Origin of the sequence: Acinetobacter sp. EKM10A, assembly GCF_011075215.1 — a bacterium.
Classification (GTDB): domain Bacteria; phylum Pseudomonadota; class Gammaproteobacteria; order Pseudomonadales; family Moraxellaceae; genus Acinetobacter; species Acinetobacter baumannii.
In genome coordinates this window covers 1-95561 of the sequence record NZ_JAALLK010000013.1, presented here as the reverse complement: position 1 = coordinate 95561, position 95561 = coordinate 1, and the positions used below count along the sequence as shown (strand labels likewise).

Here is a 95561-nt window from a genome sequence, read left to right as displayed (position 1 = left end):
TTAAGAAAGTGCTAGCAATTTTAAGAAAGAAAAAGCCTGATAGGACAAGGGTCCTATGAAATTTGTCGTGTACAGAGGAAAAAACTACAAAAAATGACCCACAAAATCTCTTTTCCGTTTTAACTTATTCTTCTAAATGAAAACAACAATGGACAATAACAATGCAACTCAATCACTATCTCAATTTTCAAGGCCAGGCAGAGCAAGCTTTTAATTTTTATAAATCAGTATTCGGCGGTGAATTTGCCATGCTGAGCCGCTATAGCGATATGCCGCCTCATGACGGTGTCACGTTATCGGAAGCTCAAAAAAATTTAGTGCTTCATGTTTCCCTGCCGATTAACGAATACACTGTACTCATGGCATCAGATGTCATTGATCAATTCTGTACACCAAATAGTGTATTTACTCAGGGCAATAATCATTACATTGCAATTAACCTTGAAAAAGATGAGCAAGAAAAGGCAAAACAACTTTTTGATGCCTTATCTGTAAATGGCAAAATTGAAATGCCACTAGAAAAAACGTTCTGGGGCGCTTTATATGGTGCTTTTACTGATCAATTTGGTGTCAAGTGGATGGTTAACTGCCAGTTAGATACTTAAATCTTTAGCCCTTATAGAGATCTCAATGTTTCTATAAGGGCTTTAAACATCGATATTAGAGTATTGCGCAATAATCATTAAGCCGACTGTAATAAAACCAATCCCAATCCATCCTGCGACATCAATGTTTTGCCCAAGAAAAATCTTTGCGAGAAAAGCGGTCGCCAATACCCCCACCCCAGACCACAACACATATAAAATTCCAGCTTGCATATATTTCAAAGCAATAGCAGCACATGCAAAAGAGATAATATACAAAACTAGAGCAATCCCCTGAGCAGTTTTATTAACTAATCCATTGCCTTTAGCTGAATAAAAGGTTGAAAGTACATCCGTCGCAATAGCGAATATTAACCACCAAGCGCCAGGATTTATTTTTGAAATTAAAGCGAACATTCTTATTCTTCAATTCATTTATTTAAAAAATTATTTATAAAAAAAGCTGAACCTGAGTTCAGCCTTTTCACTTAGAAGCTATTTAAGCACCAGTTTGATAACTTGCTTTTGGCACAGCTGTTGAAGCTTGATAAGGATGAGTAAAGTCTTGCAAACCAGCAGCAGCTTCTTGCACATCTTTACCTTCTTTAATGACAAAACTATCAAAACCTGAACGTTTTAAATAATTTAAGACATCCTTAAATACATCACCTGTTGCACGTAGTTCACCTTGGAAACCTTGGCGACGTAATAATGCAGCGAATGAATAACCTCGCCCATCTCCGAAACCTGCGAACTCGATAAAAATTGCATCAAGTTCACTTAATGGAAATGTATGATCTTCTGGTGAATCGTTCACAGTCACATACAAAGCTTTTTTACCTTGAATGTTAGCTAATTGATCGAGTTGAGCTGTTGTTACAACAACATCACCTTGAGGAATCACACCATCTTCAGCAATGATTTGATAAGTATTATCTGCAATCGTACCATCTTTATAAAGCACAGGTAGAGCTGTATTAAGCATATGCACGCTCCTTAAATGGTTGAATTCCTACACGGCGATATGTATCAACGAAACGCTCACCTTCAGTACGTAAATCAAGATACGTATTTAATACTTCTTCAATGACATCAGGCACGGCTTCTGCTGCAAATGATGGTCCTAAGATGTCACCAATTGAAGCATCATGGTCTGAATTACCACCTAATGTAATTTGATAGAACTCAGCACCTTTTTTATCTACACCTAAAATACCGATGTTACCCACGTGGTGGTGACCACAAGCATTCATACAGCCAGAAATATTTAAGTCTAAATGACCAAGATCATAAACTTTATCTAAATCTTCAAAACGGCGTGTAATCGCTTCAGCAATAGGAATTGATTTCGCATTTGCAAGTGAACAGAAATCACCACCCGGGCAGCTAATAATATCGGTAATAAAGCCGATATGCGCACGAGCCATGTTGTGTTGTTCAAGCGCTTGCCATACATCGAACAAATCTTTTTGAGGTACATCTGCTAAAGCAATGTTTTGTTCGTGAGTCGTACGAAGTTCACCAAACGTATATTTATCAGCGAGATCTGCAATGAAGTTCATTTCTTCAGTGGTCATATCGCCCGGTGCGATGCCTGCACGTTTTAAAGAAATCGTAACAATACGATAGCCCTTTACTTTATGTGCATGCGTATTGATATTGAACCATTGTTTGAATTTTGGATGCTCAGCAAATAAAGCTGTAAAGTCTTCATCTTCTAAATCTTGATAATCAAACGGAGTGAACTCTTCGTCTAATTTTTTCAAGATTTCTGGCTGAATTTTTAATGTTTCACGTGTGTGTTCAAATTCAGCTTCAACTTTCTGTGCAAATACTTCAGGCGTTAATGCTTTAACCAAGATTTTGATACGCGCCTTATACTTGTTATCACGACGGCCATGTAAGTTATAAACACGTAAAACTGCTTCTAAATAAGCAATTAAATCTTCACGTGGTAAAAACTCGCGAATGACACTACCAATAATCGGAGTACGGCCTAAACCACCACCCACCATGATTTTGTAGCCCATCTCGCCTGCTTCATTACGCACGATATACACACCAATATCGTGGAATGCTGTTGCTGCACGGTCTTTTTCTTCAAGTGCAGAAACGGCAATTTTAAATTTACGTGGTAAGAATGCAAATTCCGGGTGGAATGTACTCCACTGACGAATCAATTCACATGTTGGGCGTGGATCAGCAATTTCACCTGCAACTACACCTGCATACTGGTCAGTAGTCGTGTTACGAATACAGTTACCACTGGTTTGAATGGCATGCATTTGTACAGTTGCGAGTTCAGCTAAAATTTCTGGCACATCTTCAAGAGCAGGCCAGTTTAGCTGAATATTTTGACGCGTAGATACATGTGCATAGCCACGGTCATATTGAGTTGATACTTCAGCAATTTTACGTAATTGTTTTGAGTTCATTAAGCCATACGGCACAGCAATACGTAGCATTGGTGCATAACGTTGCACATATAAACCATTTTGCAAACGTAATGGGCGGTATTCATCTTCAGAAAGTTTGCCCGCTAAATAGCGCTCTGTCTGATCGCGGAACTGAGCAACTCGTTGATTAATCAGCTGCTGATCGAAATCGGTATATAAATACATGGCGTATGGCTAGTAGATTCATTATTAAGGCGGATAGCATAGCGAGCTTTTATTCATCAATAAAATGCTTTTTTTGCATATTTAATAACGGTTTTATTGATAAGCTTTAATCTAAATTGACATAAAAAAAGCCCAGATAAATCCGGGCTTTTTTGATAGCAAACTTTTATTTGTTATCTGGTAATGCATAAGCCACTAAATAGTCGCCCATTTTTGTACCAAATGAACCATGACCACCGGCCATAATTACAACATATTGTTTACCATTAATTTCATAAGTCATTGGTGTTGCTTGTCCACCTGCTGGTAAACGCGCTTCCCAAAGTTTCTCACCATTCGTTACGTTAAACGCACGGATGTAGTTATCTTGAGTTGCACCAACAAACATGACATTACCTGCAGTAGAAATAGAACCACCTAAACCAGGAACACCAATTTTTACAGCTGGTAACTGGAACAAGTTCGGTAAACTGTCACGAATTGTACCAATACGTTTTTTCCAAACGACTTCATGAGTTTTCAAATCTACGCCAGCAACATATCCCCAAGCAGGTTGTTTACAAGGTAAACCAAGTGGAGATAAGAATGCGCTGATTTCCACACCATAAGGTACACCATACATTGGCTGTACACCCTGCTCAGTTCCCGCACCTTTTGCAGTTTGCGCACGGTTTGGATCAGCAGGAATTAAACGACTCACGAATGGCAGACCAATTGGGTTCATTACAGCAACTTGACGGTCAGGGTTAACTGACATACCGCCCCATTCAAACACACCTAAGTTACCAGGGAAAACTAAAGTACCGTTTTCAGATGGTGGCGTATAAATGCCATCGTAATTGAGGCGTTTGAATGACACACGACACATAAGCTGATCAAGCATAGTGGCACCCCACATATCTTTATCAGTCAATTTATCTTGTGGTGCCAAGTTCAAATCAGAGAATGGCTGAGTTTTTGAATAATGCTCGCCTTTAGTCTGTGGTCCGCGTTTAACTGTTTGTGGAACTGGTTTCTCAGTTACAGGAACAATTGGCTGACCATTACGACGATCAAGAACAAAGGCATTACCTGTTTTGGTCAAGACATAAATTGCTGGAACAGTTTTACCAGATTTGTCTTTAATATCTGCCAAAGATGGTTGTGACGGTACGTCCATATCCCATAAATCGTGATGGGTTGTCTGGAAGTTCCAAATCAATTTACCTGTTGAAGCGTTAATCGCTAACATAGAGTTCGCATAACGTTCTTTCAACTCGGTACGGTCACCACCCCAGATATCTGGAGTACCTACACCTGTTGGAACATAAACGATATCAAGTTTGGCATCGTATGCTAAAGGTGCCCAAGCATTTGGTGAGTTATGAACAAAGGTTGTACCTTCACCTGGCATTGCATTTGGATCTGCTGCACCAGTATCAAATACCCAAAGAAGCTTACCAGTGTTTACATCATATCCACGGATAACACCTGATGGCTCTTTATTTGAATAGTTGTCGGTAACCGAACCGGCAATAACCACTGTTGAACCAGTAACAACACCTGGAGATGTTGGGTTATAACCACCTGGATAAGCATATGGCATGAATTCTTGTAAATTCACTTCACCATTTTGACCAAAGTCAGTACATGCTTTACCTGTGTCAGCATTTACAGCAACTAAACGTCCGTCATTGACTGGAACAAAGACTTTACGTGGACATTGAGTTGAAGTCGACTTTTTAGTTTGTAAGCTTGTCGCAAATTCAGTTGTGTTGTTTGCATCGTAATACATTACACCACGACAAGTTAAATGCTGGAACGATTTATCCGTTTTAAGCTTCGGATCAAAACGCCATTTTTCTTTACCTGTAGCTGGGTCAATCGCAATTAACTGCTGGTGAGCCGTACAGATAAACATGTTATTACCAATTTTAATTGGTGTAACCTGATTGGTTGTTTCGCCAGAGTCATTATCTGTTTTGAAATCACCAGTACGGAATGTCCAGGCAACTTTCAGATCTTTTACGTTCTGGTCATTAATCTGTTTCAATGGAGAATAACGTTCACCAGCTTGAGTACGACCATAAGCAGGCCAGTCGCTCTCTGCAACACCCGGAACGGCTTGAGCAGTTTCTGGTTGAGGTGTCTTGATTTCACCATTAATTTCTTGCGGATCATTGAAGATAGAATAAACCATCAACACGATTGCAATTGCTAAAGTTGAAGATAAGGCAACTTTACTTGATCCAAGGTTGTTGATTCCACGAGTTACAGCCGGAACCAATAACCATAAACCAAGAATACCTAAAATATCTAAACGTGGTGCAAGCGCCCAAAAGTCTGTTCCAACTTCCCAGACACTCCAGATAATAGTACCTAGCATTAATGCGGCATAAACCCACAAAGCAGCAGAAGCGCGCTTGTAGAGTTGCCATGCAACAATGAGAAGTAAGACTCCAGCTACAATATAGTAAATTGAACCGCCTAGTGTAGCGAGCCAAATACCTCCAATTAGCAGGAATAACGCCAATAACCCAATAATAATTACGGTAAAAGTCGTTAAACCTGATCTTGAAGAAGGTTGATTCATAAACCACCTCTTATCAATCATCATTTTTATCGGAAAGATGTGCCAAAAAACTTATAGAAAAATGACATCACCAATACGTCTAAAACAAAATTCAGGCATAAAGAAAAAAACGGAAGGTCAGGATACTTCAATCAATGATTTAACCCTCGACAATCCGTTTTCGGAATAATTACTTAGAATGCAGTTGAGAACTTAATACCGCCTACCCAAGTGTTATCACCATTTTTTAATGCACCAACATGACGAACATATTGCACATTTGGACGAATAGTTAGCCAGTTAGTGGCATGAATACCATAGTAAAGCTCGGTATTATATTCGGTGTCGTATTCTTTGGCTTGAACATCGCTCCAATCATCATTGATATGGATACGAGCAACACCAAGTGCCAACTCATCTTGAGGACGTTGATTGAGCAAACCTTTATAGACTAAGCCTATATTTTGCATGTTATCAACTTTGTTGGTATCTGAGTCGTGGAAAGTCAGGTTCACAAATCCTGTTAAACCACGGTCAGTTTGATCAGCTGGCTGGAATAATTTCTGTTTTGCAGTTACCCAAACACCCTGCTTATGAGATGTTTTAGTTGAATCTGCAATTTCTTTGGCATCGGCAGTACTATAGTAATAACCTAAACGGTATTCACCAGGCATGCTTTGCACACCTAATTTAGGTGACCAAACTACTTCTGCTGGAATAATTGCACCGTGAGAACCATCTGTACTTAGGTTGAAGCCTTTGCCACGTTCCAAGTTTTCAGGGTTATATTCATATACACCCACTTGTGTATATAAATCAGGTTGCAAGTTATATTTGACACGCATTGCCCATTGGCTAACTGGCCAGTTATACCACTGATCGCCTACCCAGTTACCCACTTGTGAACCACAAAGTGCCAAGTTCTGGAAATCACAGTCAAAACTATTAAAGTCTTCACCCTCACCAAAACGGCCCACTTTAACATCTAACTTCTGATCAAGGAATTTTTTCTTGATCCATAAATCTGTTAAACGCCAAGTTTGTTCACGGCCCCACACTTCTTGAACAGAACTTTGGTGCCCAGCCAATGCTGGAGAATGTTCAGAAAGCGATTGCCCATCACGATAAGTTAATGTGATTTGAGCTTCTGTATCTTGCCACCCTAAAATTTTACCTAGGTCCAAATGAGAACCTAAAGCAAGTTGCCCTGTATAAGCACTACCGTGTGTAGATGTTTGTTTGGAATCTAAAATACCGGCATATTCACCGGTATATCCAAAAGAAAAATCATAACCTTGTGCTTGCAACGCTGTACGTTGCCCGTTCCAATCACCCAACATCCAAGAACCATTTGGGTCAAATGCAGCAGCAGCTTGTGCATGCTGAACAAAAAGAGTAATTGATAAAACGGATAAACAGGAAACCATCAAAGATTTATGCGTTTTCATGTTTACGAACCTTTTATGTCTTTGTTTATAAAGGTTACGCTAATTTTATGTAAAGAAATTATTCAAAATGTTAATCAATTGATTATTCAGATAATAATTTCAATACATACTGTATAAGAAATAGCTCCTTAACCTCACCACTGCCCTTCGCCAAGTTTTTGACCTACAAAGGAATATCGCATTTGCGAACGTGAAAACTTAATTGGGCATGCAATTTGTGGTTCTGTATCTGGCGTATTATTTTGCAAAGGAACATTCACAATCCATCCACGTTGTTGTGCTAACGGTGAATTTAAAGCCTCACTTAAACTCAATACGGGTTCTACACAAACATCGAGATTTGCAAAAATTTCATGCCATTCTTTGAATGTTTTGGCTTTAATTTTTTCTTGAATGGCTTGCTTAACTTCCTGTCGATCTTGCACATCTAATGACGCACCTTTTTGTAATAACACAGGTAAATCTAGTGCTGCAGACAAACCTGCCATAAATTGCGGTTCAAGGCTACCGATAGAAAGATAACGGCCATCTTGCGTCATATAATAGTCATAGAAAATCCCCCCATTGAGCATCCCCTGCTCGGGAGCCTGTTCAACTTGTGCGGCAAGCGTGGCTGAAGCTGCCATACTATTTAGACTTGCAACACAGTCCGTCATGGAAATATCAATATATTGACCTATACCGCTACGGCTGCGTTCAACTACAGCAGCCAAGATCGCAATGACTGCATGTAATGAACCACCAGCAATATCGGCAACCTGAATACCAAGCGGTGGCGGACCGCTATCTTGTCGGCCGCTATACCCAGCAATACCAGCTAAAGCTAAATAATTAATGTCATGCCCAGCCCGATCTTTATAACTTCCAGTTTGGCCATAACCTGTAATTGAACAATAAATTAAACGCGGGTTAATTTCTGCAAGGGTGGCATAGTCCAGCCCTAAACGGCGCATGACATCTGGCCGAAACTGCTCAATCACAATATCAAACTCAGAAATCTTGGCCTTAATCAGATCAATACTTGCAGCATCTTTTAAGTCGAGAACGATCGACTGCTTATTTCGGTTTAGATAACTATGTGCAGTCGCCTGCCCATTTGCATAGGGCGGCATAATCCGAATGAGGTCTGGACGTGATGGAGATTCAATATGGATGACTTCTGCACCCATATCGGCTAAATACATTGTGGCGAAAGGTCCAGGTAAGAGCGTCGAGAAATCGAGAACTTTAAGTCCATTTAATGCAGTCGTCATCGTTTTTTTAACCACTATTATTCGAATTTTCTTTTATATTAGTTAAGCAAATATTCTAAAACAATGTCATGTTCAGCCATTTACCTTGATCATTTCGGCAATTTAACATGTAAAAAGTGCTTTTACACTGTTGTAAATCGCCAATTTATTTTTTTAGACGGTCATTTAGGTCAATTTAAAGTGAACATCAAAGAGACTGAAGGATTCAATATGAGTCGCGATACGATTAGCATCCACTTCGTGAATGCGGCTTTGACAGGCGTAAAGCGCCTTGGCATGGATGTCGAGACGTTACTTTCACATGTGGGTATCGAAGCGGAACTATTACGTCAACCTAAAGCTCGAATCTCACCAGAACAATATACCCGTTTTATAAAAATGTTATGGATGGTCACACAAGACGAACACGTTGGTTTCGATGTACAACCGCGTCGTTTGGGCACTTTTGCCATTATGTGTCAGTTGATTATTCATGCAAAAACCTTGGGCCAAGCCCTTGAACTTTCATCTCAATTTTACAAATTATTTGGTGATGAATGGTCAGTAACGCTGGAGCGTGACAAACACGAAGCACGTTTAGTACCTCTCATTCCAAAAACATTAGATCCGGATCATTTCATTACTGAAAGTATGCTCATGATCTGGCATGGATTGGCATCATGGCTGATTGAACGTCGCTTACCATTAGAACGTGTTCATTTTAGCTATCCACGTCCTGCACATGCAGATGAATATGACGCTTTATTCTTTGCGCCGGTTATGCAATTTGACGCACCGCGTACCGAAATAACCTTTGCGGCTGATTATCTTGATTTGCCAATTCGCCAAGATGAAAAAACATTAGAAGAATTCTTAAAAGCAGCCCCTGCTCAGCTTTTAGTAAAATTCAAAAACACCAATTCGTTGACTTCACGTATTCGTGAAGTACTCAAAAGCCAAATTGGTGAAGAAATGCCAACGCTCAATGACGTTGCATCCATGTTGTATTTATCTCCGCAAACTTTACGCCGCCGCCTAGCTGCCGAAGGTAAAAGCTATCAGGGCGTGAAAGACGCTTTACGCCGAGATGCTGCGATTCACTTATTACTCAATCCTGAATTAACACTTGAAGATGTTGCTCAGCAAGTTGGTTTTAGTGAAACCAGTACATTCCACCGTGCATTTAAAAAGTGGACCGGTGTTACTCCCGGTCTATATCGCCAGCTCCATGGTTACCATTAATTTTTAAATCTCTTTAGTTTCACATTTAGCCCAAGTTCAACTTGGGCTTTTTTGTATCGCCATTGGCAAAAATCATCACCTGACTGGTGCGCTTATCGTCATTGCACTCCCTCTTAAAAACAGTACACTCAAAACACGACAAAGTTTAAGTAATAAAAAAAGGAACTGTTATGAGCGAGGCTTATATTATTGACGCCATTCGCACACCACGCGGAAAAGGAAAAAAAGACGGCTCTCTTTACGAAGTAAAACCAATCACATTACTCACCACCCTATTAAACGAATTACAGCAACGCCATCAACTCGATACATCTAAAGTAGATGATATTGTTCTGGGCTGCGTAACACCAATTGGTGATCAGGGCGGTGATATTGCCAAAACAGCAGCGATTGCAGCGGGCTGGAATGATGATGTTGCAGGTGTGCAAATTAACCGCTTTTGTGCTTCAGGTTTAGAAGCGGTCAACATGGCAGCCATGAAAGTTCGTTCTGGTTGGGAAGATTTAGTAGTTGCTGGTGGCGTTGAATCAATGTCACGTATCCCAATGGGTTCTGATGGCGGACCGTGGGCGTTAGATCCGGAAACCAACCTTAAATCATCTTTTGTTCCACAAGGTGTCGGCGCTGACCTCATTGCAACCTTAGATGGCTATAGCCGAGAAGATGTTGATAATTTTGCCGTAAAGTCACAACAAAAAGCAGCGGCAGCTCAAGCAAATGGTTATTTCGATCAATCAGTTGTGCCTGTCAAAGATCACGCAGGTGTTGTGATTTTAGAAAAAGATGAATTTATTAAAGGCAATACCACACTTGACGGGCTAGCAAAGCTCAACCCAAGTTTTGAAATGATGGGGCAAATGGGCTTTGATGCTGTTGCCTTACAAAAATATCCAGAAGCACAAAAAGTAAATCATGTTCATCATGCTGGTAACTCATCAGGTATTGTCGATGGAGCAGCTCTTGTTTTACTGGCTTCAGAAAAAGCAGTGAAAGAACAAAATTTAAAACCACGCGCTAAAGTTTTGGCGACTGCATTAGTCGGTACTGACCCAACCATTATGCTGACTGGCCCTGCGCCTGCTGCACGTAAAGCTTTAGAAAAAGCTGGCCTTACGATTGATGATATTGACCTATTTGAAGTTAATGAAGCATTCGCGGCAGTTGTTATGCGTTTTATTAATGAGCTCAACGTTCCTGCTGAAAAAGTCAACGTAAATGGCGGTGCGATTGCTTTAGGCCATCCGTTAGGAGCAACAGGTGCCATGATTTTAGGCACACTACTTGATGAGCTTGAACGACAAGATAAAAAGCGCGGTTTAGCGACGCTCTGTGTTGGCGGTGGTATGGGTATTGCCACCATTATTGAACGCGTATAAAAATTAGGGATATAAAAGATGAGTGCAATTCAATACGAAAAAAATGCCGACAATATTGTCATTTTAACGCTTGATTCAACAGGTCAATCTGCGAACACCATGAATGCCGAGTTTCGTGACTCGCTTGATGAGGCGACTCAGAAACTTAAATCAGAAACAGAACTTTCAGGTGTTATTTTCCGCTCAGCTAAAAAAACTTTCTTTGCTGGCGGTGACCTAGATGAGCTGATTCAAGTTCAGCCAGAACATGCGACTGACTTTTTTAATATGGTTGAAAAGCTAAAAGGTCATTTACGTACAATTGAAACGCTAGGAATTCCAGTTGTTGCAGCATTAAATGGCACTGCACTGGGCGGAGGATGGGAAATCGCATTAAGTTGCCATCACCGTATTGCAATCAATGACCCGAAAAGCAAATTTGGCCTACCAGAAGTTACCTTAGGTTTACTACCGGGCGGCGGTGGTATTGTACGTATGGTCCGTCTGCTTGGTCTTCAAAATGCATTCCCATTTTTAATGGAAGGTAAGCAGTTCGGTGTCGATAAAGCAAAATCTTTAGGCTTAATTCATGACACAGCTGAAAATGAACAAGAACTTTTAGATAAAGCGATTGCTTGGATCAAAGCCAATCCAAAATCTCAACAGCCTTTTGATGTGAAGGGTTATAAAATTCCGGGTGGCGATCCAAAAACTCCGGCAGTTGCACAAGTTCTTGCCATTGCGCCAGCCATGTTAAAAGACAAAACCAAGGGCTGCTATCCTGCTCCTGAAGCGATTATGGCTGCCGCAGTTGAAGGTGCTCAAGTTGATGTCGATACCGCCTTGCGCATCGAGTCTCGCTACTTTACTCAACTAGCAACAGGCCAAATTTCTAAAAATATGATTGGCACTTTCTGGCATGGTCTAAATGCAATTAAGTCGGGTGCTAGCCGTCCTGCCGATATTGCAAAATGGCAAGCCACTAAAGTGGGCGTGTTGGGTGCGGGCATGATGGGTGCCGGTATTGCCTACGCCACTGCAATTAAAGGCATTCCTGTTATCCTTAAAGATGTATCTGTTGAAAATGCTGAAAAAGGCAAAGCTTATTCTCAGAAATTGCTAGATAAACGTGTTTCACAAGGTCGCATGACGGCAGAAAAACGTGATCAGATTTTATCGCTCATTACGGCCACAGCTTCTGCTGAAGACTTACAAGGTTGTGACCTGATTATTGAAGCCGTATTTGAAAACCAAGAGCTCAAAGCGAAAGTCACTCAAGAAGCCGAACAATACTTAGCGCCTAATGGTGTAATGGCATCAAATACATCCACCCTACCGATTACAGGTTTAGCGCAAGCAAGCAAGAATGATAAAGCATTTATCGGTCTGCATTTCTTTAGCCCTGTCGACAAAATGCAGTTGGTTGAGATTATTAAAGGTAAAAATACCTCCGCAGAGACACTTGCCAAAGCCTATGACTTTGTACAGCAAATTGGAAAAACGCCAATTGTTGTCAATGACAGCCGTGGCTTCTTTACCAGTCGTGTGTTTGGTACTTTTATTCAAGAAGGTATGCGCTTACTTGCAGAAGGCGTCCATCCAGCGCGTATTGAAATGGCAGCACTGAAAGCTGGCATGCCGGTAGGACCACTTGCGATTCAAGATGAAGTCTCTTTAACTTTAACCGAGCATGTTGCAAGTGAAACGCGTAAGGCACTACAAGCTGAAGGCAAAGAGTTACCGAAAACACCGGTAGATGAAGTGATTCATACCATGATTCATGAATTAAACCGTAAAGGTAAAGCTGCTGGCGCAGGTTTTTATGATTATCCTGAAAATGGCAAAAAGCACCTATGGGAAGGCTTAAACCGTTGGCAAAAAGATCATGATATCTCCGAGCAAGATATGATTGACCGTATTTTGTTTGTACAAGCCTTAGATACCCTACGTTGCTACGAAGAAGGGGTATTAGAGTCAGTGATTGATGCCAATGTCGGTTCTATTTTTGGAATTGGTTATGCCCCGTGGACGGGAGGAGCGATTCAATTCTTAAATCAATATGGTATTGATAAGGCACAAAAACGTGCCGAAGAGTTGGCTGCCAAATATGGTGAGCGCTTCACGCCCCCAACGTTACTAAAAACTAAAGCTGAGCAGAAGCAAAATATTCAATAAGTTAGAGCTCTTGAATATTTAAAAATTGCATAAACCTTACCCATATAAATATATTTTATTTATATGGGTTTTTCTTTATGACCTTTAAGATTTCAGCCTTATACCTAAATATGCTATAAATAGACTTCATTTCTGTGCTTCTACAGCACATTCGAGATATCCTTATGTCCGATAAAAATTCTTCCGAATCAGCAATTTTAGGCTGGAAATTTGTTCTAATCGTCGGTGTTTTAAGTGCGATCTTCCTTGGCTTTTTCTATTTAGCAATGAGTAATGAGCCTGACTATATGCCAGGAGCACAGCGCAAAGCTCAACAGCATGAAATGCAGCAAAAAGCTGAGAAATCAACAGATCAGCAAACTCAGCATGACAATATGCCTGAAATGGACATGCAAGAACATCAGCATTCACATCAGTAATCAGATATTTTTCAAATGACAGATTTTTCTCGCAATGCACTGGTTGTAGAAGGTGGAGGCATGCGTGGTGCCTTTACCAGTGGTGTACTTGATGCTTTTCTACAACAGCAGTTCAACCCTTTTGGTTTATATGTGGGCGTATCTTCTGGTTCGACCAATGTAGCTAACTACTTGGCAGGCCAACAAGGCCGCACGTTAACCTTCTATATTGATCATTCACTACGTCCTGAATTTATCGATTACAAACGCTTCTTTAAAGGTGGTGATTTACTCGATTTAAAATGGATGTGGGAAATTGGCGAGCAAGAACATCCTCTCGATCAACAGAGCCTTTTTGCCAAAAATCCAGATTTTTATATGGTATTGACGCATGCTAAAACTGGTCATGCTGAGTATCTTCGTGCTGGTAAAGATAATTTGCTAAATGCACTGCGTGCTTCTAGCTCAATTCCAGTTTTAACCCGTCATCCGGTCGATATTATGGGTGAACCCTACTTTGATGGCGGCGTTGCAGATGCTCTACCCGTTCGCTGGGCGGCTCAGCAAAGTGGTGTCAAAAAGCTATTAGTTTTACGTACTCGTCCGAAGAATTATTTTAAAGCCAGTAGCCGAAGCGACCAATTCCTTGCGAAATATGCTTTTAAACACCATTACGGTTTTGCAAATAGTTTGCGTAACCGCTGTGCCCGTTATAATGCTTCAGTTGAATTTGTTCGTAGCAGTAACCCAGAACAGCAAATTTTAGAAGTATGTCCACCGCCTCTTAAAAATATGGCAGGGCGTTTAACGACAAATCCGAAAAAGCTTCGTTACAGTTATGAAGTTGGTTTGGAAACAGGCTTACAAGCCATCGAAAACTGGAATGCGATGAAGTAATTCAAAGTTGAGATTTCTAAAAAGGAATCTCAACTTAACGCTAAAGTCATATCAATATGTGGAATACCACAGTCTTGGTACACTTCACCCTGCACTTTGAAACCTAAAGCTTCGTAAAAAGCCGTCACATAGGTTTGCGCGGAAAGCTTTAAATAAGGCAATTTATGTTGGCGCGCATATTCAATAATATGCTGCATTAGAATTTTACCTATACCCTGCTTTCGATAAAGCATTAAAACAGCAACACGCCCTACGCTATGCTGTGGCAACAAACGTGCTGTAGCGATAGGCTGCTCTTTGTCATACACCATAAAGTGCACAGCAGTGCTGTCAAAATCATCCCATTCATCTTCGGGTGCAATGCCTTGCTCTTGAATAAAGACTTGTTCACGGATGTATTTTGCGTCTTCCTTAAACTGCGTCCAACTACCCGCTATAACTTTATACATCCACTCACCTTCCTAGCATTTGCAGCCAATATTTTCGATCGGCAACTGGTCTTGTAATAACAATTCCAAAGTCTGTTTTTTAATTCCATACATTTCTTTCAATGCTTGAATTTGAGCCATAATCTTGACATCAGGTTGTGTCACGTTTTTACGTTTAGTCGCCAAAATCATTTTATTTTTACTGGTGTGTTCAAGCGATACAAACTCAAAAACTTTAGTTTCATAACCATACGCTTTTAAAAGTAACGCACGTAAGGTATCGGTCAACATCTCGGCTTGTTGTCCCGCATGAATACCAAACTGTAGCATTGGTTGTAAAACTTCAGGACTATGTAGTTGTGGACGCAACTCTTTGTGACAGCACGGCGCACACATAATCATTGAAGCATTTAAACGAATTCCAGTATGGATAGCAAAGTCAGTCGCAATATCACAAGCATGTAAAGCAATCATAACGTCCAGCTTTTCCGGCTGATAACTACGAACGTCACCTTCAAAAAAGTCTAAATGATTAAAATGTACTTTTTCTGCAACGTTCTGGCAAAACTCCACTAAGTTACGGCGCAGCTCTACACCAGTAATGAGCGGAACCTTTTGTTGTTCTTGTAAATAATCATACAAGGCAAAAGTTAAATAACCTTTTCCTGAACCAAAATCGACAATATTTAACTCTTTTTGCTCAGCATCAATTTGTTCGTATGCACTCGCAAAAATTTCGATAAATTTATTAATCTGCTTCCATTTACGAGCCATGCTTGGAATGATTTGAGCTTTCTCATCAGTAATACCCAGCTCTTTTAAAAATGCACTACTCTGCTGTACATAACGCTGTTTCTCACGATCATGCGCTTGTACAGTTGGAGCGGTAGTCATGCTTTGCTTTTTAACCATATTAAGCATGGCTTTTTTCTTATTTTTTTTAAGCTGGATTTCTTGATGCGTTGAAAATAAATTCGCTTGTTTGCATTGCGTAATCAGTGCTGCAATCTGTTCTAAGCCATCTTCGAATGAATAATTTTTAGTCACATCTTGGGTGCTATAATGATATAGCGCGGAAAGTTGTTTTTTTCCATGTAGCTCCACAACACGGAAAGTAATTTTTTCCAGCTGTGTCAACTCTCCTTTATATTGGCTCAAAATCAAACGCTCAAAAGTCTGCTGATCAAGCATTTGTTTGATTTCATGAAAGAATTGCTGTTCTTGCTCAAAGGAGAAAACCGACACTGATATACCTAAAAAATGGTGACTCATATAAAGTGAAAGTTTAAAGGGTATAGGATTAAAAATAAAATAACTTTACGACTGTTTTGTATTTCTATACATTTGTATTTTTAATCAAAAAATAAACTTATGAGTAAATCGGTGTTAGAAACCTACGACCCAAAAGAAGAACTTTTTAATGCTTACAGCCATGGCGCTGGTGTGGTTATGGCAGTAATTGCCTCTGTCTTTTTAATTATAAAAGGATCTTATCTTTCCACTGCCCAGTGGATAGGTTTATGGGTATATGCTTTTAGCTTAATTCTCGTGTTTACTAGTTCGACTCTCTATCATTTTGCACAAACACAAAATTTACGTTACTGGTATAAAAAACTCGATCACACGGCTATTTATTATTTAATTGCTGGAACATATACCCCGTTCTTAAGTATTGCTATACCTACACAAAAAGCTCATATTTTACTTATTGCGCTCTGGAGCATTGCTGCAATTGGTACACTTTTCAAGTTAGTTTTTATTCACCGTTTTCAGAAAATTTCGCTACTTGCTTATGTCCTTATGGGTTGGCTTGCCGTTTTTGTAATGGATGATATGCGAACCTATTTAAGCAAAGATACTTTGATGTTATTGATTACTGGAGGTTTAGCTTACACCGTTGGAGCATTGTTTTACGCGTTAAAAAAGGTAAGATATACCCATGCGATATGGCATATTTTTGTGCTTTTAGGTGCAGGTGCACACTTTCTTGCTATCTATTGGTACGTTGTTTAGTCCATTTTTCACTCATATTCAGTGATCCTGAAAGAGTCATGGATGATGTTCTTTCACGCTATTCTTTTAAGAAAAATATGCCTTTAAAGAGAATAGTAAATTAAAAATAAATTTTAACTGATATAAGGACTTATATGGAGTCAACCTCTGCGACTGCTGCTCCTGTAGTAGCCACCAATTCGAAAACACGGGTTTTGTTTGCAAGTTTAGTCGGTACAACCATTGAGTTCTTCGACTTTTATATCTATGCAACTGCTGCCGTTATCATTTTTCCACACCTATTTTTCCCTGCCAGTAGTGGTAGTGCCGCAGTCTTACAATCACTTGCAACTTTTGCAATCGCCTTTATTGCCCGTCCTATCGGTGCAGCACTATTTGGACATTTAGGAGATCGTATAGGTCGTAAAGCAACATTGGTGGCAGCATTGCTCACTATGGGTATCTCAACCGTATGTATTGGCTTATTACCAACCTATGCTCAGATTGGAATTGTCGCACCGTTATTGCTCGCCTTATGCCGTTTAGGACAAGGATTAGGCTTAGGTGGTGAATGGAGTGGTGCTGTTTTACTTGCTACAGAAAATGCACCTGAAGGCAAACGTGCATGGTATGGCATGTTCCCTCAACTTGGCGCACCTATCGGTTTTATTTTAGCAACTGGTTCATTTTTACTTCTAAGTGCTGCTATTCCTGAGCAAGCATTCATGCAATGGGGCTGGCGTATTCCTTTTATTGCAAGTGCTGTCTTGGTTATTGTTGGCTTATACATTCGTTTAAAACTTCATGAGACCCCTGCTTTCCAGAAGGTTTTAGATAAGCAAAAAGAAGTTAATATTCCATTTAAAGAAGTGGTGACAAAACACACGGGCAAACTTATTCTCGGTACAATTGCAGCAATCTGTACCTTCGTTGTGTTTTATTTAACTACAGTATTCGCACTTAACTGGGGAACAACCAAACTAGGCTATGCGCGTGGTGAGTTCTTAGAACTTCAACTGTTTGCAACCCTTTGCTTTGCAGCCTTTATCCCTCTTTCTGCCATTTTTGCAGAAAAATTTGGCCGTAAAGCTACTTCTATTGGTGTATGTATTGCTGCTGCAATTTTCGGACTGTTTTTCTCTAGTATGTTAGAGTCTGGAAACACACTCATTGTGTTTTTGTTCTTGTGTACTGGCTTATCAATTATGGGCTTGACCTATGGTCCAATTGGTACTGTCCTTTCAGAGATTTTCCCAACCTCAGTACGTTATACGGGTTCAGCTTTAACGTTTAACTTGGCTGGTATTTTTGGTGCTTCTTTTGCACCGCTTATTGCAACTAAACTTGCTGAAACATATGGTTTATATGCAGTTGGTTATTATCTTACAGCAGCATCACTTTTATCATTAATCGCGTTTTTATTAATACGCGAAACAAAAAATGTAGATGTAAATAATCAGATTTAAATATTTTCAAACACCCTGATATAAAAAAGCCGGTTCAAAATTGACCGGCTTTTTTATATATAGAACTTAGTTCAATGATGCAGGATTTGCAGGTGTAACACTGTTTGGTACAGCTGGGGTAGTTACATTATTCGCTGCAACTGCTGCCGCACCAGCAACAGCAGCTTCACCAATTAATGCAACTTTTGCTTTTTCTTGGCTCTTTGGAGATAGAGCTGGGTTACTTGCAACAATACGGTTAATATTTGCAGAGTTTGCTGGAGCGATCGCAGCAGTTTGTAAAATGATTGGGCGATTACCCGTATTACCCAATGTGTAACGAATACCTGTACGAGGGCTAATCACCGTCGTATTTTCTTGTTTCACTACAGCCTGAGCCGAAGTTGGGCCTTTTGCCGCAAGTACTTTATCAACCGTTGTGGTTTGAGGGGCTGAAGCTGTTTCTGCTGCGAAAACAAAACTTGGTACAGCAAGAACAGTTAAAAATAAAGGTTGTAATACTTTTTTCATTGTCTTTCCAACATACACTCTGGATGAGAAGTAAATAGCATTTAATGCTTAAAACTGCAAACATTATTCACAGGCTTACTACAAACGAAAAAAAAGCAGAACAAACGTTCTGCTTTTTTTTATAACACAAATTAAATTTTGCCGTGACACTGTTTATATTTCAAACCAGAACCACATGGACATGGAGCATTACGACTTTCAGGTACAGGGAACGTTTGTTGTTCAGTAGCCGACTCATTAAGTGCTTCTTGAGAAGCGGTCACTTCACCTGTTAGTCCATCCACATCATCATGTTCAAAAGAAAGCTTCATTGCTTCTGCTTGTTGCTGCTGTTGAGCTTCCATTTCTGCAAGCTCTTCTGGTGTTGGGATATGTACGCGAGACAGATCAGTTACAACATCAGTTTTAATTACACCCAGCATGTTCACGAACAAGTTAAATGCTTCTTTCTTATATTCCTGCTCAGGATTTTTTTGCGCATAGCCACGTAAGTGGATACCTTGACGTAAATAATCCATTGCAGCCAAATGATCTTTCCAATGGCGATCAAGAGAATTTAAAACGAAATGACGCTCAAGCATTGCTGCCGATTCATCACCCATTTGTGCACGGCGCTGACGATAACGCGCAATCACTTCATCACTAATGCGTTCAACCAAACCTTCTTCATCAAGACGTCGATCTTGTTCTAACCATTCTTGAACTGGTAGCTCAATACCCAAATCAATACGTAAAGCATTTTCTAAGCCTTCCACATCCCATTGGTCATGGATTGACTCTGGTGGAATAAAGTTAGCAATCATCGCCTGCATTACTTCACGATGCATTTCTTCAACGTATTCTTGTAAAGTATTTTCAGCTAAGATTTCGTCGCGTTGTGAATAAATGATCTTACGTTGTTCATTATTCACATCATCATATTTAAGTAAGTTTTTACGAATATCGAAGTTACGTGCTTCAACTTTACGCTGTGCATTTTCGATAGAACGGCTTACCATCTTGTGTTCAATCGCTTCGTCTTCTTTAAGTCCCATTGCACGCATCATGGCAACGACACGATCGCCTGCGAAAATACGCATGAGGTCATCTTCAAGAGATAAATAGAAACGAGAAACACCAGGGTCACCCTGACGGCCCGCGCGACCACGTAACTGGTTGTCAATACGGCGTGACTCATGGCGTTCAGAACCAATAATGTGCAAGCCACCTGCTTGCAATACATCTTCATGGTCCTGTTCCCATTGCGCTTTTAGACGTGCTTCATCTTCAGGGGTAGGATTTTCAAGTTTGGCAAGTTTCGCTTTCCAGTTACCCCCAAGGATAATATCTGTACCACGACCGGCCATGTTTGTTGCGATTGTTACTGCATTCGGGCTACCTGCCTGAGCAATAATGTCTGCTTCACGCTCATGTTGTTTTGCGTTCAAAACTTCATGATGAATACCAGCTTGCTTCAATTTAGACGATAGAATTTCACTGGCTTCAATCGTTGCCGTACCAATAAGAATCGGTGCAACACCCTGCTGACGAATATTCATAATTTCTTGAATAATCGCGTTATATTTACCATTACGGTTTAAGTAGATTAAATCGTTCTGGTCATTACGAATCATAGGTCGGTGTGTCGGAATAATAACGACATCCAGACCATAAATTTCTTTCATTTCCGCAGCTTCAGTATCGGCAGTACCTGTCATACCTGAAAGCTTTTTATAAAGACGGAAATAGTTCTGGAAAGTAGTTGTTGCTAAAGTCTGGTTTTCAGGTTGAATAGCCAAACCTTCTTTCGCTTCAACTGCTTGGTGTAAGCCTTCTGACCAACGACGGCCCGGCATGGTACGGCCAGTATGCTCATCAACAATAACGACTTCACCGTCATGAATAATATAGTGAACGTCGCGTTGGAATAGGAAGTGCGCACGAATAGCCGCAGAAACATGGTGAACGAGGTTTAGATTTGTAGCTGAATATAAGCTTTCGCCCTCCGCTAACAAACCCATTTGAATAAGTTCTTGTTCTACAGTCTCATAACCAATTTCAGTCATTTCAACTGAACGCTGCTTTTCATCAATCCAGAAATGTCCGCCATCGGCAACTTTTTCTTCTTTTTGCGGGCGTAATTTTGGTGGAATAGTATTGATGGCAGTATAGAGGTGTGAAGAATCTTCACTTTGACCAGAAATAATTAATGGCGTACGCGCCTCATCAATCAAGATTGAGTCGACTTCATCGATAATGGCATAGTGCAAACCACGTTGTTTCTTTTCTGCTAAAGAAAACACCATGTTGTCACGCAAGTAGTCAAAACCAAATTCGTTATTGGTACCATAGGTAATATCAGCTAGATAGGCAGCTGCTTTTTCTGCTGGTTCTTGCATTGAGTAAATTGTACCAATGCTTAGACCTAAAAATTCAAATAAAGGACGGTTTAACTCAGCATCACGTTGTGCCAAGTAATCGTTTACAGTAATGACATGAACGCCTTCACCACTTAATGCATTTAAGTAACACGCTAAAGTACCCATAAGGGTTTTACCCTCACCGGTACGCATTTCGGCAATTTTGCCTTCATGTAAGGTAATACCACCAATTAACTGGACATCATAGTGGCGCATGCCCATTACACGTTTTGCTGCCTCACGACAAACTGCAAACGCCTCAGGGAGTAACTTATCTAAACTTTCGCCATTGTTATAACGTTGTTTGAATTCTGGAGTTTTTGCAGATAAGTCTGCATCGCTTAAAGCTGATATCGTCGGCTCGAGCGCATTGATTTGCTCAACAATTTTGCGCATGCGTTTGAGTTCACGCTCATTTTTTGTACCGAAGATACCTCCGATCAGACTTGCCAACATGGATAAACTCTCTAAATCTTGCTTGGTCAAATGAATAAATTTTTTCTCAGTCGTTTATTATGGTGTCAGAAATTTGAAGTACAAGGGGTTTGCACAAAACCCATAAAAAAAATCTGATCATTAGACAAATGGTTTTACCCATTTTCTAAGCCCCTTTAAAGCATCTGACACCTAAAAACTCGACATTAATGCTCATCTATTGAGCACAACTTCCGAGAAATCTAATTTAGCAAATTTATCTTAAAGTTACATTGATTCAGCCCATAAATTCATGTGTTTTGGTCATATATATTTACACTTATATAAAAAGTTCATAATAAAATATAAAAACAATAATTTTAATAATAAATAAATTGCGGCATAGTCATTTCAACATATAACAAATTTTAAGCAATCGAGGATTTATCATGACATTACGATTAGGCGACACAGCCCCTGATTTTCAACAAGAATCAAGCGAAGGCACTATTAATTTTTATGATTTTCTAGGTGATAGTTGGGGCATTTTATTTTCACACCCGGCCGACTATACGCCAGTATGTACAACTGAATTGGGTTATACAGCAAAACTAAAAGATGAATTTGAAAAACGTAATGTTAAAGCAATTGCCTTATCTGTAGATGATGTTGAGTCCCACAAAGGCTGGATTAATGACATTAATGAAACTCAAAATACAACAGTCAATTTTCCAATTATTGCTGACAAAGACCGCAAAGTATCTGAGCTATACGGTTTTATTCATCCGAATGCCAGTGAAACCCTTACTGTCCGTTCTTTAGTGATTATTGACCCAAATAAAAAAGTTCGTTTAATCATCACCTACCCTGCTTCGACTGGTCGTAACTTTAATGAAGTCTTACGTGTTGTTGACTCATTACAATTAACCGATAAGCATAAAGTGGCTACACCAGCGAACTGGCAACAAGGTGAAGATGTGGTCATTGTCCCTTCTTTAAAAGATGAAGAGGAAATTAAACAACGCTTCCCTAAAGGTTATACTGCGGTGAAACCTTATTTACGCCTTACGCCACAGCCTGAGCAAGATTAAAGCCTTTAACAAGGCTTTAATCGAAGCGCAAGACAAACGCAGTGCGTAGGCAAGCATCTGAAAAGTTGACTACAAGACAAGCAAAACGCGTAGGCAAGCGTCTGAAAAGTTCCCTGCAAGACAAGCAAAGTGCGTAGGCAAATATTAAAAAAATTCTAAATCAGCCAGTTCACGTAACTGAGCAAATATTTCCATATCAAAAGCCATCTCACCCGATGGCTTTTTTTTACATTAATGAATACACATGGTTTTTACTGTTGAGATCAGTTATAACTTCCCAAGAGTTTGTGCAAAAACAAAAATCATGATCCATAAAATTCATCATTTAAAATGCGGCAGTATGTGCCCTGTATGTGCACCTTTATTTGGGCAGAAAGGCTGGAAAGCTGAGATTGTTTGTCATTGTCTTTTGGTAGAAACTGATCGAGGCCTTGTACTGATTGATACCGGATTTGGCCTACAAGATTATCTACACATGCAACAGCGCCTTGGCTCTTTAGTCAAACGGTTGGGGAAAATTGAACCGAATCTTGAGTTCAGTGCTATCCAACAAATTCAGAAACTGGGTTTCCATCCTAAAGATATACAGCACATTTTTGTGACTCACCTCGACTTTGACCATGCAGGCGGAATTTCAGACTTTCCCCACGCCACTGTCCATGTGCTAGCCACTGAATACAATGCTGCGCAACTGCCTAATTTTAAAGGTAAGCTTCGTTATAGAACTAATCAATATAAACAACATCGGTACTGGAACTTTGTTGAGTATCAACAAGGTGAAAAATGGTTTAACCTTGAAAAAGTAAAAGGTTTACCCCTATTTCAAGATGAAATTTTAATGGTGCCATTATTGGGCCATTCTGCCGGACATTGTGGTATTGCGATAAAACAACAAAATCAATGGTTATTATTTTGTGGAGATGCTTACTACTCACACCTAGAGTTAAATCCAGTAAATAAATTAAGATCTCTTACCCTTCTAGAAAAGACATTTGCTGAAGACAATGAAAAGCGTCTTATTAACCTAAAAAAATTACAGCATCTGGCTCAACATGAGCCAACGATTGAAATCATTTGCGCACACGATCCCCATGAGCTTCGGCGGTACCAAACATGAAAATTTTTTCACTTATTGCATTTGCGGTCTGTTTAAGCCTTCAAGGATGTATGCAACACGAAAGTATTGCCCATGAGCACAGACCTCACGATTGGGGAGCCTTAGTTTCTCAAACTCATAATTTTTATCAAATTAGCAATGATGTTTTCCGGAGTGAACAGCCCGATGCAGCCATGATTCCCGAATTAAAACACCATCAAATTGGGACTGTTATTAACTTAAGAGCCAAAGCATCAGATGATTTAGTCTTTAAAAATGAAAACTTTAATCTTGTCCATATTCCGATTAATACATGGGCAATTGATCGACAAGATTTATTACAAGTTATGCAGCAAATCCAGCTTGCCAAGCAAAATAATCAACGTGTTTTACTACATTGCTATCATGGTTCAGACCGTACAGGGGCGAGCGTCGCCATGTATCGAATTATTTTTGAAAACTGGGCAATTGATGATGCAGTGAAAGAAATGAAACAAGGAGGTTATGGTTATCATATTATTTGGAAGAATATTGACCGTTTATTTACCCCTGAAAATGTAAAATGGATTCAACAGCAACTGTCGAATCCATCTTAATTAGATTTCAGAATAAAATTTAATCTGACTTACGCTGATCTAAAGGCACCCAGTCAATCACCCAAGCTGACTTCATATTTAAACTGGCGTCAGAAGTAATTTTCTTACGTGTAGTATCTGCCGTATCTCTATCTTTTGCAGGACCAACCATAATACGGATACCTTTACTGGTTGGGCTCGTCGTAACCTTATAGCCTTTTGCACGTAATTTAGAGACTACAGCATCTGCATTTGCTTGGTTAGCAGCCAATGCAACCTGTACCATCCATTTTTTATCACCATTTTCAAGCAACTCACGTGCTTTCTCTGCTTCAGCTTTTTTCTCGGCCTCTGCCTTACGTTTCGCTTCAGCTGCTTTCTTGTCTGCTTCTGCTTGACGTTTAGCTTCAGCAGCCTTTTTGTCCGCTTCTGCTTGGCGCTTCGCCTCTGCTGCTTTCTTATCCGCTTCTGCCTGACGTTTTGCCTCAGCTGCTTTCTTATCTGCTTCTGCTTGGCGTTTAACCTCTGCTGCTTTCTTGTCTGCTTCTGCCTGACGTTTTGCCTCAGCCGCTTTCTTATCCGCCTCAGCTAAGCGTTTCGCTTCAGCAGCTTTTTTATCTGCATCCGCTTTAGCCGGATCTACTGACTTTTTTGTATCAGTTTGCTGTCCTTTTGCCTTATTCTCACTACCCGCGACTTCAGGAGGAATATTATCGGAACTTTCTTGTGCAGCAGCTCGGCGAGCATTAATCGCGGCATATTCAGCAGCAGCTTTACGAGCTGCATCCGCTTCTGCCTGTTGTTGCATAGCCAAGAATTCGGCAGCACGAGCCTCTTGTTCTGCTACAGCTTTTTCACGAGAACGGCGCTGTTCTTCAAGAAGACGTTTTTCCGTTTCAACATCAACTGCAAGTGGCTGTAGCTGTACCATCTGCCCTTCTTGTGCTGATTGCTTTGGTTTAGCTTGTAATTTCGGTGATGTTGAAGTTTGGGGTTGAACATCTACCTGTTTTATTTCTTCATTTCCTTTTAGAAGTAATGCTGCCAATAAAACACCACCACCTAATAAAACAACGCCACCCATCCAGCGTTGTTTGTTATTCATTGACATTCTTCCAAATACTCCCAAATCGCTTCTAAAGTATGAAACGAACCACAGGCTAAAATCAGCTGATTGTTATTTGTTTGCTCAAGCGCTGATTTAAAAGCCTCTTTGATATTGCCAAATTGTTGTATTGTCTGGCCTTGCAGGGCGTCATTCAATTGCTGAATCGGTGCAGCACGCGGCACATTCAACTCAGCAATTTTCCAATGTAAAACAGTAGGTTTCAACAAATCGACTACTGATTTTATATCTTTATCTGCCAGCATTGAAAATACTGCGACAACTTCTGTGTACTGTTTATTGTATTCTAAGAAATTTCGCAATTGCTTTAACAAAAATTCAACACCATGAGGATTGTGCCCGGCATCAAAAATAATGGTTTTTCCATTAACTTGGCGCACTTCGAAGCGTCCAGCCAAGCGGGCATTTGTAATGCCCTCCTCTAGCGCTAGTTGCGAGATTTCAAGTCCGCTATTTAATACGGCCGCAACTGCTCCTGCAATATTCTCGATTGCAAGTGTACCTAGCGGCAACCTTAAAGTGGTTCCTTCACTTGCAAAATACCAATGTTTTCCATCATCGGCGAGTTTATAAAAATAATCTCTATTAATCGCGTATAGCGTGGCTTGTGAGCTATTTGCCTTATCTTGAATCGCTTGAGGCAAAGATTGCTCACCTGCAAAAATGACAGGAATATGAGGTCGGATAATACCTGCTTTTTCAAAAGCAATTTTTTCGATGGTATCGCCTAACCAATCTGTATGGTCGAGGCCAATATTGGTAATCACGGCGATATCAGGGTCAATGACGTTGACAACATCAAGACGCCCACCTAAACCGACTTCAAGAACCCATACATCGCATTGTTGTTGTTTAAAAATAACAAAAGCAGCCAAAGTGGTTGCTTCAAAAAAAGATAGGCTTAAATCACACTCGCGACGAGCCTGATCAACTTGTACAAAAGCATCAATCAGGCTTTGGTCATCAACTTCAACTCCACCTAATTTGACTCGCTCGTTAAAACGATAGATATGCGGTGATTGATACAACCCAACTTTGTACCCTTGTGCTTTTAATATAGACGCAAGCGTTGTTGTGGTTGAACCTTTCCCGTTTGTTCCAGCAACAGTAAAAACTTTGGCGTTGGGTTTAGTCACGCCTAATTTTTCTGCTACGGGAATAACACGTTCCAGACCAAGATCGATCCCTGTAACGTGAACATGGCTCCAATAATTGAGCCATGTATCTAAAGAGTCTGTTGAAAGTGGAGCTTGTTGTTTCAAGGTAAGTTCATCAATTTTGATACAAGACGAGATACAGTATCACGTAAAGCATGACGATGAACAATCTGATCGACCACACCATGATCAAGCAGATATTCTGCACGCTGGAACGGCTCTTCTAGTGTTTCACGTACAGTTTGTTCAATCACACGTTTACCGGCAAAGCCAATCATTGCTTTAGGTTCTGCAATATGGATATCACCCAACATTGCTAAAGAAGCTGTTACACCGCCATATACCGGATGTGTTAACACCACGATATAAGGTAAGCCCGCATCTTTTAATTTTTGGATTGCAGCAGAAGTACGCGCCATTTGCATAAGTGACAACATACCTTCTTGCATACGTGCACCACCAGAAGCTGCAAAGCAGATTAATGGCTGACGTTTTTCAATTGCAAGTTCAGCTGCCTTAACAAAACGGTCACCTACTACAGTACCCATTGAGCCGCCCATAAAGTCAAACTCAAAAGCACATGCAATCATATCTACGCCATTTAAGTTACCTTGCATGGCAATTAAAGCTTCCGTTTCACCAGTTTTAGTTTGCGCTTCACGCATACGATCTGGATACGGTTTGCTATCAACAAACTTTAATGGGTCTTTCGCGCTAAACTCTTGACCTAATTCAGCCACAACATTGTCGAAGAACCAGTTTAAGCGATCGCGAGCTTTCATTCGTAAGTGTTCGTCACACTGTGGACATACATACGCATTAAAAGATATTGCTGTACGTGTCACTAAAGCATGACATTCAGGGCACTCAATAGTTGGCTCAGTAAATGTTGCTTTGAGAGTCTGTTGCTCATCTGCAACTTCAATACCTGGAACTGGACGCTGTGTCCATGGCGTCGAAGGGCTAAGAACTTTCCCTGATTTCACTTCTTGATTCATACTAACTCATCGAGCGCTGCTCGAAGCTCCTTGACTTTATTCACCGTCTGTTCAACAGCTTCATCAGCTGCCAACGTTGCAAAAGATTTAACGAAAGCACTACCTACAATCACGGCATCTGCAACACTACCCATCGCTTTCGCTGAAGCAGCATCACTAATTCCGAAACCAACGCCAACTGGAACGTTAGTCATACCTTTGATTTTTTCAATACGTGCAGCCGCTTCAGAAGTATCCAAAGTCGCTGCACCTGTTACACCTTTGAGTGAAACATAGTAGATAAACCCGCTTGCCTGATTCGCTACGTGTTGAATACGTTGATCAGTTGAAGTTGGTGCAAGTAAGAAAATCTGGTCCATATCATGTTGTTTCAAGATTGCACCAAATTCTTTTGACTCTTCCGGTGGTAAGTCCACAAGTAATAAGCCATCTACACCACATTGTTTCGCATAAGAAACAAACTTCTCGTAACCAATCACTTCAACAGGATTAAGATAACCCATTAAAACTACAGGTGTTTCCTGATCCTGCTCACGAAACTCTTTTACCATGTTCAGCGCATCTAAGGTGTTCGTCCCAGCCGCAAGTGCGCGTTCAGCAGCAAGTGCAATTACCGGACCATCAGCCATCGGGTCTGAAAATGGTAAACCAAGCTCAATGACGTCTACTCCTGCCGCAACCATTTTATGAAGTAACGGCACCGTTACTTGTGGCTGTGGATCACCCGCCATGACATAAGATACAAGCGCTTTACGTTGTTGGGACTGCAGCTTTTCAAAACGGGTGGCAAGACGTGACATAGGGTTGTGCTTTCCTTGAATTATTTAAAATTGAGGAGTTGTTTGTAGAAATACAAGAACACCGCATTTTAACGCTATTTTTTGTTCATTGAACAGGTCTAACGTTATGGCGATATTCGATTGTATGATTCATACAACCCATGGCGTACATTTATCAATATTTTGAAACTTTTCTCAATGATCAAAGCTTCCTATTTTTGGGCCATTATTGATTTACAAATTGAGCAAAAAAGCATCTAAAATTCTATTTCGTTGCATTTTTCTGGATGAGCTGTAATTGCTTTTTTCGAGTTAATAATGTTTGCCCTGTTAAATTTTTATATGCTCTTGCTAATGCAGACTGATCCGAATAACCTAACTGGTCGGCAATTGCAGTCAGACTTTCATTTTGGCTTAACAATATCTCGCAGCGTTTCATACGCTCAGCATCTAAAATTAATTTAAATGAAGTGTTTAATGCCTGTAATTGGCGCTGCAAGCTTCTTACGGAAACATTCAGCTCGATGGCAATATCTTCTATTTTGGGCGCTTGCTGCTTATGCTTAAAGTATTCCTGTACGATCCAATGTATTTGCTGAACTAAATCGGCATGTATTTTCCGCTGAACTAAAGCTTCTTCAGCTTGTTTCACTAAAAGTTGCACTAAAGTTGGGTCTGCATGTTGAGGGCGAACATTTAAACTTTCACTTGCAAAAGTTAATGCATAGTAAGGCCGCTCAAATGATAATTTGCACTGAAAGAAACGTTGATAGTGAACCACTGCCCCACGTGCTCGGTGTACGAACTCTACATGCTGTAAAAGAAACTCATGTAAAGGGGCGATCTGTTTAGCAAGCTGTACCATTGCGGCCAAAGTCAGCTCACTCAGTAGAATATTACTGTCATCGACCAAAGGCCAATATAGGCGAATTTTGGAGGCATCCTGTTCAATTTGTATAGGGACAACCTGTGCACCATCAATGACCAAACGATGAAACTTTGCAATATACTCCACCACTTGACCTAAGGTATCACTTCTGGACGCCATATAACCCAAGACCCCAAAGTTGGCAGGGGTAATACAGGCTGCCATCTCTAAAGCCAAATTAGTCACATGTAATCGCGTTTCAGTTATCTCTAAAAGTTCAATAAAAAGGTCTAAAGAAGATTGAGCATCTATAGAAGCGGATAAAATATTTTGGACTTGACGTGTTTGAATTTCACTTAAATTAAGTGTCTGCCAATCTATTCCCTTTTCTTTTAAATACGTATTCCAAAGGTAGAAGTAACCATTTGAGATAGTAAATTCTTGCATGGCGCGTCCTTTTTACTGCCATTTTGTCGCAAACTGTATAAAAATTGGCGATAACTGTCAAAACAAAGCCGACCACTCGCGACATACTAATGAAAAGGTTATAGTTGCGAGAAATAAAAGATGAACGCACATGTTTCTTATCAGGTCGAACCAGTAGTTCGTAAAGATCTCGATTTTCATTTAAACGAAGCACCTCGCTTTTGGTTTAACAATGACCCTTTTTTAACTCGTATGTTTGATGCACTCAGCTTAACCTTTCCAGATGGAGAGCGTTACTTCATTGAATGTGTGCGCATGTTCCGCGACAAAATTGATGAACCTGAACTACAAAAACGAGTTGCGGATTTTATTAAACAAGAAGCTCAACACGGTATTGCACATGACAAAATGAATCAGCTCATGAAAGAGCAAGGCATGCCTGTTGACCAGTTCACAACCACCCTTAAAAAGATTTTCCGCTTTGAACTAACAAAACGTTCACCACAATATAATATTGCCATGACCGCTGCCGCTGAACATTTAACAGCGTTAATGGCAGAAACCTTTTATAGCCATAAAAAAACTTTAGAAAACGCTCATCCTTATGTTCGAGCACTGTTTGCTTGGCATGCCATTGAAGAAATGGAGCACCGCGATGTTGCCTTTGATGTCATGAAACAGGTGGGAGAAGTTCCAGAGTCAACACGTCGCTTTGTGCTTGTTTTAACAACCGTACTCATGTTCGGTTTTACGCTTTACCGTACCAATATCATGTTGAAATGTGATGGCTTCAGTCCAAGAGAAAGACTTTTGATGAACCTTAAAGGTTTACCTTGGTTCTTTGGCAAAAATGGCACATTAACAGCTATGAAAAAACAATATATGGATTGGTTTAAAAAAGATTTTCATCCAAGCCAGCATCCTGTTATTCGTCAGTATCCTGTTTGGATTGAAACACTCGAAAAGACAAATGACCCTATTGCAGCGGGTGAAGCATTTTGGCAAGCAGGTTTATAACCTGCTTGTTACCATTTTGCATAATGTTGTTCTAGTAAACCGTATTGTTCTTTGCAATTGATTATATCGGTTGTCTCATGCTCAATCGTGCCGCTAATTTTAGCTTGCCATTGATTGAACTGACTGCCAATCATTCTTAAGTTTATATTTTCATATCGGCACCACCCAATATGCACTTGTAGATTAAGTTTTTGATCTAGAGAACTAATTTGCCAAAGTTCATCATTTACTTTTTCAAATAAAACGTCTGTGAGCGGAAATAAAACTCCGTTAATCCATAGGCAGTTTTCATTACCAAAGCTTTCATTAACACCAGAGGCCAGATTTAACCCAATACGACGCCCCTGTTCATCCCAGAAGTTACATGAGAGCCAGAACCAAGCTGTTTCAGGACGTAAAAATCCGCAAGTATCATCAAGTGAAGCAAATGTCTTTTCATCAAATTGTACAACTTGATTTTGCTTATTAATGAACATTCCCTCTACAGCCAAAGTGGTCTGCTTTTGGGTATAGGTCCAACCATTGATACCTGTTGGTGTACACAAGCTTAAAATATCTGTTGCGGCGCAGAAAATACGGGCGCTCAGACAAATTTCCCCATATTTAGTTACTCGAATGTATCGCACACCATTGGCATGCTGAATATCAAACTGATAAGGCGATTTAGAAAAATAACTTTGATTAAACAAAGGCTGTTCATCAAGATACGTCTTGTGACCTAACGGCTGAATAGCATTCCACTCAATGACTTGCCCTGTTTCATGGTCATAGATATAGAAAAAACCGTGTCCGACCCAGCCAATATCTGCAATTGCCAAACCAATACTATAATGTTTATGTTGAATGCCACAAAATTTAAATTTCTTATATTTTAATTGTTTGCGCCAGCCTTTTAGGACTTTGCCATAAGGAGTTTTATAAATATAACGTTGGACATGAATGGTGGACGGTACAGATTCAAAACGCCCATAACGAGGCTGTCCATTTTCTTGAATTAAATCCATTTACCCACTTCCATATGAATATTAGATTTCAAATGACCTATCCCACAGTCAAATATGTATTTTCCCAAATTGTTGCAGCAAAATCGCCTTTTATTAAATGAATATAACGGCCTGCCACGCAATCTATCGCTAAACAGTCATCAATATCAATGACCCGGTCTGTATGTGCTTTTTGCCACTGCCGATCTATAAATTGTTTACCTAATTGTTTGGCAACTACCGCGTTGGGTGCCACCACAAACTCATAACGATGAAGTTCACCGAATTCACGTGCATTATATCCACCTAGATTAATTAAATATAACTTTAAATCATCTGGTTGTGGAGCAGCATCAGTAAAATGAATTTGATAGTTCTGTCCTTGAGAACTAACTCCTGAGAGCTTAGCCCAAGCATCAATATGTAATCCTTGAGCCTCACCAAACCAAGCTTGTTTAAGTTGAGGATAAACTTCTTCCAAAGTATCTCCTACAGCCATGACCACATCATGAACTTCTGTATTAGCACGTGCATGACGCCCGCCCAACATCACCATAAACAAGCTTGGCATTGTATCCTCTTACATCTCGACCATTTCTACGCCATCAATGCGTGCAACTGTCATTAAGTCTTTATCGCCACGGCCTGAAACAGTCGCAATAATAATCTGATCTTGAGACATCGTCGGTGCAAGCTTAGACACATAGGCCATCGCGTGCGAGCTTTCAAGCGCAGGAATAATCCCTTCGATTTTGGTTAAGTCACGAAAACCTTGAAGAGCCTCTGTATCATTAATCGGCACGTACTCTACACGCTTCATATCTTTCAAGAAGCTATGTTCAGGACCAACACCCGGATAATCAAGGCCCGCCGAGATACTGTGTGTCTCAATAATCTGGCCCTGTTCATCACTCATTAAATAAGTACGGTTACCATGTAATACACCCACATGACCCGCATTTAAAGGCGCAGAGTGTTTACCAGTCTCAATACCAAAACCAGCGGCTTCAACACCATACATTTTTACACTGGCATCGTTTAAGAACGGATAGAACAAGCCCATTGCATTTGAACCACCACCTACACAAGCAACTAATGCATCTGGTAAGCGACCTGCTTGCTCCAAAATCTGTTTACGAGCTTCACGGCCAATAATTGACTGGAAGTCACGAACAAGTTGAGGGTAAGGATGCGGACCTGCAACTGTACCAATCACATAATACGTCGTATCAACGTTGGTTACCCAGTCACGCATCGCTTCATTCATGGCATCTTTCAGCGTTTTAGAACCGCTTTGTACAGGAACAACTGTAGCACCCAACAAACGCATACGATAAACGTTCATCGCTTGACGCTTAACGTCTTCAGCGCCCATATAAACAACACATTCGAGACCTAAACGTGCTGCAATTGTTGCTGTTGCTACACCATGCTGCCCAGCACCAGTTTCGGCAATAATACGTTTTTTACCAGAAAGCTTTGCCAATAACGCCTGACCAATCGTGTTATTTACCTTGTGTGAGCCTGTATGGTTCAAGTCTTCACGTTTAAGGTAAATTTGCGCACCACCTAACTCTTTTGACCATCGCTCAGCATAATAAAGTGGACTAGGACGACCTACATAGTAGGCGAGGTCACGGTCGAATTCTGCCAAAAACTGTTCATCATTTTTCATGCGGGAATAGAGATTTTCTAAATCTTCTAATGCCGCCATTAAAGTTTCTGACACAAAACGTCCGCCATGGATACCGAAATGCCCTGCAGCATCTGGGTACTGTGTATAGTCAATCACATTGTTTTGCTGATCCACGTTGGACTCCTTGCATAAATCGTTCAATGAGTTGTTGGTCTTTTATACCTTTTGCGGACTCTACGCCTCCGCTCACATCTACTGCAAAAGCACCGGTAGTATGAATAGCGTCAATGACATTGTCAGGGGTTAAACCACCTGCCAAGATTAATGGAATATCAAGTTTCGGGAATTTAGACCAGTCAAACTGATGTCCTGTGCCCCCTTTAAGCTCAGGATGCCACGCATCGAGCAATACAGCACTGGCACCAGCTGCCTGATATTTTTGAATTTCAGCAACTACATCCAGATCAGGTTTAACCTGAATCGCTTTATACCAGCGACGTTTACAATGACGCGCTATTTCCTGACATTGTTCTGGAGTTTCATCGCCATGTAGTTGTAATACATCTAGGGGAACACAATCAAGTACATCCTGAATTTCAGTAACACTCGCGTTTACAAACAAACCCACCATTTGTACATAAGGCGGAACGAGTTTTGCTAATTCTTCTGCCTGTTCAACTGTTACATTTCTTGAACTCGGCGGAAAAAAAACAAAGCCTATCGCATCTGCTCCCGCTGCAACTACTGCCTGAACATCTTGCTTGCGAGTAATTCCACAGATTTTTGCTCGTGTACGTTTTTGGTTTGATTGGCTCATGAGCTGCTTAAACTACAACCATTTCTTAAAATAAGCGCCATTGTAATGCAATTTTTGCCCCTTGCGTAAAAGTTCTCAGGGAATTGCTTTAAATGACATTGTACGAAGTAATTCGGCACTTTATACTGCGTTCAAATGGAAGCAAGTGTAAGCAATTCATGCTTTAGGGAAGCTGGTGAAAGTCCGGCACTGCCCCCGCAACGGTAACAATGTAAAGCATATTTTTTAAGTCGAAATCGACTTACACCACTGCAGTAGTGTGGGAAGGTGAATATGTCCATAAATGAATTATGGCGCTGAAGTCCGGAGACCTACTTGTTTCATCTATCTACCCGATCATTCACGTGGGGTGAATGTATGGAGCATGTTATGTCTAAATCTTTTCAACCTACTCGTCTGGTAGGGGCTATCGCTATTGCGATGGGGTGTTCACCTGTTATTTTTGCTGAAGATGCAACAGATGCAACTCAGCTTGACCCAATTGTTATCACTGCTTCAAAAAGTGCTGAAAAAGCAAGTGAAGTTCCGGCTCGAATTTCTATTATAGAACCTAAAATTGTAGAACAGTCACCTATTGCTGAATTACCACACTTATTAATGAGTGATGCAGCTATTAATATGGTTCAAAGTGGTGGCTTAGGGCAAACATCTTCAATTTTTATTCGTGGTACTAATTCTGAGCATGCTTTGATTTTACGTGATGGCGCACGTCTGAACACTGCCTCAACTGGTGCAGCAAATCTTGCATTTATTGATACCACAGATATTAAACAAATTGAAATTCTCAAAGGACCAGCATCAGTTCTTTATGGTACGGATGCTATTGGTGGTGTTGTACAAATTATTTCAAAGACTCCAGAAAAAACCTCAGCATTTGTGACAGGTGAAATTGGTGAAAATAAAACTTATAAATCGATTGTAGGCGCAGATCTTGCCGAAAACGGATTTTATGCGCAAGTTCGCGGTCAACGTTTAGAGTCTGACGGTTCACGTATCACTGATCTAAAAGGTAATGACATTAAAAAAGCCTCTTATGATCAAAAAGGCTTCAGCACTAAAGTTGGGGTAGAAAAAGAAGATTTCGGGGCATCTGTTGACTACACACAAAATGAAGGAACAAGCCAATACGATACTTTTCGTTATGATGGTTCATTGACTTCTCAAGATTTCAAAAATGAATTACTTAATATTCGTGGCCGTGTAAATCTCAATTCAGATATTTCTCTAAATGCAAGATTATCTCAATTTAAAGATGAACTTGATCAAAATGGTTCAAGGGATTTTGTACATAGTACGACAAAAGAAGCAGAGGTTTACGGCAAATGGCAATTCACCTCATCTCAAAATGTATTGGCAGGCGTAACTCATCAAAATATTGATGGCGATGTACTCTCTTATGGTTCGCCTTACGATGAAGATGTCAATAGCACAGGCTATTTCGTACAACATCAATATCAGAACAATGGTTTAAATACCCAAGTCGGTGTTCGTGTTGAAGATAACGAAAAATACGGAACACATACCGTGGCACAAGGTGCAATCCGTTATCAACTTTTACCATTGACGAGTATTTATGCCAACATTGGTTCAGCCTTCAAAGCACCAACACTAAATGACATGTATGGTTCTGGTGGCAATCCCAATCTTAAGCCAGAAGAAAGTATTTCTTATGAAGTCGGTATAGATCAAAAGTTAAATTACAATATTTCGACTGGCCTTTCTGCCTATTACACCAAAATAGACAATCTAATTGAATCACGCTGTATAGCTGTATGTAATGGCGATTGGATAAATACATTCCCTGTTTATCAAAATATCAACATCGACAAGGCATCTATGCGCGGTGGTGAAGTCTATGCAAATTGGAATAGAGATGACTTATTTATTAAATCATCTTATAACTATGTTAAAGCTATCAACGATGAAACAGATCAAGAATTATCAAGACGTCCTCGTCAAAGCTTTACTGTAAGTACGGGTTTACAAAATGAACATTACGGACTGAGTATTTCACTTTCTGCAAAATCTAAAGCGAAAGACTACAAACAAGATACGCCAGGATATACAACTGTTGACTTCAATGGTTACTGGAATGCCACACCAAACGTTAAGCTTTTTACCAATATCCAGAATATTGGAGATGTGAAATATAAAACTGCTTCCTATGATAAAGGCATCTATTACGTAAATGGTGGCCGCCTTGCATCAGCTGGTGTGACCTTAAGCTACTAAGCGAAAACTTTATTATAAAAATATTTTCTTAACTCCAGTTTCGGGGTAATGTTCTGACCGACATTATCCCCTTTTTTATGTTCAGGATATCTATCATGGGACACCGTTTAAGCAAAATCTATACACGCACAGGCGATTCAGGTACCACAGGTTTAGGCGATGGCTCTCGTGTTGCTAAAGATGATCTAAGAATTGCAGCACTTGGTGATGTCGATGAACTAAACGCCATTATTGGTGTGCTCCGTGCACAAATTACAGCCAGCCAAGTGGCTAATAAAGCTGATTGGGACAAAAGCTTGAGTCTGATTCAACATTGGCTTTTTGACTTAGGCGGCGAAGTTTGTATTCCAAATTACAATTTGCTTCAGCCCGTTTGTATTGAATTTCTTGAAAAAGAAATTGACCGTATGAATGAAGATTTACCTATGCTAAAAGAATTTATTCTGCCATCTGGTTCTTTATCTTGCAGTTATGCCCATCAAGCCCGTGCCGTTTGTCGTCGTGCAGAACGATCGCTCATGTCAGTACAAACTCGTGATCAAAATATTCAAGCTACAGCACTCCAACTTTTAAATCGTCTATCTGACTGGTTATTTGTCGCATCGCGTGCTTTACAGCGTGCTGAAGGCGGACAAGAAGTCCTTTGGCAAAAAAATATTAATGAGATGATTTAAAAATAGATTAAGTTAAGAATGATCTCTACGTTTAAAGAGATCATTATCAAAAAGAACGGACAATAGAAATCTATGCGCATTATTGGTCATCGTGGTGCACGCCGAGAAGCTCCTGAAAATACATTAGGTGGTTTTCAGCACATTAAAAATTTAGGTATTCGTGGTGTCGAATTTGATATTCGTCAGCTGCAAGATCAAGAGTTGGTCGTTATTCATGATGATAATTTTTTGCGCACGGCAGATGTCGACCAGATTGTAGAGCACTCAACATTGGCTCAAGCATTATCATTTGATCATCGTCAAAATTGGCCTAACTGGCCAACCTTTGAACCAACCCTTACTCTTACAGGCGTTTTAAATTTACTTGATAACTTTGATCATATTGAAGTTGAAGTTAAAGCTGTAAGAGATATGGCATTAGCAGAAAAGTTAATTCAAAAGCTTGAGACTGAGTTACAAGGTTTCGAGAAAGTCGTGACCATCACAAGTTTTGATCTTCAAATTCTAACCGCTTTACGTGATATCAACTCTCAATTTAAACGCGGATTGTTAGTTGAACTTCCGGTTGGAGCAACAGCGATTGAACTTGCTCATCAATATGAGTGCTGTCATATTGGCTGGCATGATCAACTTGCAACAGATGAAATGATTCAATTGTCGCATCAAGCTGGTCTGAACATTAGTGTCTGGACAGTGAACGATGTAGAAAGAGCAAAAAGACTACGGGATTTAGATATTCAGGGCTTAATTACAGATATTCCAACCACAATGCTTGAAGCTCTTTAAATATAAAAAAGGTGGTATTGACCACCTTTTATTTTTTCTCGGCCTGAATCAAACGCTGACCGCTTTGATCAAGTAGATATAAGGTATTACCTACTAACTGGAAGCGTTTAATACGTTGTAAAGAATCGACCAATTCTGCTTCTTGCGCCAAAGCGCCATCACAACTCGAATGACCTGCGTTAACTTCCATATCAAGTTTCTTTTGGCTGAAATCAAAAGTGTATCGCCCAAAAACACGATTACATCCTGTATGACCAGTTACTGTTTTGACTGTAGAGTTCAATGAAAGAGTCGGCCACTGGTTAAAGAATTTTGCCTTATGACCATTTATCTGGGTAATTTGCCAATCTATATCTTGAACACCATCTGGACTCACTTTCTTTTTCACAACTGGCGTTTGTACACGATGTGTTGGTTTTACTTGGCCTTTGTGATTATTTGGTTGCGGCGTGCTTTGACATGCTGCCAATACAAGGCTGATTGCGATGAAAAGACATTTCAATGGCAATTTCCTTGCAATATCAATGCTATTCTTTTTTCTCAATCGCTGTATTTTCATTACACAACTTCTCCTATCTGAAATGTTGTCAGGCATGGTTTAATTCTGTTACGGTTCTTTCAATACATCTGTACAATAATGCTAGTGATTCTCACTAAGCACGTGCTAATATGATGTGCAAAATAGCAATATATCTTGAAGATTGGTTTTGCTATGTCGATTTGTCTTTTTACCTTGTATGACAAGGTTTCTAGGAGCGCTGCCGGATATGACTTCCGCCCCACTCAAGGCCCCAATTAACTGGACCGCTAGCATTACCTTAATTGGTTTACCAATTCTTGCTGCAATCATAATCCCGATTTATGCGTATTATTATGATTTTAGTGTAAGCGCATGGGTAAGCTTATTTTTTCTTTTAGCTTTAAGTAGCATGGGGATTACTGCTGGTTACCATCGTCTTTGGGCACACCGTGCTTATGAAGCGTCGTTACCACTTAAAATTCTTTTAATGATTGGCGGCACATTTGCTGTACAAAACAGTATTCTGTTTTGGGCATCTGGTCACCGTACCCATCATCGTCATGTCGACGATGTAGATGAAGATCCATATTCAATTGAACGTGGCTTTTGGTATGCCCATATGGGTTGGATGATCCGCGATCATTCTCCATCTGAACCAGATTTTAAAAATGCACCAGACTTACTCAATGACAAACTGGTGATGTTCCAACATAAATACTACGCCTTGATGGTCGTAGCAGTTCACGTTGGTATTTTAGGTTTGGTTGGCTGGGCAACTGGCGATTTATGGGGTGTTGTACTTCTTGGTGGTCTATTACGTTTAATCATTAGTCATCAAGTTACATTCTTCATCAACTCACTTTGCCACATGTTCGGTAAACGTCCTTATACCGATGAAAACTCAGCACGCGATAACTTCTGGTTAGCGATTGCAACTTGGGGTGAGGGTTACCACAACTATCACCATATTTTCCAGTACGACTATCGTAATGGTGTGAAATGGTGGCAATATGATCCAACAAAATGGCTAATCTGGACATGCTCTAAGATTGGTTTAGCAAAGAACCTACGTCGTATTCCAAGCTTTAATATTAAAAAAGCAGAATTGGCAATGAAGTTTAAATATGCTGAACAAGACTTGGCTATTTATGGTCATGATGTAAATGCCGACATTAGTCAAATGAAGCAACGTATTGCTCAAGAGTATGAAGCATTTACGCATACTTTAAATGACTGGGCGAAACTCAAAGAACAAGAGTTACAAGCAAAGAAAGCAGCAATGGCTGAAAAGATTCACAAAATGGATCATAAGTTAAAAGTTGATTTCCAATTGCTTGAACATCGTTTGAGTCATCACCGTGAGTGTTTAGAAACTTTAATGCGTAACATTAAAAAGAACACAAACGTCGTACCAGACTAATACGTCTTTATCCCGAAATAGCACCTGTAGAGCCATACTTTGCAGGTGCTATTTTTTTGGCTTGTTTTTAACTATGGTATAGTGAATTTTGCCTCAAATATTTAGTCCAGCCTATGCAATTTAATCCGCTTTATTCATCGCTCAATCCTAAGCTTTTTCATATCCAGCAACCTTCTCCGCTTCGTGGTGCAAAGGCTGGACACTTTAATTTAGCTTTAGCCGAAGAGTTACAATGGACAGATGAAGAAAAACAGGCTTGGGTTGAAATTTGCAGTGGTCAGCGTACCTTCTCGGAATTCCCGCCTTTGGCTATGGTGTATGCAGGCCATCAGTTTGGGCAATGGGCCGGTCAACTAGGCGACGGACGTGGCTTACTCATTGCGCAGATTCTTAATAAAAAAGGCCAAACTATAGATTTACATTTAAAAGGTGCAGGCCCCACGCCCTATTCGCGTATGGGAGATGGGCGAGCAGTTTTACGCTCTGTTATTCGTGAATATTTAGCAGGACATGCTTTAAATGCTTTAGGGGTGGCTTCTAGCCACGCAGTAGGTTTTACAAGCTCCACTCAAGGTGTACAGCGTGAAAAGCTAGAACCTGGCGCAATGTTACTTAGAACATCTGAATGTCATATCCGTTTAGGCCATTTTGAATGGATCAATCAATATGCACCTGAGCTATTGGCCGAGTTCACTCAAAAATGTATTGAATGGCACTATCCAGAATGCCAACAAGAAGAGCAGCCTATTTTAGCTTTTGCTAAAGCTGTGATTAGAAATACAGCCATTATGATCGCCAAATGGCAGCTGGTCGGTTTTGCTCATGGTGTGATGAATACCGATAACTTAAATATTACGGGTTCTACACTCGATTTTGGTCCATACGGTTTTATGGAACGTTTCCGACCAAATTGGATTAACAACCATTCCGATTACCAAGGGCGTTACACCTATCAAAACCAACCGAGTATTGCGCACTGGAATTTATGGACTTGGTTAAATAATCTTATTCCACTTGCCGAACCTGAGCATAAAGAGCAGTTCAAAGAAGCGTTGGCCGCTTGCCTAGAAGAATTTGAGCCGACTTTTATTGAGCATTACACCACTGGGTTGTGTCAAAAAATGGGGCTTCCTCATTTTCATAAAGACAGTACTGAATGCGGCTTAAGCTTTTTGCGTATTCTGCAAGCGGAGCAGCTCGATTACACCCAAAGCTTCATTCGCCTTCAAAATAAAGAATACAAAGCTTTACGTGATGACTGCCTTGATATTCGACAATTTGATGCATTCCTTACGCAGTATCAAAACATCCGTGAATATCAAGATATTGATGAGTTTGATGCAAACATGCAGCAGGTAAATCCAATTTATATCTTACGTAACCATATGGCACAGCGAGCTATTGAGGCAGCGGAGCGAGATGATTTTAGTGAGGTTGACCGCTTATTTAAGCTACTCAACCATCCCTATACAAGACAACCAGATTTGGAAAAAGCGGAAGATTTAAGTCCGTTACCAAGCGATGTACCTGATGTCGCGGTGAGCTGTTCTTCTTAATTTTTTATCCACATTTTCTGTGGATAACATTGTGGTTATCCACAGCATAACTTTTCTAAGCAATTATTCTTCTGGATATTCGAAGCGGTAACCTACTCCATAAACAGCTTGAATCCACTCATGACGGTTACCAGTTTCGGCCACTTCCGTGATTTTTCGACGCAAGTTTTTAATATGGCTATCAATAACTCGGTCGGCAACATCAAAGCTATCCGGATTAATATGATCTAATAATTGTGCACGTGAATAAACTTGCCCCACATGTTCTAAAAATAACTCAAGTAGGCGAAATTCTGTTGGCGTTAAACTTAAAGATTTTTGTTGATACCAAATTCTTTGCTGTGCTTTATCAATACGGAAAGAATCATTTTGCTCTGGCTCAGCCTTACGTTCTAAACGACGTAAAACGGCCTGCACACGAGCAACCAGTTCTTTTGGACTAAAAGGTTTGCACACATAATCATCTGCCCCCATGTTTAGGCCCAAGACACGATCAATTTCTTCAGTACGTGCCGTCACCATAATAATCGGTAAATCTGACTGTTCACGTACCTTACGGCAAATCGTTAAACCATCCATTCTTGGAACCATTAAGTCCAGAATCATTAAATTAGGTTTACGTTGTTGAAAGCTCGTGTAAGCATCCTGACCATCATGAAACATGCTTACTTCGAATCCAGCAGCCTCAAGATAATCACGCACCAGATGCGCTAACTCGACTTCATCCTCAACCAACATAATATGTTTCATGGGCCATTTTTCCTTTTATTTAACTCTGCTTTTTAAAGGTCAGTACACAACGTAAACCACCTAATGGTGAGTGTTCAAAACTGAGTGTACCACCAAGCGCCTGCGCAATTTTACAAGATAAAGCTAAGCCTAGTCCTGTTCCACCTGTACTACGCGTACGCGAATCATCGACACGATAAAAACGTTCACCTAAACGTGATAATTGCTCATCACTTAAACCAAATGGACTGTCATCAACATATAAAGTCCACTCCTGAGGCGTTTGATTTGTATGAATATGAATCTTTCCACCTGTTTCGGTATAGCGAATACTATTACCGATCAAGTTAACAATAATTTGTTTAAATCGATCACGGTCTAACAATAAAGAAGTGCCTTCACCTTCCACCTCAATTTCTAACCCTGCTTGTTCGAGTTTAGGTCTGAAATTTTCGACTTCTTGCAGTATAACTTCCCAAGGATTAACCGAACTCAAATAACATTTAAGTTGTTGAGCATCAGCCTGAGCCAAGTCTGCCAAATCTTGTGTCAATTTTTTTAAACTCGAAACTTGTCGCATCATGGCATCAAGATGTTCAGGTGTTGCCTTTCGGATACCATCTTGCATCGCTTCAATCTGCGCTTGCAAAACAGCCAATGGAGTTTTCAATTCATGAGAGGTATCTGCAACCCATTGACGTCGTGATTCTTCATGCTGATGTAAAATTTCAGCTAAATGATTTAATTGAGTAGATAAATCACCTAACTCATCATTTCGTTTAATCACAACTTGGTGTTGATAATTACCTTTTGTTAACTCATTTGTTGCATTTAATAGACGCTGAATTGGCTTTTTAAAATAAGTTGCCATTAAAAGTGCTGCAACTAAACTCGACAGTAATGTTAAGGCATAAATTAAAAGTAAATAGCGCTTTTGATTACTGAAGAAATTAATACTTAAAGCATCTTCTTTATCTAAAACTGGTTTTAGACCTAAATAACCCACGACCTGACTATTAACCATAATTGGGCGATAAGACATCTGATCCGAAGATGGAGGTTCACCGACTACGAACTGGTGTTTGGCATCATATAAAGATAAACGAGAACTTAAGCCCAGCCGGTCTGGTAAAGCAATAAAACGCTTCTTACCATTTTGCGTCTCAATGTCTTTAAGGCTTCCTTTTTTTGATTTGTTTTTATCATCGCTTGGACGAAACTGGTTTGCACTTAGCGGGAATCTTAAACCTTCAAACGGTTGATATTCCGAAGGTAAGTTTTGCTCAAGTGTACGTAGTTCTTCATCACTAAAAATAGAGTTCTTATTTACCGTTCCCGCATCTGGAGAAATATTAATGAGAGTGTGTTCATCGAAAGAATGCTGCTGAATGGCAATATCATATTGGCGGCGTAACCACCACTGGGAAAGACGGTCATAATCATCTGGTGCTGCCGTTCCTTCAATTTGTAAGATTTGCGCCTGAATCGCATTCCCCCAATCATGATAAACGGTATATACATTTCCCAGATTAGTAATAAGCCGATCTAGCTTTTGCATTTCAACATCGGCTACATATTTGGCAAAGTTCTTTTGCATCGTCCAGTGCAGAACACTCAAACTCGCAGTTGCAATTAACAGCGTGGTAAGCAAAACCGTTAAAAATAACCGCAAGGCTATGGGAACACGTAGAACGTTCAAAAGCACTCTCTCATTTTTACTCTATATTTTGCATTGTAACCAACAACGAAAAGAAAAACTCTCCATTGTTTCTTCATCTTTATTATCTAATCTTTAAGTCATCTTAAAACAAACATTAAAGGGTTTTAACCATGAAAATGACGGCTAAAATTGCATTATTCAGTGCAGCAATTGTAACTATGGGTAGTTTGGCTGCTTGTCAATCAACAACTCAACCACCTAAGCCAGAACATGGCATGATGCAAGATGGCCCACGTGATGGTCACCACCATCGTATGAAACACCGTGAATTTACGCCTGAACAAAAAGCAGCATGGGAACAACACCGTGCAGAGCGTAAAGCTCGTTTTGAGCAAATTCAAAAAGCATGTGAAGGTAAAGCTGTTGGACAAACTGTCAATGTTCAAGTTGGAGATAAAACACTTGAAGGTACATGTAACCTCCGCTTTGAGCCAAAACGTCCTCAACCACCAGTCAATGCACCTGCTCCAGTAGCATCTCAAGCAAAATAATTCTAAAAATAATAAAACAAAAGGCGCCAGAAGGCGCCTTTTGTTTATACATAACTATTTACGATTTTGACTATTTGTCTCATCTAAACTTCATCAAAAGTGTTTACACTCAAAGCACTTACATAGTTCAAGTATTTTTTTCTTGACTTTGCAGTCACAAAGTAAAGGCCCCGAGGTGCTTGTACAGTTATGCAAGTTGTTGCACGATGTAATAGTTCAAGGTGCCTTATGGCACATTATCGTAGATTAGGATTATAACTCTGGTTTCACCAGTATTGAGGAACCCGATATGCCACAATACAAAGCGCCCTTACGTGATATGCAATTCGTTTTGCATGAATTATTAAATGCTGAAGAACACTATGCAAAATTACCTGACTTTCAAGGTAACGTAAGCCGTGAATTGGTTGATCAATATTTAGAAGCTGCGGCAGACTTCTGTGAAAATGAACTTTCTCCTTTAAACCAAGTTGGCGACCGTGAAGGTTGTACTTGGAATGATGGTGTTGTAACTACACCAACAGGCTTTAAAGAAGCTTATCAAAAATACATCGAACTTGGCTTCCCGTCTTTATCAGCAGAAGAACAATACGGTGGTCAAGGCTTACCTAACTCTTTAGGTATCGCAATTTCAGAAATGGTAGGTAGCTCTAACTGGGCATGGGGTATGTACCCTGGTTTGTCTCACGGTGCAGTACGTACATTAGAACATCACGGTTCTGAAGAGCAAAAAAATACTTACTTACCAAACCTTGTTTCAGGTGTTTGGACAGGTACCATGTGTTTAACTGAATCTCATGCAGGTTCAGACTTAGGTATTATCCGTACTAAAGCAGAACCAAATGCAGATGGTAGCTATGCAATCTCTGGCGAGAAAATCTTTATCTCTGCTGGTGAACACGACATGGCTGAAAACATTATCCATATCGTTCTTGCTCGTCTACCAGGCGCACCAAAAGGGACTAAAGGGATTTCGTTATTCATAGTTCCTAAGTTCAATGTCAATGCAGACGGAACTCTAGGCGAACGTAATGCCGTACGTTGTGGTTCAATCGAACACAAAATGGGTATTCACGGTAACGCGACTTGTGTCATTAACTTTGACCAAGCAAAAGGTTATTTAATTGGCCCTGAAAACCGTGGTTTGAACTGTATGTTCACCTTCATGAACACAGCACGTATTGGTACTGCGGTTCAAGGTTTATCTGCATCTGAGTCTTCTTTTCAAGGTGCTTTAACTTACGCGAAAGAACGTTTAGCTATGCGTTCACTTTCTGGTCCTAAAGCTCCAGAAAAAGAAGCAGATCCAATTATCGTTCACCCTGCCGTTCGTAACATGCTTTTAACTCAAAAAGCGTTTGCTGAAGGTGGTCGTGCACTTGTGTACTTACTTGCTCAATATGCAGATATCGTTGAAAAAGGCGAAACTGAAGAAGAGCGTAAGTTTGCTGACAACATCTTGTCTTTATTGACTCCAATTGCAAAAGCATTCTTAACTGAAACAGGTTCTGAATCTGCTAAGCACGGTGTTCAAGTGTTCGGTGGTCATGGCTTCATTTCTGAGCATGGCATGGAGCAAATCGTACGTGATACACGTATTGCTTGCTTGTATGAAGGTACAACTGAAATTCAAGCACTGGACTTGTTAGGCCGTAAAGTTTTACAAACTCAAGGTGCAATGCTTCGTGATTTCACTAAGATTGTTCACAAGTTTGTAGAAGCAAATAAAGACAATCCTGCCATGAAAGAATTTGTTGAGCCACTTGCTGCGCTGAACAAAGAATGGGGCGACCTCACTATGCAAATCGGTATGCGTGCAATGCAAAATCCGGATGAAGTAGGTGCAGCGGCTGTAGATTACCTCTACTTCTCTGGTTACGTTACTTTAGCTTATCTATGGGCTCGTATGGCGCTTGTAGCACAAGAGAAATTAGCTGCGGGTACAACCGATGTTGATTTCTACAATGCGAAAGTAACTACTGCTCGCTTCTACTTCAAGAAAATTTTACCGCGTGTACGCTCTCATGTAGACGTTATCGCAGGTGGTTTAGACCCATTGATGGCATTAGATGCTGAACATTTCGCTTTCTAATCATAGTTAGTTGCGATATGCAATGTTAAAAACCAAAAAAGGACTGCTCAGTTTTGACGGTCCTTTTTTTATAAAATCAATGATAAATTTAGATTTTAAATTCAATATCCATTTCGTTTTACAGGATATCTAGCACAGGCCGATGTGCACAAAAAAGGTGAACGATTATGCCAATTTACAATGCTCCTTTAGCTGATATGAAATTCATCTTAAATGATGTATTTAAAGCAGAACAATTTTGGCAGGCTAATGAGAAACTCGCTCATGTAGATGCTGCAACAGCTGAAGCAATTTTAGAAGAAATGGCTAAATTTGCTCAGAACGTGACTCATCCATTAAACCGTACTGGTGATGAAGAAGGCGCTCGCTACGAAAACGGCGAAGTCTTTACTCCTGCTGGCTTTAAAGATGCATTTCGTCAATATGCAGAAGGTGGTTGGATTGGCTTAGGTGCAGATGAAGAATGGGGCGGTCAAGGCATGCCAAAAATGCTTACCGTTCTTGCCGATGAAATGTTATTCGCGACAAATCCATCTTTCATGCTTTACCCGCTTCTTTCAGTGGGTGCAGGTATGGCTTTAAGCAGCTACGCATCTCAAGAGCAAAAAGAAACGTATTTACCTAAGATTTATTCAGGTGAATGGTCAGGTACCATGTGTTTGACTGAACCACATGCCGGTACTGACTTAGGTATTATCAAAACTAAAGCCGAGCGCAATGAAGATGGTACTTATAACATTACAGGTACTAAAATCTTCATTACAGGTGGTGACAACGATTTAGCGGAAAACATCATTCACTTGGTACTTGCTAAAACTCCAGATGCCCCTGCTGGTTCACGCGGTATCTCGTTATTTATCGTACCAAAATACCTTGTAAATGAAGATGGTTCTTTAGGCGACCGTAACCACGTTGGCCCAGGCTCTATTGAACATAAGATGGGGATCAAAGCATCTGCAACTTGTGTGATGAACTTTGACGGTGCGAAAGGTTACCTCGTTGGTAAAGAAAACGAAGGCCTTGCTGCCATGTTCGTGATGATGAACTACGAACGTTTATCAATGGGTATTCAAGGTTTAGGTGCATCTGAATTTGCATATCAAAATGCTGCTCAATACGCGACTGACCGTTTACAAGGCCGCAGTGCCGCTGGTGTTCAGTCACCAAGCAAACCTGCTGATAGCATTTTAGTCCACGGCGATGTACGTCGTATGTTGTTAAATGTACGTGCAAACAACGAAGCTTCTCGTGCCTTTGCAGTTTATGTAGGCCAGCAGCTCGATATCACTAAATTCTCAACTGATGCAGAAGCCGTGAAAAAAGCCAATGACCGTGTTGCGCTTTTAACCCCAATTGCAAAAGCTTACCTCACAGATACAGCCTTCCAAGCGACATTAGATGCTCAAATGGTATTTGGTGGTCACGGTTATATTCGTGAATGGGGTATGGAGCAATGTATCCGTGATCTTCGTATTGCTCAAATCTACGAAGGAACTAACGGCGTTCAATCTCAAGATTTAATTGGTCGTAAAACCATTAAATGTGGCGGTGCATTCATTGCTGAATACATCAATGAAATTCGTGACTTTGCAAATGACTTAGACACTGATTTGAACTTCATTAAAGATGCAACTTTAGATGCTGCAACTGAAATCGAAGCAATCACTCAGTTTATTATTGAGCAAGCTGCAGAGAACGTAGAGTTCCCGAACTCTGCTGCTGTTGATTACTTACATGCAGTGGGTCTACTCAGCTTCTCTTATATGTTTGCAAAAATTGCTGCCGCTGCTAAAGATAAGTCTGGTGATTTCTACCAAAACAAACTTGCATTGGCTCAATACTTTGTTGAACGTATCTTGCCAGATATTGATGCACGTATTGCTAAAATCAAAGCAGGTTCAGACTTAATTATGGGCTTTAGTGAAGATTACTTTACAAACCAAGCGTAATTAAATTTCAATAAAAAACGCCTGAATAATCAGGCGTTTTTATTTTGTATTTACTATTTCCATTGGCACAAAATTTGTTTAATTTCTAAACATTCTCATATCAAAAAAGATTTTACTATGCCTGATCCCAAAAAGTTTGAAAGAACCCTTGATCGGTTTGGACATTATGCTGTTGAGGCTTTTCATTATTTAGCCTTATTTATTATAGGCTGTATGATTGCTTGGTCTGCTGCTCATACCGTTTTTGAAATTTTGACCGTCAAAAAATATGCATCAATCGATGACATCTTATTGTTATTTATTTACCTAGAACTTGGGGCAATGGTTGGAATTTACTTTAAAACCAATCATATGCCTGTACGCTTTCTTATTTATGTCGCCATTACAGCCCTAACACGTTTACTGATTTCTGATATCCAACATGACCATAAAGCCGACCTTGATCAAGTCATTATTACTGGCTCAATTCTTATTTTAGCCCTCTCTATTTTAGTTGTCCGTTTTGCTTCTTGGCACTACCCATCTGTTATGAAAGAAAAACATTCAAAAACGCCTACTTCGTTAAAAACGCCCCAACCGCAAGATGACGAGTTGGCATAAAAAAATGGCCCTAAGCGGGCCATTTTTTATTTTACGTTTAACGAACTCGATAAATGTGATGTTTCGAGTCAACCAATAAGTATTGGTTAGGAGTCTTCACCCAGTGGTATCCACGTGGTGGTGCATATAAGCGATGTGCACGCCAGTCTGAGACATAATAACGGCTATTACGGTATTCCACAGGAATACGATCACCGCGCTTAAAGGCTACATATCGGCCATAATGGTTGCCACGCTCAGAGTGTGACCAAACAGGAGCTCTATGATCATTGCGGTGGTCATAACGATAATCATGACGCTGTTCATAGCGATTATGGTCTTTACCGTGATAGTTATCCCAACGATGATTTGAATCGGCCATCGCAGTTGCCGACATACCCAACATTAATGTTGAAAGTACGAGAACAATAGGCTTTTTCATGGAGTATTCCTTTTTATCTTGATCTGAAGCTAGATTAAGAGAGAGTCAAGGAGAAACCATGAATAAAATGGCTTTGATTGATATTGTTTGTAATGACTATAAAGAAAATATGAAGAATCTGTATCTGTGCTACCATTAGCATTTTTCAAGCTAGGTCAATTGCTGTGTCTGAAATTAGTTTTGAACGTCTTCATCAATTTTTCTGCAAAGTTCCAAGTGTACAAGAAGCCCGTATCATGGCTCATGGAGCAGATGGCGAACACGCTTGGTGGTTTAAGTTCAGTATTGATGTAGAACACCCTCTCGCATGGCAAACCGTTCAAGAACTCGGGCATGTTTTAAATTACCTGTCGACGAATGAGCGTTTACCTACTTTATTCTTTCCTGTGTCTCCACCACCTTACATGAATGGTGAAGCAAAAGATTTTTTATCATGGGTTATTCAGTGTAATCACCCTGAGTTTTCTCCAGATGTGGTTTGTGATTGGCTTGAAGCGCGTTTGCCGAATCCTGTAGATGATGAGTCGCAGTGGAAAATTAAGACGGATTTGAGTGAAATAGAGAAGTTAGATGATAAGGCTTTGGATCAGTTGATTCCGCCTACTGCTTAACTCGGACTTATGGCACAGCCCTTACTTAAAATAATATTTAAATGTCTTTTGTATAAGCTAATGCTTCACTTTTGAGAGGTCAAAAGTGACAAAAACCTTTGTTTCACTGATGTTGCTTCCCTGCAACACAGTGAAACGGTGACATTCATGTCGCCAATCACCTTGCTACTTTTTGGAAAACTTCAAGATAGTAATTAAAAAGTCGATAAACCTGACCATTCCATAAAACGATAAATCCAATACTTCACTTTAGACTCATCGGCATACTTCGCATAGTCCACGCTCATCTGTCTACCTTGTAGGTTTGACCAAGAGGTATTGAAGTAATTCTGAGCGTCTTTAAAGACTTGATCTTGAACTTTGCCTACAACCAACATATCCGTTTCAAGGTTATAATTTTTTAAATTACGGGCTGTAAAATTGGCAGATCCTACAATTAACTCAGCTTGTTGAGCATTATATTTCAAGATCATTTTGCTATGGTTCTGCTCGCCATGAGTATCACACCAACGAATTGGAATGCCAGCAGCATGTAACTCTGAAGCTACTTGACGGTTTGGGATACCATTCTTTTGTCTACCAAACGCATCTTTATTTGGATCGAGTAAAACACGAACAATAACGCCACGTTCTTGGGCACTTTTTAGAGCTTTAATAATCTTACGTTCAGATAAATAGAACATACTTAAATCAAGATGTTCTTTAGGTTTAGCCGTATTAATTAATTTTAATACAGCTTCAAAGATTGCCCCTTCAGTTAACACCTGAACTTGAGGCTTGCTAACGTCTTTTTCAAAATCGCCTAATATAAGTGATGGTGAACTACTTCCTGACATTTGCGCAACAGCAGCTTCGGTTTGGAGTACATCAGCAGCTGTGGCTCCATTTACCACCAATGCCACATTAGAATGGCGCGAACTACCATCATGCGGATTTGCTGAGGTCACCAATGACTTCCAACCCGCATCGGTATCAACGACAACAGTTTTACGATGGTTTGCTTTAAAGTTAAATAAGTTCAAATAACTACGTAGCGTAATTTTTTCATCGCCAAATGGGTTGGGTAACCAACCTTTCTCTGGATTATTACCAATATTTTGGCAACAGATGTACCAAAACCCCGACCAGAATGGGTTAGAAGCACGTAAAGGTGCCAGATTCGTTTCGATGACATCAACACCAGCTTGGCGTAATTGACGGTAGTGTTCAGGGCTTAGACCACCATATACCGAATTAATCGGGTCGGTAATCATAACAACCTGAATTTGACGGTTTTGTCTTTTTTTACTAATTAGTGCATCAGTGAGCTCTTGCATCAATGGTCTTTGCTTTAGATTTGAATCCCCTACTTCTGAATTAAATAAGAACATATCCACCACAATTGTGGTTTTTGCTTCATCAATCATTTTCAAGATTTCATCAAAGATGTGCTGATCAACCTGTTGTTGCCCATTCGCATCAATATACGTTTTATCGGCTAAAAATTTAACATCGGCATGTCTGAGCTTGCCACTAAAGTTAATTCCTTGCGGCAATGGTTTCACTGTGTGATAAATTGCCGATGCAAGATATGCAATAGCAACAACGCAAAGTATGACCGCCATATAACGACGTCCTGACCAATTTAACTTTTGATGAATTCGCTGAAAAATACGCATAAAAAAGACCTAACTTGATAGTTTCAAATTAGGTCTTTTGGCTTGATTTTTCAAGTTTAGTTTCGTGTTGAAGCCTTAGAAACTAAAATCTACACCGACGGTAAAGTTACGTCCAACTTGCGGGATATTTGATAAGAACGACGCATGTTGATAAACCGTGTCATCTAACAAGTTATTCGCTTTTAAATAAACGCGATAATCTGTTTTTGCACCATATTGTCCAGAGTATGCTACCCCTAAATTGAGCATGTTGTAGCCTTCTGTTTCGGTTTCATAAGCCGCAATCTTATCTTGATTAAAGACATGATAGTACTCAGCAGAACCACTAAAACCGTCACCAAAATCTGCATCAACTTTAGTACCTAAACGCCCAGCCGGAATACGAGGAGCATTGCCCTCGGCATCAATCTTACCGCGCACGTAATCGCCAAAAGCACTGATCTTGTACATTGGCGTAATTTGATAACCAATTTCACCCTCTGCACCATAGAAACGAGCTTTATCTTGAGTGTATTGAACTAAACGGAAGTCTTTATAACGGTCAAGGGTTTGCGCATAGATGTAGTCATCAAACCAGTTATGGTAAACATGAAGATGATAATCGAGTTTGTCATGATCATAATGCAAACCTAACTCAACATTATTTGATTTTTCCTTACTGAGTTGATCATTTCCTAACTCATAAGTATTGGTCGCAAAATGGGCACCATTTGCATACAACTCTTGAGCAAGAGGCAGACGCTCTTGGTGTGATGCTACAAATGAAAGCTTATAATTTGGCGCAAACTCCCAGTTAGCAGCGCCTGCATAGGAAAAAGCAGAACCGTCAAAATCTTGTTTAGAGTTATCATCTACATCGATTTCTTGCTGATCTGCACGAGCAGAAAGTTCAAAATGAACATCCTTCCATTGTTTGTGTTCTAAAGCAAAAACACTCCACTTTTTGGTAGTGGTCGGTGCCATAAATGCTTCTTCACCAGTTAAATTTAGTTTTTGTTGGCCTAACTGGGTACCAATTACCCCTTCCCAACTTGCAATAGGGTTATGGACTAACTCAATACGCCCATCATAACCTTTGTTTTGGAATCGAGTCGCGATTGTCCCTTCTTCAATTTCATCATGCTGATAATCTGTATAGCTCGCTTGGGCACGTAACTTTTGGAAGCCTGCAAATGGATCATTTAACTCGGTTTTAAAATCATAACGCTCAGATTTTAAGTCAATCCATGGGCCGCCATGTTCGTGCTCATGTTCTTCATGGGCATGAGCCTCTTCACCCTCTTCATGATCATGCTCATGAGCATCACAATGTAAATGTGGTCTACCTATTAAATGAGCGCTACAGGTTTCATATTCATGGCTATGCCCCGGTAAACCATACTGGTCTCGACGGTTACTATACGAAATACCCGTATAACCGCGATCATAAATCCAAGACAACCCCACATTCACTGAATCACCTTGTGCAAAGGTATTGTCTACACGGCGCTCTTTTTCACCTTCATGAATATAGTTTGGTGCAATATAGTTATTCGCATCACGTGTTAACCCCTCAACACGTAACGCAACTTGGCTTCCCAACCCTACAGTTACACCAGCACTCGCCAGCTTTTCATCACTTCCAGTGTTGTAACGTAAGCCAACTTGTCCTTCATAACCATTTTCAGGCATTTGTGTAGGGATCTTGTTATCAATAACGTTGACTAAACCACCAACAGTTCCCGCACCAAACAATAAAGTAGAGGGTCCACGAATCACTTCAACTTGTTTTGCGAGAACTGGATCTACTGTTACAGCATGATCAGGAGACAAAGTTGAGACATCCACATTTTCAGATGAATTTTGAAGAACTTTAACACGTGGTCCATCTTGGCCACGAATCACCGGACGACTTGAACCAGCCCCAAACTGATTCGCATAAATCCCCACCTCACTATTGAGCGCATCCCCAATAGTGGCGGCCCCTTCAGTCAAATGCTTTTGGTCAACTACAGTATCAGCGACTGCAAAATCTTTTGAAGTTTGCTCAAGGGGGTGCGCCTTGATGCGGATAGTTTCTAACTTCTCAACATTTTCATTTTCTGCTGCAAATACAGGTATAGATATGGCAGCCAAAATGGATAAGGTCAAAATATTTTTATAGAACAACATGAGGTGAGTCTCTAATCGTACGCCTTTTGTTTTGTTATATTATAACATTTCAGTTGTTTTGCAATAAAAAACATTCGTTAATGACATGTTTCGATAGACTCAAGTTTTTGATGATGTGAGAAGCTTTCTTTTCTAATGCCTTTTACAATCTCCCATGCAGTTATCGCCCCTCCACTTGCTAAATTGAGCCGAAATACGTTACCCATTGCCGCCTTAGCAATTGGCAGTATGACGCCCGATCTTTACCGCTTATTTACAATGCAATCAGGTATGCTGACTCATCAATGGAAGGGGCTTTTCTACCCTAATCTTGCATTAGGGTTATTATTCTGTGTCATTTGGTACTTACTTTACCGACCTGTGGTTTACCGTTTTTTTGGTATCCAACACGATTTAAAACTAGATTCTTTTAGACATTTTTTTAGCTTTTTTATTGGAATCATAATTGCTCTACTCATTGGTATAGCAACACATCTCATTTGGGATGGGCTTACCCACTCAGACTTTAGAACTTTTATATTTCAAGACTTTTTATCGCAAACTGTTCACTTGTTTGGCCGCCCTTATCCATTGCATCGCCTTCTTCAACTTGGTTCTTCTGCTCTGGCATTACCTTTTTTAGGCTGGATGAGTATTCATTACTATCAGCGCCATAAACAGCATTGGAAAGTAAATTATAAAATTAAAATTTTTGCTTGGTGTTTATTTGCTTTATCTACACTTTTAGGCTTATTTTCATTTTGGGACTATGCCCGTTATATTCCCCATGAGGTTTGGCATTCTGATACCTATTATTTTACTGGCCGCTCTATTAATGAGTTTATGCAAGGTTGGTTAAGTACTTTTAGTTTGGGATGTCTATTATTCTTATTTTTAGATCGACAACAAAGAATGGGCTAAATAGCTAAACTTGCTGCCAAATTGCTCATTTTTAGCTAAATTATAGCTGTTTTTTGATCTAGTTCTTGTGGCATGCCATTCAACAGGGCATAATCGAAAACTTATTTTTTTGACGGTGCGCGGTTTACGCATCCGTCTTTTCAGCCAATATAGTTTGGATAATCTTCATCATGATGCGAACTCATTACTGTGGCTCTTTAACTGAAGCCCAAATCGACCAGACCGTTACATTATGCGGTTGGGTACATCGTCGCCGTGACCATGGCGGTGTTATTTTCCTTGATATGCGTGACCGTGATGGTCTCGTTCAAGTGGTTATTGACCCAGATACTCCAGAAGCATTTGCAACTGCAGATAAAGCACGTTCTGAATATGTATTAAAAATTACAGGTCGTGTTCGTCGCCGTTATGAAGGTACTGAAAACCCAAATATGGTGAGTGGTCAAATCGAAGTTTTAGGCAAAGAAATCGAAGTTCTTGCTGCATCTGAAACTCCACCATTCCCATTAAATGACGACACAATTAATGTGTCTGAAGAACACCGTTTAAAATATCGTTTCTTGGACATCCGTCGTCCAGAAATGTTAGAGCGTTTACGCTTCCGTTCTAAAGTAACCAACTTGATTCGTAACTATTTAGACGATCATGGTTTCTTAGACGTTGAAACTCCGATTTTAACTCGTGCAACCCCTGAAGGTGCGCGTGACTATTTAGTACCAAGCCGAGTACAAAATGGTAGCTTCTATGCACTTCCACAATCACCACAATTATTCAAACAATTGTTGATGGTTGGTGGTATTGATCGCTACTACCAAATCGCGAAATGTTTCCGTGATGAAGACTTACGTGCTGACCGTCAGCCTGAATTTACTCAAATCGACATTGAAACATCATTCTTAAACGACGATGACATTATGGATTTGATGGAAGGCATGACTGTTAAATTATTTAACGACTTGCTTGGCGTAAAATTTGAAAAATTCCGCCGTATGCCATACAGCGAAGCAATGCGTGATTATGCATCTGACAAACCAGACTTGCGTATTCCGTTAAAACTCGTTGATGTTGCAGACTTAATGCAAGAAGTTGAGTTCAAAGTATTTGCAGGTCCAGCTAAAGACCCTAAAGGCCGTATTGCCGCACTTCGTGTACCAGGCGCAGGTTCATTAACACGTAGTCAGATTGACGAATACACTAAATTTGTCGGTATCTACGGTGCAAAAGGCTTAGCGTACATTAAAGTTAATGAAATCGAAAAAGGAATTGAAGGCCTTCAATCTCCTATCGTTAAATTCATCGAACCAATCGTAATGCAATTGCTTGAACGTGTTGGTGCTGAAAATGGCGATATCGTATTCTTTGGTGCGGATAAAGCTAAAATTGTAAATGATGCAATGGGTGCCCTTCGTGTCAAGATCGGTCATGACTTGAACCTTGCGACTTGTGAGTGGGCTCCACTTTGGGTTGTTGACTTCCCAATGTTTGAAGAAACTGACGATGGCAAATGGACTTCTGTTCACCATCCATTCACATTACCTAAATCTAGCGTAGAAGACGTGAAGAGCAATCCAGGCGAAGCACTTTCTGTTGCTTACGACATGGTATTGAACGGTACTGAAGTTGGTGGTGGTTCACTTCGTATTTACACATTAGAAATGCAAAAAGCGATTTTTGAAGCGCTTGGTATTTCTGATGAAGAAGCAGAAGAAAAATTCAGCTTCTTACTCAATGCACTTCGTTACGGCGCACCTCCTCACGGTGGTTTGGCATTTGGTCTTGACCGTTTAGTAATGCTTATGACTGGCGCGACTTCAATTCGTGATGTTATTGCGTTCCCTAAAACGAAAACTGCTGAATGTCCACTTACTCAAGCACCAGCTCCTGTTGAAGCAAACCAGCTTCGTGACTTGGGCATCCGCTTACGTGAACAACAAAAGAAAGAAGCTTAATTGCTCTTTAATAAAAAACCCTGCAATTGCAGGGTTTTTTATTAGAAATAAGATATATATTCGACTTACCTAAGCTATGCTTTGCGAATAAGCTGGTCAGTGGCATAATAAGGAGCTTTTAATTTAGAGGTCAGCTTTATGGCTATGCGCCCAGATGTACGACGACATGCTTTAGTCGTGATTGTATTCTCCCTCGCACAATGGTTTTTCATGCGCTACATCCTTGCGAATGAATTATTTAACCTCACGACGAACCAACGTATTCTTTATTTCTGTGTAAGCAGTTTAGTCGGTGCATTACTTATCTTTGTTGCACTGATTTATATGGTGCTCAAAGGTAATGCGGATAAAAAGTAATGCAAAAGAAACTGCTCATCATTGGTAAACGCAGCGGTATTTTGCAGTGGTACGAAAATATTCTTGCTGCTGCCCATCAAAGCCCTGATTATGAAATCCAAGGCTTTGCCTTAAATCATAACAATACCACCGATCGGTTTCTGAAAAAGCTATTACCAAACAAAGATATATATACGGCAAATTTACTCAAAAAGAAACTGCAAACGTTTCAGCCAGATTTGATTCTCATTGCCGATCTTTTTTATTTTAATGATCATTTACTGCAAGTTTTGGCAGACTTTCCATGCAAAAAAGCACATTGGATTGGTGACTTTTTTGATGAACGCTTATTAAAATCTAAAGACGTCATTGATTTATATTGCTTTACCGATTCTAGCTTTATCGAAGATGCGAGAGCAATGGGACTAAATCATGCCATTTATCTGCCTCTTGCTTATAATCCAAATGTCTTCTTTTCTAGCAATGAACAAAAAGATGATCGTCTTTTATTTGTAGGCGCATGGTCGCCTGATCGACAAGAGCTCATTGAACAGATTCCCCTTCCCCTCACTGTCTATGGGAAAGGATGGGATAAACTCAGCAAATCAAACAGTATTGTTCACCCTCACAATATTCCTTTGACTGAAGTTGCCGAACTCTACAGAACGCATCGTTACATCTTGAATGTCATTAACAAGAAAAATATTCGTCAAGGTATGAATATGCGTTGTTTCGAAGCTCCGGCTTGTGGTTGTATTTTGGTAAGCGAGTATGTTGAAGATCTAAACTATGCTTTTGATATCAAAAATGAAATTATTTCATTTGAGAATCCGCAAGAATTGCAATTGAAGTTAAAAGATCCAATAATCAGCGCTGAAGCAGCCATGTATAAAGTTCAACAGAGTCATACTTATAAAAATAGGATAGAGACCGTCGTTGACTTATTGCTTCAAGCTTAAGTTTTAGCTTTTTTAATTTTGTATAGGCCACCCTCACGTGTTTGTTAGTGTTATTGTTCCAAGTTATAACCATGACCAATATTTAGAAGACAGAATTGAGAGCATTCTTAACCAAAGCTATTCGCAATTTGAAGTGATTCTTTTAGATGATCTATCACCCGATCATAGTGCCGAAATTTTAGCGAAATACAAAAGCCATCCGAAAGTTTCACATTGCATCATCAATGAACAAAATTCAGGCTCAACATTTTGCCAATGGAACAAAGGCATGCATCTAGCAAAAGGCGATCTGATCTGGATTGCAGAGTCTGATGATGTTGCCGACTTACAATTTTTGGAAAAATTAGTCCCTCATTTTGAAAAAAATCCTAAGCTTGTTCTTGCCTACAGCCAATCTCATCGAATGAATGCACAAGGTGAAGTCACGGGTTCATGGAAAGATTTTACTGATCAAGTTGATTCAAAATTATTTGAAAATGATTTTGAAATGAATGGTCTCGAATATATCGAAAGATTTTTAAATGCTCAAAACACCATTCCAAATGCCAGTGGTGTCATTTTTAAAAAACAGACTTATTTCGATGTAGGTGGAGCTAATCCAAGTCTACGCTTTATTGGTGATTGGGAAATTTGGGCAAAAATCGTATCGCAAGGTGACATCTTCTTTACGCATGAGTGTTTAAATTATTTCCGCTACCATGACACCAGTGTTATTGCCCAAGCCAAAAAGAAAAAAGATCATTTTGAAGTAAGACGGCAAGTGATTTTGCTCCGCCAAAGCATGTCTCAATTCTTAAAAGACTATTCCAAGACACATCCAGAAGCCAAAAAGGCTTACTGTATTAACCAGCAGAGCTTATCTAAAGAATTGAGAAAAAATGCTTCTTTGGCAATTCGTCGTCGCTATTATGATCGAATTATTCCAACGAGTATCACTGCACTACAGACTCTACCTTTTTATGTTGTCCCTTTTTACATACTCAAATTACTTATTCAGTTCATTTTATCAACCTGTTTAGTCGCACCATATAAAATAATATTGAAACAGCCTCGATAAAAAAAGAGGAGATAAACTCCTCTTTTTTTATGCTTTAAATGCATCTGCAATCTGATCTTTATCACTCACCAACACCTCACCAACCTCATCAAGAGGCCAGTTAATCGCTAGTGTTGGATCATTCCAAATAATAGCGCCTTCACTTTCTTTATTGTAGTAATTGGTGGTTTTGTACAAAAACTGGGTATTGTCTTCAAGTGCGATAAAGCCATGAGCAAAACCTTCCGGTATCCAAAACATGGTTTTATTTTCTGCACTCAGTTCAACACCAACCCATTCACCATAAGTTTTTGAGTCAGGTCGAATATCTACCGCAACATCCCAAACACGACCTTGTACAACACGTACCAGTTTTCCTTGCGCATAAGGTGCATTTTGATAATGCAACCCACGTAACACACTCTTTTGAGACAATGAATGGTTATCTTGTACAAAAGTTGGAACAGGCAAGTTTAATTGTTCAAGTGCTTGTGCAAAACGTTGCTGATTAAAGCTTTCCATAAACCAGCCGCGATCATCACCAAATACATTTGGATGTAGAATCAAAAGCCCTTCTATTTTAGTCGTTTCAACCTGCATTTGACTCTTCCCAGATTTTTTTCAAATATTGACCATATTCTGTTTTTTTCAAAGCTTCAGCACTTTCTAAAAGTTTCTCTTTGCTAATCCAACCTTGATTGAAACCAATTTCCTCTAAACATGCGACTTTTAATGACTGACGCTTTTCTACAGTATAGATAAAGTGACCTGCTTCTAAAAGCGATTCATGCGTGCCCGTATCCAACCATGCAAACCCTCGCCCTAAAAGCTCCACATTCAATGAACCATCTTTCAGATATGCATTATTGATGTCAGTAATTTCAAGTTCGCCACGTGCAGATGGCTTCACTTGTTTAGCAAACTCTACAACACGATTGTCATAGAAGTACAAACCCGTCACGGCATAAGGTGATTTTGGCTTTAATGGTTTTTCTTCAATGCTGAGAACTTTTCCAGTTGGGTCAAACTCGACAACACCAAAACGCTCTGGGTCTGTCACATGGTAACCAAATACTGTTGCACCATGCTCTCGATTACTCGCAGCTTCTAATTGTTTGCCAAAACTTTGACCATAGTAAATATTGTCACCCAAGATCAAACAAACATTATCTTGACCAATAAACTCTTCACCAATTAAAAATGCCTGTGCCAAACCATCTGGAGAAGGTTGTACTTTATAAGTAAGTTCAATACCAAATTGAGAACCATCACCGAGCAGTTTTTCATATTGGGGTAAATCTTCTGGTGTCGAAATCAATAAGACTTCACGAATACCGGCAAGCATCAATACAGACAATGGATAGTAAACCATTGGTTTATCGTAAATTGGCAAAAGCTGTTTCGATACACCTTTGGTAATTGGATGTAAGCGTGTACCTGAACCACCCGCTAAAATAATACCTTTACGTTTGAGACTCATTTATTTAATAGCTCCACTATGGTTCGCTTTACACCATCTTGCCAGTTAGGTAGACAGAGTTTAAAAACATGCTGTATTTTTTGGTTGTTCAATCTTGAATTGTGTGGTCTGGTTGCTGGTGTTGGGTAAGCCTTTGTTGGAATTGGATTAACCTTTTGTACAATCAGCGCCTGTCCTAATGACCGTGCTTGCTCAAATACATAACTTGCGTAGCCAAACCATGATGTTTCACCACTCGCCACCAAATGATAGACACCAGCTTTACTCACATCGGCTACGACTTGAGGAATAGCATGTGCGGTAATATCAGCAATTAGCTCAGCAGAAGTTGGAGCACCAATCTGATCATCAATAATCGACAACTCTTCACGTTGCTGAGCCAAGTTCAACATCGTTTTCAAGAAGTTTTTTCCTTTACTTGCATAGACCCATGATGTTCTGAAAATTAGATGCTGACAGCCACTCTCAACAATTGCCTGTTCGCCTAATGCCTTGGTTTTACCATAGACATTTAATGGTGCAATTGCATCTGTTTCAACAAAAGCTGTTTCACCTGCCCCGTCAAAAACATAATCGGTAGAGTAATGCACAAATAAAGCTTTAATTTGCAAACATGCATCGGCTATAGCCTTTACAGTTTGATGATTCACAAGATCAGCCGAATCCTGCTCAGTTTCAGCCAAATCAACAGCTGTATAAGCAGAAGCATTAACGACTACATCGGGTTTTAGCGCCACAATCGTGTCAAAAATTGCCGATGGTTGAGTCATATCGCCAGATAGACCATTTAAACCATGACGGTCTAATGCAACTACCTCGCCCAAAGGAGCAAGCGCTCGCTGTAGCTCCCACCCAACTTGTCCATTTTTTCCAAGCAATAAGATCTTCATAGTTATCCTTGATATTGCTTGTTTAACCAAGACTGATATTCGCCACTTTGAACGTGTGCAACCCATTCAGTATTACTTAAATACCATTCAACGGTTTTACGCAGGCCCGTCTCAAACGATTCTTGCGGAACCCAGCCTAAGTCATTTTTAATTTTTGTCGCATCAATTGCATAGCGCACATCGTGACCTGGGCGATCTTTGACATAGGTAATTAAATCTTTGTACTGTGCTACACCTTCCGGCTTATTCGGTGCCAATTCTTCAAGTAATGTGCAAATCGCATGAACAACTTCGATATTGGCTTTTTCATTGTGACCGCCAATATTATAAGTTTCCCCAACCACACCTTGCGTTGCAACAGTAAAGAGTGCTCGTGCATGGTCTTCTACAAATAACCAGTCACGAATTTGCTGACCATTGCCATATACAGGGAGTGGCTTGGCTTGCAAAGCATTTAAAATCATAAGCGGAATCAATTTTTCCGGGAAATGAAATGGCCCATAGTTATTTGAACAGTTGGTCACCAACACCGGTAAACCATAAGTACGGTTCCATGCACGGACTAAATGGTCTGAGCTGGCTTTGCTTGCAGAATATGGTGAACTTGGTGAATACGATGTTGTTTCGGTAAATAGGTCGGTTGTACCTTCTAAATCACCATAGACTTCATCGGTTGAAATATGATGGAAGCGGAATGTTTCCTTTTTTGAACCATCAAGGGTTAACCAATAAGTACGGCTTGCTTCCAACATTTGGTATGTACCAATAATGTTGGTCTCAATAAAAGCATAAGGTCCTGAAATTGAACGATCTACGTGCGATTCAGCAGCAAGATGCATCACTACATCAGGTTGAAAACTTTTAAATAATTCATCTAAAGCTGTACGGTCACAAATATCGGTCTGAGAAAACTGATAACGTGGGTGATCGGCAACAGAGCTTAAAGACTCTAGATTTCCCGCATAAGTGAGCTTATCGACATTTAATACTTCATGTTCAGTATTTTGAACAATATGACGAACCACCGCCGAACCAATAAAACCTGCACCACCAGTAACCAAGAACTTCATAATAAATCATGTAACTCCATTTTCTTAGTCACGGATTTTATCACCTATTTCCTATTTAATTTAGCGTTAACCTCAGAAAGCCCTACGCAGTTTGACCATTATTACAAAAAATAAAATATAAATACTTAGCTAAACTTATTTGTCCAAAACCCGATTTAACTTCCGAGTTATTTCGCTGGTATGATCTTGCATCTCTAACTCTTGAACAACCTGAGAGATTTGATAAGAATCTGAAACAGTTAATAAATATAGCCAATGTTGCTGTGCTAAAAACTTTAATTGGTGCTTAATCTGTTCATCCTGCATGGACTGCTCATCATAAAGTACCAGCAACTTACTTCCTGACATGACCACTTCTGCCACCATCGAAGTCGAGTCCGGACTCGTTAGAATCCAGTCAGCTGCTTTAATATAATCTTTGATATCACAGCTTTGGCCTTGTGCTACCCATGTTAACTGGTCATGAGGCTGAAAAATGCCGTACTGCTCAGCAAGCTGCTGTAATTCTTTTTCAAAAGTAATCGGTGTTCTTCGTGATGTTGTCAGTAGCAATCTCGCTGTAGGATATTGCTTTCGAACCTGCTGTAAAACAGTTGCCCATTGTGCCGCTTCACCAATTTTTACTGTTTTAGTGTCAGCACCAATCAAAATTGCAATCGTTTGCTCAGCATTTTGAATACCCAAATGTTCCCGCGCCCGCTCACGTGTTAGAGGTAAAGCACTCATTTTATTCGGTGCAATTGGATAATAAAAATAATGAGGCAATACGGCTTGTTGCTCATGAATGGTAAATACCACATCAAACAAGTCAGCACGAATCCCCCGTAATGAACTTGCGACCAGATTTTTTACAGGCTGATCTTTGAGCAAATGTTGTTTGAGCAGTAGATTGGCAAGTAGAGTGTTTCCCCCTGCCGATACAATATAAGCAACCTGTTTCTGCTCTAATGCACTTAGGGTTTGGGAGTCAAGAAAATAACGTAACCACTCTGTATTTATTGAAAACTTGATCAATAACTTGAGAACACGATACAACCATTTTTTAGGTAGATTTAATTGAACCCATTCCACCTGATAATCTTGTTGTTGATTCAGTAGCTGAACTATTCCTTGTGTTTGAGTTTCATGGCCTGCTTTACCATCGGTCAACGCTAGGATGAAAGGTTTTTGTTGTGTCATCAATCCATCATCCTATGCTGAAAGCAATGATTGATAGACTTTGACCGTATTATCGATCATTTTTGTAAAAGTCAATTGTTCTTGTGCCAAGGCATAAGCCTGTTTAAAACTTGCTTCAGGGGCTACCACATCCAAATAGTTTTGAATCACTTGTTGCAATGCTTCAATATTATTTGGTTCACATAGAAACTCAACAGGAATAAACTCAGCCATCATTCCGACATCAGTCCCTAACACAGGACGTTGAAGCAATAAACTTTCAGCAAGTGTATACGGGCCCCCTTCACGCAAGGAAGACACAATCAAAGCCTCATGGTCTATAATCAATGGGTGAATATTGTCGCTATACCCATACAAGTGAACCCGATCAGCTAATTGGTACTCTTGAATCAATTGCTCTAACTTCTTTCGTTCTTCACCATCACCAACAATAGTTAATTGGTGTGAAATGTTCCGCCAAGCAGCCAGTAAAAGATCAAAACCTTTCACTTCATTTAAACGTCCAATGGCAATAAATTTTCTATTTTTTACAAATGATTGAGCAGGCATATTCAAAGAAATACCATTATAGACCACACTGAGTTTTTCCGGCTGCCCCACAATCTGCGCGAGTCGCTTACTCACACAAATGATATGATCAAATGCCAAGTAAGAATCAATCTTTTTCTTTGCACCATGGATAGTCACCACACAAGGGAAATTAAAACCTGCAATCATGCCTTGCAACAGTTTGGCCGTTTTAGAAGCATGAGCATGTAGCACTTGTGGTTCTGTCCCCAATATTGTTTTTTTAAGCAGATATTTCGTCCACGGGTTATAACGACTGCCACTCATATCAAAAGCAACAAAGTTCACCGAACTTTCTACCCGACTTTGATATTTCTGATGTGCAATTAAAGAAACTTCATGTGCTTGTGATAAACCAGCAGCCAGCTCAAGTACATGCTTTTCTAGGCCACCTTCCTCATCACTTGCCATCACAAGCGTAATTTTCATGATTAGCCCTCACGCGTACCAAGTTTTAAACGAAGCTTGACGGCAAATAATGAATCTTTTCCGCTGATCTTAATACGTTGTAGTTGCATAAAGTCCGGCTGTTCATCATCAATGCCTTCGATTGTGGTCACTGCATTGCTATACCCTGACTGTTTTGCCAGTTTAACATCTCGGTCTGAGTAAATACCAAATGGGTAAGCAAAACTGGTTACTGGCTTTTCTATCAGTTGTTCAAGCCACTGCTTTGAATCAGTTAGTTCTTTTAAACAATCCGTATCATCCAGTTTGTTTAAATTAGCATGCGTTAACGTATGTGAACCAATTTCGATCAGTTCGCTATCTGCCAGTTGCTTGACTTGAGCATCATTCAACTTAGCTTCACGCATGAGTTCACCACTATTATGATGTTCTTTTTTATAGGTTGACCAATCACGATCATGACGATCAACCACCACATATATGGTTGCCTTGGCCTGATATTTTTCTAAAATCGGATAAGCATTTTGTAAGTTGTCTAAATAACCATCATCAAAGGTAATGGCAACTGTTTTGGCTGGGTGATTTCCCCAGTTCTCTTGCAATTCGTGCATCGTTACAAAATGGAAGCCTTGCGCTTTCATCCAAGCAACTTGCTTTTCAAACTCAGCGGGCTTGACCCGAAGCTTATTAAATTTGGCACCATTAATATGGTCTCGTACCATGTGATACATCAATACACGTGGTCGATTCCAATCCACTGCTGGCTTCCACCACGCATACTTATAGCTAAATAACACGGTAAGCAAAACCAGTAAAATCAGGATATAAATCACAATGCCAAACTCATTATTTCGCTAAAAGATATGTTGCCACACGGTCTGCTTCTTTAAAAGCATAAGGTTGTGGTAACTGTACGACACAAGTATTCTGTGAGATTAGTTGTGATTCTATCATTTGATCAATCGAGTGCGTAATTCTATCGTCTTTCAACCGATCGATTGCTATGACCCCTACGCGACAACCCGCAGTAAGTGCTTCAAAAACCATAGAAACGCTATCTTCTGTTACCCATACAGCTTCTGCTTTTTGCATCTCTTCAAAAATCCAGCCTTGAGGTGTTTGCTCAACCGGAAATATTTGTAAATGCTGGGCAAAACTTTGTTGTCTTAAAATATCAATAAACTCTGCTGGTGTTCGACGTGAAGTCGTTAGAATGATTTCGGCATCCGGATTATTCTCAACAATCTTTTGCACGCTTAATAATACTTTTTCTTGGTTCCATTGATGCCGTTTTGACGAACCACCTAATGCAATTAAAATTCTAGAAGCTTGATGGCGTTTTTCATTACGAATGGGATTTAATGCCCCACGCGTAACAATCACTTGGTTATTCGCAGGAATACCATCGTGCTCTGGAATCACAGCATAATTAAACCAAACCGTCGGTAAATTTGGCTTCATTAAAATAATGGTCTTAGCCTTTTTGAAAATTTTACCGAGCAACCAGACACGAAAATGCGTATGACTTCCCACACCAAATATAAAATCGGGTGCCTGTTGAAATAGAGATTTTTTTGAAGAAAAAAGCGCTTTGATTAGAGAAAAAATAGGCAAGTCATTAATAGAAACTTCTTCAAAAGTTGCATTTGCCTGCTGTCTTTGCATCGCCTGAAACAAGCCTAAAGCTTGTGAGCGATGCCCTGCTTTACCATCATAGACATAGACAATATGCATAAAAGCTCCCTAACCCAAAAATAAAAAGGCGAAACCAACGTTCGCCTTTTCATGTTAACGGATTAACTTATTTTACGTAAGTTAACCAGTGTTCATATTTTGGATTTTTACCTTGAACTGCATCAAAGAAAGTCTTTTGGATTTCAGTGGTAATTGGGCCACGGCAACCCGCACCGATTTGACGGTCATCGTATTCACGAATTGGTGTTACTTCAGCAGCAGTACCTGTGAAGAATGCTTCATCGGCAATATAGAATTCGTCACGCGTAATACGACGCTCAACAACTTCATAACCAAGATCTTTAGCAATCGTCATCACAGTTTGGCGTGTAATACCGTCAAGTGCACCACCAGCAATATCTGGAGTGTGTAAAACACCATCTTTAATCAAGAATACGTTTTCACCAGAACCTTGGCACACATAACCTTGTGGATCCATAAGCATTGCTTCATCGTAACCAGAATGTGCAACTTCTTGGTGAGCAAGAATTGACAACGTGTAGTTACCAGATGCTTTTGCTTTACACATGGTCACGTTTGGATGGTGGTGAGTAAATGATGAAGTTTTAACGCGAATACCTTTCGCCATTGCTTCATCACCAAGATATGCACCCCATGCCCATGCTGCAACAGCGGCATGAATGGTGTTATTTGTTGCTGCAATACCAAGTTTCTCTGAACCGATCCAGATCAGTGGACGTAAATAGCAAGAAGCTAATTTATTTTCACGAACAACATCGATTTGTGCTTGTTCAAGCGCTGCTTGATCATACGGCACTTTCATTTGATAAATTTTTGCTGAATTTAACAAACGTTTTGTGTGGTCTTGAAGACGGAAAATTGCAGTACCTTTAGGAGTTTCATAAGCACGAACACCCTCAAATACACCCATACTGTAGTGTAAAGTATGGGTTAAAACGTGAATCTTTGCATCACGCCAATCAATTAATTGTCCATCTTGCCAAATAAAACCATCACGATCAGCCAAATTCATGGAACACTCCAAATTGTTATAAAATCATTCACTATCCAACTCAACCGAGGCGGTTGGGTCTATTAATCTTTGCCATAAATTGCAAACGACCGCACGGGTACTACGCCAGTCCGCTGCGCTTACTTGCATGGATTGATTCGCAAGGGCTAAGCGGTGGCTTTCGGCACGTTCACTAAGATAGGCTCGAATTAATGCTGTGGCATCTTCACTGGATAAGCAGTCTGCTTTAGCAGCATCTTCTAATATTCTTACATTATCAGAATAATGGGCGAGATCGGGTTTCGTCCCGCTCCATGCAAGTACAGCATACTGTGCCATAAATTCGATATCTACGATACCACCTGCGTCCTGTTTTAAATGAAAAATACCATGTTTTTTTTGTTCAGAAGATGAACCTAAGTGGTCTTTCATTTTCTGACGCATTTTCAGCACTTCCTCACGAACATAAGCCTCATCTCTAGATTGAGTCAATATCTCGCGGCGAAATATTTCAAATTTTTGGCAAAGTGCTTCATCACCTGCAATAGAACGCGCACGAACTAATGCCTGATGCTCCCAAAGCCATGCACTTTTCAACTGATAATGCTCATAGGCCTTCAGGCTTGTCACCAATAAACCAGCCTCACCTGAAGGTCTTAAACGTGTATCAATTTCATAAACACGGCCATCAAGCGTTTGAGTGGTCATTAAAGACATAAACTTTTGAGCGACACGCATGGCAAACTCAAAACCAGTTATTGACTTAGTACCATCCGTGTCGGCTTGTTCATCTAGATAGTGAATAAAGACAAGATCTAAGTCCGAACCATAACCCAGCTCAATACCACCCACCTTGCCATAACCAATAACGGCAAAAGCTTTATAATCGAGTGAACAACGTTTTCCCTCGACATCTTTTGGGTAACCATGACGCTTTGCTACGGTCTGATAAGCTAAATTAAGAGTTGCATTAACACTGACTTCTGCAATATCTGTCAAAGCATCAGAGACCTTCATAAGAGGACTTTCAGCTAACACATCACTTGCAGCGACCGTTAACACATTACTCTTTTTAAACAGGCGAAGTACCCGCATTTGATCTTCAACCTGATCAATTTCGATACGAAGTAATTGCTGACGTAATGAGTCTTCCAAGTCCTTACGTTTTGGTAATTCAAAGTCCATCGACAAGAACTCATCCAGCAATACCGGATATTGTGTTAACTCTTCACAAATCCATGGGCTCACTGTCGCCATTTTTACTAAGCGTTGTAATGCCCCTTTACTTTCAATCAGCATTACCAAATACACGGTTCGACGCATGACTGATTCAATCAGGGGCATTAAACGTAATAATGCAGTTTGTGGTTGTTCAGACTGTAAAATGGCTTCAATTAAATGGGGCCAAAACGTTTTTAAACGCTGCACAGCATTGGAAGGAAGTTTTTTAAGTGCATGACCATGCCAGAACTCATGAATTAAATTTTTTGCATTATCATCTAATACTTCATCTAGCTGCTGCTCTAACTGTCCAAAGTTCTCGGTAGCTGCATTGGAACTTGTGTCTTCAATGAGCTGCTTAAACTGAACTTTTACTTTTTGGCGTTTCTCGTTCAGAACATCAATAAACTCATTCCAACTCGTAAAACCCAAGGTGTCTATAATGCGTTTTCGTAAATCTGCTTCTTCTGGTAATAGTTGCGTTTGTTGATCATTCAAGGCTTGAATTGCATGTTCAACACGGCGTAAGAATAGGTAAGCATCTTCAAGCTCTAGTACGGCCTGTTTTTCTAACAAGCCTGCCTCACCAATATGTTCAAGACTAACTAAACATTGACGGTCTTGCAGCTCACGTTTAGAACCGCCGTAAATAAGCTGGAACACCTGAACAATAAACTCAATTTCGCGTATACCGCCTGCCCCGAGTTTAATGTCATCTTCAATATGCCGACGTAATACTTCGCGCTCAATCATCGCTTTCATATCGCGCATGGCAGCAAAAGCGGTGTAATCGACATAACGACGGAATACAAAAGGACGTGTCATTTCTAATAAGTCTTGCCCTTCTTTACCCCCAGTGACTACACGTGCCTTAATCCATGCGTAACGTTCCCATTCACGGCCATGCTGACTTAAATATTTTTCTAAAGCTGCATGACTAATCGCTAATGCTGAGCCATCTCCCCAAGGCCGTAAGCGCATGTCTACTCGAAACACAAAACCATCTGCGGTGATATGTTCAAGTAAATAAATAAGTTTTTGTCCCCACAAAATACAAAACTGCTGTACATCAATACATTTACGACCGTTGGTTTCGCCTTGCTCATCAAAGGCAAAAATCAGGTCGATATCACTTGATAGATTTAATTCCTGTGCCCCAAGCTTGCCCATGGCAACCACAATCAAATCTTGAACTTTGCCTGAATAACTTAATGGTTCGCCGTGTTTAGCAACCAATGCAACACGAGCAAAAGCCTTTGCGGCACAAATACTTGCATCGGCAAAGTCTGAAAGTTCACGAGTAAGTGTAACGACATCCGTCAGTTGATTGGCATCTTGCCAGATCCAGCGAAACATTAAACGACTGCGCAGTATACGAAGCGCACGCATCCAAGTTATTTCATCGCCAATTCCATCAAGCGTGATGTCTACAAGTTGGTAAATTTGTTCTGTTGAGAGCGGTGCAGCAAATTGATCTATTTGATAATCTTGTTCTAAAACAGCCTGATGTAATCCTAAAACTTGTTCAGCATATTGGCTGGCACGCAATGTTTTTTGTAACTGCTCCGCATTCATATAAAAAAGCTCTTTTCCTCAGACTCTCTTTTTAGTTATAGCAGTTCAAGTAGTAGTAGGAAAAGGGATTAAACCAATTTTGCTTCAGATGTATTTTGTTGTTCTACATGATGTTCAGGAACTTCTTGAGCAGAAGGTAATAAAACTTTAAATGTCGTTCCCACTCCTTTTTGGGAAGTTACACTAATTTTCCCCTGATTAATCTCGACAAAACGCTTACATAAGCTCAAACCTAAACCCGCACCTTTTTCCCCAGCGGTGCCTTTAAAGCTTGCTGTAATACGCGGATGGAATAAATTTGCCATTTGCTGTTCAGTCATGCCAAGCCCTGTATCACGCACAGTGATTTCGACATTTGTACCCACCTGCTTTGCTTCAATGAACACTTTTCCAGAGCCGTCAACATCGGTAAATTTCAATGCATTTGACACCAAGTTTTGGATCACGGAAGTCATCATATTGATATCGGCATAGATTTTTAAATCTTCGGAAACCGCATTTACCAATTCAATATTTTTCTTTAAAGCCAATGTATGCAGCACATCACAAACAATATTGCTCACTTGTCTAAGCTTAAAATTAATTGGGTGATAAACAAAGCGACCACCTTCGGCCATTGCCCATGTCAGCAAACTTTCAAGTAAGTTATAGGTCGATTGAGAAGTGTCGTATAAATAATCGGCAATGTTTTGAATACTCGATTCATCCAGTGTTTCACGTTCTTTAGCTAACACTTCGGAGAAACCTAACAAGCCATGAAATGGTGCCCGCAAGTCATGCGAAATAATGGAAAAGAACTTTGTTTTACTCGAGTTCAGCGCGACTTGCTGCTCATAGAGTTCATTTAATTCTTCATAATTAAACTTCAACTCGACTTGTTGCATAAAACTAGAACAGTAATCGAGAAGCAACTGAATTTGATCATCTTCAAAACAATTTTCATCGTCATCGAAGAAAACTGCAAATCCCATAGATGTCTGGTCAGGCTGCACCAAATGGACAGCTAAGGCACGCCCACATTCAATATTTAGCTCTTTTAAATAGTTGATTAAATTTTGATAAGAAGGATGATTGTGATGAATCACCTGTTGTTTAGCAAAACATTGTTTTAGGTGTCTTGAAGGTTTAAAGGAAATTGCAGTCATGCCATCTGGGCAATGATGCCAAAAATAAGGTTCCTGATTAAAAGTAAGCAAAGTTTTTTGACACTTCAACAGGCGAAGACTAAACCGGAAAAATTGCTCAATATAATTCTGCTCGGCATTTAATCCAAGTAATAGTGATATTTTACAAGCTGTTAACTGCTCTACCTGATGTAGTTCTAATCGCTGTGTCATGCCCGCCTCACAGATTTTGTCATTGTTGGTCGGAACCGCTCTTTTGAAGAATGTACTTATAATCATTATGATCTACTACAAACTTTAACACAGTACATTAAAAGAGCAACTTTCTTTTCGAAATAGAAATGTGAAGTTTCAATTAAAGGTTTTCAGATACATAAAGTGGGTATGGTTTAGAAAAATACAACAATTTTTTTGGAAGAAAGAGTTGTAAGTAATAAGAAATAGGAAGTCAAAATTAGCTAGAAAAGAGATAAAAATTAGCTTAAATCATCTTATAAATATGAAACCTTAACTTCGACTCAAATTTTGCTTTTATCAAATGCATTTCATATTTAAATAAAGTCTGCTTGAATTGAAAAATTAAAAAACCTTTAATAGCTCTAAATTTATAAGCGATTTGATCCCGACCCTCGGAACCAAAGCAAGTAGCTCATAATTTCGTAAAGTCTAGGAACTTTTTTATATCCAACAAAAAACCCCCTAAACCGTCAGTTTAGGGGTTTTCGTAGAATCATAAGATTCTGAATCTTGGTCCCGAGGGTCGGACTCGAACCGACACGTCATCTCTGACAGCGGATTTTGAGTCCGCCGCGTCTACCAATTTCACCACCTCGGGAGAGGAAGTATGTTTGTGTTGCGTATATTAGCGCGTTTGCAAAACTTGTCAAACCCTAAGTGAATATTATCGTTCACTTTTAGATCATTTAAACATTTTTCATGATTTAGGCCCGAAGCACAGCCATTAAAAAGCGAAAAAGTTTATACTAGGCGCAATTTTTGCGGTGTTTTTTCTCAAATATGCAACTGTCTGACTTTTCCTTTGAACTACCTGATGAACTTATTGCCCGTTACCCACTCGAAACACGTAGTGCTTCGCGTTTATTGCATTTAGATGCTAAGGGCCAATATCACGATCATATGTTCACAGATATTATTGATCTGTTCGAAGAAGGCGATTTATTGGTACTCAACGATACCAAAGTCATGAAGGCTCGACTGAAAGGAAAACGTGCCACAGGTGGGGCGATTGAAATTTTGGTTGAGCGTATGCTGAACCACACCACAGCGTATTGCCATATTAAAGCGAGCAATTCACCTAAAGCAGGGGCTGAGCTTTTTGTCGGTGCAGACAATATTCCTGTGATTGTGCGTGGCCGTCACGAAAACTTATTTGTCGTTGAGTTTTCACAACCAATTTTGCCAGTACTTGAGCAATATGGTCAGTTACCTATTCCGCCTTACTTCAATCGTGAAGCAGAAGAAATTGACACTGAACGCTATCAAACGGTTTTCCATAATCCAGAAAAAATTGCCAGTGTGGCTGCTCCAACAGCTAGCTTGCATTTTGACGAAGAGTTGTTAGCAAAGTTAGACCAAAAAGGCGTTAAGAAAACGTTTGTGACTCTTCACGTCGGTGCAGGTACTTTTATGCCTGTACGTACTGATGACATTACGAATCATGTCATGCACAGTGAATGGTGTGATGTTCCTCAAGAAACTATTGATTTAATTTTGGCAACTAAAGCACGCGGTAATAAAGTGATTGCTGTCGGTACAACTGCAACACGTGCTTTAGAAAGTGCAGCTCAAGCGCATGGCGGAAAAATCGCAGCATGGACTGGTGATACGCAAATCTTTATTTATCCGGGTTATGAGTTCTGCATCGTAGACCGTTTAATTACTAACTTCCATTTACCTGAGTCTACCCTGCTCATGTTAGTTTCAGCATTGTCAAATAGAGAAAATATTTTGGCTGCTTATGAACATGCCGTTAAAGATCGCTATCGCTTCTTTAGTTATGGTGATGCAATGCTGATTGATAAATTAGAAGTTTAAAAATTAAAGCTGGGTTAAATCTTATAAGTTGATTCAAGGTTTAATCCAGCTGATCTAACTACAATTTCGACTAATAATAAAATTTATGAAACTGCTTTTTCAAAAAATTCAAAGTGCTTTTGACAATCAAAATACCCATAACAAAATTACTTTAAGAAATATTGAGGCATTAAGAAATTTACTTAATCAGCAATTACCACCTGATATTCTTGTTTATTCATTAAAGAATTGGGCAGGCCCCCAACAACTTGATATTCGAAATTATATTTTTTGGAATGCTACAATTTTCGCCTTAGTTTGTATGGCCTTAGGCTTTTTAATCTCGATTTACTTCTTCCCTTTTGCCATTCTTGCGATTTTTTATGGTTTTTATCATAGAGCATCGACGGCCGAACTGATTTGCCTACTTCAAGATATCCAAACTTATTATTATGAACATAAATATAATTTCAAATTTGCAACTGAAGATAGCCTACAAAAAGAAGGAACATCTGCTTCAGACTTTCCTTTGTTTAAGTTAGGCAATCAACAAAATTCAGTTTTAACTGCAATACACGGCAAGTGGCAAGTAAGAGAAACAACTCACCCCTATAAAATATTTAGATACCATTATGTCAATCGAGAGATGGCCTATAATTCAAAAGGTAAATGGGAACTAAAAGATGTTAGTTACAATTTATACGGCATCATTTTAGAGAATTTTCCAGTTCGCGGAGTCAGCATTTCAAGTCAACAGAAAAAAGCTTGTCGCTTAGGAGTAGCTTGGGAATCAAGTGATATTCGTTTTAATCAAAAATACCAACAAAGCGGAATTAATGAATTGGACTTAGTAAAATTTCTAAGCCCTGATCGATTGTTATTATTAGAAAAAATGTTGGAAGGGTTCCCAGGGGATTTCTATATACACCCTGAAACATCTGCATTATGTTGGCTCTGTAATGTAAATCTTTTACGCCAGCAAAGTTTATATGGCACTAGTGTACGTGAGCTTGCTGAACGCCTTGAAACTCTTTCAATGCCAGAATTTGAGCAGTTTGCAAATATATTGCAGCATTTCATTGATGAAACTCAAATACCGAAGTCATAAAAGTAATTATTTAAGACTTATTTCTATTTATCTCTTTCAATTTAAAAGATAATCTAGAGTTAGCACTTTATGATAATCAACTCATTACTTTCATGCCGATTGATACCATACAACAAGCACTTCATATAAGACGTAAAAAAAATACACAAGTCTTTCGTAATATTGCCCGACTTTGGGATGCTGGACAAAAGTCACAAACAGATCAAGAACTCTTAAACGCGTTACATCCATGGCGTGAAGATCATAACCTTCGTTTTGTGAATACCCTGTCTTATTTATTAAGTATTTGCAGTATTACGACGCTATTGTTTGGATATTTTTTTCATCCTCATATTCAATATATTTGGAGTCTATTATGGGCATTTTTAACTGGTTTCCTCGCATATTTGCTCTATGAACCGCAAAAACCTTTAACTGAAGTTATTCATTATTTAGAACAGCGTATGACTGCTTTACGTTATGGTCTAAAGTTTCAGCAGTTACCAACTTATCTTCCAATACAAGTCCAACCCATTTTAGTCTTAAGCAAATTAAAACAACACTTTCCACTTTTTAACCGAGGCAATGAAGCGAATGAAATTACCGAGTTTGCTTCAGTAACATGGAATGACGGCATTACAGATCATCAAGTGCTGCTATTTAAATACCACTATGTAAATAATTTACCTATTCTTCAAGACCAGAACAGCGATAAAAAAATAGTAAAAGAGATTCATAAAGACTTATGGGGCGCTTTTATTTTTCAAATGCCAGCTTTAGGTATTGCTGTAAGTAATCAACGTTCTCGCTTTTTTGAACCATACTTAAGCGAATGGCAAAGTAGCGACATTCTCATTAACCAAGAACTGAGTATTTTCGGAACCGACCAGCACCAGTTAGCTAAAGAAATGAGTCCAAGTCTAACGTTAAAACTTCATGATTTTTTTCAACATTTTAGCGGGGATTTAATTTATCATCATGAAGAGCAAATATTATGTTATCTCGGTGAGCAAGATCTTTTTCAAACCACCAGTAAACGTAGTGAAATTCATGATATTCCCGCATTACGTGGTCACTTACGTACCATGACTATGCCGCAATATGAAAAATTTCAGCAATTCATGCTTAATTTAATTAAATAAATCTCTCGTACTGCTGAACTGGCAACTTATTAAAAAAATAAGAAGTTAGAGGGCATAATGAGGGAATAACAATAAGAGGAGTAAAAATGACAGGCTTATTCATTTTCTTGGGGATTTTCGTTGTACTGATTGCTTGGGGCATCCACATTCGCAATAACATTGTGCGTTATTTCAATGCGACCAAACGCGCTTGGGCTGAGGTTGCCAATTTCGAACGCCAGAAAGTAAAAACACTTGAAGCACTAGAAACCACACTCAATCAATATACTCAGTTCGAGAAGTCAACTTTAGAACAAGTAACTGCTTTACGTCAGCAAATTCTAAGTTTGAATGTCGATCATACTGATATTGCTCAATTACAACAGATTGAAAAAATGAGTAAAGAGCTAATCCGCAGCCTAAATGTCGTGGTTGAAAACTATCCTGAACTAAAAGCAGATACGCTCTATAGCAAAATGATGGATGATATTCAGGAACAAAACGAAAATGTCGGCGCGGCAATCAGCATTTTTAACCGCAACGTCGAAGTATTTAATAATCAGATTGAAGTGTTCCCAAATAATATTATCAATACGATGACTTTATCTAAAAAAACAATTCGTCCCTTTCGAGATAACTTGGTTACTGACAATTTTGACTATAAACCGAACTTTTAGTCGAAATAAAAAAACAATCGGTCACCCAGAAATTTGACCGATTTTATAGTCAGCTACATTTAGTAGTAGAACTACGTCGCAGAATCAAGGAAAATAGCCCTCTTTTTAGCAGCGAACTGTTTTTTCGCCCTTGCACTGCCCTACGGCATTGCTTGCTATTGTTCAGGATTTTTAAATGAAGTTTGAAAAATTAGGTCAGTCGGGTCGTGCCCGTCGTGGTCGTTTAACTTTAGAACATGGTGTTGTTGAAACCCCTGTTTTTATGCCGGTGGGGACTTACGGTACAGTCAAAGGCATGCTGCCACGTGATATTGAAGATATTCAGGCACAAATTATTTTAGGTAATACCTTCCATTTATATTTGCGTCCGGGCCTTGAAGTGATCAAGCAACACGGCGGCTTGCACGACTTTATTAAATGGAATAAGCCAATTTTGACTGACTCTGGCGGCTTCCAAGTATTTAGTCTTGGCGCTATGCGTAAAATTAAGGAAGAAGGTGTTACTTTCCGTTCTCCGATTGATGGTTCAAAAGTCTTTTTATCGCCTGAAATTTCAATGGAAATTCAGCATGTATTGAACTCTGACATTGTCATGATTTTTGATGAATGTACGCCTTATCCTGCGACACATGAAGAAGCACAAAAATCATTACAGCTTTCTTTGCGCTGGGCAAAACGCTGTAAGGCTCATCACCACGATGAACTTAAAAATAAAAATGCGTTATTTGGCATTATTCAAGGCGGCATGTATGAAGACTTACGTGATGAGTCTTTAAATGGCTTACTTGAAATCGGCTTTGACGGTTACGCAATTGGCGGTTTGTCAGTTGGTGAACCAAAAGAAGAGATGATCAAGGTTTTAGATTATCTTCCAAACAAGATGCCGCATGACAAACCACGTTACCTGATGGGTGTAGGTAAACCTGAAGATATCGTTGAAGCGGTGCGCCGTGGTGTCGATATGTTTGACTGTGTAATGCCAACACGTAATGCACGTAATGGTCATTATTTTGTCACTGATGGTCTGGTACGTATTCGTAATAGTAAATATCGTCATGACCAAGGACCACTTGACCCACACTGCGATTGCTATACCTGTAAGAACTTTACTCGTGCTTACCTGTTCCACCTTGAGAAGTGTGGAGAGATGTTGGCGTCTATGCTTGGTACCATTCATAACTTACGTTATTACCAACGTTTAACTGAAGGTATGCGTGATGCATTAGACAATGGCACTTTTGATGAATTTGTTCAGGACTTTTATGCCCGCCGCGGATTAGAAGTTCCACCATGCCCTGTCGATGAATAAGCGAGATTTGCGCTCAACCTCAAGACAAGGTAAATTGCAAAACGAATTAGGATTATGTCAGGTATCTGACTCATATTTTTTAACTTTAGGAAATTAAAATGAGCTTGTTCATTTCTACTGCACATGCAGCTCCAGCAGCAGCCCAAAGCCCTGGCCTTTTACCAAACATTTTGATGATTGTTGTATTCGTTGCAATCTTCTATTTCTTAATTTGGCGTCCTCAAGCAAAACGTGCAAAAGAACACCGTTCTTTAATCGAAAGCTTGGGTGTTGGTAGCGAAGTTGTCTTTGCTGGCGGTTTAATGGGCAAAGTAACTAAACTTGAAGGTGACTATGCGGTTGTTGAACTTAACCGTGGTGTAGAAGTAAAAATTCAGCGTGCCAGCGTAATTTCTGTATTACCAGAAGGCACTCTAAATAACCTTTAATCATAAAACAGTCGTGCTTTAGCACGGCTTTTTCATTTAAGAAGAAAGCGAATGCGTTACCCTGCATGGAAATATTTACTGATTCTGGTTGTTCTGGTAGTCAGTACATTATACGCACTGCCTAGTCTATATCCGGATGAGCCCGCCGTTCAAATTTCCGGTGCCAAAGCTGGTACCCAAATTGATCAAAGTGTGGTGCAAAAAGCAGAGCAAATTTTAAAAACAGCAAATATTGCAAGCCACGATAATACTTTTACAAATAATGCTGCTCTCTTGCGTGTCAGCTCTTCTGAAGCGCAATTGAAAGCAAAAGAAGTATTACGCCGTGACTTAGGTGATCAATATGTTGTAGCCCTAAACCTTGCACCAACAACTCCAGAATGGTTGCAAAAAATTGGGGCGAAACCAATGAAACTTGGTTTGGACTTACGTGGTGGTGTCCACTTCTTGCTTGAAGTAGATATGGACAAAGCCATTTCCCAACGTATGGAAACCTCTGCCACTGATTTGCGTCGTCAGTTCCGTGAAAACAAAATTAAATTTAACAATCTTGCGTTAAATAATAATGTGATCACTGTTCAGTTTGCTGACAATGCGGATCGTGATGCAGCAATGGATTTTTTACGCCGTAATGGTAATGAATATACCCAACAGGCATTAGCGAGCACGACAGGTTCAATCCTAAAGCTCACTTATACTGATGTACGTCGTCAAGAAATTCAGGCTTATGCAGTTAATCAGAACTTAACAACACTACGTAACCGTATTAACGAACTTGGTGTTGCAGAAGCTTTAGTACAAAGTCAGGGTAGCAACCGTATTGTCGTTGAATTACCGGGTGTTCAAGATACAGCAGAAGCTAAACGTGTTTTAGGCCGTACTGCTAACCTCGAATTCCGTTTGGTATCTGACTTAAATGATCAATATATTGATCCATATACGGGTAAATATAATGGTCAACCTTTACCTCCGGGTACGGAAGTTTTTGCTTATCAGTCTTTAGATAGTGGTCGCCAACTGTTGTTGCAACGTAACCGTATCTTGACTGGTGAACGCGTTCAAAATGCAAGCTCTGGTTTTAGCCAAGACTCTGGTGGTGCCGAAGTAAATATTACGCTCGACAGTGCTGGCGGTAAGCTGATGTCAGATGCCACCCGTAATGCAGTTGGAAAACGCATGGCGGTATTGTTCATCGAAAATAAACAAAAGATTAGCTACGTTACAGATCCAAAAACTGGTGCTCAAACAGAAGTTCGTACACCATATACCGAGTCTGTCGTGATTAACGCCGCAACTGTTCAAGCCGTTTTAGGTTCAACTTTCCGTATTACTGGTTTAAGTTCACCTCAAGAAGCATCTGAACTTGCGTTAATGCTTCGTGCCGGTGCTTTAGCTGCGCCAATGTACTTCGTTGAAGAGCGTGTTGTTGGTCCAAGCCTTGGTCAAGAAAACATTGATAAAGGTGTCCTATCAACGCAAATCGGCTTCTTGCTTGTTGCAATCTGGATGGTCGTATTCTTCCGTCTATTTGGTTTAATCGCAAACTTTGCACTTGTATTTAACCTGGCAATGATTTTAACCATTATGTCTTGGATAGGTGCTTCCCTCACCTTACCGGGTATTGCGGGTATCGTCATTACCATTGGTATGGCCGTCGACGCCAACGTACTGATATGTGAACGTATTCGAGAAGAAATGCTCTGGGGGGCCTCACCTAAACAGGCTATTGTGGCAGGTTATGATCGAGCCTATAACACCATTTTCGACTCGAACTTAACAACGTTCCTTGTTGCATTCATTCTGTTTGCAATCGGTACTGGCCCGATTAAAGGTTTCGCCGTGACATTAATGATCGGTATTATTTGCTCAATGTTTACTGCCATTACAGTAACGCGTGCGATTGTACAAATCATTTATGGTAAACGCCGTAACTTGAAAAAGTTGAGCATTTAAGGAGATCTATGATGACTAAAGTGACTCAACAGCCTTCAAAACAATATGGTCGTCCGGATGATGCAAAAATCATCCCGTTCATGAAGATTGCTAAACCTGCAGCAATCTTCTCGATCCTTATTACTTTAGCGAGCATTTTCTTTATTGCGACCAAAGGTCTTAACTTAGGTTTGGATTTTACAGGTGGTGTTTCAGCTGAGCTTAACTATGCTCAGCCAGCAAATCAGGCAGAAGTTATTCAGGCTCTCGATAAAGCTGGTTTTAAAGATGCTGTAGTACAAACTTTAGGTAGTAATAAAGACTTACTTGTTCGTATGCCAGTGCAAGATATTAAGGTTGAAGATCTTAATAACGCCATTACCAAAGCTGTGCAATTACCGAACAATGCAGCAGAAGTTCATAAAGTGGACTCTGTAGGTGGTCAGGTAGGTAACGAGCTTTATGTTCGTTCGGCTGGCGCTGTTGCACTTGCGCTGATTTTAATGTTGATCTATGTCACCATTCGCTTTGAGTTCAAACTCGCAATGGGTGCCGTGATGTCTTTATTCCATGACATCATCATCATTATTGGTGCATTTGCTTTATTCCAATGGCCATTTGACCTAACAGTTTTAGCTGCGGTACTTGCGGTGATTGGTTTCTCGCTTAACGATAACATCGTTGTTTCAGACCGTATCCGTGAAAATTTCCGTAAAATTCGCGGTGCAACTCCACGTGAAATCGTTGATATTGCGTTAACTGAGACTTTACGTCGTACCATCCATACCTCAATGACCTTGTTGCTCGTAGTACTTGCAATGATGTTCTTGGGTGGTGATGGCTTACACTGGTTCTCTGTTGCAATGTTTGTCGGTGTCTTTGTCGGTACTTACTCTTCGATTTATATCGGTACAGCATTTGCCTTATGGCGTGGTCTTAACCGTCAAGACTTCATTGTTCAGGTCAAACCTGAATTTGAAGATGAAATCCCTTGATTGTCTAAATAAGACTATAAAAAAAACCGCGATTTATTCGCGGTTTTTTTATTTGGTTCAAAAATTATTTACGGCGTAATGCATCCGAAATAGCTTCAACCAATTGCTGAGAAATTTCTTGCTTAGATGCTTTCTCTAACTCACGTTTTTTCATATGGTAACTTTCAGCAAAAAATACTGTCATCGCATTTTCATCAGAAGCAAAGCCAATATCAGCGCGAGAAACATCGTTACATGCAATCATATCTAGCTTTTTAGCAACGAGTTTCCCTGCTGCATATTCTTCAACATTCCGCGTTTCGGCAGCAAAGCCCACCATAAATGGACGTTTTTCCTGAGCTGCAATCGTTGCCACAATATCCGGATTTTTTACAAGGGAAACATTCAGCTCATCCCCTGCTTTCTTAATTTTATGCTCTGCCACTTCGGCGACGCGATAATCAGCTACAGCCGCTGTCGCAATAAAGATGTCACAGCCAGTCTCAAGCGACTCCATACTGACATCTAACATTTGTCGAGCCGAAGCAACATTTACACGTTGAACACCGTTTGGAGTATCTAAACTTACGGGACCAGCAATTAACGTGACTTTTGCACCTGCTGCATAACATGCCGCAGCTAAAGCAAAGCCCATTTTTCCAGTACTATGATTTGAGATATAACGAACGGGGTCAATCGCTTCACGGGTTGGTCCAGCAGTAATTACAACTCGCTTACCTGCCAACAACCCAAATTTTTCAGCAATTGCACGTTGGGCTTGATGGAAATAACCCGCCACTTGCCTTGCAATTTCTTCCGGTTCCGGCATACGGCCTAAGCCTACATCACCACACGCCTGCTCCCCTGCATCTGGCATAATCACATGCACGCCATCTTCAACCAGAGTTTGTAAATTACGCTGAGTTGCTTTTGCAGCCCACATTTGCTGGTTCATCGCAGGAGCGACCCACACAGGCGCTTTAGTTGCTAAAAATAAAGTACTGAGTAAGTCATCTGCCAAACCATTAGCAAACTTAGCTAATGTGTCACAGCTTGCTGGAGCAACCAGTAATAAATCAGCCCAACGAGCCAATTCAATATGGCCCATTCCAGCTTCAGCCTCAGGGTCTAAAAGCTCGGTATGTACAGGATTTCCTGAAAGAGCCTGAAAAGTTAGAGGTGTAATAAATGCTTGAGCCCCGTGTGTCATCACAACCCGTACGTCAAAACCATAATCTTTAAGACGACGGACCAAAATGGCACTCTTATAGGCAGCAATCCCACCTGTAACAGCTAAAACAATGTTTTTATGAGGAATAACACTTAAATCAAAGCTCACGAACAGGATACCTTTCTGTTGCAGTGGCGCTCACAATAGCATTAAATACGCGCAGACCCAAGATTGATTGGGCAAACAAAATAAATTTTTAAGCAGAATCTTGCTGGGGAATATGAATACTTCTATTAAAAATTGGCCAGAACAAGAACGGCCAAGAGAACGGTTATTACAACAAGGCCCTCAAAGCCTTTCTGACTCTGAACTACTCGCGATCTTTCTTCGCTCAGGTTCACGTCAACATTCAGCAGTAGAGCTCGCACGTTTACTGATTCAACAGTTTGGTAGTCTAAACGCTGTTTTCGATGCATCTTACAATGAATTAGCTCAATTTAATGGTATTGGAGCTACCAAGTATTCCCAATTACTGGCCGTAAAAGAGCTTGGACGGCGTTATCTCGACTATCATTTTAGTCAGACTGAGCTAAGCCTTCATTCTTCTCATTTAGTTCTAGATTATTTGCGTTACGAATTAAAAGGTGAAAAACAAGAAGTCTTTGCCGTACTTTGCTTAGATGCCGAGTTGAGAAAACTACATTTTAAAAAGTTATTTTTTGGTTCAGTTCAACACTGCGCTGTTTCAGTGAATCAAACCTTACGTTATGCCTTACAACAGCACGCTTGCCAATTAGTAATAGCACATAACCACCCATTTGGTTCCCCACAGCCCTCTCCTGAAGATATTAAACTCACACAGCAACTTGAACAGGCCTGTCAGCTTGTTGAAATTCGCTTACTGGACCATTTTATTATCTCGCCAGAAGGTAGCTTTTCATTTGCTGAACAACAACTGCTCAACCCTACTTCAATAGCCGTTCAATGATATTGACAAAGCTTCACTAAGCTTAGAATATCAAAACAAAAATAGCGACGTTTAAAATAAAATGATTGTTCGTGAACAGCCCAGTATTTTTAAAGTTTTATTCTCTTGGCGAGGGACGATATTACCTAAAATTTTGCCCTCTTTAGGGGTAGTAATGCTGATTTCGGCAATCATTGGTGGGGTTGAATATATTAACCTCTATCGTTTTCCAGAAATTCCTTTAGTTGGCTTTACTTTAATTGGTGTCGTACTTTCTATTTTTTTAGGTTTTAAGAATACTGCATGTTATGACCGCTGGTGGGAAGCCCGAAAATTATGGGGGGTCCTGATTGCGACTTCGCGACATTTCGACCGTGACTGCCGGATTTTAACTCAAGCCCGCCGTGAACGTGTCATTCAGCACGTTATTGTATTTGCCAATGTGTTACGTGACCGTTTACGCCGTCAAACAGCCAACCCCACCGAGCTAATACAAACCAGTGGCATGAGCCAACAGGCATTGACCCAACTTTACCAACAGAATAACGCACCGCAATATACGCTTAGCCTTATTCAATGGGAATTATTACAAGCGCTTAAAGAAGGGGAAATTTCAGATATTATTTATGCTCAAATGAATAAGAATGTTGCAGATCTAAGTGTCGTACAAACTGGCTGTGACCGTATTGCAAATACTCCTATTCCGTTTGCTTATTCAGTTTTGCTTAACCGTACTGTTTATTTTTTCTGTTTTATGTTGCCGTTTAGCTTAGGATCTTTGCTTGGTTTAGCAACGCCTTTACTGGTTGGAATTCTGGCTTATACATTTTTAGGACTTGATGCTTTAAGTACCGAAATTGAAGAACCATTTGGCACGCAAAGTAATGATTTACCTTTAGATGCTATGGTACGTAGTATCGAAATTGAGCTTTTGGGGACACTTGGTAAGCCCACACCTCCTCCAATTCAAGCTCAAGATAACAACTTGCTCTAAAATGCAATTAGATAAAACGCTCCCAAATGCCTTGCTGGTTACTCGCTGGTTTAGGGGTGTTTCCTAATTTAATCCACGGCATATTTTCACCATGAAAATCGCTACCAATTGAAATAGCCAAATGATGCTGGTCAATCATACGATCAATCATTTGGCGAGTAGATAAAGGATCTACTGGAGGCGGCAACTCCACCGCATCTCCACCACAACTTGCAAATAACTCAATCAAATACCGGGTATTTGTAGCCGATAAATCATAACGGGTTGGATGAGCTAAAACTGCAAATCCTTTACTGTTATGAATAACCTCAATGGTTTCTTTTAAACCCAATCCTTCAAACTTTACAAAAGCACGCTTCCCTTCTTTTAAAAAACGATCAAAAGCTTGTTGAGGACGACTTACTACATTCTTTTCAACTAAGGTTTTAGCAATATGGGTTCTGGTAATCCGGTCTGGTTGATTTTCAACTTTATCGAGCACATCTTGATAAATATCAAAGCCAATACACTTTTTTAATAGTTCACAAATAACTTCTGCTCTTTGTGCCCTAATTCTTTTTTGTTGTTCTAATGCTTCTAAAATTGGAGCTTCATCTTGCATATTTAAAGCCACAATATGTACGCCATAGCTTTTTTTCGTGCTTGGTCGTGACCACTGGCTTGAAATCTCCACGCCAGAAATAATTTGCAAATCATGGGGTTGTGCAGCATTTCTTGCACGCTGCAATCCATCCATTGTATCGTGATCGGTTAGCGCTAAAGTATGCAACTTCACATCGACAGCAGCTTGCACTAGCAATTCCGGAGACAAAGTTCCATCAGAAATATTGCTATGTGTATGTAAATCTATGCCTTGCATCTTTTATACTATGCCATTCACCAAACCTGATCAGATACTCTAACATGAAAGCACTACTGGACTTTGTTCCATTAATTATTTTCTTTTATTTATATAAGACAGTTGATCCAGCCGATACACAGCATCCTTTACTCAAACTGATCGGGTCTGCTGGCGGTGTTGATAATAATAATATTCTTGTTGCTACTACCGGTTTAATTATTTCAATGCTGGTAGTGTATGGTGCGTTGTTCATCATGCAAAAGTTCCGTCTAGATAAACAACAATGGATTGTGCTGTTCATGACAGTCATTTTTGGTGGTATTACCCTTATGTTGAGCGATGATTTTTACATCCGCTTAAAAGCCGCTATTTTGAATCTAGTTTTTGCAGGTGCTTTCTTAGTTTCACCTTGGTTTGGTAAAGACCGTAAGCCCCTTATTCAACGTTTATTTGATCCGATTTTAGCCTTAAGTGAAAAAGGTTGGAAAAATTTAAACTTTGCTTGGGCAGCTATGTTTGTCGTGATGTCTGGTTTACATGTTTTCTTTGCGTTTTTATTCCACGGCGGAAAATATTGGGGCGAATTTACTGCATTTGGTGACATGATTGTCATGTTTTCATTTATCATTATTCAGTTCATTATTTTACGTAAACATTTTAAGTCACCAGATGCTTAATGTGGTTTCGGATTGATTATAGAGATACGATGACATGCCTTTTTTTGTTCTAAGCTGTACCGATAACGAAGGAACTCTAGAGAAACGTTTAGCAGTACGTCCTCAACATATCGAACGTTTGCAAAAACTTGATGATGAAGGTCGTCTAGTTGCTGCTGGAGCGATGCCAAAAGACCCTAATGACCCGCAAGCTGGTTTTTATGGCAGCACCATGATTGTAGAGTTTGATACACGTGAAGCTTTAGATGAATGGTTAAAAGAAGAACCATTTTTGAAAGAAGGCATCTATAGTCATGTTGATGTCAAACCATTTAATAAAGCATTTCCAAAAGGGTAAACGCATGCAGCTTGCAACCAAAAGCTTTCTTGGCTTGTGTTTGATATGTTCAACTGCCGGAGCAGTTGAACCTGCTGCGACACCAGCAACGCTTCCAACTGCAGCGTCAACACAGAATGCTAAACCAGCACCTACTTCTGCAACTGTAGCTAAACCCGCGACTACAACAGTACCAACCTCAACACAACCGCTTACAGCAGAACAAATCGCAAAGAACAAGCAACAGCAAGATGCAAAAATTAAGGCTTTAGTTCAAGATCAAGCATCTCGTCTAAAACAGCTAGAACATGCAAATCTTGAAGCGCTAGCACAAAACCAAGAATTGCAGCTAAAGAACGATAACTTGTCTGTTCAGGTACAAGTTTTACAAAGTGAACGTAGTGCTCAAATGTTCTTATATGGCGCAGTAACTCTTGCAGGTGGCGTACTGCTTGGCTTCTTTATTGCGAGTTATGTTTACACCAAACGTCGACGTCAGTGGTAATCCTGAGCGACTTATTAAACCGAATGAACAAATCAAACCGTATACAAACTGCTGAGCTGGATTGGGAATCTATTGATAGTATTGAAGTTCCCATTTCCAAACAATTTGGTGATGTCTATTTTTCTAAAGATAATGGTCTGCTTGAAACACGGCATGTATTTTTAAATGGCAATGACCTATCAGAACGATTAGCCAATTTACAAGATTTTGAATATTTCAGTGTAGGAGAAACTGGGTTCGGCACTGGTTTAAATATTCTTGCACTCTGGCAACTATGGCAACAAGTACGTCCAAATAACCACAGTCATTTACATGCAATTAGCGTCGAAAAGTTTCCTTTAAGCAAAGCTGATCTCATTCGTGCTTTAAATGTATGGGATGAACTTAAACCGTTTTCCAAACAACTTATTGAGCAATATCCCTTACCTCTTGCAGGCTGCCATCGTTTAAGTTTTCCAGAAGAGCGCTTCAGCATCGACCTATGGTTAGGAGATGCACAAGATATTTTTCCAAGTATGGTAAAAACGAAGGCAGTGAATGCTTGGTTTCTGGATGGTTTTGCGCCTTCTTGTAATCCGGACATGTGGGAACAAAATGTTTTAAATAATATTGTTCGGCTTTCCAACTATGGCACTACCTTTGCCTCATTTAGTGTAGCTGGTGTCCTCAAACGTGGACTAAAGGCTCACGGAATCGATATTTCTCGTCCTCGCGGTTTTGGGCATAAACGGGAAATGCTTAAAGCCGTTTGGAAAGCACCTGTAAGTGAAGAAATTTTATTAGAACCAGTTAGCGATACTTTCCAATTTACTCAGCAGCGTATCGCCGTAATTGGCGCTGGGATTGCAGGTTTAAGCACAGCTTGGGCATTTGCTCAACGTGGGCATCAGGTCACTCTATTTGAGCGTACAGCGCCGTTATCAGGTGCTTCTGGCAATCCGTTGGCATTACTTAATCCGAAACTATGCCCAATTGAACAAAGCCATGAGCATCTCATGACTTTAAGCTGGCAACATGCGTTAAATTTCTATAAAAATTTTCAAGCCTTTCGTCCCATTCAAATACAGCAAATGGCTTTAAAAAATGCACAAGATCTTCTCGATCTTACTAATCAATATCCTGCTGATATTGTCACACAGCAAACAAGCTCACTTGAATCAGAATATCCACATATTTTGTTGACCGAAGCTGGAGCAGTTTCTCCGCACCAATTACGTGATGAAATTTTGCAACATCCAGGTATTGAACTGAAAATTGCCAATATTACGACATTTGTTTCTTTTGAAAATAAAGTTCAATTAAAAAGTGGTAATGAAACTACTTTAGAGGCTGATCATGTCGTGGTGTGCTGCGCCAGAGAAAGTGCTGCTTTATTTGAAAATTATCCGCTATTAAAACCTATACGTGGACAGGTGAGCTGGGTTGATAATTCTTTTGCAACCTTACCTTTAAACGAAGCCTATAGCTATGGCGGTTATTGTATGCAACTGAATATGTCTGAACTTATTCTAGGGGCTTCTTTCTACCCAAACCGAGACGATCAAGAAGTACTGCTTGATGACCATGTGCATAACTTTGAATTAATCCACAGCATTTTTCCTCATTATGCAAAACAATTACCGCCAGTCGAACAATGGCAAGGACGAGCATCAGTTCGCGCTCAAAGTCCAGATTATTTTCCACTTGTGGGAAAAATGCAGAAGGAAAGCCGTATTTCTACTTTTGCAGGTTTAGGCTCAAAGGGCTTTTTATTTGCACCGCTTTGTAGTGAAGTTTTAGTGGCCCAAATTTTAGGAGAAGCTTGTCCTGTTCCCAAAAGCCTATTACAGAAATTAGATGCCCAACGTTTTCAAAAGAAAGTTAAACCTAAGAAACCTTATTTTAAATCTCAATAGTGCACTTGAGAAAATTTGGTCCCAATAAAAAAGCACCCGAAGGTGCTTTTTTTATGCGCCCTGCTCTAGAGGTAAACCTGCGTCACGAGCTGCACGCGTCCCTCCCATCAGCACGACATATTCACGCGAGGCATCTAAGCCTTCTAGTTTCTCAGCTGCACGAGGAGCTTTGCTACCACCACCACATAAAATATAAATCGGCTGATCCGCAGCGACCTGGTTCAAAATATCAGCATTTAAATCATTAATTGGGCGGCTTACCGCACCTTTAACATGCCCTTCTGCATAAGCACTTGAATCACGGACATCCCAGATAACAGCATTTTCTGGGAACTCAAATGTTGTAATTTCTTGTTTACGGATCATTGTGCACTCCTTTGATGTAAACAACACTTGGCAAATGAAGAAAACCCTCTTAGCATCTCAAATATTCTTTCACTTTGTAAAGGTCTAAACTATGCCTTCTTTCGATATTGTTTCCGAATTAGAGTTATTTGAAGTTAATCACGCTGTACAAAACACCCAAAAAGAGATTGCAACACGTTTTGACTTCCGTGGTCATGATGTTTCTATCGAATTAAATGAAAAAAATAAAGAGATAAAAATCAGTACAGAAAGTGATTTCCAGTGTGAACAAGTTTATAACATGTTAGAAAATCACTTTTATAAACGTAAAATTGATGTGCAAGCGCTTGACCCTCAGAAAGCAACAGCATCAGGCAAAAATTTTGTACAAGTGATTAAACTAAAAGATGGCCTTGACTCTGATACAGCAAAAAAAATTAATAAAGCCATTAAAGAAAGTGGCATCAAAGTGCAATCATCTATTCAAGGCGACAAAATCCGTGTAACTGATAAAAAGCGTGACACTTTACAACAAGTGATGGCTTTTTTACGTGAACAACAATTTGGTCTGCCATTACAATTTAATAACTTTAAAGATTAATGTCTTAGCATGACATTCCCAATTAAGGTAATCCCATGTCTCAATCCAATCGTCTATTAAAACTGGTAAAAGCAACTTCAAAATTCCCTAAAGGTATTCGGAGTACGCTTTGGAGTAAGGCATTTGGCCGCATTGTGCCAATGGTGGGTACAGCAAATATTCGCTATCTGGAAGTAGATGTAAACCATGTGATGGTTCGCTTAGAGAATCAAAAAAATATGCAGAACCATATTAAAGGAGTCCATGCTGCGGCTATGGCACTTTTAGCAGAAACTGCAACAGGTTTTCTAACGGGTTTACATATTCCAGATAACCGTATTTTATTAATCAAATCATTACATGTTGATTATTTAAAAGTGGTTGAAGGTGGTTTAACAGCAACAGCGACTCTCTCTACCGAACAGCAAAAATATATTGCTGATCATGAGAAAGGTGAACTTGTTATTCCAGTTACGGTCATTGATGATGCAGGTAATGAACCGATTCAATGCCAAATGTTATGGGCATGGTTACCTAAACGTAAGAAATAAAGATATAAAAAAGCCCAAATTCAAATTTGGGCTTTTTTATTACGATTGTTGAGAGGCAAGAAATTTCTGTTTCGCTTCCTCAGGAATCTGACGTTTGTTGCCTTTTACATCTACTGCAACAAAGGTAAAGACCCCTTCGGTAATACGAATTGGTTCACGAGAGTCATCATGACTATCCCAAACTTCAATTTGCATTTGAATAGAGGTATTACCCACTTTTAGGATTTTGGTATAGCAGCTAATGACAAAGCCTACTTTTACCGGAACCAAAAAGGTCATCTGATTAATGGAAATCGTAGCACAGCGACCACGACTAAAACGCTCCGCGTGAATTGCTCCAGCCAAGTCCATTTGTGACACGATCCACCCACCAAACACATCACCACTCCAGTTTGTATCTGCTGGCATGGCAATCGTTTGTAAGGATAAAATTCCTTCTGGTTTGGTATAAGCTTCTGACACCTTAGCTCCCGAAATTCGTTTGAAGTTGTTGATCTAGCCACTGTTGCAATTCAGGCGCGCGTAATGCGCCGCTCATTCGAGCAACTTCTGTGGTTTTATTCATTAATACAAGGGTAGGAATACTTCTCACATTAAATGCTTGGCTTAAGCGAGGAGACTCTTCGGTATTAATCTTGGCAAAAATGACACGTGGATTTTGTTTTGCAACTTGTGCAAAATGTGGCGCCATCATTTTACAAGGTCCGCACCATTCTGCCCATAAATCTATCAAAATAGGCAGATCACTATTTGTGATGTAGTTGCTAAAGTTTTGTTCATTTAACTCAATTGGCGCAAGCGGGAGTAATGGCTGATGACATTGTCCACAACTCGGTTGAGCGGTAAGTTTTTCCTCTGGTACTCTATTTTTTGCACCGCACGATGCACATACAATAATCATTTACATCACTCCTATATGCTGATGTAAAAATTCTAATTGGGTCGTCACTGCTTTTTCAAACCATGAACCGTGATAGATATCAAAATGTTTCATATCCCATTCATGATAACTCACAAAAGGAGCAATATTAGTCGCAGCTTCACGACTAGACTCAATTGGAATCAAAGAATCATGCTGAGCCGCAATAAATAAAACTGGAATATTAATTTGACGTACAAGTTGAATTGGGCGATAACGCATCAAATTAAAAAACACGCGTGCCGGGACTTCTCCACTCCAGTAATAATCCGGATTCACAATCGATAAATAACCATAATAGCTATCTGCTGTTGGCATAAAGCACAATTTATATTGATCTACCACAGGCAACCTTTTAGGGTTAAGGCCCATTTTTGAACCCATATAATCTTGGCTCGACAACTTTAAAGCTTGGGGATAACGCTGTAGTGGATATAATTTTGCTGTTTCCGCGCCATCAACATATGGAATTTGTACCATAATGGCCTGAATATTCTTTAATTCTGAAGCTAGGCTTAAAGCATATCCCCCACTTAAGGATGTTCCCCACAATACAATTCTTCGGTTATCTATAAATTTACACGTAGAAGCATATTGGATCATGGTCTTCCAGTCTTCTAGTTGAGAGTTGATAGAAATCATCTCTCGGGGCTTACCTGTACTTCCACCCCAATATCGGTAATCAAATAAAATAACCGCATAGCCAGCTTGAGCAAAACGCTGGGCATATTGAATGAGTTTGAATTGACGCAATCCGGCAAAACCATGTGCCATGATAATTACCGCAGATTTATTATTTGTTTTTGGAATATAAAAGTCAGCTGCGATCATTTCCTGATCACATGGAACATATAAAGGCTCAACCGTATAAGCGTGCATATGTGCTCCGTGGCATTATGGTCGAAGTAATGAATTTACAAAAAACATCCTGATCGCCTTTTAAAAATCTAGAGCTGTTCTTTTACATAAATTTTGTCTATGTAGGAACAACGTTTTAGTGTCTTGTATCTCAGGTTAAGCTTAATGCTATGATACAGCATAAGAGGTTTTATTAAATTTTGGAGTGACGAAATGTCAGAGAATGTTGGTTTCGCAGGTCAAATTGGCCCAGAACATGTGGGTCAAGTTGTAGAAAAAGGCTTTAAATCTATTATTAATAACCGTCCTGACATGGAAGGTGGTCCGGAACAACCTACCAGTGCTCAAATTGAAGAAGCAGCACGCCAAGCTGGCCTAGATTATGTTTATCAGCCTGTTGTAGCTGGCCAAATTACTGAACTTGATGTTCGTACTTTTGCAAATCACTATAATGAACTTCCGAAACCGGTTCTCATGTTCTGCCGTACTGGAAACCGTTCAAACAATCTTTATCAATTAGCCAAACAAATGGATTTGTTAGATGATTAAATGAATAAATAAATTCATAAGCTCTATTTTTATTTAAAGATAGAGCTTTTTTTAATAAAAAATATATACAACTGCATCAATTCAACAGATATACAAACAGTCTTCAGCTAAAGTAGTTAAGTTACTTTTTATTTTCTTAGTTATTTTATGAATAAATTGATTTTGTTATTAGTAAGCTGCCTTATTCTCAGCGCGTGTTCATCTATGCAAGTACGCCCTACTGTCGGGGTAAGTATGGGAACACAACTCTAAAAAAGAAGCAGCTCAAAGGCTGCTTCTTTTTATATTAATTACCATTTGAACAGTCTGGATCTATTCCATATGGACTTTCCATATTTGGACCATTAAGATCCGTAAGGCTGACATCTTTAGTTAAATAACCTAAAGTTAAGGATGTAGAACCCTTAATTAAACTTCCCGAAACTGTAGATTTAGCCGTTAACTGAACAGTTAACCACGATGCATAAATTTTAGGATATTGAATTTTAAGATCAAAACGTCCATTTGCATCTGTCGTATATTTATTATTGGTTGCAGCGGTACCTGCACTGTTGATATACGATACAACTTGGACTGTAGAATTTTCTTTAAGCGGCTTTAATTGATTAATAACGTCCCCATTCACATTTACAGCTTGGACTGGTGATGTACAGGCTGCTCTAATAACAGGAAGATATTCATCTGGTTTACCATCAGTTGGATTAGAAGTATCAACAAACCCATATCGACCCTTATAATACGCAAGAGCATTAACGCCCATGACTACATCTTGATTGGGTATCGGTTTACCATCCACATCAGTCACTTGTACTGAAATATTTTTATAGTAGTAGACTCCATCACTTGAATCTTCCATTGTGGTCGGATTATATGCTACGGCAATAGCGCCTACTGCTACTGGTACATCAGAATTAACCACATCAAGTTTATAAGTATAAATTTTTGTAGATTGGCCAAAGTTTGCTTCTAAAACAAGATCATCTGTTACGAACTGACCAGCACTATATAATGAGGTTCTTTGATTTTCACTAAAAGATAAAGTATAGGTGATTTGACCATTTACATCAGTTTGTGTCGCATTAGGAGTAAATTTGACACCATTTAAAACTGAATTTCTAACTTTAAGTGTAATCGCTTGGTTTGCTAAAGTTGCACCATTTGCATCTACAGCTGTTAATGTGACGGTTGTTTGATCACCTCTAACATTTAGAGAGGTTTTTGTAGCATCAAACAATACAATACTCGTAGTATCAGCTTCGACAGTACTGTTGCTACCTGTTACTGTCACTGTCTGTTCTTGAGTAAGCGTACCATTATTCGTAGAGACTTTTAATTTAAAACCATTTTTCACCAACTCATTTATCGAACTCGATGTTTTTGGTGTTTTTATAATGTATATAGCATTACCTGCCGCATCAGTAGTTTGAGTAGATACGCCTTCTATAGATACGTTATTTGTTGGATCATCTAATTCCAAAGTGACATTAGCACCAGCAACACCGCCTTTATTCTTATCTAAAGCTCTAACAGTAACAGTTAAAGTATCATTCGTTGCGGCAACTGATAATTTATCTAGTTCTATCTTTAAAGCTGTAGCAGTCGCTTGCTGAGATCCGCTATTATTACTTCCAGATGATGAGTTATTTGATGAACCATTCTGGTAATAGCCATCACCGCCTCCCCCGCCACAACTTGCTAACATAATTGACACAGCAATAGCCGACAACTTTAAGGTAAGTTGTTTTTTATACATAATTTTCATTTCCCCAATCTTTCCTAAAGGTATAAGATTTTTTAATTATTTATATTATTAGTGTAATCATATTCACCATACTCTGTAAACATAAATTACATTGAGTTTTATTATGTAACTTATTAAGTGAAAAACTTATAGATATTGGAATTTATAATGTTCGATATTATCATCATTGGCGCAGGTACTGCTGGTATTAGCGCATACAAAGAAGCCGTTAAACATACCAACAATATTTTAATTATAAATGATGGACCATGGGATACCACTTGCGCACGTGTAGGGTGTATGCCAAGTAAAGTCTTAATCTCTACTGCAAACCGTATGCATGATATACAAAATGCTCAAGAGGTTGGGCTGAGTGCTTCAGCAGATATTAGTACTGATCAGGTTATGGAGCATGTGAGAACCTTACGTGATCGTTTTACTAAGGCCACAGTTAAAGATGTCGAACAATGGCCCACTGAACATAAAATTTCGGGTAAAGCTCATTTTATTGATGCAAAAACTATTGAAGTAAATGGTAAACGGTATCAGTCAAAAAGTTTTATTTTAGCAGTAGGCTCTACACCTAATTATGATCAAACTTGGAAACAAGAATTAGATGATCGTCTTATTACTACAGATCAAATATTTGAATTAAACACCCTACCCAAGTCTATCGCTATTATTGGAAGTGGAGTAATTGCCCTAGAAATTGCCCAAGCCATGCATCGTTTGGGTGTAGAAACCACTATATTTGCTCGTAGTAAAAGAATTGGGATATTTACTAGTCCTAAGCTACAACAACTCGCTCAAGAAGAACTGAGTAAAGAGTTAAATTTTTTATTTGAGACATTGCCTCATGAGGTTAAATCTACTTCTGATGGTGTTATATTGAATTATAAAATTAATGAAAAAGAGGAGTCTATCCAGACTGAGTACGTGTTATCTGCAACAGGTCGTTCGAGCTTACTTGACACGCTAAAGTTAGAAAATATTGATAAGTCTTTTAAAGATATTAAATTACTACCTGTAAATGCAAAAACTAAACAACTAGATAACTATCCAATTTTTATTGCTGGTGATGCATACACTTCTACCCCTTTACAACATGAAGCTGCCCATGAAGGTAAAAAAGTTGTTCATAACTGTTTGAATTATCCACAGCTTAATTCAGTTAAGACTCTCCCTCCCTTAGGAATTGTATTTAGCCATCCAGAAATGGCAATTGTGGGACAAAGTTATAAACAACTTAAAGATGATGGAGTTGATTTTGTCACAGGCGAAGCATCTTATGAAAGACAAGGTAGAGCTATCGTACTCGGGAAAAATAAGGGTGCTATTGAAGTTTATATAGAGCGAGAAAGTCAGAAATTGCTTGGTGCAGAGTTATTTACCGAAGCTACAGAACATATGGCTCATCTATTAAGCTGGATTATTGGAGAAGAACTAACTTTAAATGATATTTTAGAGAAACCTTTTTATCATCCAACACTAGAAGAAGGCCTGCGTACTGCTCTTAAACATGCTCGCAGGCAATTGAAATAATTATTATTAAAAGAGCTCTCTTGCAAAGTTAGCTCTTTATACTTCAAGAAGCCTTCTTATGTTGAGTGCTACATTTTTGCTTGATTGAGGCTAAATTTGTTCAGCTAGATAATACACAGTTTATTTTTATTCCCTAACCACTTTTTACCCCCAAAAAAACACCCCCAACCAATGGTTGAGGGTGTTTAGAATAATGAGCTGGCGATGACTTACTCTCACATGGGTAATCCCACACTACCATCAGCGCTAAGAGGTT

88 protein-coding genes, 1 tRNA gene and 1 riboswitch are annotated in these 95561 nt (G+C 39.7%); of the genes, 45 read left to right on the top strand and 44 right to left on the bottom strand.

Going from position 1 to position 95561, the window contains the following annotated elements:
• Positions 1–161: 161 nt before the first annotated feature.
• Positions 162–605, top strand: a complete 444-nt coding sequence (locus G9371_RS15080) for a VOC family protein (protein WP_001176580.1) — start codon at positions 162–164, stop codon at positions 603–605.
• A 42-nt stretch (positions 606–647) separates the two neighbouring features.
• On the opposite strand, the gene G9371_RS15075 is transcribed toward G9371_RS15080, so the two are convergent.
• The 6 genes from G9371_RS15075 to G9371_RS15050 form a co-directional block, all read right to left on the bottom strand.
• On the bottom strand, positions 648–1001 hold the full coding sequence (locus G9371_RS15075) for a DMT family transporter (protein WP_000457783.1): 354 nt from the start codon (positions 999–1001) through the stop codon (positions 648–650).
• A gap of 82 nt (positions 1002–1083) precedes the next feature.
• On the bottom strand, positions 1084–1569 hold the full coding sequence (locus G9371_RS15070) for a DUF934 domain-containing protein (protein WP_000935252.1): 486 nt from the start codon (positions 1567–1569) through the stop codon (positions 1084–1086).
• Positions 1562–3205 carry a nitrite/sulfite reductase gene (locus G9371_RS15065; protein WP_000281766.1) on the bottom strand — a complete coding sequence of 548 codons (1644 nt, stop codon included), beginning with the start codon at positions 3203–3205 and terminating at the stop codon, positions 1562–1564. The genes G9371_RS15070 and G9371_RS15065 overlap by 8 nt, the downstream gene beginning before the upstream one ends.
• A gap of 166 nt (positions 3206–3371) precedes the next feature.
• Positions 3372–5777, bottom strand: coding sequence for a glucose/quinate/shikimate family membrane-bound PQQ-dependent dehydrogenase (locus tag G9371_RS15060; RefSeq protein WP_001075596.1), 2406 nt, complete (start codon positions 5775–5777; stop codon positions 3372–3374).
• A 173-nt stretch (positions 5778–5950) separates the two neighbouring features.
• Positions 5951–7183: a carbohydrate porin gene (locus G9371_RS15055; protein ID WP_079377343.1), complete on the bottom strand. Its 1233-nt coding sequence runs from the start codon at positions 7181–7183 to the stop codon at positions 5951–5953.
• A 155-nt stretch (positions 7184–7338) separates the two neighbouring features.
• Entirely contained in the window at positions 7339–8457 is a 1119-nt protein-coding gene (locus tag G9371_RS15050) for a CaiB/BaiF CoA transferase family protein (RefSeq protein WP_000205326.1), read from the bottom strand.
• A gap of 210 nt (positions 8458–8667) precedes the next feature.
• On the opposite strand from G9371_RS15050, the gene G9371_RS15045 reads away from it, so the two are divergent.
• The 5 genes from G9371_RS15045 to G9371_RS15025 all read left to right on the top strand — a co-directional run bounded on the left by G9371_RS15045 (position 8668) and on the right by G9371_RS15025 (position 14503).
• Complete coding sequence (locus tag G9371_RS15045) at positions 8668–9678, top strand: AraC family transcriptional regulator (RefSeq protein WP_000085721.1); 1011 nt, start codon at positions 8668–8670, stop codon at positions 9676–9678.
• 170 nt (positions 9679–9848) lie between these two features.
• A complete protein-coding gene (locus G9371_RS15040) occupies positions 9849–11054 on the top strand; it encodes an acetyl-CoA C-acetyltransferase (RefSeq protein WP_001287642.1) in 1206 nt (401 codons plus the stop codon).
• An 18-nt stretch (positions 11055–11072) separates the two neighbouring features.
• A complete protein-coding gene (locus G9371_RS15035) occupies positions 11073–13208 on the top strand; it encodes a 3-hydroxyacyl-CoA dehydrogenase NAD-binding domain-containing protein (RefSeq protein WP_029424635.1) in 2136 nt (711 codons plus the stop codon).
• A 164-nt stretch (positions 13209–13372) separates the two neighbouring features.
• The gene (locus tag G9371_RS15030; protein ID WP_001280986.1) at positions 13373–13627 is read left to right on the top strand and encodes a hypothetical protein; all 255 of its coding nucleotides are present in this window, start codon (positions 13373–13375) and stop codon (positions 13625–13627) included.
• 15 nt (positions 13628–13642) lie between these two features.
• The gene (locus G9371_RS15025) at positions 13643–14503 is read left to right on the top strand and encodes a patatin family protein (RefSeq protein ID WP_004745961.1); all 861 of its coding nucleotides are present in this window, start codon (positions 13643–13645) and stop codon (positions 14501–14503) included.
• 29 nt (positions 14504–14532) lie between these two features.
• On the opposite strand, the gene G9371_RS15020 is transcribed toward G9371_RS15025, so the two are convergent.
• Together G9371_RS15020 and G9371_RS15015 are read right to left on the bottom strand one after the other, a co-directional pair.
• Positions 14533–14952 carry a GNAT family N-acetyltransferase gene (locus G9371_RS15020; protein WP_029424636.1) on the bottom strand — a complete coding sequence of 140 codons (420 nt, stop codon included), beginning with the start codon at positions 14950–14952 and terminating at the stop codon, positions 14533–14535.
• A 12-nt stretch (positions 14953–14964) separates the two neighbouring features.
• Positions 14965–16176, bottom strand: a complete 1212-nt coding sequence (locus G9371_RS15015) for a class I SAM-dependent methyltransferase (RefSeq protein ID WP_029424637.1) — start codon at positions 16174–16176, stop codon at positions 14965–14967.
• A gap of 126 nt (positions 16177–16302) precedes the next feature.
• On the opposite strand from G9371_RS15015, the gene trhA reads away from it, so the two are divergent.
• Positions 16303–16944, top strand: coding sequence for a PAQR family membrane homeostasis protein TrhA (gene trhA / locus G9371_RS15010; RefSeq protein WP_001984806.1), 642 nt, complete (start codon positions 16303–16305; stop codon positions 16942–16944).
• Between the two features lie 134 nt (positions 16945–17078).
• Positions 17079–18389 carry an MFS transporter gene (locus tag G9371_RS15005; RefSeq protein ID WP_000446412.1) on the top strand — a complete coding sequence of 437 codons (1311 nt, stop codon included), beginning with the start codon at positions 17079–17081 and terminating at the stop codon, positions 18387–18389.
• Positions 18390–18455: 66 nt separating this feature from the next.
• Here G9371_RS15005 and G9371_RS15000 read toward each other — a convergent pair whose 3' ends face one another.
• Both G9371_RS15000 and secA read right to left on the bottom strand, forming a co-directional pair.
• The gene (locus G9371_RS15000) at positions 18456–18899 is read right to left on the bottom strand and encodes a hypothetical protein (protein ID WP_000757176.1); all 444 of its coding nucleotides are present in this window, start codon (positions 18897–18899) and stop codon (positions 18456–18458) included.
• 131 nt (positions 18900–19030) lie between these two features.
• Complete coding sequence (gene secA / locus G9371_RS14995; RefSeq protein ID WP_000881349.1) at positions 19031–21754, bottom strand: preprotein translocase subunit SecA; 2724 nt, start codon at positions 21752–21754, stop codon at positions 19031–19033.
• Between the two features lie 407 nt (positions 21755–22161).
• On the opposite strand from secA, the gene G9371_RS14990 reads away from it, so the two are divergent.
• The 3 genes from G9371_RS14990 to G9371_RS14980 all read left to right on the top strand — a co-directional run bounded on the left by G9371_RS14990 (position 22162) and on the right by G9371_RS14980 (position 24495).
• On the top strand, positions 22162–22803 hold the full coding sequence (locus G9371_RS14990; protein ID WP_000175334.1) for a peroxiredoxin: 642 nt from the start codon (positions 22162–22164) through the stop codon (positions 22801–22803).
• A 304-nt stretch (positions 22804–23107) separates the two neighbouring features.
• A complete protein-coding gene (locus tag G9371_RS14985; protein WP_086221515.1) occupies positions 23108–23920 on the top strand; it encodes an MBL fold metallo-hydrolase in 813 nt (270 codons plus the stop codon).
• Positions 23917–24495 carry a dual specificity protein phosphatase family protein gene (locus G9371_RS14980; protein ID WP_029424639.1) on the top strand — a complete coding sequence of 193 codons (579 nt, stop codon included), beginning with the start codon at positions 23917–23919 and terminating at the stop codon, positions 24493–24495. The genes G9371_RS14985 and G9371_RS14980 overlap by 4 nt, the downstream gene beginning before the upstream one ends.
• A gap of 19 nt (positions 24496–24514) precedes the next feature.
• On the opposite strand, the gene G9371_RS14975 is transcribed toward G9371_RS14980, so the two are convergent.
• The 5 genes from G9371_RS14975 to G9371_RS14955 form a co-directional block, all read right to left on the bottom strand.
• The gene (locus G9371_RS14975) at positions 24515–25585 is read right to left on the bottom strand and encodes an SPOR domain-containing protein (RefSeq protein ID WP_032009409.1); all 1071 of its coding nucleotides are present in this window, start codon (positions 25583–25585) and stop codon (positions 24515–24517) included.
• Complete coding sequence (gene folC, locus G9371_RS14970; RefSeq protein WP_000813093.1) at positions 25576–26862, bottom strand: bifunctional tetrahydrofolate synthase/dihydrofolate synthase; 1287 nt, start codon at positions 26860–26862, stop codon at positions 25576–25578. Before folC ends, G9371_RS14975 begins: the two co-directional genes overlap by 10 nt.
• Positions 26859–27755: an acetyl-CoA carboxylase, carboxyltransferase subunit beta gene (gene accD, locus G9371_RS14965; protein ID WP_001071168.1), complete on the bottom strand. Its 897-nt coding sequence runs from the start codon at positions 27753–27755 to the stop codon at positions 26859–26861. Before accD ends, folC begins: the two co-directional genes overlap by 4 nt.
• The gene (gene trpA / locus G9371_RS14960; RefSeq protein ID WP_000088559.1) at positions 27752–28555 is read right to left on the bottom strand and encodes a tryptophan synthase subunit alpha; all 804 of its coding nucleotides are present in this window, start codon (positions 28553–28555) and stop codon (positions 27752–27754) included. Before trpA ends, accD begins: the two co-directional genes overlap by 4 nt.
• 244 nt (positions 28556–28799) lie before the next feature.
• Entirely contained in the window at positions 28800–29849 is a 1050-nt protein-coding gene (locus tag G9371_RS14955) for an AraC family transcriptional regulator (protein ID WP_001155162.1), read from the bottom strand.
• Between the two features lie 120 nt (positions 29850–29969).
• Here G9371_RS14955 and G9371_RS14950 point away from each other — a divergent pair, with 120 nt between their 5' ends.
• Positions 29970–30845, top strand: a complete 876-nt coding sequence (locus G9371_RS14950) for a metal-dependent hydrolase (protein WP_000991235.1) — start codon at positions 29970–29972, stop codon at positions 30843–30845.
• 8 nt (positions 30846–30853) lie between these two features.
• Here G9371_RS14950 and G9371_RS14945 read toward each other — a convergent pair whose 3' ends face one another.
• Genes G9371_RS14945 through G9371_RS14930 form a run of 4 tightly spaced genes read right to left on the bottom strand, consistent with a single transcriptional unit; the run spans position 30854 to position 34281 of the window.
• Positions 30854–31849 carry a DUF2804 domain-containing protein gene (locus G9371_RS14945; protein ID WP_029424641.1) on the bottom strand — a complete coding sequence of 332 codons (996 nt, stop codon included), beginning with the start codon at positions 31847–31849 and terminating at the stop codon, positions 30854–30856.
• A gap of 37 nt (positions 31850–31886) precedes the next feature.
• Positions 31887–32399 (bottom strand): DUF1543 domain-containing protein, encoded by a 513-nt coding sequence (locus tag G9371_RS14940; RefSeq protein WP_001139539.1) that lies wholly within the window; start codon positions 32397–32399, stop codon positions 31887–31889.
• Positions 32400–32408: 9 nt separating this feature from the next.
• Complete coding sequence (gene trpB, locus G9371_RS14935) at positions 32409–33638, bottom strand: tryptophan synthase subunit beta (protein WP_029424642.1); 1230 nt, start codon at positions 33636–33638, stop codon at positions 32409–32411.
• Complete coding sequence (locus G9371_RS14930; RefSeq protein ID WP_029424643.1) at positions 33613–34281, bottom strand: phosphoribosylanthranilate isomerase; 669 nt, start codon at positions 34279–34281, stop codon at positions 33613–33615. The genes trpB and G9371_RS14930 overlap by 26 nt, the downstream gene beginning before the upstream one ends.
• Positions 34282–34407: 126 nt before the next feature.
• Positions 34408–34615, top strand: a riboswitch (cobalamin riboswitch).
• A 35-nt stretch (positions 34616–34650) separates the two neighbouring features.
• On the opposite strand from G9371_RS14930, the gene G9371_RS14925 reads away from it, so the two are divergent.
• The 3 genes from G9371_RS14925 (at position 34651) to G9371_RS14915 (ending at position 37973) form a co-directional block, all read left to right on the top strand.
• Positions 34651–36513, top strand: coding sequence for a TonB-dependent receptor plug domain-containing protein (locus tag G9371_RS14925; RefSeq protein WP_000045365.1), 1863 nt, complete (start codon positions 34651–34653; stop codon positions 36511–36513).
• Positions 36514–36608: 95 nt separating this feature from the next.
• Entirely contained in the window at positions 36609–37187 is a 579-nt protein-coding gene (locus G9371_RS14920) for a cob(I)yrinic acid a,c-diamide adenosyltransferase (protein WP_000509974.1), read from the top strand.
• A 72-nt stretch (positions 37188–37259) separates the two neighbouring features.
• Positions 37260–37973: a glycerophosphodiester phosphodiesterase gene (locus G9371_RS14915; RefSeq protein WP_029424644.1), complete on the top strand. Its 714-nt coding sequence runs from the start codon at positions 37260–37262 to the stop codon at positions 37971–37973.
• A gap of 28 nt (positions 37974–38001) precedes the next feature.
• Here the strand turns inward: G9371_RS14915 and G9371_RS14910 are convergent, their stop codons facing one another.
• A complete protein-coding gene (locus tag G9371_RS14910) occupies positions 38002–38532 on the bottom strand; it encodes an META domain-containing protein (RefSeq protein ID WP_000701693.1) in 531 nt (176 codons plus the stop codon).
• Between the two features lie 208 nt (positions 38533–38740).
• On the opposite strand from G9371_RS14910, the gene G9371_RS14905 reads away from it, so the two are divergent.
• Together G9371_RS14905 and G9371_RS14900 are read left to right on the top strand one after the other, a co-directional pair.
• Entirely contained in the window at positions 38741–39913 is a 1173-nt protein-coding gene (locus G9371_RS14905; protein ID WP_000199593.1) for an acyl-CoA desaturase, read from the top strand.
• A gap of 113 nt (positions 39914–40026) precedes the next feature.
• On the top strand, positions 40027–41469 hold the full coding sequence (locus G9371_RS14900; protein ID WP_029424645.1) for a protein adenylyltransferase SelO: 1443 nt from the start codon (positions 40027–40029) through the stop codon (positions 41467–41469).
• Between the two features lie 63 nt (positions 41470–41532).
• Here G9371_RS14900 and G9371_RS14895 read toward each other — a convergent pair whose 3' ends face one another.
• Together G9371_RS14895 and baeS are read right to left on the bottom strand one after the other, a co-directional pair.
• Positions 41533–42219, bottom strand: coding sequence for a response regulator (locus tag G9371_RS14895; RefSeq protein ID WP_000680577.1), 687 nt, complete (start codon positions 42217–42219; stop codon positions 41533–41535).
• Positions 42220–42238: 19 nt separating this feature from the next.
• Entirely contained in the window at positions 42239–43897 is a 1659-nt protein-coding gene (gene baeS, locus G9371_RS14890) for a sensor histidine kinase efflux regulator BaeS (protein ID WP_032009412.1), read from the bottom strand.
• A 131-nt stretch (positions 43898–44028) separates the two neighbouring features.
• On the opposite strand from baeS, the gene G9371_RS14885 reads away from it, so the two are divergent.
• The 4 genes from G9371_RS14885 to G9371_RS14870 all read left to right on the top strand — a co-directional run bounded on the left by G9371_RS14885 (position 44029) and on the right by G9371_RS14870 (position 49050).
• On the top strand, positions 44029–44409 hold the full coding sequence (locus tag G9371_RS14885; RefSeq protein ID WP_000784267.1) for a hypothetical protein: 381 nt from the start codon (positions 44029–44031) through the stop codon (positions 44407–44409).
• 289 nt (positions 44410–44698) lie between these two features.
• The gene (locus G9371_RS14880; protein ID WP_001136747.1) at positions 44699–46501 is read left to right on the top strand and encodes an acyl-CoA dehydrogenase C-terminal domain-containing protein; all 1803 of its coding nucleotides are present in this window, start codon (positions 44699–44701) and stop codon (positions 46499–46501) included.
• A 167-nt stretch (positions 46502–46668) separates the two neighbouring features.
• Positions 46669–48450: an acyl-CoA dehydrogenase C-terminal domain-containing protein gene (locus G9371_RS14875; RefSeq protein WP_029424647.1), complete on the top strand. Its 1782-nt coding sequence runs from the start codon at positions 46669–46671 to the stop codon at positions 48448–48450.
• 117 nt (positions 48451–48567) lie between these two features.
• Complete coding sequence (locus G9371_RS14870) at positions 48568–49050, top strand: phosphate-starvation-inducible protein PsiE (protein ID WP_001113293.1); 483 nt, start codon at positions 48568–48570, stop codon at positions 49048–49050.
• A 37-nt stretch (positions 49051–49087) separates the two neighbouring features.
• Here G9371_RS14870 and G9371_RS14865 read toward each other — a convergent pair whose 3' ends face one another.
• Entirely contained in the window at positions 49088–49471 is a 384-nt protein-coding gene (locus G9371_RS14865; RefSeq protein ID WP_000743009.1) for an RcnB family protein, read from the bottom strand.
• A 164-nt stretch (positions 49472–49635) separates the two neighbouring features.
• Here G9371_RS14865 and G9371_RS14860 point away from each other — a divergent pair, with 164 nt between their 5' ends.
• On the top strand, positions 49636–50082 hold the full coding sequence (locus G9371_RS14860) for a hypothetical protein (protein ID WP_001290060.1): 447 nt from the start codon (positions 49636–49638) through the stop codon (positions 50080–50082).
• A gap of 194 nt (positions 50083–50276) precedes the next feature.
• Here G9371_RS14860 and G9371_RS14855 read toward each other — a convergent pair whose 3' ends face one another.
• The gene (locus G9371_RS14855) at positions 50277–51740 is read right to left on the bottom strand and encodes a phospholipase D family protein (protein ID WP_029424648.1); all 1464 of its coding nucleotides are present in this window, start codon (positions 51738–51740) and stop codon (positions 50277–50279) included.
• Positions 51741–51815: 75 nt separating this feature from the next.
• Positions 51816–53891, bottom strand: coding sequence for a zinc piracy TonB-dependent receptor ZnuD (znuD, locus tag G9371_RS14850; protein WP_029424649.1), 2076 nt, complete (start codon positions 53889–53891; stop codon positions 51816–51818).
• 135 nt (positions 53892–54026) lie between these two features.
• Here znuD and G9371_RS14845 point away from each other — a divergent pair, with 135 nt between their 5' ends.
• The 5 genes from G9371_RS14845 (at position 54027) to G9371_RS14825 (ending at position 59092) form a co-directional block, all read left to right on the top strand.
• On the top strand, positions 54027–54791 hold the full coding sequence (locus G9371_RS14845; protein WP_001116939.1) for a DUF4184 family protein: 765 nt from the start codon (positions 54027–54029) through the stop codon (positions 54789–54791).
• A 170-nt stretch (positions 54792–54961) separates the two neighbouring features.
• Positions 54962–56740 carry an aspartate--tRNA ligase gene (aspS, locus tag G9371_RS14840; RefSeq protein ID WP_000986451.1) on the top strand — a complete coding sequence of 593 codons (1779 nt, stop codon included), beginning with the start codon at positions 54962–54964 and terminating at the stop codon, positions 56738–56740.
• A 138-nt stretch (positions 56741–56878) separates the two neighbouring features.
• Entirely contained in the window at positions 56879–57097 is a 219-nt protein-coding gene (locus G9371_RS14835) for a hypothetical protein (protein ID WP_001251491.1), read from the top strand.
• Positions 57097–58035, top strand: a complete 939-nt coding sequence (locus tag G9371_RS14830) for a glycosyltransferase (RefSeq protein ID WP_001170031.1) — start codon at positions 57097–57099, stop codon at positions 58033–58035. The genes G9371_RS14835 and G9371_RS14830 overlap by 1 nt, the downstream gene beginning before the upstream one ends.
• Positions 58036–58072: 37 nt before the next feature.
• Entirely contained in the window at positions 58073–59092 is a 1020-nt protein-coding gene (locus G9371_RS14825; protein WP_000498151.1) for a glycosyltransferase family 2 protein, read from the top strand.
• A 27-nt stretch (positions 59093–59119) separates the two neighbouring features.
• On the opposite strand, the gene rfbC is transcribed toward G9371_RS14825, so the two are convergent.
• The 12 genes from rfbC to G9371_RS14765 form a co-directional block, all read right to left on the bottom strand.
• On the bottom strand, positions 59120–59671 hold the full coding sequence (gene rfbC, locus G9371_RS14820) for a dTDP-4-dehydrorhamnose 3,5-epimerase (protein ID WP_001195721.1): 552 nt from the start codon (positions 59669–59671) through the stop codon (positions 59120–59122).
• On the bottom strand, positions 59661–60551 hold the full coding sequence (gene rfbA, locus G9371_RS14815; protein WP_000054001.1) for a glucose-1-phosphate thymidylyltransferase RfbA: 891 nt from the start codon (positions 60549–60551) through the stop codon (positions 59661–59663). Before rfbA ends, rfbC begins: the two co-directional genes overlap by 11 nt.
• Positions 60548–61441 carry a dTDP-4-dehydrorhamnose reductase gene (rfbD, locus tag G9371_RS14810; RefSeq protein ID WP_000698332.1) on the bottom strand — a complete coding sequence of 298 codons (894 nt, stop codon included), beginning with the start codon at positions 61439–61441 and terminating at the stop codon, positions 60548–60550. Before rfbD ends, rfbA begins: the two co-directional genes overlap by 4 nt.
• 2 nt (positions 61442–61443) lie before the next feature.
• Positions 61444–62511, bottom strand: coding sequence for a dTDP-glucose 4,6-dehydratase (gene rfbB, locus G9371_RS14805; RefSeq protein WP_000670932.1), 1068 nt, complete (start codon positions 62509–62511; stop codon positions 61444–61446).
• 135 nt (positions 62512–62646) lie between these two features.
• Positions 62647–63690 (bottom strand): ELM1/GtrOC1 family putative glycosyltransferase, encoded by a 1044-nt coding sequence (locus G9371_RS14800; RefSeq protein ID WP_000193719.1) that lies wholly within the window; start codon positions 63688–63690, stop codon positions 62647–62649.
• 12 nt (positions 63691–63702) lie between these two features.
• Positions 63703–64686 carry a glycosyltransferase gene (locus G9371_RS14795; RefSeq protein WP_000705222.1) on the bottom strand — a complete coding sequence of 328 codons (984 nt, stop codon included), beginning with the start codon at positions 64684–64686 and terminating at the stop codon, positions 63703–63705.
• A gap of 2 nt (positions 64687–64688) precedes the next feature.
• Positions 64689–65498, bottom strand: coding sequence for a polysaccharide deacetylase family protein (locus G9371_RS14790; protein ID WP_000639362.1), 810 nt, complete (start codon positions 65496–65498; stop codon positions 64689–64691).
• A gap of 13 nt (positions 65499–65511) precedes the next feature.
• Complete coding sequence (locus tag G9371_RS14785) at positions 65512–66399, bottom strand: mitochondrial fission ELM1 family protein (RefSeq protein ID WP_029424650.1); 888 nt, start codon at positions 66397–66399, stop codon at positions 65512–65514.
• A 67-nt stretch (positions 66400–66466) separates the two neighbouring features.
• Entirely contained in the window at positions 66467–67393 is a 927-nt protein-coding gene (locus G9371_RS14780) for a branched-chain amino acid transaminase (RefSeq protein WP_001046506.1), read from the bottom strand.
• 24 nt (positions 67394–67417) lie between these two features.
• Positions 67418–70168, bottom strand: a complete 2751-nt coding sequence (gene glnE / locus G9371_RS14775; protein WP_029424651.1) for a bifunctional [glutamate--ammonia ligase]-adenylyl-L-tyrosine phosphorylase/[glutamate--ammonia-ligase] adenylyltransferase — start codon at positions 70166–70168, stop codon at positions 67418–67420.
• A 68-nt stretch (positions 70169–70236) separates the two neighbouring features.
• Positions 70237–71505, bottom strand: coding sequence for a sensor histidine kinase (locus G9371_RS14770; RefSeq protein ID WP_165471285.1), 1269 nt, complete (start codon positions 71503–71505; stop codon positions 70237–70239).
• Positions 71506–72040: 535 nt separating this feature from the next.
• Positions 72041–72127 (bottom strand) — tRNA-Leu (locus tag G9371_RS14765).
• A 182-nt stretch (positions 72128–72309) separates the two neighbouring features.
• Between G9371_RS14765 and queA the strand changes: the two genes are divergently transcribed.
• From queA to secF, 8 genes are all read left to right on the top strand, one after another.
• Positions 72310–73347 (top strand): tRNA preQ1(34) S-adenosylmethionine ribosyltransferase-isomerase QueA, encoded by a 1038-nt coding sequence (gene queA, locus G9371_RS14760; RefSeq protein ID WP_001177138.1) that lies wholly within the window; start codon positions 72310–72312, stop codon positions 73345–73347.
• 85 nt (positions 73348–73432) lie between these two features.
• Positions 73433–74434, top strand: a complete 1002-nt coding sequence (locus tag G9371_RS14755; RefSeq protein ID WP_029424652.1) for a hypothetical protein — start codon at positions 73433–73435, stop codon at positions 74432–74434.
• A 92-nt stretch (positions 74435–74526) separates the two neighbouring features.
• On the top strand, positions 74527–75555 hold the full coding sequence (locus G9371_RS14750; protein WP_029424653.1) for a hypothetical protein: 1029 nt from the start codon (positions 74527–74529) through the stop codon (positions 75553–75555).
• 86 nt (positions 75556–75641) lie between these two features.
• Positions 75642–76211: a LemA family protein gene (locus G9371_RS14745; RefSeq protein WP_002046674.1), complete on the top strand. Its 570-nt coding sequence runs from the start codon at positions 75642–75644 to the stop codon at positions 76209–76211.
• A 175-nt stretch (positions 76212–76386) separates the two neighbouring features.
• Positions 76387–77520, top strand: a complete 1134-nt coding sequence (gene tgt / locus G9371_RS14740) for a tRNA guanosine(34) transglycosylase Tgt (RefSeq protein WP_000667229.1) — start codon at positions 76387–76389, stop codon at positions 77518–77520.
• 98 nt (positions 77521–77618) lie between these two features.
• Positions 77619–77948 (top strand): preprotein translocase subunit YajC, encoded by a 330-nt coding sequence (gene yajC, locus G9371_RS14735; RefSeq protein WP_000051669.1) that lies wholly within the window; start codon positions 77619–77621, stop codon positions 77946–77948.
• A gap of 51 nt (positions 77949–77999) precedes the next feature.
• Positions 78000–79901, top strand: coding sequence for a protein translocase subunit SecD (gene secD, locus G9371_RS14730; RefSeq protein ID WP_001270222.1), 1902 nt, complete (start codon positions 78000–78002; stop codon positions 79899–79901).
• Positions 79902–79909: 8 nt separating this feature from the next.
• Positions 79910–80875: a protein translocase subunit SecF gene (gene secF / locus G9371_RS14725; protein WP_001984787.1), complete on the top strand. Its 966-nt coding sequence runs from the start codon at positions 79910–79912 to the stop codon at positions 80873–80875.
• Between the two features lie 64 nt (positions 80876–80939).
• On the opposite strand, the gene coaBC is transcribed toward secF, so the two are convergent.
• Complete coding sequence (coaBC, locus tag G9371_RS14720; RefSeq protein WP_000006960.1) at positions 80940–82193, bottom strand: bifunctional phosphopantothenoylcysteine decarboxylase/phosphopantothenate--cysteine ligase CoaBC; 1254 nt, start codon at positions 82191–82193, stop codon at positions 80940–80942.
• A 100-nt stretch (positions 82194–82293) separates the two neighbouring features.
• On the opposite strand from coaBC, the gene radC reads away from it, so the two are divergent.
• Both radC and G9371_RS14710 read left to right on the top strand, forming a co-directional pair.
• Positions 82294–83013: a RadC family protein gene (radC, locus tag G9371_RS14715; RefSeq protein ID WP_085920667.1), complete on the top strand. Its 720-nt coding sequence runs from the start codon at positions 82294–82296 to the stop codon at positions 83011–83013.
• A gap of 61 nt (positions 83014–83074) precedes the next feature.
• Positions 83075–83986: a bestrophin family protein gene (locus tag G9371_RS14710; RefSeq protein WP_000637023.1), complete on the top strand. Its 912-nt coding sequence runs from the start codon at positions 83075–83077 to the stop codon at positions 83984–83986.
• Positions 83987–83993: 7 nt separating this feature from the next.
• Here G9371_RS14710 and G9371_RS14705 read toward each other — a convergent pair whose 3' ends face one another.
• On the bottom strand, positions 83994–84845 hold the full coding sequence (locus tag G9371_RS14705; RefSeq protein ID WP_002061436.1) for a PHP domain-containing protein: 852 nt from the start codon (positions 84843–84845) through the stop codon (positions 83994–83996).
• A gap of 44 nt (positions 84846–84889) precedes the next feature.
• On the opposite strand from G9371_RS14705, the gene G9371_RS14700 reads away from it, so the two are divergent.
• From G9371_RS14700 to mnmC, 4 genes are read left to right on the top strand one after another with little or no spacing between them, the layout of a single operon-like run.
• Entirely contained in the window at positions 84890–85504 is a 615-nt protein-coding gene (locus tag G9371_RS14700) for a septation protein IspZ (RefSeq protein WP_000645707.1), read from the top strand.
• A 34-nt stretch (positions 85505–85538) separates the two neighbouring features.
• Positions 85539–85841 carry a YciI family protein gene (locus tag G9371_RS14695; protein ID WP_001115787.1) on the top strand — a complete coding sequence of 101 codons (303 nt, stop codon included), beginning with the start codon at positions 85539–85541 and terminating at the stop codon, positions 85839–85841.
• Between the two features lie 4 nt (positions 85842–85845).
• Entirely contained in the window at positions 85846–86325 is a 480-nt protein-coding gene (locus tag G9371_RS14690) for a hypothetical protein (protein WP_029424654.1), read from the top strand.
• Between the two features lie 23 nt (positions 86326–86348).
• Positions 86349–88220 carry an FAD-dependent 5-carboxymethylaminomethyl-2-thiouridine(34) oxidoreductase MnmC gene (mnmC, locus tag G9371_RS14685; RefSeq protein ID WP_029424655.1) on the top strand — a complete coding sequence of 624 codons (1872 nt, stop codon included), beginning with the start codon at positions 86349–86351 and terminating at the stop codon, positions 88218–88220.
• 51 nt (positions 88221–88271) lie between these two features.
• On the opposite strand, the gene G9371_RS14680 is transcribed toward mnmC, so the two are convergent.
• The gene (locus tag G9371_RS14680) at positions 88272–88586 is read right to left on the bottom strand and encodes a rhodanese-like domain-containing protein (protein WP_000619820.1); all 315 of its coding nucleotides are present in this window, start codon (positions 88584–88586) and stop codon (positions 88272–88274) included.
• A gap of 91 nt (positions 88587–88677) precedes the next feature.
• Between G9371_RS14680 and G9371_RS14675 the strand changes: the two genes are divergently transcribed.
• Complete coding sequence (locus G9371_RS14675; RefSeq protein WP_001138893.1) at positions 88678–89166, top strand: YajQ family cyclic di-GMP-binding protein; 489 nt, start codon at positions 88678–88680, stop codon at positions 89164–89166.
• 35 nt (positions 89167–89201) lie between these two features.
• Positions 89202–89696, top strand: a complete 495-nt coding sequence (locus tag G9371_RS14670; protein ID WP_000083564.1) for a DUF4442 domain-containing protein — start codon at positions 89202–89204, stop codon at positions 89694–89696.
• A gap of 39 nt (positions 89697–89735) precedes the next feature.
• Here the strand turns inward: G9371_RS14670 and G9371_RS14665 are convergent, their stop codons facing one another.
• From G9371_RS14665 to G9371_RS14655, 3 genes are read right to left on the bottom strand one after another with little or no spacing between them, the layout of a single operon-like run.
• Positions 89736–90158 (bottom strand): acyl-CoA thioesterase, encoded by a 423-nt coding sequence (locus tag G9371_RS14665; protein WP_029424656.1) that lies wholly within the window; start codon positions 90156–90158, stop codon positions 89736–89738.
• Position 90159: 1 nt separating this feature from the next.
• Positions 90160–90597 (bottom strand): thioredoxin TrxC, encoded by a 438-nt coding sequence (gene trxC / locus G9371_RS14660; protein ID WP_000587649.1) that lies wholly within the window; start codon positions 90595–90597, stop codon positions 90160–90162.
• Positions 90598–91494: an alpha/beta hydrolase gene (locus tag G9371_RS14655; RefSeq protein ID WP_000543478.1), complete on the bottom strand. Its 897-nt coding sequence runs from the start codon at positions 91492–91494 to the stop codon at positions 90598–90600.
• Between the two features lie 192 nt (positions 91495–91686).
• Between G9371_RS14655 and G9371_RS14650 the strand changes: the two genes are divergently transcribed.
• The gene (locus G9371_RS14650) at positions 91687–92022 is read left to right on the top strand and encodes a TIGR01244 family sulfur transferase (RefSeq protein WP_001293924.1); all 336 of its coding nucleotides are present in this window, start codon (positions 91687–91689) and stop codon (positions 92020–92022) included.
• 286 nt (positions 92023–92308) lie between these two features.
• Here the strand turns inward: G9371_RS14650 and G9371_RS14645 are convergent, their stop codons facing one another.
• Positions 92309–93784 carry a hypothetical protein gene (locus tag G9371_RS14645; RefSeq protein WP_029424657.1) on the bottom strand — a complete coding sequence of 492 codons (1476 nt, stop codon included), beginning with the start codon at positions 93782–93784 and terminating at the stop codon, positions 92309–92311.
• Positions 93785–93931: 147 nt separating this feature from the next.
• On the opposite strand from G9371_RS14645, the gene G9371_RS14640 reads away from it, so the two are divergent.
• Positions 93932–95305: a dihydrolipoyl dehydrogenase gene (locus tag G9371_RS14640; RefSeq protein ID WP_029424658.1), complete on the top strand. Its 1374-nt coding sequence runs from the start codon at positions 93932–93934 to the stop codon at positions 95303–95305.
• The last annotated feature ends 256 nt before the right edge of the window (positions 95306–95561 follow it).

Coding starts and splice junctions, on each gene's coding strand:
- G9371_RS15080 (WP_001176580.1), top strand. CDS start 162: ATGCAACTCAATCACTATCTCAATTTTCAAGGCCAGGCAGAGCAAGCT.
- G9371_RS15075 (WP_000457783.1), bottom strand. CDS start 1,001: ATGTTCGCTTTAATTTCAAAAATAAATCCTGGCGCTTGGTGGTTAATA.
- G9371_RS15070 (WP_000935252.1), bottom strand. CDS start 1,569: ATGCTTAATACAGCTCTACCTGTGCTTTATAAAGATGGTACGATTGCA.
- G9371_RS15065 (WP_000281766.1), bottom strand. CDS start 3,205: ATGTATTTATATACCGATTTCGATCAGCAGCTGATTAATCAACGAGTT.
- G9371_RS15060 (WP_001075596.1), bottom strand. CDS start 5,777: ATGAATCAACCTTCTTCAAGATCAGGTTTAACGACTTTTACCGTAATT.
- G9371_RS15055 (WP_079377343.1), bottom strand. CDS start 7,183: ATGGTTTCCTGTTTATCCGTTTTATCAATTACTCTTTTTGTTCAGCAT.
- G9371_RS15050 (WP_000205326.1), bottom strand. CDS start 8,457: ATGACGACTGCATTAAATGGACTTAAAGTTCTCGATTTCTCGACGCTC.
- G9371_RS15045 (WP_000085721.1), top strand. CDS start 8,668: ATGAGTCGCGATACGATTAGCATCCACTTCGTGAATGCGGCTTTGACA.
- G9371_RS15040 (WP_001287642.1), top strand. CDS start 9,849: ATGAGCGAGGCTTATATTATTGACGCCATTCGCACACCACGCGGAAAA.
- G9371_RS15035 (WP_029424635.1), top strand. CDS start 11,073: ATGAGTGCAATTCAATACGAAAAAAATGCCGACAATATTGTCATTTTA.
- G9371_RS15030 (WP_001280986.1), top strand. CDS start 13,373: ATGTCCGATAAAAATTCTTCCGAATCAGCAATTTTAGGCTGGAAATTT.
- G9371_RS15025 (WP_004745961.1), top strand. CDS start 13,643: ATGACAGATTTTTCTCGCAATGCACTGGTTGTAGAAGGTGGAGGCATG.
- G9371_RS15020 (WP_029424636.1), bottom strand. CDS start 14,952: ATGTATAAAGTTATAGCGGGTAGTTGGACGCAGTTTAAGGAAGACGCA.
- trhA (WP_001984806.1), top strand. CDS start 16,303: ATGAGTAAATCGGTGTTAGAAACCTACGACCCAAAAGAAGAACTTTTT.
- G9371_RS15005 (WP_000446412.1), top strand. CDS start 17,079: ATGGAGTCAACCTCTGCGACTGCTGCTCCTGTAGTAGCCACCAATTCG.
- G9371_RS15000 (WP_000757176.1), bottom strand. CDS start 18,899: ATGAAAAAAGTATTACAACCTTTATTTTTAACTGTTCTTGCTGTACCA.
- secA (WP_000881349.1), bottom strand. CDS start 21,754: ATGTTGGCAAGTCTGATCGGAGGTATCTTCGGTACAAAAAATGAGCGT.
- G9371_RS14990 (WP_000175334.1), top strand. CDS start 22,162: ATGACATTACGATTAGGCGACACAGCCCCTGATTTTCAACAAGAATCA.
- G9371_RS14985 (WP_086221515.1), top strand. CDS start 23,108: ATGATCCATAAAATTCATCATTTAAAATGCGGCAGTATGTGCCCTGTA.
- G9371_RS14980 (WP_029424639.1), top strand. CDS start 23,917: ATGAAAATTTTTTCACTTATTGCATTTGCGGTCTGTTTAAGCCTTCAA.
- G9371_RS14975 (WP_032009409.1), bottom strand. CDS start 25,585: ATGTCAATGAATAACAAACAACGCTGGATGGGTGGCGTTGTTTTATTA.
- accD (WP_001071168.1), bottom strand. CDS start 27,755: ATGAATCAAGAAGTGAAATCAGGGAAAGTTCTTAGCCCTTCGACGCCA.
- trpA (WP_000088559.1), bottom strand. CDS start 28,555: ATGTCACGTCTTGCCACCCGTTTTGAAAAGCTGCAGTCCCAACAACGT.
- G9371_RS14955 (WP_001155162.1), bottom strand. CDS start 29,849: ATGCAAGAATTTACTATCTCAAATGGTTACTTCTACCTTTGGAATACG.
- G9371_RS14950 (WP_000991235.1), top strand. CDS start 29,970: ATGAACGCACATGTTTCTTATCAGGTCGAACCAGTAGTTCGTAAAGAT.
- G9371_RS14945 (WP_029424641.1), bottom strand. CDS start 31,849: ATGGATTTAATTCAAGAAAATGGACAGCCTCGTTATGGGCGTTTTGAA.
- G9371_RS14940 (WP_001139539.1), bottom strand. CDS start 32,399: ATGCCAAGCTTGTTTATGGTGATGTTGGGCGGGCGTCATGCACGTGCT.
- G9371_RS14930 (WP_029424643.1), bottom strand. CDS start 34,281: ATGAGCCAATCAAACCAAAAACGTACACGAGCAAAAATCTGTGGAATT.
- G9371_RS14925 (WP_000045365.1), top strand. CDS start 34,651: ATGTCTAAATCTTTTCAACCTACTCGTCTGGTAGGGGCTATCGCTATT.
- G9371_RS14920 (WP_000509974.1), top strand. CDS start 36,609: ATGGGACACCGTTTAAGCAAAATCTATACACGCACAGGCGATTCAGGT.
- G9371_RS14915 (WP_029424644.1), top strand. CDS start 37,260: ATGCGCATTATTGGTCATCGTGGTGCACGCCGAGAAGCTCCTGAAAAT.
- G9371_RS14910 (WP_000701693.1), bottom strand. CDS start 38,532: ATGAAAATACAGCGATTGAGAAAAAAGAATAGCATTGATATTGCAAGG.
- G9371_RS14905 (WP_000199593.1), top strand. CDS start 38,741: ATGACTTCCGCCCCACTCAAGGCCCCAATTAACTGGACCGCTAGCATT.
- G9371_RS14900 (WP_029424645.1), top strand. CDS start 40,027: ATGCAATTTAATCCGCTTTATTCATCGCTCAATCCTAAGCTTTTTCAT.
- G9371_RS14895 (WP_000680577.1), bottom strand. CDS start 42,219: ATGAAACATATTATGTTGGTTGAGGATGAAGTCGAGTTAGCGCATCTG.
- G9371_RS14885 (WP_000784267.1), top strand. CDS start 44,029: ATGAAAATGACGGCTAAAATTGCATTATTCAGTGCAGCAATTGTAACT.
- G9371_RS14880 (WP_001136747.1), top strand. CDS start 44,699: ATGCCACAATACAAAGCGCCCTTACGTGATATGCAATTCGTTTTGCAT.
- G9371_RS14875 (WP_029424647.1), top strand. CDS start 46,669: ATGCCAATTTACAATGCTCCTTTAGCTGATATGAAATTCATCTTAAAT.
- G9371_RS14870 (WP_001113293.1), top strand. CDS start 48,568: ATGCCTGATCCCAAAAAGTTTGAAAGAACCCTTGATCGGTTTGGACAT.
- G9371_RS14865 (WP_000743009.1), bottom strand. CDS start 49,471: ATGAAAAAGCCTATTGTTCTCGTACTTTCAACATTAATGTTGGGTATG.
- G9371_RS14855 (WP_029424648.1), bottom strand. CDS start 51,740: ATGCGTATTTTTCAGCGAATTCATCAAAAGTTAAATTGGTCAGGACGT.
- znuD (WP_029424649.1), bottom strand. CDS start 53,891: ATGTTGTTCTATAAAAATATTTTGACCTTATCCATTTTGGCTGCCATA.
- G9371_RS14845 (WP_001116939.1), top strand. CDS start 54,027: ATGCCTTTTACAATCTCCCATGCAGTTATCGCCCCTCCACTTGCTAAA.
- aspS (WP_000986451.1), top strand. CDS start 54,962: ATGATGCGAACTCATTACTGTGGCTCTTTAACTGAAGCCCAAATCGAC.
- G9371_RS14835 (WP_001251491.1), top strand. CDS start 56,879: ATGGCTATGCGCCCAGATGTACGACGACATGCTTTAGTCGTGATTGTA.
- G9371_RS14830 (WP_001170031.1), top strand. CDS start 57,097: ATGCAAAAGAAACTGCTCATCATTGGTAAACGCAGCGGTATTTTGCAG.
- rfbC (WP_001195721.1), bottom strand. CDS start 59,671: ATGCAGGTTGAAACGACTAAAATAGAAGGGCTTTTGATTCTACATCCA.
- rfbA (WP_000054001.1), bottom strand. CDS start 60,551: ATGAGTCTCAAACGTAAAGGTATTATTTTAGCGGGTGGTTCAGGTACA.
- rfbD (WP_000698332.1), bottom strand. CDS start 61,441: ATGAAGATCTTATTGCTTGGAAAAAATGGACAAGTTGGGTGGGAGCTA.
- rfbB (WP_000670932.1), bottom strand. CDS start 62,511: ATGAAGTTCTTGGTTACTGGTGGTGCAGGTTTTATTGGTTCGGCGGTG.
- G9371_RS14800 (WP_000193719.1), bottom strand. CDS start 63,690: ATGACACAACAAAAACCTTTCATCCTAGCGTTGACCGATGGTAAAGCA.
- G9371_RS14795 (WP_000705222.1), bottom strand. CDS start 64,686: ATGAAAATTACGCTTGTGATGGCAAGTGATGAGGAAGGTGGCCTAGAA.
- G9371_RS14785 (WP_029424650.1), bottom strand. CDS start 66,399: ATGCATATTGTCTATGTCTATGATGGTAAAGCAGGGCATCGCTCACAA.
- G9371_RS14780 (WP_001046506.1), bottom strand. CDS start 67,393: ATGAATTTGGCTGATCGTGATGGTTTTATTTGGCAAGATGGACAATTA.
- glnE (WP_029424651.1), bottom strand. CDS start 70,168: ATGAATGCGGAGCAGTTACAAAAAACATTGCGTGCCAGCCAATATGCT.
- G9371_RS14770 (WP_165471285.1), bottom strand. CDS start 71,505: ATGACACAGCGATTAGAACTACATCAGGTAGAGCAGTTAACAGCTTGT.
- queA (WP_001177138.1), top strand. CDS start 72,310: ATGCAACTGTCTGACTTTTCCTTTGAACTACCTGATGAACTTATTGCC.
- G9371_RS14755 (WP_029424652.1), top strand. CDS start 73,433: ATGAAACTGCTTTTTCAAAAAATTCAAAGTGCTTTTGACAATCAAAAT.
- G9371_RS14750 (WP_029424653.1), top strand. CDS start 74,527: ATGCCGATTGATACCATACAACAAGCACTTCATATAAGACGTAAAAAA.
- G9371_RS14745 (WP_002046674.1), top strand. CDS start 75,642: ATGACAGGCTTATTCATTTTCTTGGGGATTTTCGTTGTACTGATTGCT.
- tgt (WP_000667229.1), top strand. CDS start 76,387: ATGAAGTTTGAAAAATTAGGTCAGTCGGGTCGTGCCCGTCGTGGTCGT.
- yajC (WP_000051669.1), top strand. CDS start 77,619: ATGAGCTTGTTCATTTCTACTGCACATGCAGCTCCAGCAGCAGCCCAA.
- secD (WP_001270222.1), top strand. CDS start 78,000: ATGCGTTACCCTGCATGGAAATATTTACTGATTCTGGTTGTTCTGGTA.
- secF (WP_001984787.1), top strand. CDS start 79,910: ATGATGACTAAAGTGACTCAACAGCCTTCAAAACAATATGGTCGTCCG.
- G9371_RS14710 (WP_000637023.1), top strand. CDS start 83,075: ATGATTGTTCGTGAACAGCCCAGTATTTTTAAAGTTTTATTCTCTTGG.
- G9371_RS14705 (WP_002061436.1), bottom strand. CDS start 84,845: ATGCAAGGCATAGATTTACATACACATAGCAATATTTCTGATGGAACT.
- G9371_RS14700 (WP_000645707.1), top strand. CDS start 84,890: ATGAAAGCACTACTGGACTTTGTTCCATTAATTATTTTCTTTTATTTA.
- G9371_RS14695 (WP_001115787.1), top strand. CDS start 85,539: ATGCCTTTTTTTGTTCTAAGCTGTACCGATAACGAAGGAACTCTAGAG.
- G9371_RS14690 (WP_029424654.1), top strand. CDS start 85,846: ATGCAGCTTGCAACCAAAAGCTTTCTTGGCTTGTGTTTGATATGTTCA.
- mnmC (WP_029424655.1), top strand. CDS start 86,349: ATGAACAAATCAAACCGTATACAAACTGCTGAGCTGGATTGGGAATCT.
- G9371_RS14680 (WP_000619820.1), bottom strand. CDS start 88,586: ATGATCCGTAAACAAGAAATTACAACATTTGAGTTCCCAGAAAATGCT.
- G9371_RS14675 (WP_001138893.1), top strand. CDS start 88,678: ATGCCTTCTTTCGATATTGTTTCCGAATTAGAGTTATTTGAAGTTAAT.
- G9371_RS14670 (WP_000083564.1), top strand. CDS start 89,202: ATGTCTCAATCCAATCGTCTATTAAAACTGGTAAAAGCAACTTCAAAA.
- trxC (WP_000587649.1), bottom strand. CDS start 90,597: ATGATTATTGTATGTGCATCGTGCGGTGCAAAAAATAGAGTACCAGAG.
- G9371_RS14655 (WP_000543478.1), bottom strand. CDS start 91,494: ATGCACGCTTATACGGTTGAGCCTTTATATGTTCCATGTGATCAGGAA.
- G9371_RS14650 (WP_001293924.1), top strand. CDS start 91,687: ATGTCAGAGAATGTTGGTTTCGCAGGTCAAATTGGCCCAGAACATGTG.
- G9371_RS14645 (WP_029424657.1), bottom strand. CDS start 93,784: ATGAAAATTATGTATAAAAAACAACTTACCTTAAAGTTGTCGGCTATT.
- G9371_RS14640 (WP_029424658.1), top strand. CDS start 93,932: ATGTTCGATATTATCATCATTGGCGCAGGTACTGCTGGTATTAGCGCA.